The sequence below is a fragment of the Leptolyngbya sp. FACHB-541 genome, assembly GCF_014695875.1.
Classification (GTDB): Bacteria; Cyanobacteriota; Cyanobacteriia; order Elainellales; family Elainellaceae; genus JAAUTN01.
Map to the genome: position 1 here is coordinate 1 of NZ_JACJPC010000109.1, position 96,899 is coordinate 96,899.

The following is a 96,899-nucleotide window of genomic DNA, read 5'->3' on the forward strand; positions in this document are numbered from 1 at the left end:
GCAGCGTTGCCGGAGCGCATTCAACGAGCATTGCTAGCTCACGCTAAAGAAACTGATTACCCCCCAGAAATGGTGCTTGAAATGGCAATCGCAGGGTTCCTCGATAGTGAAGCTATTACCTTTGCCGATTGCCGTCCTGAGTATGAGTAATGTGTTTCTCTGCATCTGTTAGCGTTGCTGCCAGTGCCCTGTTAATCTCAGCAGGTCTTTATGCGTTACGGTTGGCTTATGGACAAAACTTCAGTTATCTTCGGGATATGACAACGATTCGTGTAATTTTGTATCACGACAAGCTTCAAAGCCTTGCATGATAGAGTTTCTATCGATCATTTGTACTATATCTGAAGCCAACGAAGAGGAATTTAGGATCAATAATTCATTGATTAGTTGCGGAAGCCGCAACTAATCAACGGAAACATGCGAGTTTCTGAGGGCAAAAGCATAACTTAAGCTATAAAATTAGCAGCTTTTCTCAACCTTGACCATTCCCTTCAAATTATAGTGTCTAACACTCAGTGGTTATTTAGATTCGACATAATTGGACTAAGGCTAGCGAATCTGTAACCCAGTGCTACCGTATAGTAAGTCACCGGGTTAGAAATAAGGCGCGTCCTGGTCTAGTGTTCCCTGATTCCCTATCTTCAATTTTCAAAGTGTTGGAAGTTTTTCAGGGAGCTGTGATTTAACTGAATCAGTAATGACCAACACCGCAGTCAGAGGACGGTAAGCAGGTAATCCAGGTGAGGCAATTCGGGCGTGAGTTCAACCAGTTGGTACGAGCAGAATGCGGCTACTATTATCTCTGCTTACGAGAGCCTTCGAGCAGAGGACGTTCATAGCTGGTTGCTTGGACTACTGCCCGATCGCCCTAGTCTGGTTCCTAATGTTGGAGTAGGTAGAAGCCTCACCTGCAATTTGCTTATCCACAAGAAGGGAAATATCACCCTTGCGGGTACCGCTCAAGCGAAATCATCTTTGCTAAGGTTAGCTGATAAATAATTACACACAGGCAAAGTTATTAACACGGTTTCTGCATTTGCTGCTTACACAACCGCTGGTCTTATTACAACAAACGATACGATGAACAGTCAGTAGTCATTTGAAGACATATTACAGGTTTCCTGAGACTTCTTAAGCGAACTGAAGTAATTCGTATTCCTTGAAAGATTGCTGGATTAAGCCAAATAGACAGGAAGATTAGCCAATGGCACATTTAGGTATTGAATATGCTTTAAACTATCCTCTCTTTAAAGCAATATATGAACGACGGTCACGCCGCGTTAGTAAGGGAATAAAAGAGGTTCGCGCTGGCTCTCTCTCATACAATTCAAAACAAGGGTCACAACCGTTAGATTCCCTAGAGGAGGCAATGCTCATTGTGGTGGCGATGGGCTTTACAGGGCGAACAACACCAGACCGACCCTTTCAGGACGAACAAAATAACAGCATTATGGCAACGCCCAACCTTCACATGGTTGGGCGTTCAGCTGGCAGCCCTGATAATGCACAAGGAACTTATTTCTTTCTCATTAACGACTCAGGCACTTATTTCCTCCGTCGCCCTCAAGATCAGGAGCCAATCGATATTTACAATGCGAAACCAGAAAGACTGATTGAAGTCGCGGAGGCTTGTAAACAGAAACTCCTAGATCAGCGACTAGATATGCCACGGCAAATGCCTTACTACATTGGTTCTAATCGTTTTGTTTCTAATGTCGAGGGCAGCACAGTTTTGATGCCAATTGTTGACGTAACCTGGCAATACATCAACGGCTTGATGTTCCTACTCACTCAACCTGATGGACAACGACCTGCGTTCACAGATGAAATGAAGTTCAATCGCTATGCAGGTGTAAAGAAGTGGGTCAAGTCAGGATATTTGAACAAAGATATGAAGATCCCGCTTGGCATGTTGGAAGCAATGCGAACCCAATTGGAAGCTCCGCTCCTGCTGCAAAATTTGATGCTTGTCCTGCAAGCAATGGGATTAGGTGGATGGATTCACGCGTCCTTTCCAGGGGCCGTCTTCACAGGTGTTCCCAAAACAAACTTTAAAGTTGCTTTTCAGTTTGATTATCAAAAACCCCGCTTCAAACTTGGAAATGTTTTGAACTGGTTAACCTACTCTCATGGGGTTCGTCCTAATCCTGTAGGGTTGGAAGGCGTTTTTCAGGGGCTTTGTCCGCCCTATGTTAAAACGATGTCCGATGCTGTGGATCGAGTCATTGCTGAGAAATACGGAAAGCGAGGCGTTTACTCAGATAAAGATTACTTCGAGGAAATTTTTAAGAGTGAAGGACTAGCGGAAGATTATATCAAGCAAGTTCCTCACTACCCCCGTGAAGTCATTGAAGTCACCAAGGATGTGTGTAACTACATCTACGATACCTATGGACGGTTTCCGGCACACACAGATGCCATACATATTCCAGGAGTGTGGCTCCAGGCGCACCATGTGGATCTGGATTATTATGACCACCTGTTCCGCGATGGTTACACCGAAGTCAACGCCATGCATCAGGAAGCATGGCATGGCGAGAAATAACTAGATCTGTGCTGTTCAAGCTAGTTCGTCCAACTCTCTAGCTGTCTCTTAGTCTCCATAGCCATAGGGAAGCAATATGAATAGTGCAACTTCTCCTAAGAAGTCGAAGTTGATGACTTGGCTTCATGTCATTGTCTTATGTCTTGCTGCTAGTATGCTGGCCATTACGTTTTCCTTTCTTTGGTTACAAGGAACGTGGGTGAAGCCAGAGGTTCGTGATCAACATGATGCCTTTTTCTTCAGTACCATCGGCACGGAAATTATGCCGCAGTCCGCCTTTGAAGCCTTGCCTGAGCTATTTCCTGAGAACTTTCAGCCCTTGGGAGCAGAAGCAGGAGATTGGGTGAAGCAGTTCGGCTTTATTCATTCACCTGAACATGCCAATGAGGGATTTCCTGTTGGTATCGCGTTGTCCAATTATCGAGCTAAATCAGCCGCACCTTCACCTACGAAATTTGTAGGGTTTAGCTGTGCGCTTTGCCACACTTCTGTACTCAAAACACCAGAAGGTGAAGGAAGTTTGGTAGTCGGCAATGGCAATACATCACTCAACTTGTTTTCTTGGATCGATGCGCTGCAAGCCTCGTTGCTCGACGAGAAACGCCTGACGGTAGATGCGATCGCCACTGTGTATGAACGTAAGCATGGTCAACCTATGCCTCTAGGCGACCGCATCTCGACAAAAGTTTGGTTAACGGGTGCACGGCGAAACTTGAGGACTAATTTACCGAAATATGGCGATCCATTTGGCGGACAAGGAGCTATGTCTTCAGATAATGTTCCGACAGGACCCGCTCGCACCCCGCCTTTTAGAACGCTCGTGCGAAATCTCTTTAACCGTCCTGCCAGTGATATGGCAGCTTACTCAAAACTAGCCAGCATCTACCAGCAAAATCTCCAGGAGTGGGCGCAGTTTGATGGTACGGTTCGTGACCTACTGGCACGCAGTTCAATGGCGGCTTTTGCGGCTGGCGCAACCGTCGAGAATATGAAAAATCCAGAAATTGCCCGCAATATTATTCAAGCCAGTGATTACACTCGCACCTTGCAAGGTCCTTCGTTTGCTGAAGTCTTTCCCAACAGTGCTGTTTCGCTCGACCAAGACCGCATCCAGCGGGGAGAGAAGATCTTTGATACCCATTGCTTTAGTTGTCACGGACGACCCGATAAAGTAACCGGAGAATGGATGAAAGGTCCTCGGCAAGGAGAGGTGGTTCCGGTTGAGGAAATTGGCACAGATTCGGCCCGTGTTAGCTTCCGCTATTACAATGAACTCCCCGATCGCCTCCACAAACTATTTCCAGACGATCATCCGTTTGCCGTCAACCGTACTGATCTGCGACCGGGTCCAGCAGGTGACATTCGCGGATATCTCAATAAACCGCTGACGTCTATCTTTACTCGTACGCCATACCTGCACAACGGCAGTGTCCTCACCCTAGCTGAATTAATTAACTTGAAGCCGCGTCAAGACGCGTTCTTCCGAGGACGTAATGCATACGATATCAAGAATGTTGGTCTTCTCTCGCCTGAAGTACCAAATTCTGAAGTTTATTTCCAGTTCAATACCAGCCGTCCCGGTAACTCCAACAAAGGTCATGATTATCCCTGGACGTATCAGGGTGAGGGTTGGAATGAGACAGACTTGAGAGATCTGCTTGAGTATCTCAAAACTCTTTAGAGCGATCACTAATACACAACTACATTAGGCAACACTTACTCCCACTTTTCTTTGAATTTGGTTAAAGGAATTAACTTTATGGACTTATCCCAACCAAACCAGAAAATTACACTTTCTGCGCTAGTTTATACCTTTGTTCCATTCAGCATCTTGACAGCGATCGGGATTTTTTTGGCAGAAACTCGTCAAGATATTGTTCTTGAACGGGCAATCTATAGCATTTGGGAAACCTACATTCTCGCAACGCCAGCTCTTTGCCTGTATATCCTGGGTCTGCAACAAAGCAAGCGTTATACATACTGGCTATTGTTCTGGACGTTTGCAGGTCTAGCCTACGCTATACACGTTTACTGGACGTTCTTTCAGATCTTTGATGGACAGATCGAGAAGATGTTTACCAAACAAGGGTTGGCAATTGCAGGTACTAATGTTGCTATTACGCTCTGGTGGATGATCGATCTGGCCCTTGCGTGGTTCGTTAATTCCAATCAAGGTTGGATTCGTGCTCAAAGAACAGGCATTCATACTCTGTTTTTCTTGGCTGCTGTATTCGTTGGTATATTTCGCAAGGAAGGGGTAATTACCTGGCTGAGTATTGCTATGGCGGTAGCAGTAGTTACTTGCATCATTATCCGAATTCGCTCACGGAAGACGTATAGCCAGACAAGTATAACTCTTGATCAAGATGGTTTTGAAGGGTTAGAAACTCCCGGAACAGCAACCCAACCTTAACTGAGAAATATTGAAGTTTGTCCTGATGGATTAGTGATGAATCAGCCGTTTTATAACGTGGAAATTAGCAATGAAAATGATTAGCACCGAAACACCAACCAGTGTAGAGAGTAGTACAGTCTTAACAGGGACGGGCTGGCAAGAGAAATTTCTTGGTGGTAGCCCAGAGAGCGAATATCGATTACTCAAGCAATATGCAGACGATATTCAATTAGTTCAAGAGCGCCAGCGCAAGAAGGCAGGCGGAACAACGGTTCGTCGTGCCCTACACGCTAAAATTCAAGCGGGCATCACCAATGCCGAATTTAGGATTGATCCGGCTATTCCACAGCATTTGCAGCATGGAATTTTTCAACTTGGCAAAACTTATACAGCTCATGTGCGATTGTCGAATGCATCAGGAATTGTACAGCCAGACACAAAGCGTGACTTGCGCGGATTAGCCTTGCGGATATTTTCAACAGATGAACAGGGTCAAGAACGAATCAATGATCTCCTGATGACAAGTGCGCCCGTTTCGCATGCTCGTAACGTGCGTCAATTTATGGAGTTTGCCAAAGCTGCTAGCAAGCGCCCTACGTTTCTTCTGCCTGTACGCCTACTCTTCTCGATCGGTGTAGGGGAAACGATTCGGATGATGAAGAACGTGATTTCCAACTCTTCTCGCAAGATTGGTAGTCTTGCTACTGAAACCTATTGGAGCCGGGGACCATTCCAATTGGGTGAAGCTGCGCTCCAATTCTTTGCTCAGCCAGCTGAGGGAACACCAGAGGTTGCTCCTGAAAAGACTGACAATTATCTGCGAGAAGAGTTCATTGAACGTCTCAAGCAAGGACCAGTTGTTTTTGACATCATGGCGCAACTCTTTGTGAGTGAAGAAAAAACTCCAATTGAAGATGGTGCTACCCGTTGGCAAGAAAAAGATTCACCCCCATTCCGAATTGCACAGCTAGTCATACCTCAGCAAGACTTGGGTGAGAGCCGCGACGGGGATGCGGAGGCGTTGATTCAGCAAACGGCTTTTAATCCGTGGAACGGTGCAGAGATTTTCCGTCCGCTGGGACAACTGAACCGGGGACGGCAACCCGTTTATGTAGCAAGTGAGGATTTTCGCCTCAAGCGTCAGACGTATGTCCCACCACAATCCTTCTTAACCCGGCTGGTTGAAGGAATCTTTAGGCTTGTGAACCGCTTTGTGCGGTGGGACAAGCTACCTGGATGGCTTGGCATTTTTAGCCTGGCTCAATTGCGAACGGTTTTACGTCAAAAGAATTTATACGACACCGAAACCGAAGCGTCGCGTGAGGCTACTGCACGTCCTCGGCGTTGTCCTGTTGCCTTCCTCACCAATCGCTCACCGGATGGTTCCTACAATGATTTAAGTGAGCCTAGTATGGGCTGCGTCGGCATGCGATTTGGTCGTAATATGCCGCTAGATAAAGTGCAGCGGACCAGCGATGAGCGTATTCTCACCCCTAATCCTCGTATGGTTGCTCGCGAGTTGATGACGCGAGAGCAGTTTCAACCTGCTACCACGCTGAATATTCTGGCTGCTGCCTGGATTCAATTCATGATCCATGATTGGTTCTCTCACGAAACGGATAATCAGCAGCAACCCTTTGAAGTTCAAATTGATGCAGATGATGATTGGCCCGATAATCAACGTCCCATGCATGTCAAGAGAACTAGAGTGGATCCAAACCATGCAAAAGATGCAGGCGAACATCCAGATACTTACATCAACCACGAGACTCCCTGGTGGGATGGGTCGCAGATCTATGGGACGAGCAAGATAACTCAGAACAATGTCCGTTTGGACCAGGATGGCAAGCTGAGAGTAGACGATCGCGGATTATTGCCAAAAGTTGAGGGCGAAGTTCACAGCATTGATGGTGTTGAAGTCACTGGAGTGAGTGCTAACTGGTGGTTAGGGCTGGGACTTATGCACACACTATTTACCCTTGAGCATAATGCAATTTGCGATCGCCTTAGGGCAGCGTATCCAACGTGGAATGATGAACAACTGTTCAATAAAGCTCGTCTTGTCAACACCGCACTGCTTGCCAAAATCCATACAGTAGAATGGACGCCAGCCATTCTAGGTCATCCAGCCCTACAAATTGGCATGAATGCTAATTGGTGGGGGCTAGTTGGAGAAAAAATCAATAAAATCCTGGGACGATTCAGCAAAAATGAAGCGATCACAGGGATTCCAGGTTCACCAACCAATCACTTTGGCGTGCCCTATTCGTTGACGGAAGAGTTCGTAGCAGTCTATCGCATGCACCCTCTGTTACCGGATGATTTCGTCTTGCGGTCTGTGATGACCGACGAGTTGATCGAAGAAGTGCCGCTTGAGGAAGCCGTAGGACCTAAGGCGCGTGCCATTATGGAGCGGCTTAGTCTCGACGACCTCTATTACTCGTTAGGTATTGCTTATCCGGGAGCAATCACACTGAGAAATTACCCCAACTTTTTACGTACGCTTCCCAGACGAGATAACCGTTTGGTTGATTTAGCCGCCGTGGATATTCTGCGCGATCGTGAACGAGGGGTACCCCGTTACAATGAGTTCCGCAAACTCCTTCGCCTGACCCCGATTAAGTCGTTTGATCAACTTACGCCTGACCCAGAGCTTGCTCGCAAGATTGAATCTATCTATGACGGCAAGATTGATGATGTTGATCTGATTATTGGCATGTTCGCTGAGACACCACCTAAAGGTTTTGGTTTCAGTGACACAGCATTTCGCATCTTTATTTTGATGGCATCCCGTCGTCTCAATAGCGATCGCTTTTTCACAGTTGATTACAAGCCGGAGATCTATTCACCTGTTGGTTTGGAATGGGTTGAAAATAACACCATGATTAGTGTTCTCTTGCGACACTATCCTGCTTTGGAACCTGCTCTGCGACAAAGCAAGAATGCCTTTGCTCCCTGGAACCGAGTGGGGGTCTAACGACTTGATGTAAGGACTCATTGCTTCACTTTGTGAGCAGTAAGCCTGCCATTTTGAAGATGTGTTTGAATTCGAACGCTTGTTCTGACGTTCAAGCACATCTTTGCTTATTACTATCCTCATTACATTGTTTTCTGTGATCTTGGAGTGGTCTGCTCCACTCAACCATCAACTCATTCATTTGCAGGTGCATTTTCTTCAGGAACTTGAGAGAAATTATGATGACAAGTAATCTTAAGTTTGGCATATTGGGTGCAGGAAGCATTGGCACTTACATTGGTGCCCATCTGATTCGTGCAGGACTTGATACCGTACTAGTAGGACGCAAAAAACTCGCGCATGAGATCCAGGAAAACGGCTTAAGAATTACAAATTATCGAGGAACGGATTTTCACCTAGCACTGCAACAGGTAAAGTATTCAACGGAGATTGAATCTTTAGCTGGTCGAGATATTGTGCTGGTGACCGTGAAAAGTGCGGCAACTGAAGAATCTGTAACTCGTTTGAAGCCAGTCTTACCCGCTGGAAAAACAGTAGTCAGCTTCCAAAACGGCGTGCGTAATGCAGAAGTGCTGCGCTCCATCCTAACTGAAGCGCATGTACTCGCTGGCATGGTTCCCTACAATGTGGTTTGGAATTCTCCAGCACACTTTCATTGTGGGACTAGCGGTACTCTCGTTATAGAAGAACAAGGTAATATTTCGCACACTGTTCTCTCCGGACTGCGCCAGGCTGGGCTAATGGCTAAAACCCATGCCGATCTCTCCGGAATTCTTTGGGGCAAGTTGATCTTCAATTTGAACAATGCTATCAATGCCTTAGCGGGTATTCCTTTACGCGAAGAAATCTCAGACCTTGGTTACCGCAAGATCATAGCAGCTGCTATGCGTGAAGCCTTAATGGTGCTAAAACAGAGCAGAATTCGCCCAACTGGGTCTGGAGGGATGCAACCAAATGTTGCTCCTTTCATTCTCTCACTGCCCAACTTTCTCTTTCTTCGTGTCGCCTCCCGTATGATTCAAATTGACCCTCAGGCTCGTTCTTCCATGTGGCAAGACTTGCAGCAGGGAAAGAAAACAGAAATTGACTTCATCAATGGAGAAATAGTCACCCTGGCACAGAAGAATGGGCTAGCTGCACCAATCAATGACAAAGTTACAACTCTGATTAAAGAAGTTGAGATGAAAGGGGGCGGTTCTCCCAATATATCAGCCACGGAAATGCTAAAAAAATTTTCCATTAAATCAGCACATTAAATAAGAGAGCTATATCTACGCCAAAACCTCATCAAAAACTGGGAAGAACCTTTGATAACTGACATTTTATAAGCAAGCTCTTGCGCTCATAGCAGCAGGCAATTAACTCAACAGCACAGAAGTTTCAGCCTATGCCTCTTTGATGTATTTCAAATTGTTGAGGACGAGCAAGCCTAAACAGTTAAGTTTTCTTGATGTAGAAATTAGACCGGCAGACATTGCGGTTGTACTTAAGAATTAGTAAATTTTAAGTCGCTGCACTAACTTCTCTAGCTCGCCTTTCCCTGCACTCCGTAGATAATCGAGAGTTTGTCTTTGCATAGCATCGTAATGTCGCTTATTGGCTATGATTGGCGGTTTGATTTCCGGCCCGTCAAGAGGTGGTTGCAAGTAAAAGCAGTTTTCATCGCCTAACTGCTGCCTGAGAGCATAATCTGTAACCAGATTATTACCTGTAAATAGAGCAGTCAACGACAATAGTTGCCACGCGCCTAGCCCCCATTGCCGAGATTCGGCAGCTGAAACTTGTTGCACATCTCGACCAGTATTTACCTGAACTACAACGATATCTTTTGGAGCCACGCTTTTAGGAGGTGGTGGACAAGGAAGATTCCATTTCGGAAAGTCATGGTTCCACCGTAACCGTTCAGCTAATCCACACACTCCAGGATTCCCTGCAATAAATCCACCGTCAATTAATGGTATGGTCTCGATCCATTTGCCATTCCGTTTATGGGGTGCAGTTTTTCGATCGGGTCCTGTCTCTAGGTGGTCCTTGATCGCCTTCTTATCAGTAAGCAGGTGTGCGGGAAATACTCCTGGGTAGGCACAAGATGCTCGACAAATTTCCCAGGCAGGAATATCTGCGTGCTCTGCTTTAGTATTTTTGAAGACGACAGCAGCCTGATTCCAGATGTCATAGGCAGTGACAATCAAGGGCTTTTTAAGTTCACCAAACCGAATATCCCGTCCAAGGCGATTCTGAATAACACGCTCTAAACCAGAATCATCAAATAAAGTACGACTGAGTCCATCTCGAAAAATCTGTCCAATCTTCCGTGGCAACCAATCCCAAAAATTAGGGAATATATCAATACCGTCTTGAATATAAAACCCTAAAAGCTCTTTTGCAGAAAAGCCTTGCGCTAATCCTAGTGCTAGGAGACTACCTGTGGAGGTGCCTGCAATTAAATCAAAATGTTGTCCTAGAGGCGCACCCAGTTCCTTCTCAATTTCAACTAGAATCGTCGCACTAACCACACCCCGAATACCACCACCACTTAAAGCAAGAATTTTGTAAAGGCTCATGAACTTTTCTGATTAACTTGGGGAAGCTAGTGGTTTAAGTTTCAATTGGTAGAAATACTAGCTTTCACAAACTAGCCTCATTCTGCTCACGTCCCCGGAAGCTTTTATATTTCTTCACCCAATAGGTAATCAAGGGAAGCAGAAATCATTGCTTCACCCTCAAGCCTTCAGCAGCCAATCCTTCTACAGCAATCTCATTAGGAATATTCAGCTTTCGTCTGGAAGCTGAAAACGTGGGGTACATTGGAGAGGCACTATCACCAAGAGTTGGGAGGAGCAATGAGTCTGACTCAGGTTATTACTACCAAAATTGTAATTACAATCTGTTTCTGGTGCATACCACTGCTATTGGGTCCAAAGTCGCTCTTTCATTGGGTCAATGTACCATTCCCTCAACCAGAAGTTTTTATCCGGTTATTAGGAGCGGCATAAGCCGCTCTCGTAGTTGCTTACTATCACGGACTGACAGAGGCAAGAACAACGGGGTCAGCAGTAACAACCGTTTGGATGGGGTTGGTAAGTAAGAAACTGTCAGATCTGGGTACTCAAATTGCGGCTTTTTTGGCACGTTTTCATCATTACAAGCTCTCTCTTTTATCTTTGATTAAATCGCTTCAAAGAGTTCTTGTAATTCATTCATCCGTTCAACAAATTGTTCTCGTTGCTTAGACAGAGACACTGACTCTGTCATTCTTGCTCTCGATCGCAAAAACTGCCTCACTTCATCAAATGCTTGGCAAAATCGTTTCGCACTTTCAAACGCTCCAAACCCTAGCATCGGATAGTAACGTTGCTTGGTCCCTCGATGACTCTGCTCGATCGGATTTCCCAAACAACCTCTCACTTCATGCTCAACATCCGTTCCCAAGTTCTCATCAATTGCTCTGGGATATGAAGCTAGACCATCTGTCACCACTCTTTGCGGTAGTTGTCCTGCAACTTCATGCGCTTGGGCAAAGAAGGCTTTTGCTGCTGCCATGTCTCGTTTCTCACTCAACCTCACATCCACCAAGTTTCCATCCTCATCGATCGCTCGGTACAGATAGTACCATTTGCCTTTCACACGGATGTATGTCTCGTCCACAAACCAAATCTTGCCCACCTTCCCCTTGCGTTTGGCTCTCAGCTGTTGGGCAAAAATCGGAGTAAAGCGTTCTTCCCAATCTCGTACTGTTTCATGCGTGAACTCCAACCCCCGCAGTAGGAAGAATTCGGCAATGTCTCTAAAGCTCAGCTTGTAACGGAACCGACAGAGCAACACTTGGAACACGATATCGGTGGGCACCTTGATGAAATTGAAAGGGGTACCGGTGCGTTCATTGCAGGTGCGATAGCACGCCTTGCAGCGAAACATTGCGTAACCTAAATCAGTGGTGCGTTGCAATCGAGTGGTGTGAGTCGAGCTGCAGTGAGGACAGTTCATCGAAGGCGGACTGAACGGAAGTTGAGGGCAGAAGCTAGTTTATCAGGCAGGGGCTTCTACCCTCAATTTGAGTACTCAGTTCTGACAGTTTCACTCGTGTATGCATATCTGATGGATGTAAGTGATGCGTACAAGACCACCAGAGCTATCAATGTGAAGCATCAAATTCGTCAACGGTAAAAAGGCGACAGTTTGGGTTCACAGCAAAGTTTTACCAAAGAGCGCAGTACAATAAGATTAAAATTTTGTTCCTTATCAGCTACAACAGCATCATAGATAAATACATTGGTTGAACCATCAGATCAAATAAATTTAGGTAGAAGCTTAAATTTGGAATACAATAGCAACAAAACCACGCGCAAGTCCATTGAAACAGTAAAAGTTGCGGAGCGCTAAAATTCCTATCTCCGCCGCAAGCGGACGGAGCATTACGGAATTTCCCTTCGGGACGCACTTCCGCTTGTTACAAACGCCGCAAGCGGGCGGGGAATTCGACCCGGAGTGATTAAATACCTCGAAAGGTTAGAGATACACTTTTTGCTCTTTCGTTTAATCAGAATCTCAATGAGATCAGGGAACTGTATGAATCTTAACCGTGACGATTTAGCACGCAAGGTTTCTATCACGCTAGCAAGTGAGCTTGAGCAAAATCTGCCAGAACTTGTTGAGCAAGAAATAGAGCTACAGAAACACAGTAAACCAATATCCACTGACGAATCAATTGAAATAGCAATGTTGGGTTTAGCCGTTGCAGCTTTGGTTCTTCAGATTGCTGCTTTTGCTATACAAATTCGAGACTCACGAAGGCAGCAACTAAAATCACTTCCAGAAATATCAGAGTATGAATTAGAAGTACAACAAAGACTAGGAGCGAAAGTTTTAACTGCTGCCACAGTTGAAAAAAGACAGATAATTAAACGAATAATTCAAGTAACAGTTTTAGAGATATTAGAAGATCTTAATGATAATCAGTAGTTAAGAGGTTAGTGCTATAAAATTCAATATGCGGGCGATACTGACAGTTTTTGTATTGTTTGCAGTCTGTTATATAACTTAACCAACTCTACCTGCTATAATAGATTGAATTGATGAAAAAGGCTCTCGACGTTGAGAATTCCGAAGCCTGTGCTTCTACTCCACTCCCCATTGTAACTTTGAGTAGCCTGTCTAATTGCCGCACGAATTTGAGAAGAATTTAGTTGAGATGCTTCTGAAGATTTTTCCCAGGCAGATAACAGCAGAGCAATTGCTCCACTAACTTGAGGAGCTGCCATGCTAGTACCTGACTTTCGACAAACACCATTAATAGTACCAGCACTTGCCCCGGAGATATTGGCTCCAGGGGCTACAAGATCAGGTTTATGAATTCCCTGTCGTGTTGGTCCTTGTGATGAATCGCTATCCTCTCCAAAACCTGATTCATCAACTTGTTGTACAGCAGCTACCGTAATAATGTTATGTGCTGTTCCAGGAGGAGTTAATGTGACACACTCATCAGCATCTTCAAAACCAACTGCTCTACTTGAATCTATCTCAATCCATGCATGAATATCCTTATTGCCTTCTTCAGGGTAACCCCCTGATCTTCTAACTTCAAGAAACCAACATCCATCAGCTATGGAGTTTGCAGAACCTTTTTCAATGAATATATCAACCGAGCTATCACCATTGTAAGGATGATGTCTTACATATCTAATCTTACACGTGTTCTTGTTAGAAAAAACTTTAAGACCTGTTCTCCTTCCCAAAGTAACCCACTCTGTTCTTTCTCTATATGGGTTCTCTACACATAATTCTAATTGATAAGCAGAGTTAAACCAAATTTGAATATTATCCCTGTCTCTTGCATTCTCAACACAATTTATTAAAAGTCTGCATGGGATTTTATTTTTCACATTAAATTTGGCATGTCGTCGCGTTTGCCTTTCATTGCCTGCTGATTTGACGATAGCATAACCTTCGGCAGCACCACTTTTCAAGAACTCAATATCATAAAGCCTTTCTAAAACTGATGTTCCATCATGAGGTCCAACATTGATTCCTTGGCTAACATTTACAACGGTAGGTAAGCGCGCTACCCTCTCTGTGAAATCCTTGATATACTTCAGAGCATTTCCATGAGACGCTTCAACACCACGAGACAAGTCGATTTTAACTACAACTATTTTAGCCTCAGGTGCAATTCCTCCAAGAAAATGTGTTCCTGGTTTTCCTGCCGCAATACTCGTTACATGGGTTCCATGCCCAGACTCTAAATCTCGTAGGCTATTAGGTGCATTCCCTTGTCTTAAATATTCATCAATCTCCTCCTTTAAGTATTCTCTACCAAATGCACAATGCTGTCTCCTGGCATCATCAGAGGAACCGGTTCCATCTCTATCAGCCTGGTCCCAAATAGCTAGGATTCTAGATTCTCTGCCAGTAGCATCCAAGAAGGCTTCATGACAAATATCAATTCCACTATCAATAACAGCAATAAGGGCTTTATCTCCTTTTTCAAATTGATGAATTCTATCAGCCTTAACTGCTACACCAAGAGAAGAATGAGCTAAATGTGAGGTACTTTCTTGAGTCGATATCCCTTCTGAGAGATTACTATCCCATGATGAACTTTGTCGGCTAGCTTCGACATATATTACTTCTGAATCTTCCTGAAGAGCTTCAATAGTATTTCGACTACCTATACAGCCTATGATTGTTCCAAAACGAAAGGTTTCCTCAAGATCAGGTATGTGATCTGACGACCAGGATTCATTACTCACATAAACCAACATATTAAGACGAAGCTGAGATAGAGCTGTTTCCCACACTTGCTGATCTTCATGCTCAAGATTATCCTTCAGCACACCGAACTCGAAGATTAGGTAAGCGTCTATTTTGTTCATGAAGTCCTCCTGACTAGACGTTACTTTCTCCTTAACTTCAATTCGTTGTTGGCTAATCTCTGCTGATTGAACTGATCTATCACCTTCCAAACTTAGTTTTCGTTTAGACTTCTTAGAAGCTTTAATAATGCGAGGTGACACAGGTGCAACTGCTACAGTGATATGGCATGTTGGCTTACGAATTTGATAAGCTCGGCCTTGAGCCCTTGGACGGTAGCGCTTCAAACATGGACCCTGATCAGCAAAAGCTTGAGTAATATACAGTTCCGATGGATTATAGCCTTGGTTGTGTTCAGCGTTCGCAACTGCCGAACGAAGAACTTTTAACACTGGTTCACAGGCCCTATAAGGCATAAACTCCAGAATGATCAATGCATCCTTATATGAACAACCACGAATTTGATCTAAAACACGTCGAATCTTGAAGGGAGACATCCGAACGTAGCGAGCCTGTGCTTTTACAGGTTGAACATAAGTTTCTTGATAGTTCTTAGTAGTCATACTATTCAACTTTCAATGTCTAAAGTAAAGCCTCCTAATTAAATACAAGTAACTACTCTTTGGTCACTAAATACTCTGCTCTCACACCTAACACTTCTATCATTAAATTACACCCTCATTGAATTACACCCTGATTTGGAGTTAGAAAATTGGCAATAAGCTAGAACAAATGATCTTCTCTCACATTTCAAGAGTTGAAATCTTGAAGCTATTCTGTCTGAAGGTTATATAAAAGACTGTGACATTTGTCATCTCTTCTAAAAAATTAATATCTGTGTAAACTTCGGGAAGAACTGAACCTCTTCTAAAGTTTTGTTCTAATGAATACATCTTCTAGGACTACAATCAATTAATGTTGTGGATACTTTTAGCATAAGGGTCGAAACTGCTGCTTGACTGACAAAACTAAGAAGCTGGGATGCGGCTGAGGACGGTAAATTTACGCTTGAAAGCATGATTCTGTTGTCGTTTGGAAGCAATGGCAGGTTGAGGGTCAGGCAGAACTGAGAGTAAATGAACTACCCCGCTGCAGAGCAGACGGGGTATCAGAATCAAAAAAGCGTAAGCTGCTCATCTCGGTGTAGCTTGAGATATTCATTACCCTGATTCTTGACGTAGTTCGCAATCATCCCTTCATTCCCGTGTTTCCCAACCGTACTTGCAAAATAGCCATCACTCCAAAACTCTCCGCCCCATAGCTTTTGTTTCACCTGAGGACAACGCCGAAACACTTCCTTCGCCGTCAAACTCTTGATCATTTTGACCAACTTCGTCACGCTGTACGTGGGCACCGATCGGACTAAAAAATGCACATGGTCTTTGTCTACACCGATTTCTATAAATTTGACCTCGTAGCGTTTCTCAATCTCCAGGCAAACTTCTCGCAGCACTTCATCGACCTGTTCATCAAACACTGCCCGCCGATACTTTGCTGGAAACACCAGGTGATATAGCAAGACGGTTACGTTATGACTTTTGTGGACGTACTCGCTCATCCCTGCATCTTACGCTGCAGAGCAGCGGGGAATCGACCCGCAGAGATTGAAAGACAAAATCAAAAATTGTTTGCAAAAAGGACGTGATTTAATGGAGACATTCCAGCAAGAAAATCCTCCTGGCAGTTTTTGGTTTGAGAATGAAGATACTTTATTTGATGAGCGTAGGCACGAGCTTTCTAATGACTGCCAAAAGTATCGAGATAGCAAAGAAAAAAGAATTAAATTCACAGTTTTTCCTGGATATTTTGTGCAACCACCAATGGTTGTTAAGATTAAGGTTTCTATTGATTCTCAGGGATCAGAAACAGTACTATAGTTTGATAGATAATCGTTTCCTAGGTTCATGTAGAAAACGCCTCAAAAACAATGCAACAATAGGACTTACGCAGATTTGAGAAAGGGAAAGGGAAAGGGGGCACCTACCGTAATTGCTCAATCAGGTTGAGCTAAGCACGGCTTTGAGGGAGGATGGTAAGCTTTTGCCATGAAGGAACTGCCGCCTCTTGATGGACTGAGCCTCGCACAAAAGGATGCCCTGATTGGAGGGCTGTGGCAGGAGTTGCAAACGTTGCGCTCAGAGGTGGAAAAGCTGAGGCAAACACGGGTGAAGAAAACTTCGCGTAATTCCAGTTTGCCGCCTTCTCAAGGCTTCAAGCCCAATAGGAGCAGTGCTGGGTCAACTCCTCTTAATGGTGAGGAAACGGGATATCACGGCAGGAGTGGGCGAGAATTAAGCTAACAGCCGGATCAAGTCGTGGTTGTCCAAGCCAAGAGTTGTCCCGACTGTGGGGTCGAAGTTGACCTATCAGCGCAGCACTTGAGCGGGGTTTACGAGCGCATTGAATTACCCCAGATCACCCCTCACATTACACGAGTTGAACGCTATAGCGGGATTTGTCCGTGTTACCAAAAGGGGTTGTGTCGCAAAAAATTCCTGAAGCGCTATCTGTAGAGTTACAACACATGCAGTTCAGATCCATGGGTAGCGTTTCTAAAATTTTTTGCGACACAACCCAACTGTGCTAACTGAGCACCAGGTTGTTCAAATTGCCGCTGTAACCTGTAATTTCGACAATGTTATCCCTTTGTTTATTGAATCCAGCAACACCATCATTGATGGCAACGAAGGTGCGTCGAGTAGAACTGCTGCCCAAGGTAAAGACAGCAGCTTTATTTGCTTTGAAATTAGTAGTGGTTAGTACAGCACCAATGCCTCCGCTTGATAAGGTACTTACCCTTCCTCCCTTAAAGACATTGGCTGCACTGACAGAATTGAGTCCATCAATCCTATCTATGCCAATTGCCAAGTCAGCAATGCGGTCGTACTTACCCAACAAAGAATCGCTGAGTGTTGTAAACCGGAAGGTATCTCTGCCACGTCCACCTTTTAGGGTGTCTGCTCCAGCACCTCCAACGAGACTATCATTTCCAACTTCACCTAGGAGAATATCGTTATCCTCTCCGCCATTGAGAGTATCGTTGCCGCTTCCCCCATTAATTCTGTCATTCCCTGCGAAACCGGAGACAATATCAGCGCCTCCAAAGCCGTTCAGTATGTTATTTGCATTAGTGCCGCTGAATATCTCAGAGTCATTCACATTGACAATGAGCTTAAAGGTATTTGTAGCTGTGGCATTTGCCGCATCTTTGGCAGTTACCGTGATGGTGTGAGATGCCCTCGTACTTGTGATAGGAGAACTTCCTGTTAAAACACCAGTTGACGAATTGAATATCAACCAGGGAGGTAAAGCTCCATTCGCTGTATTTGCCCTTGCGCTGTAGGTTACTGTATCCCTAGTATCGACATCGCTGAAGTTACTGGCTACAGCAAAAGTGTATCGCTTCCCTCGTTTAGTCACCTTGTTATTAATTGGACTAACCAAAGTTGGGGCATCATTGACTGCAGCTACGGTAATAGAAGCAGTATCCTGTACTAGAGAAAAGGCAAACGTGCTGCCCGTTGTTGAGGCATTCGCCTTAGTTCCTACAGTACCAGTGGTTTGATCCCAAGCACGATAGGTAATGCTAGCAGTCGTCCCATTTTGCCCATTGGGGACGAAACGAACTCGATCGGTGGAGCGCAGCAACAAAGCGCTGGTATTAGTAACAGCTCCAACGTTCAGCCAGGTTGAGCCGTTATTGAGGGAATATTGCCAGGTACCATTGCCACCATTGAGACTGGTAACTGCCACACCTTGCGCTGCTCCAGCATCTGAATCTGAGATTGAGGCATCCAAGAAGGAGGTGATCGTCTGTCCACTATTGTTGATGTTGTTTTCTGTTAGAGCCACCAAGGCTGGTGAGCTAGCAGTCAAGATCGGTGCATTGTTCATATTAACGACCGTGAGCTCAAAGGCATCGTTAACAGAAGCTCCAGACTGATCCGTTGCAGTTACCTGGATGCTCAAGGTATCAACTTGTCCATTCTCGGGTGTGCCGCTGAGGGTACGGGTTAATGGGTCAAAGCGTAACCAACTGGGTAGCGGCTCATCATTACTAAGCGTTGCACTGTAATCGAGGTTGACGGTGGACGCTGCATTAAAGGTATTAGCAGGAATCGTAAAGCTAAAAGCAGTATCCTGGTTTGCATTCAGGTCTGGAATTGGGTTGAGTATAGTCAGATCATCATCATCGATGATTGTTAAGGTAGCTGTATTCTGAGTGCCAATCGCTACCCCTTCTGTAGGATTGCTCAATGTCAGGTTGATTGTTTCGTTAGCTTCAAATAGGATGTCATCGGCGATCGGGATAGTAACCGTTTTAGTCGTTTCACCAGGGGCAAAGTTAACGGCAATTGCGCTGTTGTCATAGTCTGTAAGCATGGTTGCGGTGCCATCCACCAGATTCACCATAGCGCTGACGATTTCATCACTGTCGCTGGTGCGATCAATCCTGACGGTGGCGATCGGCGTGCCATCTTCTCGAATGCTGAAGTTTGCGGCACTGAAGGCAAGCGTCGCGGCTGACAAACTGGGAATTGTAATTTGGGTATCGGAACTTGTAGGAATAGCTTCTACGTTACCTGCTTTATCTTGAGCAACACTGTAGAAGGCATAAGTTTGACCGGGCTGCCCAGTGTATATTGCTTCTGTTGAGGTAGTATCGTTCTGCCAAAGAACATACGGATCACCATTGGTCGAAGCAAAGATATCGTAGGTGGCTATACCGCTGCCACTATCAGAGCCCGCCCATGAGATAGTGAAGGTAGAACCGTTGTTAGCAGACACAGCATTAACGCTACTGGCAGGTAAATCTCCATCGAGTTTGTTGAAAACGGGTGAGGTTTGGATGGAAGGTTGATTATCTAAAGTAATAGTTGCTTGGGCATCGATGCGAGTTCCAGTTGTGCTATTGGCTTTGGGCTGGATGCTGTAGCCGACAAACCCTTGCCCTACCCCGTTTTGATTGTTTGGAGGTAGGAAGCCCTGATTAGGATCTGTGACGGGATTACCAGTTATGGGGTCGATCGCCGTGAAGCTCCAAGTGACAACACCGGTTTCGGTGTCGAGACCAGCAAGAACATCGACAAAGACACCACGGGTAGTCCGCAGGTCAAGGCGCTGGCTGTAGTTTTGCACGCCAAGAGGAACGTCGATCGTGAGTCCGCCAAAGCCAAAGTCATTGAGGGCGAAGGTTTTGGGGTCGAGGTCGAGGTCGAGTGGTTGAGTAATGGTGACTTGGGCAACTGGAGCGGTTCCGGCTGCTCCATTGTTGCTGAAGCGGATGGTGTAGGGAATAACTGCACTGGCAGCTAACCAGTGGCTGGTGCCGAATCCATCAGGGTTGACCAGTGTATTAGTGCCGTTAACGGTGGCTTGGCGTTGCTGCGCGGTGTACCCCTGAACAAATTCGTTGGCACCATTGGTAAGGGCAATATCAAGGATGGCATTTTCTAGCAAATCAGGGTCGGTGATGCCTGCGGCTCTTGCAATGGCTTCTGCTTGTGCCCGGACTTGTGGGTCTAGGGCGTCTAGGGTGATGACATTACGCGGGAAGGTGCGATCGATAAAGGTGTTGGTATCTGTTCCGGATGCGTAGTCGAAGAGGGAGTCGGCTTGGGTGATGCGCCAGCTATCGGCATATTCGCCATAGAGTTGCTGGGGAGAGATAGAATCGCCGAGGACAGTTCCGTTACGAAGGGCAAAGTCATCGTCATGACTATTGTTGTTATTGCCTAAGAGCCCAACGACTTGTCCCAGACGACTGAGATTGAGACCAACGCTGAGGTCAATGTAGGTGCTATTGAGCGTGACCTTAATTTGGTCATTATCGGGCGAGAAAATAGTGTAACGGTCGCCTTCCCGATAGATCAGGTTTTCTCCGACTGCAAAGAGTTCGCTATCAAGGAGGTCGGTGGCAATGCCATTAATAATGAGGGGCTGAGCCTGTCCGATGTAAAATGCAATGCGCTGTCCGTCTAGCTTGAGGGCAATGGCAGTATTCACCGACACGCTGGTGCTGTTGCCCCAAGGCTGTTGTCGGGTCTGAATTTCCAGATCGCCTTGGAGGGATTTAACAGCGGTGAACTCTCCTACGGATTGGAAGTCATAGTTGATGCCATCAAAAGTTTTTAGGTGGGGATCGCCATTGTTTTCACCTGGTGGCTTAGGTGTTGGTGGCTTAGGGGGTGGGGGTGGGTTGGGTGGAGCAGGCGGGGGGGGTTCAGGTGCCGGTGGACGAGGAGGAACAGGGGGTGTTGGGGGTGGCGGTGGTTCGGGAGGACCGGGAGGTGGTGGATTGGGTGGAGCAGGTGGTGGTGATGGTTCGGGTGCTGGTGGACGAGGAGGAACAGGGGGTGTTGGGGGTGGCGGTGGTTCGGGAGGACCGGGAGGTGGGTTGTAATCGCATATAGAATCAGTGACATAATCACAAGCGAAACCAATGCCCACCCCTGCTACCTTTCCCCAGGGTCCCGGTATGACAGCCGTAGCTCCCCCCAATCCGGTGCATATAATAAACGAACCGAAATCACAGGCTGTGTATTCAAGACCACTTGGATCTAAGAAGCTTACAGGATTGTTAAAGACGTATCGATAAAAGTTTGTATCTCCTGCATTAATCCCTAAAGGATCTGAACTCAAGAATTTTCCTGTTCCTGCGTCATAGAATCTCGCTCGCATGAACTCGAGCCCATTGCCTTCATCCATTACGCCCCATTGCCCAACGTACTCAAAGGGGTTGGCAACAGTTTCAATTTTGGTCAATTCCTCACCAAATGGTAGATAACTGTAGCGATTAAGATAATTTCCATTTGATCCAGTTAACCCAACCGTTGAACCAAGGGCATCAGCATCGTAATAAGCGGCTGAGTTAATTCCATCAACTCGGTTCACTAATCCGAGTCCGTGGTTATAACGGGCAGTCAGATTACCAGCACCATCATATTCACCCACAACATTTCCTAAGCCAGAGGGATCGAGTAAATATTCGGTTCGTTGACCGTTATGAGTGGTAGCGATGCGGTTACCCAATGCATCATATTCATAACTCCAAATTCCTTGAGGCGTACTGACCTGAATTAAACGATTTTCTGCATTGTAGGTATAGGTAGAAGTTTGTCCTCCTTCAGTTTTGGCAATCAGGTTACCATCAGCGTCATAGGTGTAAATAGCATTACCGACAGTCGTGTACTGATTGAGATTATTGCTGCTGTAGTTTGTGATTGCACCATCATCAATGACCCCAGTGCGATTACCTGCTGCATCATACTGATACTTAATGATGCGACCATCAGGTGTGGCAACGGAGATCAGTTGTCCAATGGCATCATAACCATATTGCCAGGTTCCCTCCACTGTGGTCATGCTGGTGCGCCGACCTAAATCATCGTAGGTATAATCGAAACGAGAGTTAACCGTGCCATTAGAGTTGTAATTAACAATGTGATTGGGCTGACCACATTTGCAATATTCGTAAGTAGTATAAGTACCATTTCCATTGGTTTCCTTACTCAGACGACCGACTGCATCGTAGTCATAGCTGATGATTGTCTGTCCAGTTCCGTCTGTCAAAGTTTTTAGCCGACCGACTGCATCATAACTGTAGTTAACGGTATAGCCATCTTGTGTACTCATCTGGGTACGTTGCCCAGTGGTGTTATAGCTAAACTGAAGGGAACGCCCAGAGGGATAACTGATCCGAGCCATTCGATCAGCCGCATCATACTGCAGCTCAATGGTGCCCGTAGCATCCGTTGCAGTTAGCAGGTTGCCCCGATTGTCATAGGTGTAGGCAACGGTTGAACCATCCACATATTGCTTACTCGTGAGTTGACCGTTACTGTTGTAGGTGTATTGAATTTCACTGCCGCGACGATTGACAGATCGGGTAAGATTGCCTGCCGAATCAAAACTAAACTGCTCGCTACTGCCATCGGCATAGGTAATGCCTGATAAGTTTCCTAGAGTGTCATAGCCATAAGTAACCGAATTACCCTTCGCATCTTTAAACCCAGCCAATCTGCTAAAGGTAGCATCATAGGTAAAGGTCGTCTCCTGATTGAGCGCATTAATCTGCTTCGTTAAGTTGCCTCGATTGTCGTAGGTGTACGTAGACTGACTGCCATCCGGAGAGATGGTCGCTACTAAGTTACCAGCCGCATCGTAGCGATATTGAAAATTCTCATTCTTGACCGAACGGAACTGGCTAAGTTTACCTGCATCATTAAATAGAGATGTCTTTGTAGCTCCTGTACCATCTGTAATAGCTACTCCACCTGGGGAGTTATAGCTGTAAGAGAGAGCTCCTGCTTCCCCATTGCTAAACTCATGGATCAAACGCCCTTGAGTATCATAGTCAAAACTACGTTGATAGCCTTCATTCGACGTAATTGACAGCAGGGAATGTTTGCGGGCTGCAACATCACCCGTATCGTAGCTATACGTCGTTGTCCCTTGGGCTGTTGCAACAGAGAGCAAATGTTCCCCTAACACATCGTAATTGTAGGTGGTTGTCTTACCTGTCGAGTCCGTAATCTGGCTAATCTGCCCTTGAGCGTTATAGCTGAGATTCAAGCTGTCGCCGTTCGTGTGAACAAGACGAGTCAGGAGATCTCCGCTGTACTCGAATGTAATGCGATTGTTGTTGGTATCCTCTACAAAGCCCAATTTTCCATCTGCAGCAAACTGATAAACAGTGCCATTCAGTTCACGTAAGCGATACTGCCCATTGCTGACGGTGAGGGCGGCTCCATTTCCTCCACTGTAGGTTCCATCCTGTTGACGGCTGAAAACTCGCTGTAAGTTCCCCACACTACGGATGACGACATCCCCATCGGACTTGGTCGTTGCCTGCAAATCCCACTCATGACTCCAACCTCGACCCAATGCCCCTTGTTCATAGCGCTCAGCAATAGACTGATAGAAGATGCGATTAAAGGTCAGGGACAGTCCGGGCGCAGCATCAACCACATCTGTTGTCGTGACCAGACTGGTGCTTGTCAGGGTATTTGCTGCTTGCTTCCACTCAAACGCAAATAAACGGGCTAAATTGTCAGCGGATTCTCCAAGTTGACTTAAATAATTGGCATTTTCTGCCATAACCGCCTGGAACTGTCCAACCGTCTGCCCCAAAGAAGTGGTTAGATTATTCCAGATCGCATCCCACGCTTCCGAATCAATAAAGCTATAGCTAGAGCGCGCTTCTGCTTTAATCGCTGCCCAGTTAATCGCTTCAGTTGCCGGTACTTGTTCGATCGAGAAGGAAACCAGCCCATTCTCTTCAGGCGTGTAGGCAAAAGAAAACTCACCACTTGCACCAGGGGCAAGAACACCCCCTGGACCACTGTTACTGGTCCCAAACGCTAGATTCAGCAGTTGCGCTAAAGTTGCACTATCACTATCGCTCTCTGGCACATTCACATCAGCGTTCGCAGCGGAGATCCTAAACAACGGTGCAATAACATCCGTTTGACCCACGTTCGTATAGGTGACCTTAGCAACCCCCCAGTCTGGATAACTCACCTTCACCTGAACATTTCCAGCAGCCCCACTTGTGACCGTGAACGCATCATCAACCGTTGAGCTAGTTTGCTGGTTGCTGAGATTGACATCATATTTTCCTGGAGTCAACCCTGTTAGATCAAACGTTGCCCAAAGCTCAGCGTCGTTTGCCCAGTAAGTTTTGCTAGCGGTATGCTTGGTGCCATCTACAGCAACTAAACTGACCTGATTATTAGGTGCAAAGTTTTGACCAGAGAGCACAACCGTCGTCTGACCTTGATTGCTGCCTAATGCACCATTCGGGAATCCAGCAATGAAGGGAGAATCCTTATCGACAATGGTTAAGGTTGCACTATTTTGCTGTCCGATCGCCGCCCCGCCTGTTGGAGCAGTTAATGTCAGATTTAAGGTTTCATCGGGTTCAAGAATCGTGTCGCTGATAATAGGGATCGTGGCAATTTTGCTGGTTTCTCCATTGGCAAAATTAACCTTAATAGGTTCGTTGTTGTAATCACTGAGTGCAGTTGCTGTGCCATTTCTCAGATTAATGGTGGCACTCACCTCACCGTCATTTCCCCCCGTTCGGTTAATAGTGACAGCAACTACAGGCGTACCATCTTCTCTGACGCTAAATGCAGGGGCACTGAATGCCAACGTCCCAGGAATAGCAGGATCGTTATCAATAATGGCAAATGTAGAAGTGCGTTGCGCTCCTAAAGTTGCTCCCTTTGTTGGACTGACTAACGTGAGATTGACTGTCTCGTTGGGTTCAAACTTTGTATCATCAATAATGGGTAGAGAAACTATCTTGCTTGTTTCTCCAGCTGCAAACGCAATGGGAATGTTAAGCTGATTGTAATCGCTAGGATAGGTTGCGGTTCCATTGGAGATTTGAATCGTAACTCCTACCTCTGTGCTGGCATCTCCTGCTCGCGTAAGGGTTACTTGCGCCACTCCATCTTCGGCACTTGAAAAGTTAGTATAACTAAAGGAAAGGGTGCCAGCATCATTGTCTATCAGGTTCAGAGTAGCGGTATTTTGCTCCCCGAGCATTGCCCCGCCACTTGGATTACTTAACGTTAGAGCAATTGTTTCGTTTGGCTCAAATACTGCATCATCAATAATTGGAATAGCAACCGTTTTTGAAATTTCCCCATCAGCAAAGCTTACTGTAATAGGGGCATTGTTATAGTCGTTCGGAGCAAACGCTGTTTCGTTGCTAGGCACCAGCGTTACTGTGACATTCCCATCACTACCTCCTGTGCGTTCGACCGTCACTGCTATAGTAGGAGTGCCATCCTCATTCATACTGAAAGTAGTTGAACTGAAGGCTAAAACCCCTGGCGCAGGTAATTCCTTGTTGTAGTGACCTGTAATATTGACCTGATAACCAGTTGCTACGCCGTAATCGGCACGCAGAATCTGGATATAATTTTTACCAGGCTCTAAGTTCCCTAAAGGAATTCCTACAAACGGAGATAGAGAGTCAGCACCAAACTTATACTGACCGTTTACCCAAACTAGAATGCTGTTATCAACCCGAAAGTTGCCAGTCAAGTTAGAAATACCATACGTTCCACCATCAACTTCATATATGATGGCTGTTTCTTCATTAACTCTCCAAGTTGAGGGGATTGGTTGAAGTTCGCTCCAAGAACCATTGGCTAAGGCATTTGCAGGATCTAAGAGCCAATCTCCCAACTTTGTAATTTCACTTAAATCAGGTTCGATACGGAAGTCAGCCTTTGTACCACCTGTTGATATATTTGGACCCGGAAAATAAGAAGCCAATGGATGAGAACGATTACCTGGGTAAAGATCTTTGAGATTGTTATTGTAGTAACCTTGGGAGAAATTAGTAATTAATTGATGGTTGTCAAGAGTCGTCAAAGTAGCGGTACTTCCTCCATCAATACCAGCTTCTGTTACGCTGTCATTCCGACCAGTCCCAGCAAAATTCTGATTTTCTACTGCAATCGTCTGTCCATTCAGCCTAATCACCCCTATATCATCTTCAGATCTAAGCTGTTGTAATCTCTCGCTCGTCAATTCCTCCCCTCGCACCAGCGCTGAGAAAATTTCTCCCTCATCTCCAGCACTATCTTGAATATTCAAGAGTTGATTAATCCGATGTCCGATTTCCTCCAATAGAAGATTAACTACAGGAGCCAAATCCTGTTGCTTAACAAATTCCTGAGATATGTAAATGGTATTTTTCGTTGCAGCATATGCCCCATTTGCCCCGTGCAGTTGAGATGATGTAAGGAATTCGATCGCTGGAATGGCACTGAAATCTCCCTGCTGCCAAGCCTGCGCCATGCTTAGGGCATCTTGAATCGTGAAGCGATCGCCAAAAGCTACATTCATTCTGCTCATGAAGTCAGAACTGGCAGCGAAGCTTCCTAAGTATCGCCGTACTTCTGCCAGTGCTTGTGAAAGCGTTTGAGAGGAAGAAGAATAGTTTTCGCCAAGCCTGTTAGACGGATTGTCACCGGAGTACGAGTTGATAAAGTTCATGGCAATGATGAATGCTTTGTTTAACTAAACACAAGAGAAAGCCGATGAGACAATGGGATTTTCGAAATCCAAGCTTTGGGTAGAGCAACTCGTAAATACTTGGCAAACTATTTTGCCTGCCAGCTTTGGCAGAATTTCCGTTTTGGAATTTTGGGCACAAGCATCGTGAACTAATCTGAGGCTGAGCAAGTGAAACTGACATATGTCCGCTGTTCTACACTTGGCTCAATCTCCTCAAGCAAAATTCACCAACAGCAAAACTGTGGCAAAACGATAAGGATAATTGGTAGATACCTTGGAGGCGAATCGAGAACGACTTGAATAGCTACTAATGTTTCAGTTGGTTGGCTAAAGAGCTTTTGGATGATTCAAGTCCTACTAACTCTCCAGAACTTCAGGAAGTCTATACTCAAAACAGTGTAATTGAGCTTTTTGGCTGCAAGGGCGATCGCAACCGCTTGAGGGTTAAAATGGTTACTCATTTAGTACCTTCTCTAGAACAATTGTTGCAATCCAATAGAGAAACCAGTTATCCACGTATCAGAACAAAGAACTTACTAACTTAAGCTATCTACAGATGCACAGAAGATGTAAACTCGCTGCTTCACTAGTTAATTTTGCTACTCCATTAGTATCGTCCAGAGTCCGTAGTTTTGACGGTTTAGATTGTGAAGACTATAGAAAGCAGCGTATAGTTCGGGTGAAATTCTTTAGGTTACTGACTATATCTCAAAAACTTCTTAGCAACAGATGGACTGCATCGTTTGTTGCCTTAAGCACTTATTCTAAACTCGACTTTATCTATCAGGCAGCATAGCAAAGCAAGTGGGACCAACAGTTGAAGAATGAGCGAGGAATATTTACAGTATCGGTTTGAGGAATAGACAACTGAAAAAGGCGAAAGTGCAAAAGATGTTGATGGACCAAGGCTTATTAAGTGACAATGCAGAAGGGCTCTTCCCAATTTTTGATACTGCTGGCGAAACATTGCTTAACGAATGAAGCCGTCTCACCAAGAATCGCTTAAGTTATCTGAAAGTCAGTAACATCAGGGAATTCGCTTAATGTCACTACATCCACAGGCGCAATACGTTGTGCCCCCAGAAACTGCTAAGGTTGCTCATGCTATTTTCCCAACTGGCAACTTGTGTGTCACGATGGCAGCGACCTTGCACGAATTTTTTAGTGATCAACACTTCAATATCCTTTACCCAGACGGACGAGAAATCGGCTTAACCCAGGTTGATGCCGCTTATGTTGCCGAGTTTTCAGAGAGAACAGCGCAACGCATTGAAGCAGGTGTTCACCAACCGAAACGAGGGCAAAAACGAGGGCGGACTAAACCTGACCCGCTAGCGGGGGTTTGGCAGGATGAGTTAGAACCGATGTTGCAGCAGCAACCGCGACTCAAACCGATGACCTTATTTGAGTATCTGCAACAGAAATATCCAGGCAAGTACCCAAACGTTTTGCGAACGTTGCAACGACGAGTCGCTCATTGGCGAGTGATGCATGGGGCATCACCAGAAGTCATGTTCCAGTTGCGCCATGAGCCAGGAGGAATGGGGTTTTCCGACTTCACCGAACTCAAAGGGATTGAGATCACCATTAACGGTAAGCCGTTTGAGCACTTAATCTATCACTATCGATTAGGCTACAGTGGGTGGCAGTATGCCCAGATTATCCAGGGCGGGGAAAGCTTTGTTGCCCTATCTGAGGGATTGCAGAATGCTCTGAGTGCTTGCGAGGGAGTGCCCAAACAACATCGCACCGATAGCTTGAGCGCGGCGTATCGTAACAGTGGCGGCAAAGGACAGGCAGTAACTGATCTGTACGACCAGTTGTGCCAGCACTACCGGATGCAACCAACGCGCAACAACCGGGGCATTGCTCACGAAAACGGCAGCATAGTGCGATTCGTTCTTGTCGAAATAGCTAAAAAGCTTATAAGACAGGGCTTCCAGAAGGTAACCCAGGCTGGGTTGAGTTCGCACTTGAAATCTCTTCTGGATGATAACTTGATGTTCTTGTCGGTGATGCCTCTGACCAAGACCAGAGTGCTACTCCAACCCACCCGGTATAAGGTGTGAAAGCATAACCCCCATCTCAACGGTTAAGCGCCAATGAGATGAAGCGGGGTTAAACGGCGGTATCTGGTAGCCTAAACCGGAAACTCCGTCTAGCAAGTGTGCATGGGTAAAGCTCTGCCTGAACGTATGTCTGAACCATCGTTACGTTTAACCAGTGAAATAGGCTGGCGTGAATCTAAGGGCTTGCCGAACGGCAATTCCTTAGCATCGCAAACACTGGGAACAAAAGTTACTGGCTTGAGAACCTTTTTCTGATAGTAAAGAAGGTTTTATACCCAAATTAGCCCGGTGGACAGTACGACCCTAAACACACAACTAAAGGACATCAGGAACGAAGTAACGCGACCAGCTTTCACTCTGAAAGGTCGAATAGTCAGAGCAAGTACTTAACCGAATGGACTGGCGTGAAGGATGGTCTAAGAAGCGAATGCCTGGGGTAATGCTCAGGATAGGCAGACGTAGACCCGATAGTGCGGAAGGAAGAACCTTTAGTCAGAGTACAGACGATGACACACTCAGCAATGAGGAGTGATGAATGGAAAAACATCGACTGGAAACAAATCCAGAAGAATGTCTATCGACTCCAAACCAGAATCTTCAAAGCCAAACGTCGTGGTGATACCAAACAAGTTCACAGACTCCAGAAATTATTGATGAAGTCCAGATCTGCCAAACTCTTAGCAGTCAGAAAAGTCACGCAGGATAATCAAGGGCGTTCAACCCCAGGGGTAGATGGGATAAAATCCCTCAATCCATCCCAAAGAATTGTCCTTGTAAGCTCCTTGGAACTAACAGCAAAATCCAAACCGACCAGAAGGGTGATGATTCCAAAACCTGGAAGCTCGGAGGAACGACCGCTAGGGATCCCGTGCATGATTGAAAGAGCAAAACAGATGCTAGTCAAACTAGCACTTGAAGCCGAATGGGAAGCGATTTTTGAAAGCAACACTTACGGTTTCAGGACTGGGCGAGGCGCTCACGATGCAATCGAAGCAATTTTTGATAGTATCCGCTACAAAAACAAATATGTTTTAGATGCCGATATTTTGAAGTGCTTCGATAAAATTGACCAGAAAAAGTTGCTTGACAAGCTCAATACTTTCCCTAAGCTTTACAGGCAAATCAAAGCCTGGTTGAAGTCAGGAGTAGTCATGGATGGCAAGCTATTTCCAACCAATGAGGGTACACCACAGGGAGGTGTTCTTTCCCCGTTACTCGCTTTAATCGCCCTGCATGGTTTGGAAACAGCGATAAGAAGCTGCGTAAGTCAAGGTAGAGCACAACGTGCTTTAACCGTTGTACTTTATGCGGACGATTTTGTCGTCATTCACCCATCGTTGGATGTCATCCTAAAGTGTAGAGCAGCAGCCGAAGTATGGTTACAAGAGCTGTCGCTGGAACTGAAGCCTAGCAAAACTCGTATTTCTCATACCTTAATCCCGTATGAAGGAAATGTTGGATTCGATTTTCTCGGATTCAATATCAGGCAACACCGGGTGGGTAAACACCAATCTGGATGTAACGGTCAAGGGAAAAAGCTAGGTTTCAAAACAATCATCAAGCCCAGCAAAAAGGCAATTGCACATCACATAGAGTCGGTAAGAAACATCATTCAAGCTAATAAGTCAACACCCCAAGCGGCAGTGATTAGTAAGCTTAACCCGATTATTCGGGGATGGTGCAATTATTACTCAACAGTCTGTAGCAAGAATACCTTCAGAAACTGCAAAAATATTATATGGTCGCAGTTACGAGCTTGGGCAAGATACAGAACCGGAAACTTTAGGTTCAAAACCTTAAACAAATACTGGCACTACATTGAGGGTAGGTTGACCTTCTCAACCAAAAGCGGAATCAGCCTGATGGTGCATTCCGATACCGCAATCAAACGTCATGTGAAAGTTAAAAAGGATAAGAGCTATTTTGATGGAGATGTACTCTACTGGAGCACTAGAAAAGGAGCACATCCTATACTACCCAATCGAGTCGCATTGCTACTCAAGAAGTACAAAGGACGGTGCCCAGAATGTGGGCTGATGTTTGTTGCAGACGATTTGATTGAGGTTGACCACATCATCGCCCAAGCAGACTGTGGAAAGGATAAGTTCGATAATCTGCAACCGCTTCATCGCCATTGCCACGATGTCAAAACCGCCCGTGACGAGGAGAATAGAAAGGCTTTAGAGCAAAGTACTAACCTAAAACCAATCGAAATCCACGTCAACAAATAGGGCGAATGGTGCTGGTGACAACAGCCGTATTGTTGAGGAGCCGTGTGCTGGGAAACGGTGCGCCGTGGTACGCACTGATTGAATTGCCAACTCAGTTGGCTGGAGTTCAAGGCAACTGACTCCAAGGCGAACAACTAACCTTAACTCGAAAGAGAAGGGGGACAAGAGCCTGTTTGTAAAGCGGGATGGAACAAAAGACGTGTATGGTACAGTCCCGCAACGCCTGAGCGATATGGCTAAAGCTAAACTGCCTGAATCCTAATGCCCAGTGGTGGTCCGTCACATCCTTCGGTAGCACGTCTGTACACCGATGCCATTGGTAGCTACAGAATATAGTTTCGTCTGTAGTACGCCTTGACCAGTGGACGATGAGTCATGAACTCATTGAAGGGCATGAATGGGAAGCCTAAGTCGCTCTAGTCCGTTCATCAGTGACGGAACACGGGATTGCCTAAGGGACGCGAGTCCTAAGGTGACGGAGTTCCAATAGTAGTCGTGGGAGTCACGCCCCACCAGGGCAAACGGGAAAGCCGTTTACAGGGCAAAGTGGAACAGGTAATCGGATGAAACAGAAATCGTGAGGTACGCGAGATGCGAACAGCCGAAACGGTACTGAACATCATACGTGAACGTGGACAGAAGGGTTTGCCTCTGGAGGGAGTCTATCGACTGCTCTACAACCCTGAGCTGTATCTTCGCGCTTACGCCAAGCTGTCCAGCAATGCCGGGGCAATGACACCAGGAGTAACGACGGAAACGGTAGATGGGATGTCACTGGAAAGGATTGATACCATCATTGAAGCATTGCGATATGAGCGATATCGATGGACACCAGTTCGTCGCACCTACATTCCTAAGAAGAATCACAAACGGAGACCGTTAGGGCTGCCCACCTGGTCGGATAAGCTTCTCCAGGAAGTGATCCGCCTAATTCTGGAAGCCTACTATGACCCTCAGTTTAGTGATCATTCGCATGGATTCCGACCGAAACGAGGTTGTCATACTGCCTTGCGTGATGTCACACAAAAAGGTCGAGGTACAAAGTGGTTTATCGAGGGAGATATCCGCGCTTGCTTTGACAGAATAGATCACACTATTTTGTTAAACATCCTGCGTGAGAAAATCCACGACAATCGCCTTATTCGACTGATCAGTGGACTGCTGGATGCAGGCTATTTGGAAGATTGGAAATACAATGCTACCTACAGCGGAGTCCCGCAGGGTGGTGTAGTCAGCCCAATTTTATCCAATCTAGTGCTAGACAGGTTAGATCAATTTGTCGAGCGCGAACTCATTCCGGTCTACACAAGCGGCAAACGCCGAAGAACAAACCCTCCCTATGTCGCTCTGACCTTTGCAGCATCAGATGCCCGGAAACAAGGGAACTTGGAAGAAGCAAGACGGTTGAGCCGTGAAGCTCAGAAAATCCCGTCTCGTGATCCTCATGACCCGAATTTTCGTCGCCTCTGGTACACAAGGTATGCCGATGATTTTCTGCTCGGACTGGTGGGAACCAAAGCAGAAGCCGTGGAAATCAAGCAAAAACTGGCTGCGTTTCTCTGTAGTGAGTTGAAGCTAGAACTCAGTGATGAAAAGACACTCGTCACCCATGCGCGTGACGAAAAGGCTCGATTCCTGGGCTACGAAATCCACATCCTCCACGCCGACGACAAGCATGACCATCGTGGTCAACGCTGCATCAACGGTAGTGTTGGGCTGCGCGTTCCCTCAAGCGTGATCAATGCAAAATGTGTAAAGTACATGCGAAAGGGAAAACCCATCCATCTGGCGCAGCGAATCAACGATGATGTCTACAGCATCATGACTCAATACCAAGCGGAGTATCGCGGAGTTGTCCAATACTACCGCATGGCATACAACCTCCACACATTGGGAAAGCTTCGACGAGTCACGGAATTGTCATTGGTGAAGACACTGGCAAACAAGTTCAAAACTTCGTGCCAGAGAATCTACCGACGATACTCCACAACTGTCACTATTCAAGAGGGCACCTACAAGGTACTTCAGGTGATAGTGAATCGGGACTCAAAGAAGCCATTAGAAGCTCATTTTGGAGCAATCCCTCTGCGTTGGAATAAGTGGGTCGCACTCGATGATGACGTCAGTCATAGTCGAATTTGGAGCAACCGTAGTGAGGTCGTGGAACGTCTCCTAGCTCAAGAATGTGAACTTTGTGGATCAACGGACAGGATTGAAGTCCATCACATCCGCAAATTAGCAGACCTGGAGCAGAAGGGAAAAGCAGAACGTCCAGATTGGATGAAAAAGATGGCTGCACGCCGCCGCAAAACACTGGTGGTGTGCCTGGAATGCCATCACAAAATTCAGTATGGGCGCTATGACGGCAAAGCCCTTTCACGTTGAGATTACTGGAAAGCGACGTGATACGGAAACGGTCATGCGTCGTTTGGAGGGGGGCGATTGGAAAAGTGCCAGCAATGGTAACTCGTTGGTCGCCTACCCTACCGCAAGCACGGTTTTGAAAGGGAGGGTAGTAGGGTGACCTACTACTCGACCCCATCGAGGCACCCCACGGACATCTAAAAAACCGCATCGAGCAAGCGTTATTGCTGCGAGGCAGTTTTGACTTTACAGTATTGCCAAATTAATGCCTCTCCTCTCAAGAAGCCCTATACATCCTGTGTATGAGTAGAAATGACCATTGCTGAACAGGAAAGATTTGGGCGATCAGTAGTTGGCTACAAGTTCAGCGCTCTAATTTGTGAGTTCACATGGATAATTAGAAAACTGACGTTGACACCTTTGGTGGGAGGTGCCATACTTAGAACCATTCAGGGAAGGTATAAGATTTAGCATTTGTGAGTTTGCATTTATAAGAAGCTTAACTCTCAAACTTCTAAATTAGTTTGGCGAAATTATTGATTCGGTGATTGATTCTGTCGAACCCCACGAGGGAGCAGATGAATGCCTGATTTGAATTCTTCAGAGGATTCGTCCTCAAAGTGCCACCGTGACCATTCACGGTCGATGGCAAGAGGGCAGCAAGGGAGCTTAGCTCTCGCTGCCAAGCCGGAGCGCGATCGCCAGAAGAATCTGGTTTTGCAGCGCCCAGCACGATTGCAGCAGGAGCGATTGGTGATTTTTATCGAAGCGCCCAATCTCCTACATGGTGCAGCAGAGCTGAGTTTAGATATTGATTTTCGGAAACTGAAGGGTTACTTTGCTAGCGGTTACTCGTTAACAAACGCTTGGTTTTACACGGGAATCGACTCTTCCCGCCCTGACCAACGGATGTTTCACACCCAATTGCGTCAGTTTGGCTATGAGGTTGTTGATAAACCGTTGGAACTTCGACCCGATGGTTCAACGAAGGCGAATTTCGACGTTGAAATTGCGCTGGACATGGTGAAGCTGGTGAATTCCTACGATACAGCTGTTCTAATCAGCGGTGATGGGGATCTCGTGAGGGTTGTTCTGGATGTGCAGCAATATCGTGCAAAGGTAAAGGTTGTGGCTTTGGCTTCAATGACCAGCAGCTGTCTGCGTGACGTTGCCAATGAATTCATTGATTTGGCAGCAATTCAAGGTCAAATTCGGAAGGGTCGGAGGTAAGGGCAGTGTGGCAACTCCGCTCGATTCGCATTCCGCCAGAGAAGCTGTCACCAGAAAACTGGTGTGCTGATCTGTTTTGCCAGGTCACGATCGCTGATTTGGCTGATGAGGCAGTGCGAGTTGAGCTGCGGGAGCTTGCCCAATCCATCCTTGAAGGTTGGCGGGTCAGTACTGTTCAAGGACGAGCAGGGTATGACCCGCGAATTCAAGATGCCCCGATTTATCGGCAGGCAAATTTAGAACCTATGCGGTTTCGCCTGGATGTAGAGCATTGGAAACCGCCTGAGGTGGAGGGTTCCTGGTGTGTGCAACCGGGAGATGTGGTGATCAATAAGATTCCACCGTTACGGGCTGCATTAGTGACATCGCAGCTACCACGCCACCCGATGGATGGGAATTGTATTTTACTTCGATCGCTGAAGGAGCCTTACGGTGCATGGATTGCATTTTGTTTGAATCAGGAACTTTATGCTGACTACCTGATCCGTAGTTCTGGGTCGGCTGCACTACCCCGTGTTGGGTTGAAAACGCTAAGCCAGATGCCCTTTGCTTTGCCATCGTATGCAGACATTGCTGGAATCAATCACCAATTTTGGCAATGGAACGACGCAGCCCTAACCAATGCAGAAAGCCTGTATCACTTGAGTGCTGAGGTTGAAGCATATGTGGTTTCGGAGGTTCAACCGTTACAGGATGATGGCGATCGCCTAGATAGCAGCCCGTATCACTCAGAAAAGGTGCAAGCAGCAGGATCACGACCATCACTTTTGCCAGGGCGGTTCTTCTCTTCTGAAGTGATCAACGATTCGTGGGTGCCGAGTCATGTACAGGTTGCCAATTGGCAGCGGCAGCTACGCCATAGGTTAGGGTGGTTGCCCTTAGAACGGCTACTGTCATCCGATGAAATTTCTAGAGATCGACTGGTGGATGTACCAGAACGGGGTCGTTATCTGCGGTTGAGTGATGTCCGCTCAGATTTTACGTTTGTTCAGCCGGAGGAAGAGGACTCGGTAGCTTGGCGATCGCGGGTCTACCGTAAACCTTTGACGGATGAAGAGGTGCTGTTATCGACGTTAGTGACGAGTCCCCAGATTGCGTTTGTGGATGAGTCGCCCGTTGAAACAACCTATGTAACGGATCATCTTCAGCGACTGAGGTTTAAGGAAACGCCGGGAGCGTGGGCACTTGTACTCAAAACTAGCCCGGTTCGCGCCCAACTTGCAGGGATGGCAATGGGAACTGCCCAACAGTTCACCCATGTCGATGCGGTGCGGCAGCTTTGTTTGCCAGATGTACCCATTGAATTACGAGAGCGATGGGAACGGGCTATTCGGCGGCATCACCAGCGAAAACGGGAGTTAGAGGTGGAATGGGGGGAAACCTGGAATCAGGCACAGCGGCTATTTGATGCGATGCATTCTCTGACAGGGCGGAGGAAAGACGGATGAACGGTGCGATTTACGAGCAACTTACTGAAGCGTTGAAACAGCAACCTTTGCCCCTGGCGCGGGTTCATGCGATCGCCTGTGATGCCGGAAGCCGTTGGTTAGAGGATCAGCTCCATCTATTTCTTATGTGTATGGATGGCGTAGAAGTGGATGCAGGGGTTGAGCCGACGATGGTGCGGGTGGGACAACGGACAGAACGGGAGGAGTTAATTGATGCCATTCGACAGGTGGTGCGTTCTCGGGCGGGTCGTCTGGTTCTAGCGGCGGAGGTGCGGCGGTTGTTGCCGAGTAAGTTTGTGACGACGGAAGACCAAATTAAACGGTTGGCAAAGGAAACACCTGGCTTAGAGGTGTATGGTCCCGGTTTAATACGGGTCGTTGATTAATCAGAATGGTTGAGGGGAGAAGCAGAATGGCGAAAGCTCAGACTAAAGCGGAAACAGAAGCAGCTCAAGAGATCTCTACGATCCTTGCGACGATGGCATTTCTAAAAAAGGAGATGGAGCGGAAGCAGTTTTCGCAGATTAAAGATCTGACAGGTGGCGCAGAGAAACAGGCAGCCGCTGTAGCTTACGGCGTGTATAAGGGAGTAGAGACTCCTCGAATTTTGCTACTTGTCCTGGAATTGGGGCAGTGGGAGAAGGCAAGCGCCGACTATGTACAGCAACAGTCCTACGAGTTAACCCCGCCAGGAACGCCAGAAGAGCAGTATCCTCAGTTTGCGATCGTCTCGGATGGCGAACACCAGAAGATTTTTGACATTACGTTCCCGGCTCATGAAATCGATCGCCTGCCCACCCGTGAGGAAATTAACGAATACAAGCGGATCAAAGCTGACCCGACCTATCGCTGGTCAATGAAGATCTACTTCAACCTGATGTGGGGGTTTGATAGCTTTCATGAACAGGTTTATCACCACGTCAAAGATGATGTGTCTGGCTCGAACGCGATTATTCAGGAAGTCACGAAGCTATTGTTTCTAGAATCCTTTCGTCTGCATCACCAGGGCGCAGATCTGGAATTCAAACATGACGATAAAACGCTGCGGCTGGATGAAGTGTTTACGGTGGGGTACGTGAAGCAGCATGGCAAAGCGGCTGTAGCAGCAATTCAAGCTGCGTTTGACCACTTTCGATCGCACCAGAATTATGTCGTTACAGATGATGCAGGTGAAAAGCATCCCATTTTTGACAACAAAACCCATTTGCGGCTGTCGCAACCCCGAAACTACGAAACCATTTTGGATCTAATTCAAAATCTGGGTCCGGTGACGGATAACCGAGACCAGGTTGTGAAGGAGCAAGGGACGCTGGCAGACATTGCCGCTGATGTGTTGGGGCGATTGCTGGATGTGTTCTTACGGGCGAAGTTTAAGCCGGAAGGGATGGGGGTTTATCTCACTCCGGCTCCGGTGAAGCAGGCAATGTTGGCGATCGCCTTCCACGACATCAAAACTGAAACGCCGGAACTGCTGACGGCACGGGGAGAAGATGGCAAACCTGCGTTCCGGTTCTGCGACCCGACCTGTGGCAGCTATGGGTTTGGATCGGTGGCGATGGGCTATCTGGAACGGGCATTGATGGATGTTTTAGGCAAAGAAACATCGTCCGATATCCGGCGCGACAAGCTGTTTCGGGATATGTGTGAGTACAGTTTTGTGGGGGCGGATAACTCGCAGGAAATGGTGACGCTGGCGCGGGTGAATATGGCGTTGTTGGGTGCGCCCAAAGCGAAGATTTTCCGCACGTCAGATTCGCTAATTAGTGAGCAATTGCAGCCCTGTAGCTATGACCTGATTTGCACCAATCCACCGTTTGGGAAGCGGAAGGGTCCGGCTCAGAATGATGCGGTGTTGGAGTATTTCCAGTCGGATCTGAAGGAGCGCAAGAAGAAGGGCACGTTTGACTATGAACCCTCAGTGGATGGGTTGGCGTTGGGCGGAAAACCGGATGGGAAGGGCATTTGGAAGCCTGCCTCGTCGGGAATTGATCTGGCGATTCTATTTATCGATCGCTGCTTACAACTCCTCAAACCGGGTGGCAGGTTGCTGATCGTGTTGCCGGATGGGGTGTTGTGCAACTCTGGCGATCGCTATGTTCGTGAGTACATCATGGGACAGAAGGATGCCGTGACAGGACAGTTTCACGGGGGCAAAGCGATCGTGAAAGCGGTGATTAGCTTACCGTCGGATACGTTTAAGCTGTCGGGAACGGGAGCAAAGACGAGCATTTTGTATTTGCAAAAGCGCAAAGCCAATCCAGAAACACCGAAACACTTTTTGGATGAACCTCAAAAGGATGTGTTTATGGCGGTTGCGGATGCGTTGGGCTATGTGGTGAAGAACAATGTGGAGGACTACAGCACTGGGGTTTTAAATGATTTAGTGCCGATCGTTGGTGCGTATGTGAGGGGTGAGTAATGGAAACTGTACGCATTCCAGCTAAACTCGTCACCGATAGATTAGATGCTAGATATAACGCTCGTGCAGCAGTTGAAGCACGCGAAACAATTGAATCGTGTAGTCTTCTTACATCAAAAGTTGGGTTGCTATTTGAGAACCTTGTTTGTGGTCCTTTCGGCTCAACACTAACCGCAGACGAACATTCAAATGATGGAGAAGTTCTTCTTATTCAGCCCACTAACATCAGTTCAGATTTATTTTCGTTAGAATCCTCTTGGCGCATCACTGAAAAAACCCGACGTGAAAAGGATTTACCTCTTTATCCTACAGGTAGTTTTTTGTTCGCCAGAGTTGGAATTTACCCGCACGTGGGTGTGCTACCAGAATGGGTGGGTCCTGCGACAATTGGATCTTCAACTATTGCAGGATTACCCAACGGCAAAGTAGATCCATATTATCTATTGTCTTTTTTTCGCGGTAAGTATGGTCAACCTCTGCTGTTTGCTGCACAAAAAGTAACTGCTCAGCCAACGATTGGAACTTATGAAATTGCCACTACAGTTGTCCCAGTTCCAGAACAAACTGTTCAAACTTACATTGGGGATAAGGTGCGGCAGGCGGAGCAGTTGCGGGAGCGATCGAGAGAACTAGAGAAATATTTTCAGTTAGCAATTGAGGATGAATATCCTGAAATTTTTGGAGCAATTCAGGAAAACGGAAACCATAGCTGGGCTACGCTTGAAGACTTAAGTGGAAGTCTCAATCCTGGTGCTTATAATCCAGAACGATTAAGAGTTAGACGCTATTTGAAGGGGCATAGTGGCAAACAAATTCAAAATATTGCGACCATTGAAACACCTGCATCCTCTATTTATCATCCAAATGACATCTATATTGGACTGGATGCTATTTCATCAAATTCATCAATGATTACTTCCTCGACCGTAAAGGATTCGGAAGTTGAGGGTAATTCAAGGATTTTATTAGAAGGACCTGTTATTTCCAAATTGCGTCCTTATTTGAACAAAGTAACCTACATTCCACCAGAATTAGCTGGGGCTTTAGGATCAACAGAACTTCTCTGCGTTCAACCCAAAAACTCTATTTCTGGCTGGTTTCTCTATGGCGTTTTGAAATTAGAAAGTACAAATCGTCAACTCAATCCTGCTTCAACTGGCTCAACTCATCCCAGAATTTCCCGTGAGGATGTACTGGATTTAATTGTGCCGTGGCATGAGGACAGCTTTTCATTAGGGGAGAAACTAAGAATTGCTCAAGAAGGGTATTTTGCAGCAGAACAGCTTACTACAGCCGCAAAGCTTTTAGTTGAAGCCTTAATCGAAGGCAAAGTTACAGAACTCGAATTACAAGAAGCGCAGGAAGCACTTCAACGGGGAGATAACACCCTCGATCGCCACATCCTCTCCCGGCTTACCCGCAAAGGCATTCCTGCCAGAGGCGAAAAAACTGAAGAACCACCCCTGTTTCCCGATCTCGACGCACTCTACCGTGTTTTATCAGAGGATGACGATACAGACGAGGATTCAGACTGGGACTCAACCCCTGAATCGCGGCAACGATGGCAAACCTCGATTCAACGTTCACGTCGTGCTGCCGAAGCTTCCATCTCTTATTCCCCAGATGCCACCGTTACGTTACTCGATGAGGAGGGCGATTAATGGCTTACAGCGACTTCAAAACCCTGAACCAAGTCCTGACCGCCTTTAGCCTGAAGCTGGTAAACCAGTTTGGGCTATTTAGCCAGGTAAACGTGATCGAACCTTCACCCAAGCTCTCCGATCAAATTGCCGAAAACTTCGATTTGGCACTGGCGATCGATACTGAAAAAGCGCGATCGGAACTGATCGTCACCCCCATCCTGCTCGACATTTACCGCCGCTTCAGCCCTAACCTATCCCTGTTTAGCGGTGTCGCGTTATCCGTTGATGCCACCCAGGGATTAAACGGGGAATGTGACTTCATCCTGTCCGCTTCCACCAATCAGCTTGAAGTCTCCGCCCCCGTCCTCACCCTGGTTGAAGCCAAAAACAACGACATTAAATCAGGACTGGGACAATGCGCCGCCCAACTCGTCGGAGCGCAACGATTTAACGAATCGCAGCAAAAAACCGTCCCAATTTACGGCGCAGTCACCACCGGAGCCGCATGGCGATTCATGCGCTTGCAAGCCAGCCAGCTAGAAGTCGATTTAACTGAATATTTCGTGCCACCCCAGATTGCAAACGTTCTGGGAATTTTGTGTCAACCGTTCCTTGCTGAGGAGCACCCCAAGCCATGACCCTCTCAGCCAGCATCATCCGCGCGATCGATCGTCTCCTGACCGATGGAGAAGTAAGCCGCTCTGGGCTGGCTTCCCTCCCAACTGGATATCAACTGGGATTGTGGGCTGATTCAACCGATGCCACTCGCGCCGTCGCCACTCCCGAAGCCGTCCGCCTCCTGCGAACCCTACCAACTCGTAACGAAGCGATCGCCGCCGTCCTCGGTTGCGAACCCGATATCCGTCAGGCTTGGCAACGCATCGCCACCGCTCGCCTTAAAGAAATGGGCAACCTCCGCGATGCTCAAGGTCTTTCAGAAGCCATTACCACCCTGGGTCAAACGTGCCTTGCCCTATTGCCGAACTTCTCCCAAGCCTCCCTTAGCCCGACCCCCTACGCTGACTTGGAAAGAGCCGTCTTTGACGCTTCCGCAGAGCAGGCGATCGCCACTCCTCAGCTATTAAGAGCCCTAGGCGCAACAGCTCATTTAATCGAGGGGGAACAGGGCAAACCTACCATCACGATTCCAGACTTAGCCCTCTATAACCCACTCACCAACTGGTGTAAGGGACGCTTAATCAAACCGCCCGAACGGGTTGCAACTCTACCAGAAACAGGAATGCAGCACACCTCGATCCTGCCTGGAAGTTGGGCGATCGCATCTCCTCCTGACTCTCCACCGCCCCATCGCTCCATCTCCCCCACCATGTACTGGGTGCTGTCCTGCCCCTGGCTGTTTCTCCTGGCTCAGGTTGTATTCACCCAGGAAGCCTGGGGAGCCGAACGCATCGCAGGCAGACTCTCTCTAGAACTGGAATCCACCCATCTATCCCAGTACTATCGTCCCCCCGAAGTGCTGGTTGTCGTGACAACAACCGAAGACGAAGAAGTGGTATGTGGAACGCTCAGCCAGCTTCTACTCCGGGTGCTGGATTTGCTCGGTGTCACGCTGCTTGCCCCCGATGTAACCGCGATCGAATCCCAATTACCAACCCTGATTGAGTCCCTACTGAAACATCAAATTTGGCGATTTGACCAGGGCAGCGGCGGTCGTCGTCCAGGGTACTCCATTCATGACTCCTTCTCCGATGGGTGCTATTACCTCGCAGGTAAATACTTTAATCGCCTTGGCACCCATGTTACCGCTGCTATTCGCATCACTTGCGGGCAGTGGGCAAAAGAACGACTCGCACAGACCGGAAAACTCGCAGCCCTCATCTCCTAAACCCCTTTTCTCATAACCCGTTATGGACAAAAATCTCCTCACACCAAAACATCGATGGGCAGAAGGCGGGGTCTCCGGCTATCCACTCACCCATCCCATTGTCGGGCAGGGCGACTTCTTCTACCGCTTCAAAAACTTCATTCCCCTCGTTGATCAAAGCCAGGAAAAGTTCGCCCATGTATTCGCCCTGGTTGCCCAATGGGGCGTGGGAAAATCGCGCCTCGCTTACGAATTAATTAGCCAAATTAACGGCAAATCGCCCGGTTGGTATGTACGCGCAGAAAGCGGTTCGCTGACCCCAGGCAACTTATTTGAAGAAGTCGATCGCGACAAATATTTAGGCTTCTACATTCGCTATAGCCAAATCTACAAAGAATACCAGAACATCGATAACTGGTTTGGCTACGGCTTTTATCAAGTGCTGTTGCCCCTGGCACGGGCAGAATTCGACACGTCCATTCAAGGACAGATTGCCAGAGAAGCCTACGAACGCCTCCTACCTTTGGGGTTCGATGAAAACCGACTGGCAACCATCCTACAGCTTGACCAGAATCATTCTGATGAGGCTCTATACGAACATCCAAACCTAATCACTAACCTCTGTACTGCTGCCCGTGACTATTTGCAGCAATTCGGCATTGAATACTTTTTGATTGCACTGGACGAACTAGAAACGGTGGCTGAGACAGCCACTTTTGGGCTGGAAAGCGAAGACATCAAGTATCTCGATGGGCGAGCAATCAAGTTGCTGGGGAAAGCCATTAAGGAAGAAGACCCACGGCGAAAACTCCCCTGGCTGCGCTACGTTGCGCTCTGTTCTCCAGCGATCGGGGATGAGCTACGCGAAATTCAATCCACTGCCCGCCGATTTGAGCTGGTGGAATTGTCCCGCAATCCTTTTGCGGATGTTAGCGATTTTGTTAAAACCCTAGAACAAGAAGGGAAACTCAATCGTAGCTACCCAACCGGGGTCGTTGAAGCTGCCTACGCGATGAGCGGTGGTAATTTCGGTTGGTTCAACGTGATCATGGCATACGTTGATCAAGTCTTGAACACCTGGAAGAACCCTAATCCGCCGTCCTTGGGTGAACTGTTTTCTGAAGTCGTGAAAGTGTCAGGTCGTATCCGCGACTATGTTCTGGACCACAACGCCATCAACGAACTGCGTCTGAGCGATCGCGCCCATATCGAAGCTGCCCGTGAACTCCTCTATGGACAATTACCTGTTCCTTTAACAAAATGGCAACCTGATCAGCTACAAACCTTGCTATCTGGACAGAACGAATACAATGAACCGATCGCCCTGCGTTACCGCCGTGTAGAGTGGGACGACCTGGATTGTAGCGAAGCTCTGCGCCAGGCAAAATTCCGCCGCGATCGAGACAAATGGTTCTTAACGGGAGTAGATGACCCATTCAACCTGCAACAGCTATTAGACAACCTCAGTACCTACGCCGTCCATGAAAACGGTGGAGTTCGTACATCCGATGGCAAACGGGTTTTGTTGATTCCACTCAAACAAGCGGAATTTGTTCAACTCGTTGGGTTACTGTATCCCCACCCTGCCGCAGAAGATGCTGCCAGAGAACTCTGGAAAAAGTTAGTCGGTCCTGACTTAAACAATACTGATGCAACTCATGTCGGTCCGAGCATCGCTATGCTGGGTCGGTTAAACCTGCGCTACCGCAAACAAGGGCAGAACTCCCTCATTTTCCGTAACCCTGATCAAAACACTGCTCATGAAAAAGCCATGGAGCAGCGCAAGAACCAACCCGCCGACGAACGGGCAAAGGAAATTTTAACCGGCATTATGCGTTTGCTTGACCGGAACTGGGCTTACGATGCGAGTAGTGCTGGGCTTGCAGACGGTTTGGTGGCGATCTCCACTGCCTCTGGGAGCCGCGCCAGGGAGAAGGGCGGCTTAGTGAACTGTGACGATTTGAAGTTACACCCTGATGGCAGACTCATTCTCGCCTGGGTAAGGAATGAAGATGAATTAGAGCGGCTCTGCAACCCTGGTGTATCCCAACAATTTAATACTCATGGTAGAACTCCAGTGTTGGCGTTTACATCTTCTCACTCTTTAGTCGATAAATTTGCTAACCCTGCCTCACCAACACTTAAAGATGCCCGGAGCTACCTGCTGCTTTACCAGCTTTCCGCAAGTGAAGAGTTTGCCCTGCATCAAGTTGGACTGCCAACTGTCGATTGCAAAGGCTTTAGGCTCGATAATTCAGGCTTCAACAGTGCCTTCAGCAATCGTCTTAATACACTACTGCGCCCCCTAACCGATGCAATTCGGCAATGGCGACGCGATCTCGATGCAATGGGGCGAATCGCGTGGCCCCTTCGTCCTGGTGGTCCCCTCAAAGACACAGAAAAAGCCCTACTTTTTAATGCCTGGCGCTATCTCATACTTTCCAAGGCTGCGCCCCACTCCCTCTCAGATTTAGATGAAACGAGCGGGCTGGATGTAGAAGATGTTGTTGATGTTCTCAAGAAGCTAGATCTCAGACCTAAACCAGAGGGCTATACAGAAGACGATCGCGCCATGCTCTTCAGTTCATTGGATGACTCAGCCGATGCAGTCTTCCCCCCTTTCCTAATCAGCATTTTGGAGCACCTGCTTCAAAGCTCGTCCTGGACACTGAACACTGCTAAGCGCGAGTGGTTTTGGGGGTATACCTGGAAAACCGCTAAACCAAAAGAGATCTTCGAGGATTGGATGGGCTTAGCCTGCGATTTACAATTTGCAATCGAAACCTCTGCCGGAACTAGCCGAGATAGTGCCTCCTTCAGCTTACGAACAACATCGGAACTCCGTAACCTGATCACCGAAGCAGATAACTGGTTGAAGAATGACTACCCAAAGATAGTCACTGAAAAGATGGCATTAGTCTTTGGAGAAGACAAGGTTTTTGATTATTTCGCTCCCCGTGGTGCTGCTAAGGTTGGCTCAAAAACCTCTAATGCTGAGGGTCGATTAAACCAAGCACGAGACTATTTATCAGCACTAGAGACGGCAGGGGCAAATCACGCATCTAGCCCCAATGAAGATCAACTGCTGGAATCTGCCAAACAACGAGCAGATTTATTAGATGCAGTCTCCTATGTCTATCTAGACAAGGATTACAAGCAAATCACCAATGATGGGAATGTCCGCACTCTCAGTTTTGAGGATGAATCAGTACCTCTCTGGAAGCGCGTTCGACGGGCTGAAATTTTTGCAGAAAAGACCCTGCGCAACAAAAAGCGTATCTGTGCTCGCATCGATAAGTTACCTGAGCAAATGAAAAAAGATGTGAGGGATTTGAACTTGAATCATTTCCCTGTTCACCTTTTTACCTGGTGTTTGGAAAAAATTCGAGACATTTTAAACGGAGCATTACCCGAAGAAGGTACGCCTCAGGGAAGCACCGCCCGACGACAAGTCACAGAACCTGGCACATTGGGGCAATATCTGCGAGATCTACAGGTAGATAATGCAACGACTCGGCTGTCTCAATTAGCCCGTGAGGTTGGTATTGACTTAGATTCTGAGGCTGAAGCTGACTTAGAGGCGATCGATGGCCAAATCATTACCGGCTTTCGTAACCTGAAGCAGTCCTATGAGCGTCTCTACTCCCAGAAGGCAACGCTCAACCAACGATTGCAGAAGTTAGTTGGCAAACTGCAAAATACCTCAACAGACTTTCCGTACCCAACTGATATCCCTACCCTTGCCAAATTTCAGAACCGGATAGAACTACTTGAAGATACGTTGGAGGGGATTAAAGAAGATGGAGTTGATAACCTTCAGCGTGACGATGCTCTCAACAATCCATCAAAGTTGGGCAACTTCCAACCTTTGATGCAATCAACACAGGGATTATTAACAGAACCTACTCGCGAACTCCAGCAATTGTTAGGGTACGCCGCAACGTTGGAAAATGCCATCACTGGGTATCTAAAGTCGCTTTTAGGAAACCCCGATGTCATTTCCATTGAAAAAGGTTTGAATAGCCTGCTCCAAGTTCAAGGAAAACCCTCTCGGAAAGAGCTTGATCTCCCTGAGCTAGAAGCAGCAGGAAGTCTGCAAGCGGCGATCGAAAAAATCGAAGAACGGAGAGGGAAGTGGGTTCAAGAGGGCAATCGCCTACTTGCTTCTTCTGGAATTACGTTTGAACGGTGGCGACGCATTGTTGAAGCATTGAATGCAGAACGCGACCCACAGCTCGAACCCGAAGAAGCCGAAAAGCTTGTCAATGCCAGGTTACTGGTGCGTACATACCGACTAGGGGGTACGAAATGAACAGCTTTATCTGGTTAGCTGGCAGCTTGTCGAGCCATCGCCGTAGTCGCATCCTGCAATCCGCAGTAGAAGCTCAACCTACAGCACAAATTCCTGAGGTTGGTATCTGTCTACTGTTTGGAACCGATTTTCAAGAAGGGGAAGAAACTTCACAACAAGATTGGTACACCTGGACCCAGAAACCGGGACGTGCTCTACTGCTCATTCCCCCATTTAAATCTGGAAGCTGTTCCATTCCCTCTTCATGGCAGATTTCCCGTCGCTCTGCCCCTCCAGCTCATCAGAATTTGCCACTGGCTACCACCCTCGCATCAGAGGTGCAGTACGAGTTACAAGGGCAGCTCCAGGTTGCGACTCAACTTGGAGGACTCTGGGATGACCAAAGCATTTGTACAGCTTATTACCGTAAACATCCCCATTCTGGTATTTTTGCCATTACTTGCTTGCCGCTCTGGTCCCTGTCAGCTCTTGATCAAGCAACGGAATTGCAGAGCTGGCTGGCTGAATTGTATTTACTCGCTGGCTCTCCCGTAGAAGATCCTTCACTGCCCAAGGCAGAGGAAATTGAGCTTCAACCAGAGCACTACACGGTACTACTCCATCTGGTCAGCGGACCTTTTGCAAATGAGTCAGCAGCCCTCGCTGCACTTCATCATTCGTCAATCTTTGCCGTTGATACAGACCGGGCAAAGGCTTGTTTACAGGATGCTCAGCAACATGGATTGGTCATCGGAGGGCAGTTAACAGAATTAGGGCGCGATATTTTACAACGCAGCCCCTACAGAGCTTATATCAACTCTCTTGAGGCATTGAAGCGATGAGTTTAACGTTCACAGGACAGGGGCGATCTTTACCCCAGACATTAGCCATTCAATCCCAAATCCACTTAGCTGGAACAGTAGGTCGCGTCCTGAAACAAATTCGAGATATTGAACAAGTTGCTCCTCTATTTGTCGATGCAGGACTGGTTCATCCGGTGAAACGGGAGATTGCGCTTAATGCCAGAGTCGCAGGAATTGCAACCAGAGCCACAACGACTAAGACCATTGGCGGCTATCTCTATGCTGCTGCTGCAGTTCGTATGGATTTATCAGCTGGAGACAATGTCATTTCAACAATTGGGCAGGATAGCACCTGCGAACTAGACGACATTGATTATGAAGATCAGTCCAAACGGCTTCAGCTCATTAACGTTCGGCAAGCATACGAAATGGCAGACGCTGCCCTTCGATCTTCTGATCAATTCGATCTGATCATGCTAGACTGCCCTCTCGTTTTGAACCGCAGCATGGTTCCTTTACGGGAAGATGAGAGCGATGCTGCATTTCGGGAAGCTTTTTTTGCTGCAACAGACGCAATTAAAAACTTTTGGAATAATCATCGCGATCGCTTACTTCCCTGGAATCCAAACGGCACAGCAGTTCTGGGCTTGGCTTCTCAACGGTTTGGTGCGATTGTTTATGTTGCTCGCCAGGATCTGCGAACAGAGGCAGGGCGACAGCAGATTCTCGATACCGAAGGAGTTGATGAAACTCAAATTCAAGCAATCTCCAAACTTAGCAAATCAATTTCTGGGATTGGTGAACGGCGCTTCGTACACGGCATTTTGAGCAGCTATACCCGTACAGCCGCTTTTCGAATGAATGTTCAATCCCCCCGCATGGAGCCTATAGAAATAACCAAGTTGGGAGTAATTGGCTTTCATTTCAAAGCATCTCACAGCATGACTCCACGCTTACTTCAACTCATTGGTGATTCCCCCCTATGGACTCGTCCCATGCTGGATAAAGTATGTAGCAAAGTGATGGCTTTGACTGTGGTAGGCGGTGCACAAGCAGCCCCATTGCCAATTCAGCTTGCCGAACGAGAACAAAAAGCGCTTGATAAATTCCTCGAATACTACAACCAAGGAGTTTTGCAAGAAATTAAACGCAAAGAAATTGAGGATCTTTGGTTGTCAGATTTTGATAGCCCCATCTAACCGAGGTGAAAAATAGTGAAACATCAAGTACTGGGCAAATTAATAGGAAACACAGGTGATCCCAATAATCTAACAATGACGCTGGCTTCCTCATTTGCAGGCAAGCGGGGCGAATTTGTTCGTATCCGCCACAAAGAGCGAGAAGACCAGAGTGTTGATGTTCTAGGGCGAATTGTTAGCGTCGTCCGGAGCAATGTTCTGTATAACTCTGATATGGGATCTTCAGTTGTTGAATTAGAGTTATTACCGGGGGCTCAGGTCACTGGAGAACGGGTTATGGCTCGGTTAGAGCTAATCGGCTACAAAGACCTATCCACTGGACAAATCAAAATTCCTAGACGAGCACTTGACCCTGGTGCCAATGTTGAAACCGTTGATTACTACTTTCTCAGTTCGTTCTATGAATTTGATGAACAGACCAGCCTTCACATTGGCAACCTTGTAGGCTACGAAAGCGGGGAGAATACTGTTCCTGTCTATCTTGACGTGAATCGCTTAGTGACAGAGCACTTAGCAGTTCTAGCAATGACAGGGGCAGGAAAATCTTATACCGTGGGTCGCATTATTGAGCGGCTAGTTGTTTTGAATAATGGAACAGTCGTAGTTTTCGACCCCCATGGAGAATATGGCAGAGCACTGCAGGGTGGCAATCTTCAGTTCAATCTAACCCTCAGCTCGATTGAAGATGCGCGCGATCGCCGTACCATTGAGGAGATTCAAGAGGGCTTCAAACATCTAGCCAGTGCCGGAATGGGCATTGTGGCTTATACTCCTCAAACCCGAGACTTTAGGGAGAAATATGCCGGGAAGAACAAGGAACTTGCCTTGCAGTTCGATCGGTTCGAAATGGATGACATCAGCGAAATTCTTCCTGGGTTAACAGAACCACAGCAGCGTGTTTTAGATGTTGCGATTCGCTACTGGCGGTTGATGGAAAAAGCAGAACCCAGAGACATTAACCGTTTGCGGTATTACCTTGGAGATGGGTTGGAAGAATTAAGAGAATGGGATGAGCTGAGCACAGCAGAAGCGACAGCGCTCAATAGTCGTAGTGCTGCAGTTGCCTCACTCCGGCTCTCTCGTTTGTTGAATGAAGCCCAGAGTTTCTACTCTGCTGCTCTACCTCGCCCTACTGATCTCTACGAAATGGTAGGACGTCCTGCTGACAAGCGCGGAAGACTTGTCATAGTTGACTTACAAGGCTTAAGCGATACGGCTAAACAAGTCATTACTGCCCTGATTTCGAGTGAGATTCTACGGCTTGCCTCCAGCAAAACTGACCCAATCCGTCCATGTTTCTTGGTTTACGAAGAAGGACATAATTTTGCACCAGCCGGACAAGACGCAGTTAGTCATCGGATTATTAAAAAGATTGCAAGTGAAGGACGAAAATTCGGAGTTGGGTTTGCGATCGTCAGCCAACGTCCTTCAAAACTCGATTCTGACGTAACGTCGCAATGCAACACATTAATTGCGATGCGCTTAAAAAATCCTGATGATCAGCGATTCATTACTAAAACATCGGACATGGTGAGCAAAGCAGATATCGAAGAACTACCCAGTCTTTCCACAGGGGAAGCTCTAATCTACGGGCGTTCTATCCCTGCTCCTCTTCTAGTGAAGGTAGGCACAAAAGCACTATTGCATGGAGGGCAATCTCCAGAGGTTCTTGAGGTTTGGGGGAAGTTTAATGGTGTTTCAACTTGAGGAAACTCTTGCTACCAAACTACAAGATTTGGAACTTGCAAGAGAAATATTACCCCTGTGGACGGATTGGGGAGTTGAAGATTCCGGTGTTTTAATTCATAGTCTCGGCGTTACTTTTCTGACATCGATAGGTCAACATCTTGGATACGTTGCAGTTGGTGAAGTACCGGTTCCTCACCAAGGACCCTTTGCCCACATTGGCGATGATGTTCGATCAGACTCTATTTGGTTTGACCGAGCAAACCGCTCCCCAGTTTTGATCGCTGAATTTGAGCGCTACAGCGGCTCCGACGAGCATAAATTAAAGTTAGAGAGTAAAGTAAAAAACCTCCTGCTAGCTCAGCATCGTTGCAACCCATTATCAAAACCAACAGCAATTCTTCTATTGGCTTACTGGACTAAAGGACTTGCTTCTCTTCCGAAACATGCTGAGCTTCAGAGCATAGTACAACGTGGATTTGAAACGCGATCCAGGCAGAGAGTATTGGGATGTAATAGTCGATTACTTTTTCTCCAGTTTGTTATGCAGGAGAACGAGAGCAGTTTATTGCACTTAACTCGAATTATCACCAGGGGAGTTTCATGAGCCGTCAAAATCCTTTTTTCCTCCTACGAGCAGATCGACGCTTAGGCAACCGCTACGAACTACTGGAATGTCTAGGAGACGGTTCCTATGGCTGGGTATGGCGAGCACAACGGCTCGAAGATAACGAAATTGTCGCTGTTAAAATTCCGAAAGAGCAAGGCGCAAAGAATGAGGATCTTGCTGAAGGGGAAAGGTTGTTGGGAGCAGAGCCTCACCCAAATATTATTAGTCTCTTTTGGATGGGACGTGTTCCACCTGAAAAGGAGTGGTACGCCATTGAGATGGAGTACTTTCCTAGCCAAACCCTTGCACAGCTGATAGAGCGGGACGACCCTCAGTTCTTAGACAGCAAAAATCAGGCATTTCTAGCTAGCTACGAACGAGTTCTCAGTATCTACCAGCAGGTATTAGCAGGCATTGAACATTTACATAAACTAGGTATGTCACATGGAGACATCAAACCCCAAAACATCCTTATCTCAGGAGACCTAATTAAACTGACTGATTTTGGTTGTAGTGCCCTTCCAGAAGAAATGTATGCCCGAACCCGCCAAAACGGAGGAACAATTCTGTACTCTGCACCTGAAGTTGTTGGCTCTTCTTGGCGGGGACGTAGCTCTCAAGAACTTTTCAAGGCTGACATTTATAGTCTTGGAGTTCTCCTCTATTACCTTGTTACAGCAAGATTACCGCACGATACTCTTAGCCAAGTTGCACGCCATACGCCCTTTCCTCGCCCACGGGAAATTAACTCTTCTATTTCTCCATCTTTAGAGGACTTTATCCTACATTGCTTAGCTTTAGCTCCAGAGGAGCGCTGGAATTCAGTAGAAGATTTGGTCACTGCGTTTGGGCAGGTTCGTCGCTTTCAGTTAGACTACAACCTCATTCGTCCGTTACCGATCAAAGAACGCCCCTCAGAAGATTGGTCATCGCAGGTTGTTCGCCTCATTGAGGATAAGGAATATCGGCAGGCAGAACATGTTGCGGCAAGAGAGTTCGCGAGGAGTGGTGACCTTCACGCTTTCCTTTTAATGCTGAAGTCTGCATATAAAGACAATCGCTACTTTGACTGCCTTCAAATTCTTGAGTCACACTCAAAAGTTCTTCTGGATGAATCTTCCCTTCTTAGAGATCTGCGTCGCATTGCTCTAGCCACCTACATCGAAACACGCCAAATTCGGCAAGCTGAAGAGATGGTTGAGAGGTGTTTAGCAGATGACAGCGCCTCGCCCGAAGTCCTGATGATTAAAGCATCCCTTCTGGGTCTTCAGGCTAGGTATGAGGAAGCATCAAAAATTCTCTTGGACTTAAATCGGCAATATCCTGGAAAACCCAATATTTTGAAACGACTAGTTCTGGTTTTTGAACAGTTGCGAGATACGGGCAAGGCAATTGCTTTTCTCCGTGCGTACTTAAAGGGGTCTCCTGAGGATGTTTGGGCATTACGAAAGCTTGAACAGCTGTCCGCCATAGGTATACGGTGAACTGGAAAATCTAAAAATATAAAAGGCTAAAATTAGCTTTTTACAAAAGACCTTTTTAACTGAATTAGATTTTTGATAAAGTCTAATTGGTCTAAAGAAGAATTAGCCATGTTAACAATTGCGATCGCCTCGCTGAGCGGAGGACAAGGGAAAACAACTGCTTCGCTTATGCTAGGACGTTTACTCTCTCGGCAAGGTTACCCAACTTTGCTGGTTGATGCAGATCCACAGCACAATCTGACAACCTACATGAATCTGGAACTTCAGGCCAACCAGCCCACACTCCTAGAATTCTTGAAAAAGTCCGTTTCTGCGGAAGACGGGATTTATCCTACAGAGGGGAACGAAAACTTGTTCCTTATCCCTGCTGATGACCAGCTCGATACTGTGCAGGATTATCTCTCCAATAGTGGGGTAGGCGCAACCTTGCTGAAACGCCGCCTTGAACCCGTTGCTGATGCTTTCAAAGTCTGCATTGTTGATGCTCCACCTCAGCGATCGCAGATATGCCTCACGGTGATTGGAGCTGCCGATGCTTTAATCATTCCCGCCGAAGCCTCTGTCAAGGGATACGGTTCTCTGGTCAGAACTCTAGATCTGTTGCGAAACTTACAGGATGTAGGTGCGACAGACGCTCAAGTCATTGGCGTATTACCATTTCGCGATCGCTGGATCGGCAACACCCAAACCCAGGAGAGCAGATCAGCAGTTGATGGAATGAGGGAAGAGGTTGGTGAAGATGCGATTTTACCCTCTATTCGTGAATCCGAGCGGTACAAACAAGCTATTAATCGTCGCTCTACTCTAAGTGAACTGGGCTACAAAGAATTGGAATACCCCTTTGAAGTCCTAATCGGCAAAATTAGTCAACTGGTAAAAAAACAAAAAACCAAAAGATAAAAAGCTAAAATTAGCTTTTTGTAAAAAAATGTATTATCAAGCACCTTCTGAGTCGGGCTGCTTCAAGAAAGAAGTAAAATATCAAATAGCTAAAAGCTAATTTTAGACTTTTAACTTTTTAGCTTTTAGCATGTTGATAATTTAGTTATTTGTCCCTAAATACCTCCTTCACTATGTCAGACAGTGTTCTAGACCGAATCCGCCAAAATCGTCAGCGGGCAGCTGTTCCTCCCAGAAGCGATACGCTGATTACAAAGGCACAATTACCAGAGCAGGCTGAAGAAGCTCAATCGACCGAGCTGACTCTAGAAGTCAAAGAGCCTACCAGTATTGCGAATAACAGCGATACGCTAAAAGACTTGAAAACAGAGCTGGCACAGATTCCAGAAACGAATCGGCATTCTGCGATCGTTTTAGAAAAGGAACTTGACCAGCATCTGACGCGCTACTGCAAGGACAACCGTATAACCGTTGAGGTCTTTCTCGAAGCTGCTTGGATCCATGCTTCCTCCAATCCAGATGTAATGGAGGAAATTTTGGCAGAGGCAAAGCGTCGTTATTCTGACCGAAAACGGGCAGGTAAACTGCGCCGCCTCATCACTATGCTTGAAGGACAATCTTGAGCTGACAAGTTAAACGGAGCCAATTGTGCCCAAAAAGCCTGAGGAGCAATCCCCCCAAGATCCTGACACACAGGTAAACAAGCAGTTGGAGATTATCGGTACAGCTGATCCTTACCCAACTGTACTGAGTGCTGTCGTTGAGTTGATGGAAGCTGCCCGTCGTGCTGCCGCACGGTCAGTCAACGCTATCATGACCGCAACCTACTGGGAAATTGGACGGCGTATCGTTGAAATGGAGCAACGAGGGGAAAGCCGTGCTGAGTACGGAAAACAGATTATCGATCGGCTAGCTAAAGATTTGAGCGAACGCTTTGGACGGGGGTTCCAAAGGAGTAATCTATTCCAGATGCGTTCCTTCTACCTGACCTACCCTCATATTGGACAGTCTTTTTCTCCCGAAAAATTGTCTCCCGAGATTTTCCAGACACTGTCTGGACAATTCCCTCTTCCTTGGTCTCATTACGTGAAGTTACTCTCGGTTAAATCCCCAGAGGCACGGTCTTTCTATGAGGCAGAAGCGTTACGTGGTGGCTGGTCTGTACGCCAGCTGACTCGACAGATCAATACTCAATACTATGAGCGCGCTTTATTGTCTCGAAATAAGGCAGCTATGCTGGAAAAGGGGTCTGCACTACGCCCTGAAGATGCCGTTACGCCCGAAGAGGAACTGAAGGATCCCTTCGTCCTCGAATTTCTCGATCTTAAGGATGAATATTCAGAAAACGATCTAGAGGAATCTTTAATCCGGCACATTGAAAGCTTTCTGTTGGAATTAGGAGGCGATTTCACGTTTGTTGGACGGCAGCGTCGTTTACGAATTGGCGATCAGTGGTTCAGAGTAGACCTGCTCTTTTTCCATCGCCGTTTACGCTGTCTGGTAATTATCGACCTCAAGCTAGGAGAGTTTACTTACGCGGATGCAGGGCAGATGCATATGTATCTCAACTATGCTCGCCAGAACTGGACATACCCAGATGAAAACCCTCCTGTTGGCTTGATCCTATGTAATAAGAAGAATGAGGCAGTTGCCCACTACGCCCTCGAAGGGTTATCGAACATCTTGGCGGCGGAATATCAAACAGCCTTACCAGACGAAAAGCTGTTAGCAGCGGAATTAGAACGGACTCGTCGGGCACTGGAAGCTAGCCAAACTAACAAAAGAGAGCCTGATAAGCAATAAAAGGCTAAAATTAGCATTTACTGAAAAGCTAATTTTACCAATTGGAGTAAATGAACTACCCCGCTGCAGAGCAGACGGGGTATCAGAATCAAAAAAGCGTAAGCTGCTCATCTCGGTGTAGCTTGAGATATTCATTACCCTGATTCTTGACGTAGTTCGCAATCATCCCTTCATTCCCGTGTTTCCCAACCGTACTTGCAAAATAGCCATCACTCCAAAACTCTCCGCCCCATAGCTTTTGTTTCACCTGAGGACAACGCCGAAACACTTCCTTCGCCGTCAAACTCTTGATCATTTTGACCAACTTCGTCACGCTGTACGTGGGCACCGATCGGACTAAAAAATGCACATGGTCTTTGTCTACACCGATTTCTATAAATTTGACCTCGTAGCGTTTCTCAATCTCCAGGCAAACTTCTCGCAGCACTTCATCGACCTGTTCATCAAACACTGCCCGCCGATACTTTGCTGGAAACACCAGGTGATATAGCAAGACGGTTACGTTATGACTTTTGTGGACGTACTCGCTCATCCCTGCATCTTACGCTGCAGAGCAGCGGGGAATCGACCCGCAGAGATTGAAGTGAAGCTGTTGTGAGGTGAATTTAGGCTGAAACTACTACCAGACTTAGGTTATAGGCTAGTTTAATTGTACTGTTAAATTTCAAATGACCTAAAATTTGCCTCTATCAATTAACGAGTTTACGCCGTTTCAGGCTTTGCCTTGGTTCTAATTTTCCCTCATAGCACGTTCGCTGACACTGGTAGCGAAACATTCCTTACCACACTAAAAGACTAGAATCTTCGTCGTTCCCTGGCTGAAATTCATCGAGTTTTGTAGATCGAACAACAGCAGAATAGGTAGCCTAGGCATGAAGAAATAATTCGCCGCCAGTGTCACTACTTCAATTACCCCTATCGAGCAGGTGAGAACGAAAGTGGTAATTCCGGCTTCTGTCCTGTGATCATTTGAGCGATCGCCCTGCCTGCCCCAAAAGCGATAGGCATCCCATGTCCGGTGTAGCCAGCAATGATGTACTCAGCCGGATAGCCAGGTAGTTCACCGACTAACGGATTATCATCCGGGCTAAACCCCATAATGCCCGTCCACTCTCCTTGAACTTGGACGTTGCGTAATGCTTCAAAGTGGTCTGGTAAAAACGCCCGCAATCCCGCGCTAACAGATGGTTCAACCTGACTATCATCCTCAATATTCCACTCGTGCGATGGGGATCGCCATCGCATCCCGCCCAGAACAATTCGACCATCAGGGCGTTGCAGGCAGTATTCATAGCCGTGATTGGTAATCCAATCAAAGTTCCATAGTGGTGGGACGGGTGCTGTGACGATGACCTGTCCCCGCACAGGCACGATCAGATCCCTCAGGACAGGGCGCAAATGACGCGCATACGCATTGGTCGCATGGACCACAAACTTTGCCCTAATCTCACCGCGTGGAGTGTGAACAATCAAACCATTTCGGCTTTGCTCAACGGCTTCAACCTGCGTCCCGGTTAGAATATTGGCTCCGTTTTGCATCGCTGCACGGGCGATCGCCACGACTAACTTAGCTGCCCAGACCTGAGCATGTTCTTTGTAAAGGAATCCTCCCAGGAAACGTGAACTCTGGGTGTGATGCATAGCCAGCTCCTTGTCCCAAAGCTGGACATCAAATCCTGCCTCCCGCATCAACTCAAACGACCGCCGTTGTTGCTCAACCTCCAGTGGGGTCAATGCCAGCGATGCCAGAGAATTGAAGTGGAGGTCGCAATCAACCTGATGTTGGTCAATAAACTGATGCACTAGTTCAACCACGTGTTGGGTGAAGTGCCAAATGGCTAGCGTTTCTTTTAGCCCGTGGGTGGCGATCGCATCGGCAAAGTCTTTGTTCGTACCGGGTGCTAGATGTCCTCCGTTCCGACCAGTTGCACCTTCTGCTAGCCCTCGTCCCTCCAACAACACAGTCTCGACACCCAACTGGCTCAGCCAGTAGGCAACACTGACACCCGAAATCCCTCCACCAATCACCACTGCTTCCGATGCGGTGGGCAACTGAAGTGTACTTTGGGGATGCCGATTGACTGAATCTGTCAGCCAGAAGGAGTCAGACAGGGGTTGCAGGTTTTCCATTCCTTACAGACTTCGATGCAGCTGTTTCAACTGTCGCAATAGCAGGACTAGCTCTCTTGCACTCAGATCAGAGCGCCCTTTTCCAGCAAAATGTTGGGCAATCCAAATCGATTCCTGAGCCGCAATCCACCCCAATCGTTCAACTTCAGACTCAATTGCATTCAGGAGCACCTGCACGGATTGGGGTGGAGAATTGGTTCGATTCTCTAACATCGTCCGTCGTACAGATGTACTATGACTCTCTGAAACAAGGGCAGGGGCAGGTGGAAGATCGATTCCCGGCAACTCAAGGGACTGCTGAATAAATACCTCTCTCGCTTGCAGGCGATCGCCCTGCCGCTGCTGCACCTGGCGGAAGTAGTTCTCGTCCGGTGGGGGTTGAGTTGAAGGAGTGCCTTGTTTAGCCTGCTGACTTTGGAGGGCAATCTTCCTCAGAATCTCCCGAATCAGTGCGGGTCCTGGTTCAATCACGGGCACGTCGGCAGGTTCGGTGGGTTGCAGTTCCGGCGTAGGCTGCGAATGCTGAGAAGCATCACCTGTGGATACCCCCCCGGACCCCCCAACAGCCAGAAGGTCGATCTCACCTGCTTCCTGCGCTGGGGGCGCAGAAGCAGGCGGGCATGAAAGCTTATTGGTAGCGATCGGGTGGTATTGCTCTTGGGGTAAGGATTCTGGGCAATTTGAGTTCTCCGAATTCGGCTCAGTTGAGTGGTATTGCTCTTCTAGCAAGGGATTTAGGCTCTCTGGGTGCCACAAGTCCCGGTTTTTATCCAAGGTTTTGTTGCCGATTTTATAAGCCCGGATAGCGTTTCTGCGAGCCGTTGTTTGGGTTGGCAAGGCATTCTTTTCGAGCAGGTTGGCGATCGCCTGTCGGATTCGCTCTTTCGCATCCTGGGCTCGCTTTTGATTTGGCGTTGGTTCTTTCGGCTCTAAGGAATTGCGATCGCCTCCTGGAGGCAGGGGTTTCTTTGAGCCATACGGGTAATACCGACGCTCGGCGGCGCGTGCCCAGGCTTTAGCGAGTTGATCCACCTCATGCTGGTGTCCACAGAACTCCTCAAACCCAGGAAGGGAACGGATTACTTCAGCAATTCTATTGGCTAAAGCTTCGCCCTCTAAAGGTTTACCTCCATAGATGGCGTGATAGAACACCCGCTCCCGATTCGCAACTTTCGCAAAGAGAGGTTGAGTCTGTCCTGAATTGGTAAAGCCGCCGTCAATGTCGTTGCACAGGTCACTGTAATACTTCCGTCCAGAGACCTTTAGCTTTCTGCTGTAAGTTTTGCGTTGGGCAACCTGTACAACGAGATCAATGTTCTGCCGCGATACGGAGTTCTTTTGCTGGGCAAACCGCCACTGCTGAACAAAAGCAGTCTGGGTGGTGAAAACTCGCTCCCACTCCTGATTAAGCAGATAAGACCCCTGCTGGAGCGGCAACCTGTGTCCGGTGTAGTTCGTTTGAGCGTCAGAGTAGGGCTTAGGATTCGGGAAGATTTCAAGCTGCCCTCCCTGAAACTTGAACCCCTTGTTCTTCAGTAAGGTTTTTGCAGCCAGAGCAATCGCCCATGAAGCCTGGACTTCCTCAAACGGGAAGTAGAGATGCAGCCCACCACTGCTGGAGCTGGTGACCGCAACAAAGCTGACCAATCCCAATGGCTCTAGTGCCTCAACCATGTTCCAGATCGCGAAGAGATCTTGTTGAGGGTGGTAGTTGCTACGAATGTCGATGTCGAGCATGAGGTATTGAGTAACCGCCCCAAACCGCACACCGAACAGATAGGCTCCCTGCTGGATGGTGCGATCGCTCAAAAGATGTCGACTTTCAGTCTTCCACTGCGGGCGCTTACCGGGTTTAGGGTGTTCTGCCCAGAGGTAATCGCCGCGATGGGGAAAGAGTTGAAGAAAATCGTCATTCCACTCCCGAACGAACTCGAAGCGCTGCGGAACAGGACGTTGTGCAGGGGAGGCGATCATGATTTGCCTCCCCGCCGATTAAGCAAGGAGAAAACGTTTCTCATAAGAATCTCCGATGAGTGACTTTTGGTTGTAGCGAGTTAAGAAGTCACCGGAGTTTCTTTAGCAAGCAAAAATTCATATAAAAACTATTCCTGGGGCTTGAAACTTGATCCCAAGATGTTAGAATTTGTTTGCATGGCGAAGCGTCGTCATGTAGGAGATGGATTCCCTTATCGGGCTATCCAGGCTACATACCGAACAACACATTGCGGAAGAAAGTTTCCTAGGCTTGCCTCACCGCCTTGTGTACTCCTAATCGGTGACTTCAATGAATACTTCGTGCGACCCCTGACTGCTACCAACAGTTGGGGGTTCAAACGTATTGGGGCACCCTCCTCAATAAAATCAACATTCTTACTTTCCTCCTGCGAAACGCTATCTAACCTATTTGATGATTTGGATACAACAAGTTTAAACAGAGCTTAGTACTTGTGAACTAGACAACATCTAGTGGACACAACTCTAATTTGAGATATCCAACCTCCATAGATAGCAGTTTTTAGGGTTCAAACAAGATCAATCTGAAGATCAATTTTGGTCAAGCTTCAAACGATTGAACGAGAAAATTTACCGCCTCCTTTACTCTGAGCATTCATCTACTTACCGTTGATGTCCTTTCCCTGGTCGTGCTCCTTGGCAGCTTTCAAGGCTAGCCAAGCAAGCAGATTCGGGACAGATCTGGCTTCGTCGTCCGCCCATTGTTGCAAGATGCGGTACGTCTCATCATCTAGGCTGACCGTTATCCGCTTGACCAACTCTTCTTCCTCGATCTTGTCTGCCATACAGTTTAGTGTTTGATCAGATCGATCGGAGGATTTATGGTTATTTATGTTATTTAGCATAACCTTATGCTAATTTATGATCACAGCTTTCGCTGAAAAAGTTTTGATCGTTTCTGCTATTTAGAGGTAAACATCATGGAGAATTAGCCATTTCCCCTGTAGTTCGGCTAGAGCAAATACCCCAGCCATCGCCAATGCCCAAATTTGAGTCAGGACGGAGTGTGACATGGCTCCTTGTAGCGACAGACGCTACACCCCCGTAAGGGACGTCGTTTACGGCAATGAAGGCAGCGTTAAGGAGATTGGCTTTCACTATGCGATCGCATAGAACTATCTGAGCCAGAGAAGAATGAAGCTGACAAAAGCTCACCGATTTAATGACAGCAGAGCTTTGAGATCATTACCTGAACTACATCGTCATCACCTATTGAGACAAGCAGATTGTTATGGCAGAAACCCTAACCTCATCTACCGAATTCTCTTTACCGCTACCCGAGAAGTTTCCACACAGTACCTCTACGCCTAAGTTCAATCTAGGAGACCAGGTCTGCTGGCATCCTTTACCAAGTGGAGACTTTGGCACCATTGTTGGGTTGCAATATGTCCCAGCCAGTCACCTGAGCGCATGGTCATGGCGATATCTTATTCTCCTCTCCCCTGCTAGTCCCTCTCGTGCCTGGGTGCAAGCTGATCTAGCCTGGGAGGACGACATTCGCTTGCAAGGGTTTCCCTAACGACCCTCGCCCTCATTCAGACTGCTGCTGTTGCTTTGGAAGAAGAACAACGATGAGTCCTCGCAACTTGGGACAGCATGAACTAAAACTGTTCCATTTCTACACCCACTGCCAGCTTCAGATGTCCCACCTTGATTTTTATGCCAAGTGGGATGTCACTCATGCTCAAATGGCGCAGATCTGCGGCTGCTCTCAACCCACCGTAGACCGCTGGTTTGCCGGGTCGGGCAACTACCGTCCGCCTGAGCCTCTCTACTTACGTCGGCTTGCGGAGATGGATTTGCTTTGGGAGAAATACTACAAAGTTCCCCCCAGTCTCAGGCGACATCTTTGCCCGATGCTCCGCACCAATGGGAAAGAACCCTCACGGTGATAGGGAAGGTTTGCATTATCAGAGTCTAGAAATCTAGTGTGAGGGTTATTCGCCCGTTCTCATCCTCCACCCTATGCCGATTCAAATCCATCTAGAACGTCGCTGTTGCCATCTGTCCTCGCTCGAACAGTCTCTCGCTAAAGCTGCCGCTAGCAGGTATACGATGCGCTTCCAGTTGCAGTCCCGACTTGCGCTCAAGCAGATGAGCTACAGCCTAGCTGATCCCTTGCAGATTGAGGAGAACCTCTTGAAACGGATGATCACTAAGTATTCTGAGCAGTTGGTCTATCGACCCCTGGAGGAACTGCAGTACTGGTTTACTTATTCCTGTGGGGCTTTTTTGGAACCGGGCTATCCTCCCTTGTTCTATAGCCGCACCCAGAACAAGGTGGTTGCTCCGAATAAGAGCGCCGTGGCAGGGATTGGAGAGGGGATTGCGGGATTCCTGATCCAGCGGCTCTACGGGTGCCGCAAACTTGCCCGCCCCAATCACGACTATCCCGATATTGTGATGGAGGGGGACGGCAAGATCTATCTGGTGAAGTCAAAGGCGACAACTCAGTCTATTGCTGAGATTAAGCAGGTGATTGAGGAAGAGTTGATTCGGATGGCAGCTTATACATCTGCTTGCGCTGAACTAGATGCTCAACCGGTCGTGGGGATATTGGTGGGCACAGCATTAATCAGCGAGAGCCAATACTATTGCTACCTGGCAGAGGTGGGCGTATGAGAGCCAAGGTGTTGTCTCAGGAAGAGTTCGTCTTGCAAAACGTCGTGGCGATCGCCCGTTGCCTGATGCAGCGAGAGGTCGAGCAGCACAGTAGCGGTCTGGAGTTGAGCTTAGTCGAGTTAGTGCGCGAGCAAATGCGAAGCCTGGCAAGGGAGAGTGAAGGCGACCAGACAGCGAACTTATTAGAAGCGGCGATCGCCATTGTCCAAAAGCAGGTGCAGGGGAGATTGCAGGAGGATAGTGTGCAGTTCAACTTCGATTCCTACTTAGCGAGTGTGCGAAGGACGTTAAAGTTTCTTGCCAGAGAAATCGCCCAGTTGGGGGAGCGGTTGAACCAGTCGAGGAAGATGCAGCGATTGGGGGAGCGAAGGAGGTTGATCAGTCAATCTCAAGTGCCGTTTGAAGTCGCAGAGGTAGGACTACGAGGTGCGATCGAAGGGTTGTTTGCTTTTCCGCTAACGGAAGTGTGTGTTGTTGATGTTGAGCAAGTTCAACCTCCTTATCAGGTGCAGGGAGAGTGGTTTCCTTTTCTAGTGACGGCGGAATCTCAGTCTCTAGAGTTTGTGGTGGATGATGACGGCAGCATCTTTGTCGCAACCGAGAACCTGCCTGAGCGGCTGCTCGAATTAGCAGGAGAAGGGTTGATGGAGCTGGTAAACCAGTTGTATACGCATCCTGGAGCAAATCTATAGCAACTATTCTGATTCTCTAGCACTCGCTTTATGACTAGCTAACTCAATGGCTACTGATAGACCTGCGGTGATGACCTAATTTGAACTCACATATTTATCAACTGCGAGAAACCGCCTAACTAAATTGTTTATTCTCATGTGCGCCTATTTTCGGAATTGTCTTTCCTCACTACAAGCCGAAAGACAATTCACTTTTAATCATTAACCAAGATCTACAGATTTTCATCATGGCAAATCACGCTACTTATTCTAAGGAACAGGACTACGCCTGGTTGGTGGCGATTCCAAGGCGGCAAGAGTTTACTGAACCCAAGTTTCATTTTGGTGAGAGGGTCAAATGGTGCGGAGAGGATAGCAACGGTATATGGTGTTGCCAAACTGGACGCATTATGGGGATGCAGTTTAGTCCCTCACCGGGATGGCAATATTGGGTCGTATGGGACAGTGACGGCATCCAATCCACCACCGGGTCTGACGCAACCTATTTTGCAGAATTTCACCTCACCCTGATCAAAGATTCTGCTTCGGTTAGACAACATTTGAAAGGGGAAACAGAGTGGTTGAACACTCAACAGGCAGCAGACTGCCTGGGAATTTCAGCCGAGCAGCTGCGGAAGCTGCGACGTAGAGGCTGGCTTAAGGTTGGACATCACTGTCGAGATACCAGTGTTCCTGGCTCAGGGCTATCTCGTTGGCAATGGCACGTAGGGCGTTGCAGCAAGGCACTAGATACCCCTCCAGAAAAGCGCCCTGTTCTCAAACTATAATTCTTTCCTCAGTTAACGAAAGGGGTAGGAGTTCCAAGAGAAAGGGCACTGATGCCTACCTATGTAAGCCTTTCACCGCTATTGATACTCGGATTTAGCAGGACGAAATGGGAAACGTGGCAGGTAATAACGGAAAAAACGGCTGTATGCTTTGCACATGAAGCTTTCAAGGATTCTTTGTCCTATTGCCCGATAACTCGGGAAGAAGGTCTTGGGAAATAACCTGTTCGACGCTAAAGTTTTGATTTTTGCTTTATTTATAAAAGAGCTCAAGCAAAGTTTAGGCAAACTTAGGTATGTATAAGTGCTTGTAACTATTGCTAGAAAAGGGTTTCAGAAGTTGCATAGCACCCTTAATTAATTATTTCTTTACTGCTCTTAACAATTTGTTACGTTCATTAAAATCTCACAGCAAAATAATAAAAGGCACCTTTTCCTAATTCCCAGGGCTATCAAGTAGAATTTAATTTCAAAAAAAAGTTTAATTACTTTATTTCACTCTTGATCGCTAGGATGCACATAGGGCAAGCTCTTTAGCCTATATTAACCCTTCTCAAAAGGTAAGTAAGCCCAGGTAAATTATAAAGAAATGTTTCAAACCATTGACGATTGGAGCCTTTTCCAATCTATTCTGATGGTATAGCAAACAACGCCCGCTTCCAAATTTCCTCAGCGCTTCACCATTAGGGGAATTTAGCGGAAAACCAAATAACCTCTATCCCAAGCTTTGCTTTGGATAGCGCAGATTTTAAGCAAATTTTAAAGGTTTCTACCTCGGCACCTGTGTCCGGGTGGATTGTTCTGGCTGAGTGATCGTTGCTGGCGATCGCTTAGCTACTTCTTGGTGCTGAAAAGGAGCAGCACTATGCGATCGCCAGCAGATGTTCCCCCTAACCACGCCAAGATTCCACGATGAAGACTGACCTGAGCAAGTTTAAGCTGGAAACGTACAAAGATATTAGCCAAGTGCTGAAAATTCTAAATATTCCAGGGTCGGTTTTTCCCCGTGGTCGCAAACTCTACTTAAAGCGGTTACTCCCGCCAAAGCCCTACGAAAAGTCGAAAAAATGGAGACCTCAGGAAATTGCAACTGGATGTTTTAATAACCCTTCCTACTTCAAAAAGGTCATTCTATTTGCAATCCAGGTAGACAAGGAATGCGCCGAAGATAAATTTGACTGGCGTAAATACCAGAAACGCAGTTACGACAGCGATCGAATTGACCAATTAATCCTTAATTATAAAAATGGTTATTTAGGTAACAACCCTTCTGTTAAAAAATTAAAAGCTTGGAAGAACGGACCGTGGCAGTATCTTAGGCGTCTTTTGCCAGAAGAAATCAAGAAAAATCTGGCAAAAAAGCTAGAAGAAGAAATCAAGGAAGCCATCGAAAGAAACGAATACTGACTTATAACAGATTAGAACTATGAATACAGAAAAAAGTCAAAATTTAATCCTGACAAGAGATGGAATCATTGAAGTTATCGAAGCGACTGAGGAAAATAGTGCGGCTCGGCAAAGAGCTTGTAAACACTTTAAGAATTTTGTAGATTACACTGGGCTGCAATTTGACATTGATTTTGAGAAGTTGGGAGGTAACTACTCTAACAGAACCGTTGATCAAAAGGCGAAGAGTATTATTATTCCATCAGATGAGAGGCTTGTTGAGGTAATCGATGAATTACCCGACGATCCTTGGAAGAATATTTACAAAGTAGGACTTATCTACGGGCTTCGCAACCATGAACATTTTTTTGCAGATCGTACTCCTTTAAAAGAAGGTAAAGATTACATTCTCATCCCCGAACATACAAAAACCGGATTTCGATATTGTTATCCAAATTATCCTGAGTGGCTTGATGAATTTGAGCTGCGTCAAGCTCAGTTTCCTGAAGAAATTGAGGATTTTAGAAAGCAATATGAACAAGCACCACAACGAACTTCTGATTCAGTTGAGAGTACTGAGTTAGGAAAAATTGTTAGTGGAAAACTCAAATTGCACAAGTATTTTCCAGGTGGTAGATACTACTTTCTTCGCTACGCTTGGGTGAGAAGATCAACTATTGATAATCCAATGGGAGAAGAAGAAGCTTCTAATTCATTGGGACACTCAGTGCAAACACATCGAAATATATATCGTCGATGGATATCAGTTGAGGATTTTCGTAGGAGTTACGAACGCTTCAGAAATAACCCAGTTCGAGCAGCTGCACCAAAACGCTCAAAACGAAATTAAATTGGAGTTCATGCAGAGAACTGCTATACAAAGCACGTAGAGTCTATAAAACTCTTCCTTGCAAGTCCCCTATAAACGATTCAGGTGAAGGGATCAATATGGACTTTTGACTATGTGGTTATGAATTGAACATTTACGCTTATTTTTACGCTCTTTCTAGTACAGATTCAACATGATCCAACTGTATTTAATGATGTTGCTATATTGCATATCAGAAGAAAAATTGACCAAAATCAAAGAGTTAAGCAGCCAAATGTATACAAATGCTATCAAACAGCTATACGTATACTTTCCATTCCTGAAAGTGCATGAGGTTCAAAACTCCTTTGAGAAAAGCGTTTCAAGAAGTTCTAAATCTTATTCCGCTAATTCTTCACCAAAGCTTGGTCAAGGGTCTTTTAATCTCTAGCAGTCAGATACTTCTTGCCGAAAAGATGACGATCAGGCTACACGCCAATAAACAAAATGTTTTTTGTATAGCAAACTGTATAGCAAAGATGCAGAAAATGTCTGGAAAAAATAAACAGATTAACATTCGAATCAGCCAAGAAATTTATGATGCTTTAGAGTTTGAAGCAAAGAAGAGAGGAACAACTATAACAAATTTATGTTGTCAAGGAGTTAATTTCTTGATAGCAAATCTACATTCAAAACAAATCAATGAAGCTTTAAAGAAGACTTATAGCAATGAAGTATCTAAAACACTTCAAGGAATTCAAGGTTCACCAAGTTTATCCTTAAGTTTTGAAATGTCGAAGCTAAAAGAACTGGAAAATCGTGTCTCTAATATCGAACGTGCGTTAGTTCGATTATTTGGAGTGATTTCTGATCAATCTCAAAGCATCCTCATCAATAAGGACCAAGAACAATCTTCACATCGAGATTCTGAAAACTCTAAGGAAGCATCAAAAACTGACGAGAATTCACCTGATTTCGTAGAGCAAAACACTGACACAACAGATGAGCCTTAAAACAATGGTTTCAGAAAATCTAAGCGTGGAGGAGAAGTCGAAGCATCGACATAAAATGCTACTTCTGTAAAGAGAGGAACTCCAAAAACCAATAAATCTGAAAGACTTACTCATTGCCCACATTGCCATTCATCTAAAATTTCAAAGAATGGGCACGACAGATACGGTCAGCAAATGTATCGCTGCAAAAATTGCAAAAAAATTACCGTACTGGCTCAGCCGTAGAAGTCAATTGCGACGACAGTCCTAGCGCGACAATTCACTAAAAGTGTTCCGCAACCGGGCAAGGTGAATTTAGGCTAATTAAGCCAGCTCGATGACATTAGACACCACGTGCTGGGACACACAGCATAATCTTGGGTATCCATCGCATCCAATTCTCGGCATTGAATGGCGGCTGCCAAAGCCGGATCAGGTGCTTTTCACATTCAGCCCTTCTCTGTACTGGAATCTTAGAAACCCACGATAGAGCAATACTGCTCTCTTCTGCATATCCCAAGGCAATGTATGGGGAGATAAATTGGGAGCAGTGATGATAACTCCAGCGGCTCCTTAATGACTTTCGCGTCTCACCAATATACAGAATGATTTCATTGTGCGTATCCAGCAGAAAATAAATGGATGACGAACGGCTCTTTGGAAGGTTGAGGAAATCACGTTCGCAGGGGTGCAGTATCAATGGGTCAACTGTAAGTCTCGTCATGAGGGCATCTCTCTCCATGCCTTGCTGGGCTAGCAGATTTGAGAGACCCTTTTTGACGACTCCGCGCTGATGCCGAGCAATATCGTCAATCCAGTATCTATTGATGTTGAAGTTTGAATTGTCCTGCGGTGACTGTAAAGCGACCATACACTCAGAATCAGAAGGATGGGTAGATGAAGTAACGTACCAATCATGTTCTCTAAGTGCATTAGGAACCTGCGGGGAAATCGTGAAATTTAGGAAACCGTGTTTCAAGTACTGGTTGTAAATTCGTGTTTACACCGTGGACAAATAATTGTCCCTGTCTGTCCTGTAGACACTCGTAATTTCCCATTGCAGGTGGGGCATTCGATGATGGTTTTGGAAGAGCCGTTGGAACTATATCCCTGTGCAGCTATCACAATTCGGGCACAGGCTTCTGCATCTGAGAGAGCCTGGTGGTGGTCTAACTGAATTCCCAAATACTCGCAAACATTAGGCAATCTAGTAGGGCGAATGTCCCAAGTTCTGCGAGCGAGTTGAACGGTGCAGATGAAGGGTTGCGGGGGTCGAGAAATTTCATAAGCATCACAGCAGGCGTACAAAACACCTTTATCAAAGGGAGCATTATGGGCTGCCAGAAACTCTGCACCCTGCAGAATCGGAGAGATAGATTTCCAAAGCTCACCAAAGGAAGGTTGATCCGCAACATGACACCAGGCAACACCATGAATGGAGGTGAACCGAAAGGTTGAACGAGGTGGACGAATCAGATGATGCACCCGTTGCACAATCTGGTAGTTCTCCACCCGAATTAATCCGACAGAACAGGCACTATCCCTGCCGTTATCTGCGGTTTCAAAATCCAGAGCAACAAAGGTTGTCATCATCAATCATCCAGCATGAACGCAAAGCTATGATCCCATTGACTATCGTTCCCGAAGGAGGACAGATACTTGAGGGGGAGGAGTCTAACCCGTCCATTCTGGCACCTGCTGATCGTACTTCAGTCTTACCTGCTGCATCATAATACCTGTAAAGAGATCGTCCAGGGCAAATGGATCAGCCACGTCAAATAGCCCCGGCAGACTGGCACGCGCTTCATGGGTGAAACGTACAGGTATTAGTGGATTAACAGCTTGAAGATAAGCTGCATCCCACCAGAATTGAACCCGCTCCTCGGCAGAGCGCAAAACTTCAGCACCTGGCAGGCGATCGCGCTTCTGGTGTTGATTCACCCTGCGGTCGGAGGGCATCAAGTTCCACAGGTCATCACAGGCCCACGCCGACCAGGGGAAACAATGATCCATGTCCAGCGATTGTTCGTTTAACCGCTTGCCGCTCCAGACACAGAACAAATCCTTGCAGGACAATAGCTCGATTGCCCGTTGCCGTGCGACTGTGACATCTCGGCTGGGATCTGACCAGGTCATGGCGGCTGCAAGTTCTGCTTCGTTGAGGGGTCGCCCCTGTCCCGATGCATATCCTTTCATCAGCCGAATCCACTCCGCGATCAAGGCGGGCTCAACCCAGACCTCAAAGCGCAGTAGGGCTAACCAGATATTTTTGGGGATGAGCAATTGCCCGAAGCTAGCAAGATAGGCTGTATCAATCAGAATTTCAGGGGGCGTGAGCAGCCGGGAGCAGCGATTGACTTTTAGAATCTGACTGCCATTGGGATAGGTCAGGTAGTGAGCAGGCATCTCCGCGATCGTTTTCACGGCTTCTTTCAATGCCTGATGTAGACCTTTGGCGGCTGTACCTGAGAACCGCGCACCGATTCGCAAGTCTAAGTGAGAGGTAGAACTAAGTGATCTAAATCCTTCCCCAGCAAATCCCAACCCCTTAGCTCCTCGATTTGTTGGATTTTGAGGCAAGTCTGCCTGAAGTAAAGGTTTGAATAGGCGAATCCAGTAGAGGGCGACCAATCCCAGGGGAACACTGACATACTCGTCGTCCAGGTGGTGAGCGGTTCCAGCCGTGCTGTCTGCTATCCGGCAAATTACCCGTAGAAGCGCCAGTTTATAGGTGGACGATTTGGAGTCGTTCAGAATGATGTGTCGCAGCAGGGGCAGGGCACCTGTGCCGTCATCGGGCAGGGATATCGCAATCTTCGTCCAGGAGACATCCGAGCGAGCCAATTGATCGGGCTCCTCAACCTTGCGGACAATCGTTGCTCCATGCTCTCGTGCCAGACGTTCAATTTCTTCCCAGCTCACCCCATAAATCTCACGCTCTGCTTCAGCCTCCCCATGCCGCAGGGTAATTGCCAAAAGTCCACCCGGTTTCAGCAGGGTGATTATCTTGCGGAATGCCCGTGAGCGCTCAGCAGGTGGAATGTGCATCCAGACCGCACTGAGGAGAATGAAGTCAAATGCCATGCCCAAGCGGTGAACCTTTTGCAACACCGGGAGATGATCATCAATCCAGCGAATTCTGGCACTTGGATGCAGTCTTTGCCCTTCTTCTCGCATGGCAGCCGCTGGCTCAACTGCAATCACTTCATGTCCTTGAGCCGCTAACCAGGCTGCGTCCCGACCGCTACCAGCTCCGATGTCCAGCACCAAACTGGGGCGAGCGGGGATGAGTTCAAGCAGCCAACGATGAACAGCCTCTGCTTGAAGACTTTCGTAGCGCGGGATGACAGTAGCAGCATGTTGCTCGTACCACCCGATTGAATTCAACCTTGAATCACCTCACCTGGATGGTCTGATTGCAGCCTTGACTCGTTTGTCTTAGCAGTGCTGATTCAGTTAAAGCACAAATCCTCGAGCCACTTCCAGTTTCCTGTAGATCGAAAATATGGAACAACATTTAGGAAGGGGTAGTGCATTTACGTGAAGGACAGAGAAAAAAACGTAGTTCTGGAAGCCCTGCTGGGCAGAACCTCTAGAGATTGCGATCCCTCTCTATCCTTTAAGAAGTAGGAGTGATCCTATTTCTTCTCCCTATCCCGACCTGACTACAACTTCTGAAGAAACAGTCCGCTTTACTGTAGATCTGCCGCTCTCTCTGCATTGCAGTTCTTAGTCCTCGCCGAGTGTTGAGGAATCAGCATCAGCTGAACTTTTTCGGCTGATGCTTGAGAAGCTCCAGTTAGGGGCAACCCTTCAACCTGCACTTCTGAAAGAAACCGAGCAAGTTTTTTGTTGAACAGAAAGTCCTTTGTCTGATTGGGAAAAATGGACATTAGGCAACCTGTAATCGCCAAAACACCCCCAATACGACAGGGATCTACGGAATGAAACCGATCAAATGGGCTTTGGTGCTGTTATCGATCAGTGCGATCGCGGCTTTATTCGGAGCGGGATGGCAGCGCTGGAGGCAATCACAGGGAATTGATACCGAGTACTGGCAGGCAGGGGAAGTCATTGACGGCGACACGTTCACAGTTCAGCAGGGTCAGACGGCTGAAACCATTCGGCTCTGTGGGATTGATGCGCCGGAGTCGGAGCAGCCGCTTGGGACGGAGGCTGAAGCTCTGGTAAGAAGCTTGGTTGAGGGTGAAGAGGTCGGCATCGTTCCTGTAGAGCGCGACCGCCATGGTCGCCAGGTTGCTGAGGTATTCGTCTCTGGAGGCGGTGAGGAAGAAACGTTTGTTCAGCAAGAGCTACTGATGGCGGGGCTGGCTTACGTTTACCCCGAGTATGTGGAGGGTTGCCCTAATGGTGAATCGATGCGAATGGCGGAAGCGATCGCCCAGGAGAACAAGGTTGGGGTGTGGTCGGGCAATCATCAGCGCCCCTGGGAGTATCGTCGGGCGCAGCGGGAATAATCACAGGGTAAACAAAGCGTTTACGTGTTCATAGAACACCTTGGGCGATCGCTCCTGATGCTGCGATCGCTCTTTATGGGAATTGTTACATTCAATTGTTGGAGCTAATAAGGAGCAGTAGACAGCATAGTTAGAACTTTGCCCGAGGCATTGTTTGGTTTGTTGCTAGCTAATGTTGCTGCTTACTAGAAGCCTGGAAGGGTGAAGACTGTCCGTGAGATCAGGGAAGGATAACCCAGGGAAGCTGACTTGCAGAGGCTTCAGGCAATCGTAAAACCCACACCACTTCTGCGGAAACTGGCAGTAGAGCTCTGAAGAACTCAATAAATATTAGGTTATGCAGAGCAACAATTTTACTGCCGCCCAGTACTTGAATCATTTCACCTACGGAACTCCTCAAAATCAGCCATGCTAAACCCTAAACGCCTTCTCGCTTGGGGAACAACAGCACTATTATTGGCACTTACCGCTGGATGCACGGTGGCTCCGGATGAGACGCTGCCTGACTCTATGCCGGATGGCGGTACCGCTGATAGCGTCCATCTCAGTTTTGGCAATCCTAGCAATGCTGGCGAGGATGACCCCGAAAATTACTTAATGGTTAAACCACAATACGCATTGTCCTACAACGACAGCAAACGGATTGCAAATTGGGTAAGCTGGCAACTGAGCCCAGACTGGATTGGGGAAGCTGAAAGGCAAGACGACTTTCGCCCAGATGAAACCCTGCCTGAAGACTTTTACCAGGTGACTCCACGTGACTATCGGCAGAGCGGTTACGATCGCGGGCACCTAGCGCCTTCTGCGGATCGAACTGCAACAGAAGGCGACAATTCTTCTACCTTCGTGATGACTAACATGATTCCTCAAGCCCCAGACAACAACCAGCAGACCTGGCGGGGATTAGAGGATTATTCTAGGGATTTGGTGGAGGAAGGCAACGAGCTGTATATCGTTGCTGGCAGCTATGGAGAGCAAAAGCGGATCGGCAGCGGGCAGGTCGTTGTCCCGACGAACACCTGGAAAGTGGTTGTGGTGCTAGAACCAGGCTCAGGCATCGAGGACATTACCGAAGAGACACGGGTGATTGCTGTGGATATGCCCAACCAGGACGGAATCGATCCCGATTGGGAAACTTACGTTGTCTCAGTAGACGAGATTGAAGCAGCTACCGGCTATGACTTCTTATCGGCTGTGCCAGCAGAGATTCAAGCAGTGATTGAAAGTCAGGTTAGCCGTTAAGTCTCAACTACTTGGGTGGAAAGTCCTACCCAATTACCAGCAGGCGAGCGCCCGACGACATAAACATCGATTTTGACTTCGCCAATGCGGTAAACCTGGATGTCACTGAAATACTGCTTCAGCATCTCTAACAATTCTCGGTAGCGTCTGACATCTTCCCGCTCCTCATCGCTATGCCATTTCTCTTCCTTAATGGCACGTTGGAGAAATTGGTCGAGGCTGATGACTGTGACTGGAGTATCGGCTGAGTGCCCTGTCCTCTGAAGTACTGTCTCTGTGTCCAAAGCAGCTTGAGCCTTATCTTCCCAGCGAAACACCTCAAATGGGTAATCAGACTCGCTCATCCAGTAGAGTCCATCGGTCAGTTGCTTGAGCTGCTCCAAAAGCGTTGGCTCATCAATCGAGTCTGTCATGCTGCCAAAATTGGTGGAGGTCTTGACCAAAGTATGTCATGCCCCTGAGCAATCCGCCCGCCAAGTCTCGATACTACCAGTAGCTCTCCTAAAAAGTAATCCCCAACCATCTTGCGATAGCTAGAGATGTGTCAATCATCAGGTTGCATCTACCGCTCATAGGATGCCCGAGTAGGAGTGAGCAATCTCGTTCAGTCCCAACTAACAGCACTTTTGAGCTACTATCCTGTTCTTCTGGGTACTGTCGCAAAAAATTTTGGAAGCACTATGAGTGAAGTTGAAATACACGTACTACAACACTTCAGATAGCCTTTTGAAAAGATTTTGCGACAGTACCTGACGATGAGCTCAAGCAAAAAAACAGTCGGTTGAACGGTGCAGCTGCTTGGCATATCTCCGGCACTGGCTCAGTTCTTCAAGTAGTTACAAAATGAGCATTCTGGGCATTCTTAGGACACTCATTGTGCATCTCGTGGGGATAGTTAATGTTCAAAAGCAGGCAGGAACTCAAACTAAAGCAGCATCCTTTTTGCAATACAACCGTTTAAACTAGGACTCTTAATAGAAGAGGAGCCGCACTAACCATCGATGTCACAAACTCTTGAAGGTCAAACTTCACAAGATATTTGAACGCATCCGCTAAGTCTTGTCCGCCCTCAACTAAGTTGAGACTTTCATAGAATGCTGTTATGTAGTCTCCTTCTTTAACTGCGAGAACTGCATCCGCTAAGGATTCACCATCTGGAAAATCAGCCAGTTTAAAGGCAGTAGATAAAGCCTCTTCATAGTTTTCCTTTTGTAAGTTGTCAATGATCTTCACCCAAGTTTGACCATCAGTAAAACGACCTAAAGTCATAACAGTAGATAGAGCATCAAGGTATTTACCTTCTTTAACAGCCCAAACGGTATTAACCCATTGAGTTGCATCACGAAAACCTAAGTTAGATAACCCCAATTGAAGAGCTTGACGATCATTGGCAAGATTTCCATCTTTTAAATCCCTAACCCAACTACTCTGAATAACCAGTTGATTGTTACCAGAGAGAGCAATTAAAATATCTGCCGCTTGATTGGGTTTTCCGTCTCGAATAGCTACCGTTAGATTAAGAAATGCATCGGCTTTAGCTTGATTAATACCGAGGTTTGTAAAGCCTATAAGTTCTAGTCCAGTTTTGAGGGCCTCTTTGTAATTTTGGTCAATTATGTCCCATGCTATATCAACAAAAGAATTGGCGTTATTAAAACCAACTTTGCTCAGAGCAGCATTAATTGCACTCTCCCAATTATTATCTGCTGCCATGGACCAAGCTACAGTAACGAAAAGATCGGCTACTGTTTTTTGCATTCCAAGATTTTCAAGGGACTCTGAGATAGCTCCTTGGTAATCTGAATCTTTAAGTTCCCAAAAGACATCTACAGCAAACTCTACCATTGCAGGAGTGATTACGTTTGTTGCTCCATAAAAGGCTAGAGCTGAATTGATTGACTCTTCAAGAATTCCCTTTTCATCCCCTTGGGCAGCTTTAATGACTCCATCTATCACACCTACAGCAGTGCCTAGAACAGGAATCTTTTTCAAACCATCAACAATTACTTCAATGTCTCCTTGCTTAACAGCTTCGACTGTATTTACAACAACTGCAGCAGGAAGAGTATATGGTAAAAGAACAATGTCAATGACTTTGTTATCGGGTATGGAATTCTCGATATCAGAAACAACATCTTCAACCTTGTCAGCAACCTCCTCAACCTTGTCGAAAAGTTTGTTTACGACGCTTATGAAGCTTGCCCGTGCAGCCAAGAAATTGGCTCTGAAATCTGTAGCTCCAATTTCTTTGAGTGCGCCAACTATATCACCATAACCTCCACCTAAAGACTTCACTATATCAGCGATTGTAAAATCGCTTACGGCATTACCGCTATCCCAAACAGCTCTAGCGACATCGCTATAGTTAAAACCAATACCTGGTGCATTCTTTACTGCATAACCAATATTCTCATTGGTGAATCCCAGGGCTCTCATGGCTTGACCCATGTTTCCTTGACTCGCACCTTCATTCCAGAGAAGGGCTGCAAGTTGTCCTCCAGTAATGCTATGACCGCTATTCCACAGTGCTAGAGCTGTATCAATGTAGTTAAAGTCAGTAGGACCATCGACCATAGCATCTGCAATGGTTGCTAGGTCATAGCCAAGATTCCTGATTGCTTGCCCAATATTGCCTTGGCTAGCACCTTCATTCCAGAGAAGACCTGCAAGAACTCTTGTGTCAAGGCTATGACCGCTATTCCACAGTGCTAGAGCTGTATCAATGTAGTTAAAGTCAATAGGACCATCGACCATAGCATCTGCAATGGTTGCTAGGTCATAGCCAAGATACTTGATTGCTTGCCCAATATTGCCTTGGCTAGCACCTTCATTCCAGAGAAGACCTGCAAGAACTCTTGTGTCAAGGCTATGACCGCTATTCCACAGTGCTAGAGCTGTATCAATGTAGTTAAAGTCAATAGGACCATCATCCATAGCATCTGCAATGGTTGCTAGGTCATAGCCAAGATTCCTGATTGCTTGCCCAATATTGCCTTGGCTAGCACCTTCATTCCAGAGAAGACCTGCAAGAACTCTTGTGTCAAGGCTATAGCCACTATTCCACAGTGCTAGAGCTGTATCAATGTAGTTAAAGTCAATAGGACCATCGACCATAGCATCTGCAATGGTTGCCAGGTCATAGCCAAGATTCCTGATTGCTTGCCCAATATTGCCTTGGCTAGCACCTTCATTCCAGAGGAGACCCGCAAGAACTCTTGTGTCAAGGCTATAGCCACTATTCCACAGCGCTAGAGCTGTATCAATGTAGTTAAAGTCAATAGGACCATCGACCATAGCATCTGCAATGGTTGCTAGGTCATAGCCAAGATACTTGATTGCTTGCCCAATGTTGCCTTGGCTAGCACCTTCATTCCAGAGGAGACCCGCAAGAACTCTTGTGTCAAGGCTATAGCCACTATCCCACAGCGCTAGAGCTGTATCAGTGTAGTTAAAGTCAATGGGACCATCAACCATGGCATCTGCAATAGTTGCTAGGTCATAGCCAAGATACTTGATTGCTTGCCCAATATCTCCTTGGCTAGCACCTTCATTCCAGAGGAGACCCGCAAGAACTCTTGTGTCAAGGCTATAGCCACTATCCCACAGCGCTAGAGCTGTATCAATGTAATTAAGTTTAGTTCCATCACTGTTAGTAATACCATCATCTATAGCGTCAGCAATCGTTTCTAAGTCCCAATTGAAATACTCAAATATCTGACCGATTTGTTGTTGGCTTGCTCCCCCATCCCAAAGCAAATCGGCAAGCTTTCTTGTGTCAAGTCCGTAACCGCTATTCCAGACAGCTATGGCTGCATCAATATAATTTAGATTAGTACCATCAGTCTGTGTAATTCCCCATTTAACAGCATCAGTAAGTATTTCTAGGCTCAAACCCAAATAATTAAAAGCTTGACCAATTTGTTCTTGACTAGCATTGTTGTCCCAGAGTAAGTCTGCAAGCTTTCTAGAATCAAGACCATCAGCACCACTGTAGCCACTATTCCACAGAGCCTCAGCTACCTGGTGGTAAGCAAGATTAGTCCCGTCAGCTTTTGTAACTCCCCATCTAACACTATCAGCAATTGTATCTAAACTTAAGTTCAGATACTTCATTGCCTGACCAATCTCTATGGGATTAGCACCCTGATCCCATAGTAAATCTGCTAGTTTTCTCGCATCAAGACTATAACCACTGTTCCAAAGAGCTATAGCTACATCGGTATCATTAAGCCCAGTTCCATCACTCTTCGTAATGCCCCGTTTAACACCGTCGGCAATGTCTTCCAGGCTGATGCCAACATGTTTCATTGCCTGTCCAATTTCTGTGGGGCTGGACCCTTCATCCCAAAGCAAATCAGCGAGCTTTCTCGCATCAAGGTTATACTCACTATTCCAAAGGGCAGAAGCAGCATTAGTAGGGTTGAGACCAAGGTTCCCAAACAGAAACTTGGCGAAATCAACTACTGTATCAAAGGTCGGCCTTGGACCAATTATCCCGTTACCATTTAGGTCCCTGTTAAAAGTTATCTCCATTGCCTCGCCTTCAGATTGAACAAATGTGAAATTGTTCTGGTCGAGGGTTTGGGCTGATACTCCTATCAAAGTCGTAACTGTCTTTCCTTGAAACGTAACAATAGTATTAGCTTTCTGCTGAGTCAAGAGCAAATCTTCAAACTGACCTACTCCAGAAGCATCGATTACGCCAACTAGATCAGTGCCCACTTGAAAATCAGTAATACGAATATTACTGCCGCTGGAAGCCCAAAACTTGTCTGCGCCGGTTCCCCCAGTTAATGCACTGCTACCATCTTTTGCCCAAAGCGCATCATTTCCTACACCGCCAAACAGTTTATCACTGCGACCAGCAAACAAAATGTCGTTTCCAGCGTCACCCTTAAGAACATTTCTCCCCCGTCCTTTGGAGGCATCTAAAACATCATTTCCTGCCCCTCCAGACAGTACATCTTTCCATTTAGCGAAGAGTTTATCGTTTCCCTTACCACTATTGAGTACATTATTTCCTCTACCACGCCGAGCGTCCAGAATATCGTTGCCTGATGTTCCATTCACTCGCTGGTGATGTCCAGTAACAATCAGCTTTTTCCCTTTCGAGCTCCTTAGGTGAGTAGATGAATCTACAAATTCTAAAGCTGGCGATCGCTCAATTGAGATACCTGTTTGCCTGCTTGGTTCCAGCAAGGAGTTTGTTCCTAATACATCTGGTGCATTAGTGAAGTCAGTAGAACCATTAGCAAGTCCACCATGAAGCGAAAGAGAATCAGCAAACGACATGATAAATTGGACTCCGTAAGTTATTGAAGTTTTGACTAATTTCGTGGAGGGGCAGTCTATAAGAGGATAGGTGCAACGTTGCACCGTTTAGAGATTGTTGAGCAATGACAAGCAAATAACGTGGGCAAGAACTGAGCCAACTGACGAATTGCTTGTTTAACTATGTCTGACGCTTTCCATGAAAGGGATAGAATGTTTTCTGATTTGCGTATTTACGTAAGACAAAAATCAGCAGTAATATTTTTTACTGATACAGCTTAAACGATAAAATAAAATCTGTCAGTATGATTGCTTAGATGTTTGAGTAAATTTTGTTTAAGCTTCTCAGTAGTAATACAGTCAAGAATGAAGATTAATATTGATCTCCCTTAAGAGGTGGGTGCAACGATCTACCATCTCTTCACCCAAACTATTTGTTCAATTAAGGATTATTTAAATAAATTGTCGCGTTAGGTGCCACCTACTCATTGATATTGTAAGAGAGCCTAAATTTGGACCATAAGAAAGATAACTGTAGTGTGAATGCTACAGTCATGCCGTTCTACACCACAAATGCTTCAGTCACAATTGATCCCTCAAACTGAACCTGTACCGTAAACACTTCCCCGGCAATGGCATCAAACTCTAGCTGAATGTAGTTATCGGTCTGACGCGATTCGGCTTCGAGGAATACTGAATTCGTATTGTCTAAAACCACTAACTTTATACCGTGCGGTAAGTAGGTTTTGAACTCATGATAAAGCTGCAGGCGAATGTTGATCTCTTCCAGCTGAGGCATCAGATTCACAACAAGGAGCAGAGGCTGTGCTGCTGCTTGGATACCAGCATGAATGCGTTTAGCACGTCGAACGAGGTTCGGTTCAAGAACTGCGGCACTGCCCCGAAACCCATAGGCAAGCTGATTCTGAGGAGCTAGCAGCGACTCGACCGTCTCCCAGCCTACCTGAAAGCGGTCCTGAAGCCACTGACTCAATGAGGTGAGCCGATCGCTCATTTGTCCCATCATCTGTTCTGAAATTATAGGTTTCGCCATCGCCACAGGATGCAATAGGCGATCGAGATGATCGAACAATTCTTCGGGTGGTTGAAGCTGATTTAGAGGTAATTCTTCATCCTCAACGGTTTCCACAAATCCCAGCAAATATGCTTCGTGCTGCAGCTCATTGATCTGAAGCACAACATAACCAATACGCTCGTGCCAAACCTCCGGTGGGATTGGACAGGTCACAGCATTGCTAGAAACCGAACGACACTCAAGCCGCCCCAAACCTTCAATTTCCAAATCAGCAACGTTTGCCATAAGCTGGGTTACTGGATTCCAACTATCGCCTGATAGACTTGTATCAATACCCATCAGCTGCAAGTAATCTTGCATGACACGAACCGCTAAGGTATTAAGGCGAACCTGACTTGCTTTCTGCAAATTGGGTTGACGTTGGGCAAAGCGATCGGCGGTTGCAATTGCAGATTGGGAAATTGGTAAGGGAATGGCGAATGTCATATCAAATGCGTTGCTCTGCGTCATGGGTTAGCACGCCTCCTTTAGATATATCCCTCAGACTCACCAAATTTACGCAAGCGAGGCATACATTGCCGCTGGTAGAAGCTGCTGAGTGTAGAGACGTTTAAACCAAATTCTGCTGACAGGTCTTTCCAACTTGTTTCGGGGGGCAGTCGTCGCAAAATGAGAAGTTGACAATTTACTTGGGTGTGCCCTTCGATGTGAACGCGCCGCAGTTCTCCACCATCGTCAGTTTTTGCCCAAGTACTGACTTCATCCAACAGGGGCGGAACATCGGGTTCTGCAGCAAGGTTGGCAATGGGGTCCATTTCTTCAACATCACCCGATCGAGTTTGCCAAGTTTGAGGGGTGGCACGGGTAGCTTGCTGCTTCTGTGTATCAATATAAAAATCTTGCAAGCGGCGTTTTAAGTAGGCGTTGAGCCAAGTGTGAACGGTACTCTGGCTGGGATCGTAACGGTTGCCGGTTTTTGCCTCGCAAACGTTTTGACAGAAGTAAACCCAGGTTTGCTGAAGCGCATCAGCGTAATGAGGAGAACTATCGCGCCAGAGCTTGCTGGAGGAAAGCCGAATCACTTTAGTCAGAGCACGTTGCCGTTTGGGGCTGCCTAGAGGATGCTGACAAGCTTCTATCACGAGTTCTCTTAGCTGTTGGTCAAGTTCACCCATTCGATTGTCAAATGTTTCAATGGACAGGAACGCTGATTGGAGAAAAGCAGATGCCCTGCTTGATTGTAAGGTAAATTTTCTCCTCGATTCCCCCTTCGTCAAGTTTTCTTACATGCTTATGTTTTTCTTTGCTAGTGACAATCATCAACAGGCAATCGTGTCAGCCCGGTCGTACCCTAATTGATTGCTATCGTTAGCGTCTCACAGCTCTAACCAACTGATACACCTGTTGACTCACTAATTGGTTCAAAATGTAGGTAGATTTTGTTAGGATCGCACTAATTTCCAATACGGGCTGCTGGAGCGTGACAAATTTTCACCTTTTCCTTAGCTTGATAGGCCAACAAAATCTCAGCATCACTACTTAGTTGCCAAATCTCAAGAGCGAACTTCAAAGAGCGCTGAGCATCAGAATTTCCTGGCAGATCTGAATGACACATTGTCATGACACACCGAAGACACTTAGAAGCTCGGAGAGCGTATTCTACTTCGTTTCAAGCTCTCTCTCCGAGTCCTTCTACCACGCCGTTGTGAATAAGCCAGGTTAGCCACAAGAAACGGGGAAGAACCTGAAGTTAGTGGAATCTTGCACCTTTGGGGTACCCTTGCTGAAAACTCGCGTTAATATTAGTTTCGCCACCAAACTATCCAAAAGCTAAGGTGCAGGGCAAAATGACGAAGGCATGGAAAAAATCTTTGGTTTGAGGGTAAAGAGAATATTGTCTTAATTACGGCTTATGACGCTTTTGTTACAATGGCTAAACGTTTCACCCAGTACTTAAAACTTCATCAAAAGTTTGTTTTTTTGCCTCATTGCATAATTTTTTTGGTTTGTTCCGATAGATGTTTAGATGAGCATCTCATCTAAACTTGTCAGTTCTAAATCTCCTTTCGATTTCTCGTATTAGGAGAAAGGGAATGTCTTTGAATGCAGTTAGCAATGTAGCTTGAAGTGCTTGCCTCAATAATCAACAAGAGATTTATTTCTCTAAGTGATCGCAGCATGTAGAACCTATTCTAAATCTATTTATTTCCTGTAAATGTGTCTAGAAAATAGGGGAAATTACCCGAAAATAGAATGGGCAAAAAGCAATACCAAGTAAGGTGTATGCCAAGCCCCTGTTAATTGACATGTCGTCCGATTTAGTGCCTATCTTGAAGCTATGCAAACAAGCATCAAATCTGCTGTCATACTTTCCCTCATCACGTTTTTCTTCACCAGTTCTGCACTGGCCCAAGTTGAACCGTTTTCGTCTGCCCCTGAAACTCTAGGTTCTAGAGAGGATTCAATTCACTTTGTTCCTGCTGTCAATCAAAGTGCACCCCGTTCAGGACGATCGCGCGGTGGCGCAAGTCGAGGAAATTGCCCCAACAAACCGCAGACATTGACGGCACTAGTTCCTAATGCTGCAACGACAAATCAGGAGGCATCACCGCCAGATCTAACGGTATCTGAGCGTCCCACCTTCTGGTTCTACGTGCCCTATGCTCTTTCAACAGAGCGTCCGGCAGAATTTGCGCTGCTGAATGATGCAGGGGAGTATATCTATCAAACTAGAGTTACAGATATGGCTGACTCTGGTGGTATTGTCCGAATTAGGATTCCTGATAATGCACCTGCTTTAGAATCTAGTGGAATTTACAGCTGGACGTTTCAAGTGCTTTGTGAATACAGTAATCCAACCGACATTTGGGGAAGCGTCGAGCGAATTCAATTGAGTTCTGAGTTAGAGACTCAGCTTCAGCAGTTAACTACGCCTATTGATCAAGCTGCTTTCTATGCTGCAAATGGTATTTGGTACGATGCGCTTAACGTTTTAGGGGATTTGTATCAAACTGAGCACCCTGATCCTGCAATTGCAGCAGGTTGGGCAAGCCTTCTTCAATCAGTTGGACTGTCAGCTATTTCAACTGAACCACTATTAAACTGCTGTTCTGCTCCATAAGCAGGCATCCTTGATCACCAGGAGAAAACCTGTGAGTAAGCTGGTTGTTCTGAAAATTAGGGAAGGCAATTTTGAGCAAGGATTCCCAATCACCCTACAAATTGGTGAGGAAAGCACAGATGAGATCGGGCGACTAAGCTACCTGCCAATTGCTGAACTGAGTGGAAGACTACCCGCAAATTTAGACTTGCAAATTCTTTGTCAGCAGTGGCAGTCTACCTATCGACAAATAGGACTGAGTCTACGGCTGAGTGCCCCCAAGCAGCAGATTACGAATGTTTCTGTAACTCAGGACTGCCAGGAAGCTGCACAAGCATTTCTGAAATTATTCAATCAATGGATGCGGTCCGAGGGAGTGCGAGCGATTCGAGAAAAATGGCTGGAACAGTTGCAGCCTCAGGACAAGATTCGAATTATTCTACAAGTGGAAAACGCTGAACTGCAGCATTTTCCATGGCATTTGTGGGAGCTAGTCGAGCGATATCCGCAGGCTGAGCTTGCCCTAAGTGCACCAACCTTTGAGCGAATTGATCGTCTTCCTTCAACAGGGCTTAAAGCAAGAATTTTGGCGATCTTAGGAAACAGTGAAGGCATTAATGTAAACGCTGATCGCGCCCTTTTAGAACAGCTCCCTGATACAGAAATTTGCTTTCTTGTCGAACCTGATCGTCAAACATTAAATGATAAGCTGTGGAACTATTCTTGGGACATTTTGTTTTTCGCAGGACATAGCAGCAGTGAAACGAAACAGGCAGCAGGAGAAATACAGCTTAACCTGACCGATAGCCTAACCATTCCTCAACTCAAATATGCGCTGAGGAATGCTGTTGAACAAGGGTTGCAGTTTGCCATCTTTAACTCTTGTGATGGCTTAGGGCTTGCTCGCGATTTGGCAGAACTTCATATTCCCCAGGTAGTTGTCATGCGCGAACCTGTGCCGGATGCCGTCGCTCAACATTTTCTGCGGTATTTCCTGACTGATTTTGCTCAGGGTAATTCTTTCTATTTAGCAGTGCGATCGGCGAGGGAAAAGCTGCAAGGTATCGAGGAGCAATTTCCCTGCGCCACCTGGCTCCCGGTTATTTACCAGAATCCAACAGAATGTCCCCCAACTTGGCACCAGCTCACCGGACAGCTTACTTCCGCCGACCTTCCTACATCTAATCCATCCCATCTCCAAAACAACCCAGATACCAGAATTAAGCAATTGCTCAGACGAGCTGTTCGGATGGGAGCCGTAAGCTTGTGTGTTGCTGCCGCTGTGGTTGGCATTCGATCGATTGGATTGTTGCAATCAGTTGAGCTATTTGCCTTTGATCATCTGCTGCGGTTACGTCCGAGCGAACCGATGGATGGTCGATTGCTGATTGTCACGATTGATGATGCAGAACGACAGCGATATGGGGCAGATTTACCGGACTTAGGAAGGATTTCCCTATCTGATCACTTCTTGAATGAGCTGCTGCAAAAACTAACGGCTGCTCAACCTCGTCTGATCGGACTAGATCTCTATCGCGACTTTTCGGTGGATACTAGCGAGAACGATTTGGTGAATCAGTTTCGACAAAACAATCAAATTATTGGAGTTTGCAAAGCCCGATTTGCCGGAGGGGACAGCATTGCACCGCCGCCTGATTTGTCAGTCGATCGGGTCGGATTCAGTGACTTTGTGCATGATGCTGACGGAATACTGCGCCGCCACCTACTGTTGATGACTCCAGAATTGGTCGATCCAAACAGTCCTTGTACCACGCCCTATGCCTTCAGTGTGCAGATTGCTTCGCGCTACCTTCAATCTACAAATGTTGCAGTCAATTTGAGCCCGATATCCTTACCTCAGTTTGGAGCTGTTTCAATTCAGCAACTCCAGCCTACTAGCGGTAGTTATTGGAACGCAGATACGCTGGGAACCCAAATTTTGTTGAACTACCGCATGGGTGAACTGGCTCCAAAAGTTTCTCTGACCCAGGTACTCACAGGATTGGTAAACCCGGAGGCGATTAAAGATCGAATTGTCTTAATTGGGGTGACGGCAAGCGAGACAGACGATTTCTGGCAAACACCGATTGAATCTCAGATGCCTGGAGTAATAGCTCAGGCGCATATGATTAGTCAGATTCTAAGTGCCGTCTTAGATAACCGTCCCCTATTCTGGGTCTGGTTGGACTGGATAGAGTGGCTCTGGATTGCCACATGGGCGGTCGGTGGAGGGTACATTGCAGTTCTGGTACAGTCGCCCGTTCGTTTAGTAGGGGCGATCAGCTTGATGGGAAGCATTCTCGTTCTTATTGGTTGGGGTGCAATGATTCAGTCAGGTTGGATTCCTCTTGTTCCAGCAGCAATTGCGCTGGTAATGAGCAGCGGCATCGTTACAGTATGGCACCTTAGATTGAATAGAACTGCTAAAGCCTGATTTGAGAAAGGTGCTCGTCCTTAGTCTCACACCTTCGGTCTCTCGACCAGGAGCAGATTGTCAAAAACCTCAAAAAAAAGCTCAAGCACTAGAATTTGAGCTGGTTGCTACACCCTCCGCTCAAATTGCTTCTTAGGAGCGCCTCACTAGGACAGTTATGCCCTGAGCATGAATGGAAGAAACAGTCTTGCATTCAACCTCTTAAAAGTATTGTAGAGATAATCCTGAGTTAAGAAACCGAGCCGCCAATAGTACCATTCAAGGTCTGGTTAGGAGCGTGGTTCTGGGAAGAACTGGCAATGACATTGCTGAAGGTTGCAAGCCTATCCCGTTTGAGAGATTAGCTATTTACCCTGCCCTAACTCAGGAGGCTCGGTCGTGAATCGGGCAGCCAATGCTTTTCGTTTAGCGGCTCAAGCTGTCAGCCATAGTCATTCAGCCTTAGGGGCATTTATATCGACGCCTGCGATCTCGTTTAGGAGCACCTAAGGCAATCACAGCAACGGCTCATAAGATTGCTCGTCTGTTTTACAAGCTATGGTTTACAGGGGGAACCTATGCAGACCCTGGAGAAGACTATTACGAGCAAAAATACCGAGAACGCCTAGTTAAACACCTGAAGAAAACAGCTCAGTCTCTCAGCTTTGAAGTTGTACCCCAATCTCCTATGGTCGAAAGTGTTTCTTGAGAGAGGGGTGAGCCATCTCCCAGAAGTTATTATTGCCATCGGGGTTCAAACCACTGACAGAAGTTATCGACATGACAAAACAAGGATTCTAAACTGAGCATAGGGCGGCTAGACAAGCTGAGAATTAAGTACTTTCTATATCTATTCCGCCCCTTCTTATCCCGAAATCACATTAATCAGGGTGCTTGATATCTCTTCATACACCGGATTTGGACAATAGCTCCTACCAATTCCAAGGTGCCCAGGAAGGACCGCCGTTTCCGTTTACGCCATGATAAACGCAATCCACACTGGCAGATACATTAACGTGGCCCTCGTTAGGTTCACCATAATAACCTTGAACTTGCCATTGCGGATTCACTGCCTGACCCTCGTTGTGTCTGTCGATTTGATATGTGCGTGTAATACTTGCTTGATCATTAGTGTACCGAACTGTTACATAACCTTCCGTATGATATTGATTAGGGCAGGTAGGAATTCTCAAAGAAGCGCTGACAGTGGCACCATCACCTCTCCAAGTCCGAGCAGGTGTGTATACCTGAAATTCATCCGAACTATTGCTTGCAGGAGTAGTTATTTCAATAGTACCTTGTTCAACAGTCACGCTTCCAATCTGGACACTACCTACTGGACGGTTGAAGGCAAATGTTCCAACTCCATCAGCACGGGCTGGCGAGACAAACAGCACAATAGTACTTGCCATACACGTAGCAGAAGCAGTCAAAGCAACTAGTAATTTAACAGGAGAGTAATTAGTCAACATGATTTTGTCTTTCTGCCTTTAGAGGTTAATCAAATGCATAGACCTGCTGGGAAGTAACGAGAGAAATCGCTGAAATACGCACATGATCTAGCTTTTGATGTTTTTGAGTGAAAATCGCTGACATGCTTGTTGGAAGCGGGTTTCAAGGATTTTGAGGCTTATTTCCCACAACTTCATGGACAAAAACAAATGAGGTTTCCTAAACTCACAGAATTGTTGGAAATTGAGACGTTATAACAAGAGAGCTGAACGCGATTGAGTAAGAGTGGTTGATTTGCATCTGCTCTTTTCGCCTACAATTTGAGGATTGGAAAGTTCAAACTAATTGATAGCTGTAAAGAAGCGATCGTCAGAAGCTTCACATAACAGAGCTTTCAGCTTTGACAATCAAGTTTTTCCTCGGCTATAACTGAGTCACCTAGAGCAGGGCTAATAATTGTTCCCGCCGTACCCAAAAAACTCAATGGAGCCTCCACCATTGCAAAAATCTACAGCACCAGTATCGTAGGTGCCATCTTCATAAACCGCTTTGACATCATAAACACAGGAATTGCCGCTGATGGTAATTGAGGTATCTTGATCCTGTTCTAGAACAGAGGAGCCAAGACGGTCACGTCCCCAGTAGCTGGAGTTAGACGAGGAAACGTATAAATCAACAATTGCTAAGTCGTTGTTGTTCCAAATGGTGAGGTACTGTGCAGCAAGCGTACTTTCAGCAATGAGAGCAACAACAGGAGCAGCAAGCACAACAGAAACAGACAGGGTGCGAATGAGTTTAGGAAACATAGCCGAAATTCCTTAGGGATGAACGTGAATGAAGGTTGAGTTAGTCAATCAGTGTTTACGTTTGCGTTTTTGTTGTCCTGTAGACTTATCTGAAGCAACAGAATGAATTACGCATGAGTTTGCAAACATTCACACAAGATGCAACACAATAAAAATTCTCTCTGTGGAAGGCTAATGTTTACTGTCAACCTCCCCTGTTGTCTAGCTAATACTCAATACTGATTTAGTTAGAATGAGATAGAACACAGAGGGACTTGCTAACTTAGGCTATTCACACTTTTGCATAGCAGCGGAGTTGAACTCAGCAGAGTAGTGTCCCACTCCGCTAAGTTCAACTCCGCTGCTAACATTGAGCCAGATCTGGAAGAAGAATGACGTCCAACATACCTCCGCTGCTTTGGGGAAGCGACGAGGGTATTTTCATCAGCATTTCCAGCCTCAACTCTAGATGCTTACTTCATCTGGTGTTAAAGAAGTTCACAACCAACCTGCTTTATTCGACTACCGGTATTTCAACTAGTAAAGCGTGATCCCATAACCGTTAAATTGAAATTCATACCAGTCATCCATTGTTTCTCGTTCAAAAACAACTTGTTGAGGCTGATAGCCCGGTTCATAGCTGTAATCCCAGGCGATTGTTACAGTAGAACTCGTTCCAGCATTCAGTGTCATACTGAAACCATTCTCAAGGTAATAAGTTGTTCCACGAAAAGAGAACGCAATTTCATTTCCGGTACTGTTAATAATTTCAACTGAACTACCAGAAGTAGTACCGTTCATGTAAGGTCCACCGTCTGCGCCTTCATCATCGTTTCTCCAGCTTGAACCGCCAATTGGTTCAGTCCATTCACTAGGACTACAAGTGATATCTAAAAAACCACAACCGGCGTAAGCGGTAGAACCATTCAACAAAACTCCACTCAGGGTTCCTAAAGAAACCACCGTCACAATAAAAGAATCGAAGCATCTTTTCATCACGCAACTCTCCTAGAGTCAAATTATTAGGAAGTAGGAACAACCTTAGAAGGTTGGAATATGCAGGAACTTGTAGTGCAAGAAACTAGAGCTTTATCCAAAATCCCGAAGGAACCACCGTCACAACAAGAGAGCTGAACGCGATTGAGTAAGAGTGGTTGATTTGCATCTGCTCTTTTCGCCTACAATTTGAAGATTGGAAAGTTCAAACTAATTGATAGCTGTAAAGAAACGATCGTCAGAAGCTTCACATAACTGCGTATTCTCACAAGATCGGGTTTATGTCCAATTTTGGTGATCCGAGATTATTGGGGATTAATTCAGGCTCTTAAAGCAGCTTCAAACTCAGCATCCACGTTGAACAATTTAACGATCGATCCTGTTTTCACCAAAAGTAGACAAGAGCCCGAATTTGAGTGAGAATAGGGTGCCGAAGTTAGTGCGATTTTGCAATAACAGAGCTTTCAGCTTTAACAATCAAGTTTTTCCTCGGCTATAACTGAGTCACCTAGAGCAGGGCTAATAATTGTTCCCGCCGTACCCAAAAAACTCAATGGAGCCTCCACCATTGCAAAAATCTACAGCACCAGTATCGTAGGTGCCATCTTCATAAACCGCTTTGACATCATAAACACAGGAATTGCCGCTGATGGTAATTGAGGTATCTTGATCCTGTTCTAGAACAGAGGAGCCAAGACGGTCACGTCCCCAGTAGCTGGAGTTAGACGAGGAAACGTATAAATCAACAATTGCTAAGTCGTTGTTGTTCCAAATGGTGAGGTACTGTGCAGCAAGCGTACTTTCAGCAATGAGAGCAACAACAGGAGCAGCAAGCACAACAGAAACAGACAGGGTGCGAATGAGTTTAGGAAACATAGCCGAAATTCCTTAGGGATGAACGTGAATGAAGGTTGAGTTAGTCAATCAGTGTTTACGTTTGCGTTTTTGTTGTCCTGTAGACTTATCTGAAGCAACAGAATGAATTACGCATGAGTTTGCAAACATTCACAAACTTGTCCCTGGAAAAATCCCTACTATTTTGAGGTGCCTAAACCCTAACTGGCATGAAGGAGAAGCTTCAGCAAGCAATTTATAGAACCCATTTGATAGGAATGGAAAACCCGTCAACATGGGATTAGTAAGCGACGCACTCGGCGGAAGCTGCACTTAGGGGTAGATGAATCTACTGGAGAAATTTTAGCAGCAGTGGTCATCACCAAGGATGTGCATAATGGTGAAGTCTTGAACGACATCCTAGAGCAGATTGAAGACGAAACAGAGCAAGTCTCGAGCGATGGAGCTTATGCCCATAGCCATTGCTACGATGAGATTGTCGAGCGATGGGCAAAACCTGTAATTTCACCCCGTAAGAATGCTGTAATCGGACAGCATGGCAATCGCAAAGTACCTCCTCACCCCAGAGATTAAAATCTGCGCTATATCCGCAAGTATGGGCGAAAGAAGTGGAAGCGTAATTCTCACTATCATTGCTGTTCGTTAGCAAAAACCATCATGTTTCACCTCAAGATAGTCTTTGGAGGAAATCGCACTTCGCGTATATTCGACCATCAAGCAGTCGAGTTATTCCTCAAATGTGCTGCACTCAATCGCGTGATTCAGCTTGCTAAGCCAGCTAGCCTTTTGCTGAGCTTAAGTGTGCTTTACATCAGTTGATGGACAAGATGGATGCCTTTCGCATTCTTCCAATTCCAATTTTGAAGTTAGCTTGATTACATTTGATGTCTACTTTCTTTACCACAGCAATAACAGAAGAGGGATAAGACATTTTAAGGCTGAATTTGTACCTGGAGATGGCAGGGTTGGCTGTTAATTTCCAGTTCTACCGTCACTGCAATAGTCTGGTTGTCCTGAAGTTGGACTAATTGCCGCTCAATCTGATTGTAGTGATTGAGGGGACTCATATCTGGTTGGATGCTCCAGGGTGCCGAGTCAGTCTGGTTGCCTTGACTCCAACTCCATTCCACAATACGGACAGCTTGTTGATTCTGGCTGGCATTTACCAGAGTCAGTTCTAGATTCAGAGCATGGGTTTCGGAACCCTGAGACTGAGGAGCCGGAGCATCCACACCGGGGGGTAGCGCTCGATTGCCACCAGGACTGTGGGGGATGGGATCTAGCCAAATGCGAAGGCTGGACTGAATAGGGTCGAGACTACAGGTGGTCGATTGATGATTCATAGGAATGGTGGGAGTAGGAAGTGAACGAGGCTGTTCAAAGATGAGAGTTCCTAGCAGCATCAGGCTGCTAGCGAATCCTAAAGTGGTATATAGCTTCATCATGCGCTATCAGAGGGAGAGTTCCTGATGGAGAGCAGGTTCACTCTCAACCCAGTCGGAACCTTGGTTGGATTAGCTGTTGGAATAGGTGATGGTACCACCCAGTTGCATCAACTGATTAGAAGCCAGGGACAGATGTTGGCTACCCCAGGGATTACGGATGGTGAAGCGTCCAGTCGTCGCGTTATATCCGGTGATAGTGTAGTCATGCCCTTGAACTGCGGTATTGATGCTGGTTTCACCAGCATCAATACCGATAGCGTTGGTGTTGAAACCACCGATGGTAACAATCCGATTGCTATTGACCAAATTGATCAGTTCCGCCTCGCTCAGACCAGTGGCAGCATTGTTGCTCAGACTTTCACTAGTGGTAGTTAGACCTGTAATGTGAGTTGTGGCTGCACCTTTGAATCCCCAACCAATGCCGTTGTCATTGCCGTTGCCGTAGAGATTAGCACCATCTTGTCCAATGCGACCAGATTCGTTCACCTGGGCATAAGCCTTTTCTGCCAGAGCAACCCACAGCTCATTGTTTCCAGCGACTAACTGCCCACTATTAGCATAGATGTAGTGCCCCGCTGCATTCGTCGCCATCATGCGATCAACAGTGACGTAGTCGAGCTTACCGTTGGTGTGGAAGCGGACGCTCCAGGTGCCGTCGCTATTGTCGCGGAACATATCGGAGATCATCGAGTTCTTGTCGTTGACCGTTCCAGCCAGAGGTGCAAGGAAGTAGCAGTCACCTGTAGCACCTTGGACCACATCAGCAGCAGTGGCACCGTTCATGAACAAACTGCCGTTAGCTCTGGTGTAATTACCAACCAGGTTATTGCTAGCATCTCGGTGAATCGCGGGTCGGTCAGTTCCCAGCAAGTGCTTACCGATCAACAGATTAAGCTGAGTCGTTGAGCTATCAGGAGCTAGATTGCCAAGGTTGGCTCGGATACTGTCGGAGCCGGTGTACCACTGGTTGCTGGTATCACTGAAAAGGACTTTTTGAGACAGAACCTTCAGGTCAGTGGCAACGTTTGTGGTGTTGATGGCGTTGTTGTAGAAGTTGCGTAGGTCAGTCAGTTCGGTACTGGTTACAGAGCCAAAGTCGCCAGCGCTCTTAAGGATTCCGATCGTATCTGCACGCGAGAGGCTGTTGTCAAATTTGATTGAATTGAGTGCAGCGTTCTCGACACTGCTATCAGATAACAGGTTTTGCCAGTAGTTTTCGAGTGCGTCGGCTTGACGCACAATATTGAGGCTGTAGCCAGTTGCTCCGTGATTCCAAGGCTGCTGATCATAGCTGTAGACGCGAGCGAAGTAGGTACCTGTGCTGAGGTTGCGGCTGATCAGTTCGCTAGTGTTGCTAGCCTTGTCAGACCAGCTAACAAGGTTGTGATTGGCATCGTAGAGAACCAAGGCAGCGTTTCGAGACAGACCGTTTAAAGAGAGATTGACGGTACCGGACTTGCCGACAGTAAAGCTGAAGTAGTCATTCTGATCGCGAACGCCATTGCTGCTAGTGCCAATGACTCCATTAACAGTGGAACCGCTGCGATAGACGACTGTGCCAACACCAATGGCATTGGTTAAGTTATCACCTCGATCGATTCCGAAAGACTCATTGGCTGACTGCCAAGCTTGGGCATCGCCATTGCTGTAGCTGTAGTTTGTGTAGGTACGGGTACCTGTGATCTCATCGCGACCAATAAAAGGACTGGCTGAGGCGACTATTGACTTCGTTGATTTCAGCAGCACTGGTAGTGCCGCCTTGAATCAGCAGAGTGCCACCAACCGAGAGGGAGCTTCCCGTTAAAGAAGAGCCACTACCCTGAAATTTGTTGAGGGATGCACCAGCTTGTAAACCGTAAGCATCAGTACTGTTCTGGAAACCAGATAGGAATTTGTCGTTTAAACCGGTACAACGATCAAGACCTAGCAGAGCATTAGATTGTCGAAAGTTGGATTCGAACATGATTGGTACCTCTTAATAGGGGGCAATACTCCGACCAGTTTTCGGGTAAGGATTACTCGGCTTTACAGGCTTGAATCAGAACCAAAACCATTGCAGAAGCACTTGGCGGAAGTCTTATTGACCTATCGGGAGGGGAGAAGGAAATTATGCAAGCTTTACAGGAGCTTACATAAAAACACTGGCTTAGAAAGACCTGAAGTTAGAGAAGATTTATGAGTTAACCGTATCTTTCTTTGCATCTTTAAATCGTTCAAACCATGGTGTCGCGGTTGTTTGGGTGATTTCAGTTTCAATTTTCCTGTTCGACCGCCAAGGATGTAGCGCTCCTTCATAGCTGAGTAAAGCTCATCTGTCACTCTAGACAGAAGAAAAAGAGAAATTCATATGAAAATCCTGGTAAGGCAAGTTGCTGGGAAAGCGATTCATCAGCGCAACCAAACATATTACTTACCGATAAGCATGGAATCGAAAATCGATTCAATCAGGGTTCGAGCCAGTTCAAATACCGCATCGCAAACCGAAAGGAGGAAAGTTGAGTACCCACCAGAAGCAGGAGAATCGAACATTAAGTCAATCGCGGGTAGTCTGTGAAAATGCGTTTGCTGGAGCCAAGCATTACAACGCCATGAGTGTGAGCTATCGCAACCGAAAAGTGGAGTTTTGATGACAACAGTAGGATTATGGAACTTCTACCTGATTGCAGCATAGGAAGAGGAACTCGAAAGGTCACACTGGCTAACTTCACTCCTATTTCCCGACAACTCTAATCCATATGAAATCTAGTTAATTTCTTACTGTAGAAAACAGCTGAAGCCTTTATGGGAAGACAATGCATAAATAATCGTTCTGTCGCAAAACCTATTGAAGAACAAACGGTTGGACTGAAGCAGACTCAATCAAGCAACAAGTTAAAAGATTTGAAACACAGATTCTATCTGTGCCAGCACACCACCTTTTTCAATTCCTTTGACTTGCCCCTTGCGGATTATATTCATCGCTATCGGAGGGCAAGTAGGCAAGGTTGGGCTTGTCTACCTTACCACTAACCAATTTTTGCGACAGAGCCAAAAATCGAGCGTTGTCCTCTGCCGGTTTGCCTAAGGGCTTATAGATATTAAACCGGCAATCATTGATCCTACATTTTCTAGACTGTAACCGTTGGAAACGCTAGATTCCCTTTTGGAACTTACATTGCCGGGTTAATACCTGTTAGCCAGGTTGGTTGTGTCGCAAAAATTTCCTAAAGCACTATTTGTAGAGTCGTACCCTATGTGCTCCAATCCCATGTGTTGCATTTCTAAGATTTTTTGCGACACAACCCAAAGAGGCATCAATGCTTACTATTGGTCTTGAAGTACCAGATAGTTAGAAAATTTTGGAGCCTGCTAGCATTAGTAGAAACCGTAGGTAAAACTTCTATATCCATTGATACTCACCGTATCGTAATCCCAGGTATGATGTCCATCTTCAGAGCTTGCGGAAAACGTCCAATCATGTTGTGTAGATGCATTATCAATGATTTTCACGTCTTGTTCTCCTGGTGCAATGTACCATGTTCCTACTGGATAACCGTAGTCTTCACAGCTAGGATCGCACTCATTAATTACTTCTACAACTTCTACATAAATTCCTTGACTAAAATCATTAGAGACGTATATATCAGCATAAGGCAGAATTGTCTCGTCAATCTCGCTAGCTTCAGGCAAGATATCATCAGACACCCAATCGCATGAATCTGTCCAGGGAGTCCAGCAAGCGAGTGCAGGTTTTGCGTTAAAAGCAATAGAGCCTAATGTAACTAGTCCTAATGCAAGAACAGCAGAATGTAACTTCATGGGATTTCTCCTAAGTTGAATTCAGATGAAAAGTTAATAGATATCTCACTGAAAGGGAACGCTTGCATGCAAAGCAATTAGTATTAAGAGGGAACTGCCTGTCACAACAAACAAACCTTCAATGGTTGTGTCGTAAAAATTTTCTGAAGCGCTATATACCGTGTTTAAAGTGCATGCTTCAGCTCTATGTAAGCGTTTCCAGAATTTTTTGCGACACAACCAGGTTGGGTTGTCTACCTTGCCATTAACCAGTTTTTGCGACAGAGCTCCTCAGTTGTCTAGCTAACGCTCAATGCTGACTTAACCAGAACGGAATAAAACACAAAATTACTTGCTAACTTAGACCACCTTAAAGTCACGGCTAGACAAACTCACATTAGTTGTATCTTGAATAACGGCAATCAGGTCACTACCTCGATAAAGAGCAGTATCGCTTGAGGAAGTGCCAGTCCAGTTTCCAGTTGAGAGGTGATATTGGCTGAGACTACCTTTTACCTGAATGTAATCAGATACGTAGGAAAAGTCGCGGATAGTTGCATAACCATTACCTTGGTAGAAGACACCATTATAGTCACCTAGGACAAATGTGTCGGTTCCTGTACCACCATAGAGGTTATCGTATTGGGGGGTGGTGCTTGTACGGTTGTCTCTAAAGCCGTTAATGTAATCATTTCCATAACCGCCCACTAGAGTGTCGCTGCCGTTTCCACCGTATAAACGATCGTTACCTGAACCACCATACAATCGATCAGTACCACTGCCACCGATCAATACATCGTCACCATAATCACCAGAGAGATAGTCATCTCCCTCCTGACCGTTCAATGTATCGTTACCTGAATATCCAAAGATTGAGTCGTTGTAATAGCTAGGATGGGGACTTACAATGAAAAACTCTACAGGGGGTTGAAGATAGTCATTGCCATCAGTACCGTGGATAACTGCCATTTTGATTTGCCTCTGTTGTGTAGGATAGTTAGACCGCAATTCGTTTACTCTTTGCTGTCCTATAGATTCATCTGAGGCAACGCAAAGGATTATGCAAGAATTTACAAATGATTACAGTGAATATACTGTAAGGATTTGTAGCTTAATTGGCACGGAAGGGTGTGGAGACGTATATTATTCAGAAACAAAAAGGAAGAAATTTACTCTTACTGGGAGCAACCGTACAGTGTTTCAAATCAGTCCCATAACTTTACTAGTCTGATAGCTGCTATGCCGTTCACGCTCCTGTAAGAAGTAAATGATGCTCCCGCGCCTATTCCGTTTTTGTCTCCTGAGTGGTAGCCTGCTGCTGACTCTGCTAGTTCCTCGCTTGGCTTCCGCAGAAGTAGTTCCCGATGCAACCTTACCTAATAATTCTAGGGTTAGTCGTTTTGGTGCAGCGTATGTGATTGAAGGAGGAACCCTACGCGGTAATAATTTGTTCCATAGCTTTCAAGAGTTTTCAATTCCTACAGGCGAAATTGCTGATTTTGAAAGTACAAATTCGATTGCCAATATTTTTGCTCGTGTTACAGGCGGCAGCCGTTCTGAAATTGACGGTATGCTTCGGGCTAGCGGTACTGCTAATCTATTTTTGCTGAATCCTAACGGGATCTTGTTGGGTCGTAATGCTTCTCTAGATATTGGTGGCTCTTTTCTTGCAACAACCGCAAACAGCTTCGTGTTTGGCGAAGGGCTAGAATTTAGTGCTATAACTCCTCAAGCTCCTCCTCTGTTAGCAATCAATGTTCCTTTGGGACTCCAGTACGGCACAAACGCTCCAGGGACAATCACTAGCCAAGCTAGCCTAAATGTTGATGCTGGACGAAGCTTAACGCTTCTGGGCGGGCAGGTAATGCTTGAAAACAGCCAATTGACTGCACCAGGTGGACAAATTGAGCTAGGTAGTGCTTTAGGAGCAGGAGGTGTTGGGTTAAATAGCAATCGAAATTTTCTAAGCTTGAATTTCTCGAGTGGATTGCCACGCTCGGACATTTCCTTAGTAAATGGCAGTGTTGTGAATGTGGCATCTGATAATAACGGCGATATTAGGATCGATGCCCGTAATCTAAATATTTCTGGAAATAGTTTGATTCGAGCGGGAATCGCTTCAGGGCAAGGAAGCATTGACAGCCAGGCAGGAAATGTAGCGATCGATGCAACTAGAGCGATCAATATTGAGGGACTAAGCAGAATTGAAAATAATGTGGACACAAATGCGAGCGGTAATGCTGGAAATATTCGGATTGTGGCTGGGTCCCTTCTAGTGACAAATGGAGCTAATTTGCAAAGCTTTACGCGTGGGCAAGGGAATGCGGGAGATATCACTATTAATGCTCGCGATCGAGTTTCTTTAGATGTTGGTGATATCTTCAGTGATGTAGAAGAGGGCGCGGTTGGGAATGGAGGTGCTATTCGTATCTTTGCTGATTCCTTCTCCTTAACAAATGGTGCTCAAATCATCGCTAGTACTGCTGGAGAGGGAAATGCTGGTAGTGTCACTGTTAATGCTCGCGATCGAGTTTTGCTCACGGGTACGAGTAGAGATGGAGAGTTTGTTAGTGCTGTTTTCAGCGATGTAGAAGAGGGCGCGGTTGGGAATGGAGGTGCTATTCGTATCTTTGCTGATTCCTTCTCCTTAACAAATGGTGCTTCAATCATCGCTAGTACTGCTGGAGAGGGAAATGCTGGTAGTGTGACCATCAATGCTCGCGATCGAGTTTCTTTAGATGTTGGTGATATCTTCAGCGATGTAGAAGAGGGCGCGGTTGGGAATGGAGGTGCTATTCGTATCTTTGCTGATTCCTTCTCCTTAACAAATGGTGCTCAAATCATCGCTGGTACTGCTGGAGAGGGAAATGCTGGTAGTGTGACCATCAATGCTCGCGATCGAGTTTTGCTCACGGGTACGAGTAGAGATGGAGAGTTTGTTAGTACTGTTTTCAGCGATGTAGAAGAGGGCGCGGTTGGGAATGGAGGTGCTATTCGTATCTTTGCTGATTCCTTCTCCTTAACAAATGGTGCTCAAATCATCGCTAGTACTGCTGGGCGAGGCAATGCTGGTAGTGTCACTGTTAATGTAGACGAAACTGTCTCTGTAGCAGGTCGAAGTGGTGGATTTTACAGTGGCATCTTTAACGAGGTTGGAGCGGATGCTCAAGGAAATGGCGGAGGTATCCAGATTACGACAGGTTCGCTGCTAGTTACTGATGGTGCAGCGTTAGAAGCTAGCTTGATGGGACAAGGAGTGGCTAGCAATATTGTAATTAATGCCCGCGATCGAGTAGTGTTCAGAGGTGGTTCTGCCTATAGTGAGTTAGAACCCAAAGCGATTGGAATCGGTGGAGATATTCGCATTCGTTCAAATTCACTGCTTCTTTCCGGAAGCCTTCAACTAGAGACTGCTAATCAGGGACAAGGACAAGGCGGCAATATCATTATTAATGTTGGATCCCTCACCATAGAAGATGGTGCACGTTTGTTAGCTCAGACTTCTGGACAAGGGAATGCTGGTAGTATCACTGTTAATGCTCGCGATCGAGTCTCTTTAGATTTTGGTTATATCTTCAGCAATGTAGGAGATACCGCGGTTGGAGATGGAGGTGCTATTCGTATCTTTGCTGATTCCTTCTCCTTAACAAATGGTGCTCAAATCATCGCTAATACTGCTGGAGAGGGAAATGCTGGCAATGTCGCTGTTAATGCTCGCGATCGAGTTTCTTTGAATGTTGGTTACATCTTCGGCAATGTAGAAGAGGGCGCGGTTGGGAATGGAGGTGCTATTCGTATCTTTGCTGATTCCTTCTCCTTAACAAATGGTGCTTCAATCATCGCTAGTACTGCTGGAGAGGGAAATGCT

The 96,899-nt window shown here is 46.6% G+C and carries 67 protein-coding genes and 4 pseudogenes; 44 read left to right on the forward strand and 27 right to left on the reverse strand.

Going from position 1 to position 96,899, the window contains the following annotated elements:
• The first annotated feature begins 756 nt into the window (after window positions 1–756).
• The 6 genes from H6G00_RS22245 to H6G00_RS22270 all read left to right on the forward strand — a co-directional run bounded on the left by H6G00_RS22245 (window position 757) and on the right by H6G00_RS22270 (window position 9,173).
• Window positions 757–999: a hypothetical protein gene (locus H6G00_RS22245; RefSeq protein ID WP_190798423.1), complete on the forward strand. Its 243-nt coding sequence runs from the start codon at window positions 757–759 to the stop codon at window positions 997–999.
• Between the two features lie 205 nt (window positions 1,000–1,204).
• Window positions 1,205–2,545 (forward strand): hypothetical protein, encoded by a 1,341-nt coding sequence (locus H6G00_RS22250; protein WP_190798424.1) that lies wholly within the window; start codon window positions 1,205–1,207, stop codon window positions 2,543–2,545.
• A 112-nt stretch (window positions 2,546–2,657) separates the two neighbouring features.
• Window positions 2,658–4,226 carry a cytochrome c gene (locus H6G00_RS22255; protein ID WP_190798425.1) on the forward strand — a complete coding sequence of 523 codons (1,569 nt, stop codon included), beginning with the start codon at window positions 2,658–2,660 and terminating at the stop codon, window positions 4,224–4,226.
• Window positions 4,227–4,304: 78 nt separating this feature from the next.
• The gene (locus H6G00_RS22260) at window positions 4,305–4,958 is read left to right on the forward strand and encodes a hypothetical protein (protein ID WP_190798426.1); all 654 of its coding nucleotides are present in this window, start codon (window positions 4,305–4,307) and stop codon (window positions 4,956–4,958) included.
• Between the two features lie 70 nt (window positions 4,959–5,028).
• Complete coding sequence (locus tag H6G00_RS22265) at window positions 5,029–7,917, forward strand: peroxidase family protein (RefSeq protein WP_190798427.1); 2,889 nt, start codon at window positions 5,029–5,031, stop codon at window positions 7,915–7,917.
• 218 nt (window positions 7,918–8,135) lie between these two features.
• On the forward strand, window positions 8,136–9,173 hold the full coding sequence (locus H6G00_RS22270; RefSeq protein ID WP_199318654.1) for a 2-dehydropantoate 2-reductase: 1,038 nt from the start codon (window positions 8,136–8,138) through the stop codon (window positions 9,171–9,173).
• Between the two features lie 237 nt (window positions 9,174–9,410).
• Here the strand turns inward: H6G00_RS22270 and H6G00_RS22275 are convergent, their stop codons facing one another.
• Together H6G00_RS22275 and H6G00_RS22280 are read right to left on the reverse strand one after the other, a co-directional pair.
• Complete coding sequence (locus tag H6G00_RS22275) at window positions 9,411–10,481, reverse strand: patatin-like phospholipase family protein (protein ID WP_190798428.1); 1,071 nt, start codon at window positions 10,479–10,481, stop codon at window positions 9,411–9,413.
• Window positions 10,482–11,085: 604 nt separating this feature from the next.
• Entirely contained in the window at window positions 11,086–11,904 is an 819-nt protein-coding gene (locus H6G00_RS22280; RefSeq protein WP_190798429.1) for an IS6 family transposase, read from the reverse strand.
• 582 nt (window positions 11,905–12,486) lie between these two features.
• On the opposite strand from H6G00_RS22280, the gene H6G00_RS22285 reads away from it, so the two are divergent.
• A complete protein-coding gene (locus H6G00_RS22285) occupies window positions 12,487–12,879 on the forward strand; it encodes a hypothetical protein (protein WP_190798430.1) in 393 nt (130 codons plus the stop codon).
• Between the two features lie 95 nt (window positions 12,880–12,974).
• On the opposite strand, the gene H6G00_RS22290 is transcribed toward H6G00_RS22285, so the two are convergent.
• From H6G00_RS22290 to tnpA (H6G00_RS22295), 3 genes and pseudogenes are all read right to left on the reverse strand, one after another.
• Entirely contained in the window at window positions 12,975–14,789 is a 1,815-nt protein-coding gene (locus tag H6G00_RS22290) for a S8 family serine peptidase (RefSeq protein WP_347278214.1), read from the reverse strand.
• A 141-nt stretch (window positions 14,790–14,930) separates the two neighbouring features.
• Window positions 14,931–15,290, reverse strand: a pseudogene (rplV, locus tag H6G00_RS35660) (50S ribosomal protein L22); the annotation flags it as partial.
• Window positions 15,291–15,841: 551 nt separating this feature from the next.
• On the reverse strand, window positions 15,842–16,285 hold the full coding sequence (gene tnpA / locus H6G00_RS22295; RefSeq protein ID WP_190798432.1) for an IS200/IS605 family transposase: 444 nt from the start codon (window positions 16,283–16,285) through the stop codon (window positions 15,842–15,844).
• A gap of 46 nt (window positions 16,286–16,331) precedes the next feature.
• Between tnpA (H6G00_RS22295) and H6G00_RS22300 the strand changes: the two genes are divergently transcribed.
• Window positions 16,332–16,604 (forward strand): hypothetical protein, encoded by a 273-nt coding sequence (locus H6G00_RS22300; protein ID WP_190798433.1) that lies wholly within the window; start codon window positions 16,332–16,334, stop codon window positions 16,602–16,604.
• Window positions 16,605–16,772: 168 nt separating this feature from the next.
• Window positions 16,773–17,027, forward strand: a complete 255-nt coding sequence (locus H6G00_RS22305) for a hypothetical protein (RefSeq protein ID WP_190798434.1) — start codon at window positions 16,773–16,775, stop codon at window positions 17,025–17,027.
• A gap of 283 nt (window positions 17,028–17,310) precedes the next feature.
• Here H6G00_RS22305 and H6G00_RS22310 read toward each other — a convergent pair whose 3' ends face one another.
• Window positions 17,311–26,745, reverse strand: a complete 9,435-nt coding sequence (locus H6G00_RS22310) for a Calx-beta domain-containing protein (RefSeq protein WP_190798435.1) — start codon at window positions 26,743–26,745, stop codon at window positions 17,311–17,313.
• A 1,064-nt stretch (window positions 26,746–27,809) separates the two neighbouring features.
• Here H6G00_RS22310 and istA point away from each other — a divergent pair.
• The 19 genes and pseudogenes from istA to H6G00_RS22405 form a co-directional block, all read left to right on the forward strand.
• Window positions 27,810–28,655: pseudogene (gene istA, locus H6G00_RS22315) on the forward strand (IS21 family transposase); the annotation flags it as partial.
• A 686-nt stretch (window positions 28,656–29,341) separates the two neighbouring features.
• The gene (gene ltrA, locus H6G00_RS22320) at window positions 29,342–31,066 is read left to right on the forward strand and encodes a group II intron reverse transcriptase/maturase (protein WP_190798436.1); all 1,725 of its coding nucleotides are present in this window, start codon (window positions 29,342–29,344) and stop codon (window positions 31,064–31,066) included.
• A 591-nt stretch (window positions 31,067–31,657) separates the two neighbouring features.
• Entirely contained in the window at window positions 31,658–33,451 is a 1,794-nt protein-coding gene (locus H6G00_RS22325; RefSeq protein ID WP_190798437.1) for a reverse transcriptase/maturase family protein, read from the forward strand.
• Between the two features lie 561 nt (window positions 33,452–34,012).
• Window positions 34,013–34,660 carry an NYN domain-containing protein gene (locus tag H6G00_RS22330; protein WP_190798438.1) on the forward strand — a complete coding sequence of 216 codons (648 nt, stop codon included), beginning with the start codon at window positions 34,013–34,015 and terminating at the stop codon, window positions 34,658–34,660.
• 5 nt (window positions 34,661–34,665) lie between these two features.
• Window positions 34,666–36,108, forward strand: coding sequence for a hypothetical protein (locus H6G00_RS22335; protein ID WP_190798439.1), 1,443 nt, complete (start codon window positions 34,666–34,668; stop codon window positions 36,106–36,108).
• Window positions 36,105–36,494, forward strand: coding sequence for a hypothetical protein (locus tag H6G00_RS22340; RefSeq protein ID WP_190798440.1), 390 nt, complete (start codon window positions 36,105–36,107; stop codon window positions 36,492–36,494). The genes H6G00_RS22335 and H6G00_RS22340 overlap by 4 nt, the downstream gene beginning before the upstream one ends.
• A gap of 26 nt (window positions 36,495–36,520) precedes the next feature.
• Window positions 36,521–38,527 carry an N-6 DNA methylase gene (locus H6G00_RS22345; RefSeq protein ID WP_190798441.1) on the forward strand — a complete coding sequence of 669 codons (2,007 nt, stop codon included), beginning with the start codon at window positions 36,521–36,523 and terminating at the stop codon, window positions 38,525–38,527.
• The gene (locus tag H6G00_RS22350; protein ID WP_190798442.1) at window positions 38,527–40,188 is read left to right on the forward strand and encodes a hypothetical protein; all 1,662 of its coding nucleotides are present in this window, start codon (window positions 38,527–38,529) and stop codon (window positions 40,186–40,188) included. The genes H6G00_RS22345 and H6G00_RS22350 overlap by 1 nt, the downstream gene beginning before the upstream one ends.
• Complete coding sequence (locus H6G00_RS22355) at window positions 40,188–40,808, forward strand: hypothetical protein (RefSeq protein ID WP_190798443.1); 621 nt, start codon at window positions 40,188–40,190, stop codon at window positions 40,806–40,808. The genes H6G00_RS22350 and H6G00_RS22355 overlap by 1 nt, the downstream gene beginning before the upstream one ends.
• A complete protein-coding gene (locus tag H6G00_RS22360) occupies window positions 40,805–42,016 on the forward strand; it encodes a hypothetical protein (protein ID WP_190798444.1) in 1,212 nt (403 codons plus the stop codon). The genes H6G00_RS22355 and H6G00_RS22360 overlap by 4 nt, the downstream gene beginning before the upstream one ends.
• Window positions 42,017–42,038: 22 nt before the next feature.
• Complete coding sequence (locus H6G00_RS22365; protein WP_190798445.1) at window positions 42,039–46,307, forward strand: hypothetical protein; 4,269 nt, start codon at window positions 42,039–42,041, stop codon at window positions 46,305–46,307.
• On the forward strand, window positions 46,304–47,128 hold the full coding sequence (locus H6G00_RS22370) for a hypothetical protein (RefSeq protein WP_190798446.1): 825 nt from the start codon (window positions 46,304–46,306) through the stop codon (window positions 47,126–47,128). The genes H6G00_RS22365 and H6G00_RS22370 overlap by 4 nt, the downstream gene beginning before the upstream one ends.
• Window positions 47,125–48,288, forward strand: coding sequence for a hypothetical protein (locus tag H6G00_RS22375; RefSeq protein ID WP_190798447.1), 1,164 nt, complete (start codon window positions 47,125–47,127; stop codon window positions 48,286–48,288). The genes H6G00_RS22370 and H6G00_RS22375 overlap by 4 nt, the downstream gene beginning before the upstream one ends.
• A 15-nt stretch (window positions 48,289–48,303) precedes the next feature.
• The gene (locus H6G00_RS22380) at window positions 48,304–49,995 is read left to right on the forward strand and encodes an ATP-binding protein (protein ID WP_190798448.1); all 1,692 of its coding nucleotides are present in this window, start codon (window positions 48,304–48,306) and stop codon (window positions 49,993–49,995) included.
• Window positions 49,979–50,581, forward strand: a complete 603-nt coding sequence (locus H6G00_RS22385; protein WP_199318655.1) for a hypothetical protein — start codon at window positions 49,979–49,981, stop codon at window positions 50,579–50,581. Before H6G00_RS22380 ends, H6G00_RS22385 begins: the two co-directional genes overlap by 17 nt.
• On the forward strand, window positions 50,578–52,068 hold the full coding sequence (locus tag H6G00_RS22390) for a protein kinase (protein WP_190798449.1): 1,491 nt from the start codon (window positions 50,578–50,580) through the stop codon (window positions 52,066–52,068). The genes H6G00_RS22385 and H6G00_RS22390 overlap by 4 nt, the downstream gene beginning before the upstream one ends.
• 108 nt (window positions 52,069–52,176) lie before the next feature.
• Entirely contained in the window at window positions 52,177–52,968 is a 792-nt protein-coding gene (locus H6G00_RS22395; RefSeq protein ID WP_190798450.1) for a ParA family protein, read from the forward strand.
• Between the two features lie 173 nt (window positions 52,969–53,141).
• Entirely contained in the window at window positions 53,142–53,591 is a 450-nt protein-coding gene (locus H6G00_RS22400) for a hypothetical protein (RefSeq protein WP_190798451.1), read from the forward strand.
• Window positions 53,592–53,736: 145 nt separating this feature from the next.
• On the forward strand, window positions 53,737–54,771 hold the full coding sequence (locus H6G00_RS22405) for a PDDEXK nuclease domain-containing protein (RefSeq protein WP_190798485.1): 1,035 nt from the start codon (window positions 53,737–53,739) through the stop codon (window positions 54,769–54,771).
• Between the two features lie 88 nt (window positions 54,772–54,859).
• Here H6G00_RS22405 and tnpA (H6G00_RS22410) read toward each other — a convergent pair whose 3' ends face one another.
• From tnpA (H6G00_RS22410) to H6G00_RS22425, 4 genes are all read right to left on the reverse strand, one after another.
• Window positions 54,860–55,303 (reverse strand): IS200/IS605 family transposase, encoded by a 444-nt coding sequence (tnpA, locus tag H6G00_RS22410; RefSeq protein WP_190798432.1) that lies wholly within the window; start codon window positions 55,301–55,303, stop codon window positions 54,860–54,862.
• A gap of 383 nt (window positions 55,304–55,686) precedes the next feature.
• On the reverse strand, window positions 55,687–56,901 hold the full coding sequence (locus H6G00_RS22415; RefSeq protein WP_190798452.1) for an FAD-dependent oxidoreductase: 1,215 nt from the start codon (window positions 56,899–56,901) through the stop codon (window positions 55,687–55,689).
• Window positions 56,902–56,904: 3 nt separating this feature from the next.
• A complete protein-coding gene (locus H6G00_RS22420; protein WP_190798453.1) occupies window positions 56,905–58,875 on the reverse strand; it encodes a hypothetical protein in 1,971 nt (656 codons plus the stop codon).
• Window positions 58,876–59,513: 638 nt separating this feature from the next.
• Complete coding sequence (locus tag H6G00_RS22425) at window positions 59,514–59,699, reverse strand: hypothetical protein (RefSeq protein ID WP_190798454.1); 186 nt, start codon at window positions 59,697–59,699, stop codon at window positions 59,514–59,516.
• 446 nt (window positions 59,700–60,145) lie between these two features.
• On the opposite strand from H6G00_RS22425, the gene H6G00_RS22430 reads away from it, so the two are divergent.
• The 5 genes from H6G00_RS22430 to H6G00_RS22450 all read left to right on the forward strand — a co-directional run bounded on the left by H6G00_RS22430 (window position 60,146) and on the right by H6G00_RS22450 (window position 62,995).
• Window positions 60,146–60,433, forward strand: a complete 288-nt coding sequence (locus tag H6G00_RS22430) for a hypothetical protein (RefSeq protein ID WP_190798455.1) — start codon at window positions 60,146–60,148, stop codon at window positions 60,431–60,433.
• Between the two features lie 52 nt (window positions 60,434–60,485).
• Window positions 60,486–60,806, forward strand: a complete 321-nt coding sequence (locus H6G00_RS22435; protein ID WP_190798456.1) for a helix-turn-helix transcriptional regulator — start codon at window positions 60,486–60,488, stop codon at window positions 60,804–60,806.
• Between the two features lie 73 nt (window positions 60,807–60,879).
• Window positions 60,880–61,536: a hypothetical protein gene (locus H6G00_RS22440; RefSeq protein ID WP_190798457.1), complete on the forward strand. Its 657-nt coding sequence runs from the start codon at window positions 60,880–60,882 to the stop codon at window positions 61,534–61,536.
• Window positions 61,533–62,228 (forward strand): hypothetical protein, encoded by a 696-nt coding sequence (locus H6G00_RS22445; RefSeq protein WP_190798458.1) that lies wholly within the window; start codon window positions 61,533–61,535, stop codon window positions 62,226–62,228. The genes H6G00_RS22440 and H6G00_RS22445 overlap by 4 nt, the downstream gene beginning before the upstream one ends.
• 227 nt (window positions 62,229–62,455) lie before the next feature.
• The gene (locus H6G00_RS22450; RefSeq protein ID WP_190798459.1) at window positions 62,456–62,995 is read left to right on the forward strand and encodes a helix-turn-helix domain-containing protein; all 540 of its coding nucleotides are present in this window, start codon (window positions 62,456–62,458) and stop codon (window positions 62,993–62,995) included.
• 769 nt (window positions 62,996–63,764) lie between these two features.
• Here the strand turns inward: H6G00_RS22450 and H6G00_RS36210 are convergent.
• Window positions 63,765–63,893 carry a hypothetical protein gene (locus H6G00_RS36210; RefSeq protein ID WP_277881939.1) on the reverse strand — a complete coding sequence of 43 codons (129 nt, stop codon included), beginning with the start codon at window positions 63,891–63,893 and terminating at the stop codon, window positions 63,765–63,767.
• A 14-nt stretch (window positions 63,894–63,907) separates the two neighbouring features.
• Between H6G00_RS36210 and H6G00_RS22455 the strand changes: the two genes are divergently transcribed.
• The 3 genes from H6G00_RS22455 (at window position 63,908) to H6G00_RS22465 (ending at window position 66,202) form a co-directional block, all read left to right on the forward strand.
• Window positions 63,908–64,402 carry a hypothetical protein gene (locus H6G00_RS22455; protein WP_190798460.1) on the forward strand — a complete coding sequence of 165 codons (495 nt, stop codon included), beginning with the start codon at window positions 63,908–63,910 and terminating at the stop codon, window positions 64,400–64,402.
• A 19-nt stretch (window positions 64,403–64,421) separates the two neighbouring features.
• Window positions 64,422–65,231 carry a hypothetical protein gene (locus tag H6G00_RS22460; RefSeq protein WP_190798461.1) on the forward strand — a complete coding sequence of 270 codons (810 nt, stop codon included), beginning with the start codon at window positions 64,422–64,424 and terminating at the stop codon, window positions 65,229–65,231.
• 326 nt (window positions 65,232–65,557) lie between these two features.
• Window positions 65,558–66,202, forward strand: coding sequence for a hypothetical protein (locus tag H6G00_RS22465; RefSeq protein ID WP_190798462.1), 645 nt, complete (start codon window positions 65,558–65,560; stop codon window positions 66,200–66,202).
• A 954-nt stretch (window positions 66,203–67,156) separates the two neighbouring features.
• Here H6G00_RS22465 and H6G00_RS22470 read toward each other — a convergent pair.
• The 3 genes from H6G00_RS22470 to H6G00_RS22480 all read right to left on the reverse strand — a co-directional run bounded on the left by H6G00_RS22470 (window position 67,157) and on the right by H6G00_RS22480 (window position 70,074).
• Entirely contained in the window at window positions 67,157–67,771 is a 615-nt protein-coding gene (locus H6G00_RS22470) for a 3'-5' exonuclease (protein WP_190798463.1), read from the reverse strand.
• Between the two features lie 84 nt (window positions 67,772–67,855).
• A complete protein-coding gene (locus H6G00_RS22475; protein WP_190798464.1) occupies window positions 67,856–69,568 on the reverse strand; it encodes a class I SAM-dependent methyltransferase in 1,713 nt (570 codons plus the stop codon).
• Window positions 69,569–69,873: 305 nt separating this feature from the next.
• Window positions 69,874–70,074: a hypothetical protein gene (locus tag H6G00_RS22480; protein WP_190798465.1), complete on the reverse strand. Its 201-nt coding sequence runs from the start codon at window positions 70,072–70,074 to the stop codon at window positions 69,874–69,876.
• Window positions 70,075–70,125: 51 nt separating this feature from the next.
• Between H6G00_RS22480 and H6G00_RS22485 the strand changes: the two genes are divergently transcribed.
• Window positions 70,126–70,659 carry a thermonuclease family protein gene (locus tag H6G00_RS22485; RefSeq protein WP_190798466.1) on the forward strand — a complete coding sequence of 178 codons (534 nt, stop codon included), beginning with the start codon at window positions 70,126–70,128 and terminating at the stop codon, window positions 70,657–70,659.
• A 408-nt stretch (window positions 70,660–71,067) separates the two neighbouring features.
• A complete protein-coding gene (locus H6G00_RS22490; protein ID WP_190798467.1) occupies window positions 71,068–71,901 on the forward strand; it encodes a DNA/RNA non-specific endonuclease in 834 nt (277 codons plus the stop codon).
• Here H6G00_RS22490 and H6G00_RS22495 read toward each other — a convergent pair.
• The 4 genes from H6G00_RS22495 to H6G00_RS22510 form a co-directional block, all read right to left on the reverse strand.
• Window positions 71,898–72,314: a nuclease A inhibitor family protein gene (locus tag H6G00_RS22495; protein WP_190798468.1), complete on the reverse strand. Its 417-nt coding sequence runs from the start codon at window positions 72,312–72,314 to the stop codon at window positions 71,898–71,900. The two genes, H6G00_RS22490 and H6G00_RS22495, sit on opposite strands and share 4 nt — an antisense overlap.
• Before the next feature lie 544 nt (window positions 72,315–72,858).
• Window positions 72,859–77,193 carry a hypothetical protein gene (locus tag H6G00_RS22500; RefSeq protein ID WP_190798469.1) on the reverse strand — a complete coding sequence of 1,445 codons (4,335 nt, stop codon included), beginning with the start codon at window positions 77,191–77,193 and terminating at the stop codon, window positions 72,859–72,861.
• 541 nt (window positions 77,194–77,734) lie between these two features.
• On the reverse strand, window positions 77,735–78,718 hold the full coding sequence (locus H6G00_RS22505; RefSeq protein ID WP_190798470.1) for a DUF1822 family protein: 984 nt from the start codon (window positions 78,716–78,718) through the stop codon (window positions 77,735–77,737).
• A gap of 17 nt (window positions 78,719–78,735) precedes the next feature.
• On the reverse strand, window positions 78,736–79,383 hold the full coding sequence (locus H6G00_RS22510) for a sigma-70 family RNA polymerase sigma factor (protein WP_190798471.1): 648 nt from the start codon (window positions 79,381–79,383) through the stop codon (window positions 78,736–78,738).
• A 1,163-nt stretch (window positions 79,384–80,546) separates the two neighbouring features.
• Between H6G00_RS22510 and H6G00_RS22515 the strand changes: the two genes are divergently transcribed.
• The 3 genes and pseudogenes from H6G00_RS22515 to H6G00_RS36785 all read left to right on the forward strand — a co-directional run.
• The gene (locus H6G00_RS22515) at window positions 80,547–81,329 is read left to right on the forward strand and encodes a DUF928 domain-containing protein (RefSeq protein WP_190798472.1); all 783 of its coding nucleotides are present in this window, start codon (window positions 80,547–80,549) and stop codon (window positions 81,327–81,329) included.
• A 31-nt stretch (window positions 81,330–81,360) separates the two neighbouring features.
• Entirely contained in the window at window positions 81,361–83,742 is a 2,382-nt protein-coding gene (locus H6G00_RS22520; protein WP_190798473.1) for a CHASE2 domain-containing protein, read from the forward strand.
• A 375-nt stretch (window positions 83,743–84,117) separates the two neighbouring features.
• Window positions 84,118–84,430: pseudogene (locus H6G00_RS36785) on the forward strand (IS110 family transposase); the annotation flags it as partial.
• A 223-nt stretch (window positions 84,431–84,653) separates the two neighbouring features.
• Here H6G00_RS36785 and H6G00_RS22525 read toward each other — a convergent pair.
• The 4 genes from H6G00_RS22525 to H6G00_RS22540 all read right to left on the reverse strand — a co-directional run bounded on the left by H6G00_RS22525 (window position 84,654) and on the right by H6G00_RS22540 (window position 87,830).
• Window positions 84,654–85,193: a hypothetical protein gene (locus H6G00_RS22525; protein ID WP_190798474.1), complete on the reverse strand. Its 540-nt coding sequence runs from the start codon at window positions 85,191–85,193 to the stop codon at window positions 84,654–84,656.
• A gap of 429 nt (window positions 85,194–85,622) precedes the next feature.
• Window positions 85,623–85,979 (reverse strand): hypothetical protein, encoded by a 357-nt coding sequence (locus H6G00_RS22530; protein WP_190798475.1) that lies wholly within the window; start codon window positions 85,977–85,979, stop codon window positions 85,623–85,625.
• A gap of 516 nt (window positions 85,980–86,495) precedes the next feature.
• The gene (locus tag H6G00_RS22535) at window positions 86,496–86,954 is read right to left on the reverse strand and encodes a hypothetical protein (RefSeq protein ID WP_190798476.1); all 459 of its coding nucleotides are present in this window, start codon (window positions 86,952–86,954) and stop codon (window positions 86,496–86,498) included.
• A 519-nt stretch (window positions 86,955–87,473) separates the two neighbouring features.
• Window positions 87,474–87,830 (reverse strand): hypothetical protein, encoded by a 357-nt coding sequence (locus tag H6G00_RS22540; protein WP_190798475.1) that lies wholly within the window; start codon window positions 87,828–87,830, stop codon window positions 87,474–87,476.
• A 234-nt stretch (window positions 87,831–88,064) separates the two neighbouring features.
• Between H6G00_RS22540 and H6G00_RS22545 the strand changes: the two are divergent.
• Window positions 88,065–88,628, forward strand: a pseudogene (locus tag H6G00_RS22545) (IS5 family transposase); the annotation flags it as partial.
• Between the two features lie 113 nt (window positions 88,629–88,741).
• Here the strand turns inward: H6G00_RS22545 and H6G00_RS22550 are convergent.
• The 3 genes from H6G00_RS22550 to H6G00_RS22560 all read right to left on the reverse strand — a co-directional run bounded on the left by H6G00_RS22550 (window position 88,742) and on the right by H6G00_RS22560 (window position 91,217).
• Window positions 88,742–89,254 carry a hypothetical protein gene (locus H6G00_RS22550; RefSeq protein ID WP_190798477.1) on the reverse strand — a complete coding sequence of 171 codons (513 nt, stop codon included), beginning with the start codon at window positions 89,252–89,254 and terminating at the stop codon, window positions 88,742–88,744.
• 69 nt (window positions 89,255–89,323) lie between these two features.
• Window positions 89,324–91,000, reverse strand: a complete 1,677-nt coding sequence (locus H6G00_RS22555; protein ID WP_190798478.1) for a C2 family cysteine protease — start codon at window positions 90,998–91,000, stop codon at window positions 89,324–89,326.
• Window positions 90,939–91,217: a hypothetical protein gene (locus tag H6G00_RS22560; RefSeq protein WP_190798479.1), complete on the reverse strand. Its 279-nt coding sequence runs from the start codon at window positions 91,215–91,217 to the stop codon at window positions 90,939–90,941. The genes H6G00_RS22555 and H6G00_RS22560 overlap by 62 nt, the downstream gene beginning before the upstream one ends.
• 475 nt (window positions 91,218–91,692) lie before the next feature.
• On the opposite strand from H6G00_RS22560, the gene H6G00_RS22565 reads away from it, so the two are divergent.
• Window positions 91,693–91,881, forward strand: a complete 189-nt coding sequence (locus tag H6G00_RS22565; protein ID WP_347278215.1) for a transposase family protein — start codon at window positions 91,693–91,695, stop codon at window positions 91,879–91,881.
• Window positions 91,882–92,608: 727 nt separating this feature from the next.
• Here H6G00_RS22565 and H6G00_RS22570 read toward each other — a convergent pair.
• Both H6G00_RS22570 and H6G00_RS36215 read right to left on the reverse strand, forming a co-directional pair.
• Complete coding sequence (locus H6G00_RS22570; RefSeq protein WP_190798480.1) at window positions 92,609–93,052, reverse strand: hypothetical protein; 444 nt, start codon at window positions 93,050–93,052, stop codon at window positions 92,609–92,611.
• A gap of 339 nt (window positions 93,053–93,391) precedes the next feature.
• Window positions 93,392–94,000, reverse strand: coding sequence for a calcium-binding protein (locus tag H6G00_RS36215; RefSeq protein WP_190798481.1), 609 nt, complete (start codon window positions 93,998–94,000; stop codon window positions 93,392–93,394).
• A gap of 301 nt (window positions 94,001–94,301) precedes the next feature.
• Here H6G00_RS36215 and H6G00_RS22580 point away from each other — a divergent pair.
• The coding region (locus tag H6G00_RS22580) for a filamentous hemagglutinin N-terminal domain-containing protein (protein ID WP_190798482.1) at window positions 94,302–96,899 on the forward strand (2,598 nt) is incomplete at its 3' end.

What these genes read in the sequence shown, in the direction of transcription:
- H6G00_RS22445 (WP_190798458.1), top strand. Translation starts at nt 61,533, where the DNA reads ATGAGAGCCAAGGTGTTGTCTCAGGAAGAGTTCGTCTTGCAAAACGTC.
- H6G00_RS22495 (WP_190798468.1), bottom strand. Translation starts at nt 72,314, where the DNA reads ATGACAGACTCGATTGATGAGCCAACGCTTTTGGAGCAGCTCAAGCAA.
- H6G00_RS22485 (WP_190798466.1), top strand. Translation starts at nt 70,126, where the DNA reads ATGAAACCGATCAAATGGGCTTTGGTGCTGTTATCGATCAGTGCGATC.
- H6G00_RS22420 (WP_190798453.1), bottom strand. Translation starts at nt 58,875, where the DNA reads ATGATCGCCTCCCCTGCACAACGTCCTGTTCCGCAGCGCTTCGAGTTC.
- H6G00_RS22285 (WP_190798430.1), top strand. Translation starts at nt 12,487, where the DNA reads ATGAATCTTAACCGTGACGATTTAGCACGCAAGGTTTCTATCACGCTA.
- H6G00_RS22395 (WP_190798450.1), top strand. Translation starts at nt 52,177, where the DNA reads ATGTTAACAATTGCGATCGCCTCGCTGAGCGGAGGACAAGGGAAAACA.
- H6G00_RS22345 (WP_190798441.1), top strand. Translation starts at nt 36,521, where the DNA reads ATGGCGAAAGCTCAGACTAAAGCGGAAACAGAAGCAGCTCAAGAGATC.
- H6G00_RS22515 (WP_190798472.1), top strand. Translation starts at nt 80,547, where the DNA reads ATGCAAACAAGCATCAAATCTGCTGTCATACTTTCCCTCATCACGTTT.
- H6G00_RS22450 (WP_190798459.1), top strand. Translation starts at nt 62,456, where the DNA reads ATGGCAAATCACGCTACTTATTCTAAGGAACAGGACTACGCCTGGTTG.
- H6G00_RS22360 (WP_190798444.1), top strand. Translation starts at nt 40,805, where the DNA reads ATGACCCTCTCAGCCAGCATCATCCGCGCGATCGATCGTCTCCTGACC.
- H6G00_RS22430 (WP_190798455.1), top strand. Translation starts at nt 60,146, where the DNA reads ATGGCAGAAACCCTAACCTCATCTACCGAATTCTCTTTACCGCTACCC.
- H6G00_RS22540 (WP_190798475.1), bottom strand. Translation starts at nt 87,830, where the DNA reads ATGTTTCCTAAACTCATTCGCACCCTGTCTGTTTCTGTTGTGCTTGCT.
- H6G00_RS22415 (WP_190798452.1), bottom strand. Translation starts at nt 56,901, where the DNA reads ATGGAAAACCTGCAACCCCTGTCTGACTCCTTCTGGCTGACAGATTCA.
- H6G00_RS22560 (WP_190798479.1), bottom strand. Translation starts at nt 91,217, where the DNA reads ATGTTCGAATCCAACTTTCGACAATCTAATGCTCTGCTAGGTCTTGAT.
- H6G00_RS22425 (WP_190798454.1), bottom strand. Translation starts at nt 59,699, where the DNA reads ATGGCAGACAAGATCGAGGAAGAAGAGTTGGTCAAGCGGATAACGGTC.
- H6G00_RS22525 (WP_190798474.1), bottom strand. Translation starts at nt 85,193, where the DNA reads ATGTTGACTAATTACTCTCCTGTTAAATTACTAGTTGCTTTGACTGCT.
- H6G00_RS22385 (WP_199318655.1), top strand. Translation starts at nt 49,979, where the DNA reads ATGGTGTTTCAACTTGAGGAAACTCTTGCTACCAAACTACAAGATTTG.
- H6G00_RS22325 (WP_190798437.1), top strand. Translation starts at nt 31,658, where the DNA reads ATGCGAACAGCCGAAACGGTACTGAACATCATACGTGAACGTGGACAG.
- H6G00_RS22470 (WP_190798463.1), bottom strand. Translation starts at nt 67,771, where the DNA reads ATGACAACCTTTGTTGCTCTGGATTTTGAAACCGCAGATAACGGCAGG.
- H6G00_RS22350 (WP_190798442.1), top strand. Translation starts at nt 38,527, where the DNA reads ATGGAAACTGTACGCATTCCAGCTAAACTCGTCACCGATAGATTAGAT.
- H6G00_RS22370 (WP_190798446.1), top strand. Translation starts at nt 46,304, where the DNA reads ATGAACAGCTTTATCTGGTTAGCTGGCAGCTTGTCGAGCCATCGCCGT.
- H6G00_RS22255 (WP_190798425.1), top strand. Translation starts at nt 2,658, where the DNA reads ATGACTTGGCTTCATGTCATTGTCTTATGTCTTGCTGCTAGTATGCTG.
- H6G00_RS22400 (WP_190798451.1), top strand. Translation starts at nt 53,142, where the DNA reads ATGTCAGACAGTGTTCTAGACCGAATCCGCCAAAATCGTCAGCGGGCA.
- H6G00_RS22535 (WP_190798476.1), bottom strand. Translation starts at nt 86,954, where the DNA reads ATGAAAAGATGCTTCGATTCTTTTATTGTGACGGTGGTTTCTTTAGGA.
- H6G00_RS22375 (WP_190798447.1), top strand. Translation starts at nt 47,125, where the DNA reads ATGAGTTTAACGTTCACAGGACAGGGGCGATCTTTACCCCAGACATTA.
- H6G00_RS22510 (WP_190798471.1), bottom strand. Translation starts at nt 79,383, where the DNA reads ATGGGTGAACTTGACCAACAGCTAAGAGAACTCGTGATAGAAGCTTGT.
- H6G00_RS22290 (WP_347278214.1), bottom strand. Translation starts at nt 14,789, where the DNA reads ATGAACAAAATAGACGCTTACCTAATCTTCGAGTTCGGTGTGCTGAAG.
- H6G00_RS22500 (WP_190798469.1), bottom strand. Translation starts at nt 77,193, where the DNA reads ATGTCGTTTGCTGATTCTCTTTCGCTTCATGGTGGACTTGCTAATGGT.
- H6G00_RS22570 (WP_190798480.1), bottom strand. Translation starts at nt 93,052, where the DNA reads ATGAAGTTACATTCTGCTGTTCTTGCATTAGGACTAGTTACATTAGGC.
- tnpA (WP_190798432.1), bottom strand. Translation starts at nt 55,303, where the DNA reads ATGAGCGAGTACGTCCACAAAAGTCATAACGTAACCGTCTTGCTATAT.
- H6G00_RS22460 (WP_190798461.1), top strand. Translation starts at nt 64,422, where the DNA reads ATGAATACAGAAAAAAGTCAAAATTTAATCCTGACAAGAGATGGAATC.
- H6G00_RS22355 (WP_190798443.1), top strand. Translation starts at nt 40,188, where the DNA reads ATGGCTTACAGCGACTTCAAAACCCTGAACCAAGTCCTGACCGCCTTT.
- H6G00_RS22250 (WP_190798424.1), top strand. Translation starts at nt 1,205, where the DNA reads ATGGCACATTTAGGTATTGAATATGCTTTAAACTATCCTCTCTTTAAA.
- H6G00_RS22530 (WP_190798475.1), bottom strand. Translation starts at nt 85,979, where the DNA reads ATGTTTCCTAAACTCATTCGCACCCTGTCTGTTTCTGTTGTGCTTGCT.
- H6G00_RS22550 (WP_190798477.1), bottom strand. Translation starts at nt 89,254, where the DNA reads ATGATGAAGCTATATACCACTTTAGGATTCGCTAGCAGCCTGATGCTG.
- H6G00_RS22390 (WP_190798449.1), top strand. Translation starts at nt 50,578, where the DNA reads ATGAGCCGTCAAAATCCTTTTTTCCTCCTACGAGCAGATCGACGCTTA.
- H6G00_RS22440 (WP_190798457.1), top strand. Translation starts at nt 60,880, where the DNA reads ATGCCGATTCAAATCCATCTAGAACGTCGCTGTTGCCATCTGTCCTCG.
- H6G00_RS22305 (WP_190798434.1), top strand. Translation starts at nt 16,773, where the DNA reads ATGAAGGAACTGCCGCCTCTTGATGGACTGAGCCTCGCACAAAAGGAT.
- H6G00_RS22280 (WP_190798429.1), bottom strand. Translation starts at nt 11,904, where the DNA reads ATGAACTGTCCTCACTGCAGCTCGACTCACACCACTCGATTGCAACGC.
- H6G00_RS22480 (WP_190798465.1), bottom strand. Translation starts at nt 70,074, where the DNA reads ATGTCCATTTTTCCCAATCAGACAAAGGACTTTCTGTTCAACAAAAAA.
- tnpA (WP_190798432.1), bottom strand. Translation starts at nt 16,285, where the DNA reads ATGAGCGAGTACGTCCACAAAAGTCATAACGTAACCGTCTTGCTATAT.
- H6G00_RS22340 (WP_190798440.1), top strand. Translation starts at nt 36,105, where the DNA reads ATGAACGGTGCGATTTACGAGCAACTTACTGAAGCGTTGAAACAGCAA.
- H6G00_RS22310 (WP_190798435.1), bottom strand. Translation starts at nt 26,745, where the DNA reads ATGAACTTTATCAACTCGTACTCCGGTGACAATCCGTCTAACAGGCTT.
- H6G00_RS22365 (WP_190798445.1), top strand. Translation starts at nt 42,039, where the DNA reads ATGGACAAAAATCTCCTCACACCAAAACATCGATGGGCAGAAGGCGGG.
- H6G00_RS22270 (WP_199318654.1), top strand. Translation starts at nt 8,136, where the DNA reads ATGATGACAAGTAATCTTAAGTTTGGCATATTGGGTGCAGGAAGCATT.
- H6G00_RS36215 (WP_190798481.1), bottom strand. Translation starts at nt 94,000, where the DNA reads ATGGCAGTTATCCACGGTACTGATGGCAATGACTATCTTCAACCCCCT.
- H6G00_RS22455 (WP_190798460.1), top strand. Translation starts at nt 63,908, where the DNA reads ATGAAGACTGACCTGAGCAAGTTTAAGCTGGAAACGTACAAAGATATT.
- H6G00_RS22265 (WP_190798427.1), top strand. Translation starts at nt 5,029, where the DNA reads ATGAAAATGATTAGCACCGAAACACCAACCAGTGTAGAGAGTAGTACA.
- H6G00_RS22260 (WP_190798426.1), top strand. Translation starts at nt 4,305, where the DNA reads ATGGACTTATCCCAACCAAACCAGAAAATTACACTTTCTGCGCTAGTT.
- ltrA (WP_190798436.1), top strand. Translation starts at nt 29,342, where the DNA reads ATGACACACTCAGCAATGAGGAGTGATGAATGGAAAAACATCGACTGG.
- H6G00_RS22405 (WP_190798485.1), top strand. Translation starts at nt 53,737, where the DNA reads ATGGAAGCTGCCCGTCGTGCTGCCGCACGGTCAGTCAACGCTATCATG.
- H6G00_RS22490 (WP_190798467.1), top strand. Translation starts at nt 71,068, where the DNA reads ATGCTAAACCCTAAACGCCTTCTCGCTTGGGGAACAACAGCACTATTA.
- H6G00_RS22275 (WP_190798428.1), bottom strand. Translation starts at nt 10,481, where the DNA reads ATGAGCCTTTACAAAATTCTTGCTTTAAGTGGTGGTGGTATTCGGGGT.
- H6G00_RS22435 (WP_190798456.1), top strand. Translation starts at nt 60,486, where the DNA reads ATGAGTCCTCGCAACTTGGGACAGCATGAACTAAAACTGTTCCATTTC.
- H6G00_RS22330 (WP_190798438.1), top strand. Translation starts at nt 34,013, where the DNA reads ATGCCTGATTTGAATTCTTCAGAGGATTCGTCCTCAAAGTGCCACCGT.
- H6G00_RS22505 (WP_190798470.1), bottom strand. Translation starts at nt 78,718, where the DNA reads ATGACGCAGAGCAACGCATTTGATATGACATTCGCCATTCCCTTACCA.